General features: G+C 60.9%; 95 protein-coding genes, 3 tRNA genes and 1 pseudogene (2 of these 99 running past the window's edge). 51 read left to right on the top strand and 48 right to left on the bottom strand.

Translation table 11 applies throughout. The features are described 5' to 3' along the window. The 5 genes in view from FYJ44_RS06025 to FYJ44_RS06005 are tightly spaced (at most 39 nt apart) and all read left to right on the top strand, a layout consistent with a single transcriptional unit that may run on beyond the window. Nucleotides 1-1502, top strand: partial view of a sensor histidine kinase gene (locus FYJ44_RS06025; RefSeq protein WP_154510108.1) — the 3' portion only. Its footprint begins 241 nt before the window's first position; only the last 1502 of its 1743 coding nucleotides appear in the window; its start codon lies beyond the left edge, outside the window; the stop codon is at nucleotides 1500-1502. A 1-nt stretch (nucleotide 1503) separates the two neighbouring features. Continuing rightward, nucleotides 1504-1893, top strand: coding sequence for a response regulator transcription factor (locus FYJ44_RS06020; protein ID WP_154510106.1), 390 nt, complete (start codon nucleotides 1504-1506; stop codon nucleotides 1891-1893). Continuing rightward, a complete protein-coding gene (locus FYJ44_RS06015; protein WP_154510104.1) occupies nucleotides 1890-2549 on the top strand; it encodes a sensor histidine kinase in 660 nt (219 codons plus the stop codon). Before FYJ44_RS06020 ends, FYJ44_RS06015 begins: the two co-directional genes overlap by 4 nt. A gap of 39 nt (nucleotides 2550-2588) precedes the next feature. Continuing rightward, on the top strand, nucleotides 2589-3059 hold the full coding sequence (locus FYJ44_RS06010; protein WP_154510102.1) for a response regulator: 471 nt from the start codon (nucleotides 2589-2591) through the stop codon (nucleotides 3057-3059). A gap of 15 nt (nucleotides 3060-3074) precedes the next feature. Continuing rightward, complete coding sequence (locus FYJ44_RS06005; protein ID WP_154510100.1) at nucleotides 3075-4241, top strand: hybrid sensor histidine kinase/response regulator; 1167 nt, start codon at nucleotides 3075-3077, stop codon at nucleotides 4239-4241. 121 nt (nucleotides 4242-4362) lie between these two features. On the opposite strand, the gene FYJ44_RS06000 is transcribed toward FYJ44_RS06005, so the two are convergent. The 8 genes from FYJ44_RS06000 to FYJ44_RS05965 all read right to left on the bottom strand — a co-directional run bounded on the left by FYJ44_RS06000 (nucleotide 4363) and on the right by FYJ44_RS05965 (nucleotide 11234). Further along, entirely contained in the window at nucleotides 4363-4758 is a 396-nt protein-coding gene (locus FYJ44_RS06000; protein WP_154510098.1) for a PaaI family thioesterase, read from the bottom strand. 308 nt (nucleotides 4759-5066) lie between these two features. Further along, a complete protein-coding gene (locus tag FYJ44_RS05995) occupies nucleotides 5067-6023 on the bottom strand; it encodes a Tim44 domain-containing protein (protein ID WP_154510096.1) in 957 nt (318 codons plus the stop codon). 151 nt (nucleotides 6024-6174) lie between these two features. After that, complete coding sequence (locus FYJ44_RS05990) at nucleotides 6175-6576, bottom strand: hypothetical protein (protein WP_154510094.1); 402 nt, start codon at nucleotides 6574-6576, stop codon at nucleotides 6175-6177. A gap of 167 nt (nucleotides 6577-6743) precedes the next feature. Continuing rightward, entirely contained in the window at nucleotides 6744-7859 is a 1116-nt protein-coding gene (locus FYJ44_RS05985; RefSeq protein ID WP_154510092.1) for a DUF4198 domain-containing protein, read from the bottom strand. A gap of 132 nt (nucleotides 7860-7991) precedes the next feature. Further along, the gene (locus FYJ44_RS05980; RefSeq protein WP_288229389.1) at nucleotides 7992-8792 is read right to left on the bottom strand and encodes a ComFC family protein; all 801 of its coding nucleotides are present in this window, start codon (nucleotides 8790-8792) and stop codon (nucleotides 7992-7994) included. Next, nucleotides 8789-9418, bottom strand: coding sequence for a flavodoxin family protein (locus tag FYJ44_RS05975; protein ID WP_288229390.1), 630 nt, complete (start codon nucleotides 9416-9418; stop codon nucleotides 8789-8791). The genes FYJ44_RS05980 and FYJ44_RS05975 overlap by 4 nt, the downstream gene beginning before the upstream one ends. Next, nucleotides 9415-10041, bottom strand: coding sequence for an MBL fold metallo-hydrolase (locus FYJ44_RS05970; protein ID WP_154510090.1), 627 nt, complete (start codon nucleotides 10039-10041; stop codon nucleotides 9415-9417). The genes FYJ44_RS05975 and FYJ44_RS05970 overlap by 4 nt, the downstream gene beginning before the upstream one ends. A 359-nt stretch (nucleotides 10042-10400) precedes the next feature. Then, nucleotides 10401-11234: a nitroreductase family protein gene (locus tag FYJ44_RS05965; RefSeq protein ID WP_154510088.1), complete on the bottom strand. Its 834-nt coding sequence runs from the start codon at nucleotides 11232-11234 to the stop codon at nucleotides 10401-10403. 177 nt (nucleotides 11235-11411) lie between these two features. Between FYJ44_RS05965 and FYJ44_RS14615 the strand changes: the two genes are divergently transcribed. After that, nucleotides 11412-11978, top strand: a complete 567-nt coding sequence (locus tag FYJ44_RS14615) for a hypothetical protein (RefSeq protein ID WP_229772536.1) — start codon at nucleotides 11412-11414, stop codon at nucleotides 11976-11978. 77 nt (nucleotides 11979-12055) lie between these two features. Here the strand turns inward: FYJ44_RS14615 and FYJ44_RS05955 are convergent, their stop codons facing one another. Beyond that, nucleotides 12056-13612 (bottom strand): polysaccharide biosynthesis/export family protein, encoded by a 1557-nt coding sequence (locus FYJ44_RS05955; RefSeq protein WP_154510086.1) that lies wholly within the window; start codon nucleotides 13610-13612, stop codon nucleotides 12056-12058. A 201-nt stretch (nucleotides 13613-13813) separates the two neighbouring features. Beyond that, a complete protein-coding gene (locus FYJ44_RS05950) occupies nucleotides 13814-14188 on the bottom strand; it encodes an RT0821/Lpp0805 family surface protein (RefSeq protein ID WP_154510084.1) in 375 nt (124 codons plus the stop codon). 279 nt (nucleotides 14189-14467) lie between these two features. Between FYJ44_RS05950 and FYJ44_RS05945 the strand changes: the two genes are divergently transcribed. The 10 genes from FYJ44_RS05945 to FYJ44_RS05900 all read left to right on the top strand — a co-directional run bounded on the left by FYJ44_RS05945 (nucleotide 14468) and on the right by FYJ44_RS05900 (nucleotide 26553). Next, on the top strand, nucleotides 14468-15493 hold the full coding sequence (locus FYJ44_RS05945) for a molybdopterin-binding protein (protein ID WP_353867104.1): 1026 nt from the start codon (nucleotides 14468-14470) through the stop codon (nucleotides 15491-15493). 59 nt (nucleotides 15494-15552) lie between these two features. Beyond that, on the top strand, nucleotides 15553-18276 hold the full coding sequence (locus FYJ44_RS05940; RefSeq protein WP_154510080.1) for a molybdopterin-dependent aldehyde oxidoreductase: 2724 nt from the start codon (nucleotides 15553-15555) through the stop codon (nucleotides 18274-18276). A gap of 70 nt (nucleotides 18277-18346) precedes the next feature. After that, nucleotides 18347-20752: a pyridine nucleotide-disulfide oxidoreductase/dicluster-binding protein gene (locus FYJ44_RS05935; RefSeq protein WP_154510078.1), complete on the top strand. Its 2406-nt coding sequence runs from the start codon at nucleotides 18347-18349 to the stop codon at nucleotides 20750-20752. Further along, on the top strand, nucleotides 20749-20964 hold the full coding sequence (locus tag FYJ44_RS05930; RefSeq protein ID WP_154510076.1) for a DVU_1557 family redox protein: 216 nt from the start codon (nucleotides 20749-20751) through the stop codon (nucleotides 20962-20964). Before FYJ44_RS05935 ends, FYJ44_RS05930 begins: the two co-directional genes overlap by 4 nt. After that, nucleotides 20961-21695 carry a DVU_1556 family methyltransferase gene (gene trsM, locus FYJ44_RS05925; RefSeq protein ID WP_288229395.1) on the top strand — a complete coding sequence of 245 codons (735 nt, stop codon included), beginning with the start codon at nucleotides 20961-20963 and terminating at the stop codon, nucleotides 21693-21695. Before FYJ44_RS05930 ends, trsM begins: the two co-directional genes overlap by 4 nt. Beyond that, nucleotides 21692-22177 (top strand): DVU_1555 family C-GCAxxG-C-C protein, encoded by a 486-nt coding sequence (locus FYJ44_RS05920; RefSeq protein WP_154510072.1) that lies wholly within the window; start codon nucleotides 21692-21694, stop codon nucleotides 22175-22177. The genes trsM and FYJ44_RS05920 overlap by 4 nt, the downstream gene beginning before the upstream one ends. Beyond that, the gene (gene trsS / locus FYJ44_RS05915) at nucleotides 22174-23628 is read left to right on the top strand and encodes a radical SAM (seleno)protein TrsS (protein ID WP_288229397.1); all 1455 of its coding nucleotides are present in this window, start codon (nucleotides 22174-22176) and stop codon (nucleotides 23626-23628) included. The genes FYJ44_RS05920 and trsS overlap by 4 nt, the downstream gene beginning before the upstream one ends. Then, nucleotides 23625-24743, top strand: coding sequence for a DVU_1553 family AMP-dependent CoA ligase (locus tag FYJ44_RS05910; RefSeq protein WP_229772535.1), 1119 nt, complete (start codon nucleotides 23625-23627; stop codon nucleotides 24741-24743). Before trsS ends, FYJ44_RS05910 begins: the two co-directional genes overlap by 4 nt. Then, nucleotides 24740-25972, top strand: a complete 1233-nt coding sequence (locus FYJ44_RS05905; RefSeq protein WP_288229398.1) for a DVU_1551 family NTP transferase — start codon at nucleotides 24740-24742, stop codon at nucleotides 25970-25972. Before FYJ44_RS05910 ends, FYJ44_RS05905 begins: the two co-directional genes overlap by 4 nt. After that, entirely contained in the window at nucleotides 25969-26553 is a 585-nt protein-coding gene (locus tag FYJ44_RS05900; protein ID WP_288229400.1) for a histidine phosphatase family protein, read from the top strand. The genes FYJ44_RS05905 and FYJ44_RS05900 overlap by 4 nt, the downstream gene beginning before the upstream one ends. 12 nt (nucleotides 26554-26565) lie before the next feature. On the opposite strand, the gene FYJ44_RS05895 is transcribed toward FYJ44_RS05900, so the two are convergent. Beyond that, nucleotides 26566-27126, bottom strand: coding sequence for a hypothetical protein (locus FYJ44_RS05895; RefSeq protein WP_154510068.1), 561 nt, complete (start codon nucleotides 27124-27126; stop codon nucleotides 26566-26568). Between the two features lie 225 nt (nucleotides 27127-27351). Between FYJ44_RS05895 and FYJ44_RS05890 the strand changes: the two genes are divergently transcribed. The 5 genes from FYJ44_RS05890 to FYJ44_RS05870 all read left to right on the top strand — a co-directional run bounded on the left by FYJ44_RS05890 (nucleotide 27352) and on the right by FYJ44_RS05870 (nucleotide 30547). After that, a tRNA-Leu gene (locus FYJ44_RS05890) sits at nucleotides 27352-27438 on the top strand. Nucleotides 27439-27645: 207 nt separating this feature from the next. Continuing rightward, a complete protein-coding gene (locus FYJ44_RS05885) occupies nucleotides 27646-28878 on the top strand; it encodes a tyrosine-type recombinase/integrase (protein ID WP_154510066.1) in 1233 nt (410 codons plus the stop codon). 64 nt (nucleotides 28879-28942) lie between these two features. Continuing rightward, nucleotides 28943-29134, top strand: coding sequence for a hypothetical protein (locus tag FYJ44_RS05880; protein WP_154510064.1), 192 nt, complete (start codon nucleotides 28943-28945; stop codon nucleotides 29132-29134). Nucleotides 29135-29216: 82 nt separating this feature from the next. Continuing rightward, nucleotides 29217-30209, top strand: a complete 993-nt coding sequence (locus FYJ44_RS05875) for a hypothetical protein (protein ID WP_154510062.1) — start codon at nucleotides 29217-29219, stop codon at nucleotides 30207-30209. A gap of 122 nt (nucleotides 30210-30331) precedes the next feature. Continuing rightward, nucleotides 30332-30547, top strand: coding sequence for a helix-turn-helix transcriptional regulator (locus FYJ44_RS05870; RefSeq protein WP_154510060.1), 216 nt, complete (start codon nucleotides 30332-30334; stop codon nucleotides 30545-30547). Between the two features lie 117 nt (nucleotides 30548-30664). On the opposite strand, the gene FYJ44_RS05865 is transcribed toward FYJ44_RS05870, so the two are convergent. Continuing rightward, entirely contained in the window at nucleotides 30665-30946 is a 282-nt protein-coding gene (locus FYJ44_RS05865; RefSeq protein WP_154510059.1) for a hypothetical protein, read from the bottom strand. Between the two features lie 321 nt (nucleotides 30947-31267). Here FYJ44_RS05865 and FYJ44_RS05860 point away from each other — a divergent pair, with 321 nt between their 5' ends. Then, nucleotides 31268-31723, top strand: a complete 456-nt coding sequence (locus FYJ44_RS05860) for a plasmid mobilization protein (RefSeq protein ID WP_229772534.1) — start codon at nucleotides 31268-31270, stop codon at nucleotides 31721-31723. Then, nucleotides 31720-33684, top strand: coding sequence for a relaxase/mobilization nuclease domain-containing protein (locus FYJ44_RS05855; protein ID WP_154510057.1), 1965 nt, complete (start codon nucleotides 31720-31722; stop codon nucleotides 33682-33684). The genes FYJ44_RS05860 and FYJ44_RS05855 overlap by 4 nt, the downstream gene beginning before the upstream one ends. Before the next feature lie 19 nt (nucleotides 33685-33703). Here FYJ44_RS05855 and FYJ44_RS05850 read toward each other — a convergent pair whose 3' ends face one another. Genes FYJ44_RS05850 through FYJ44_RS05815 form a run of 8 tightly spaced genes read right to left on the bottom strand, consistent with a single transcriptional unit; the run spans nucleotide 33704 to nucleotide 49216 of the window. Further along, the gene (locus FYJ44_RS05850) at nucleotides 33704-33844 is read right to left on the bottom strand and encodes a hypothetical protein (protein ID WP_195840964.1); all 141 of its coding nucleotides are present in this window, start codon (nucleotides 33842-33844) and stop codon (nucleotides 33704-33706) included. A 14-nt stretch (nucleotides 33845-33858) separates the two neighbouring features. Then, nucleotides 33859-34650, bottom strand: a complete 792-nt coding sequence (gene drmC, locus FYJ44_RS05845) for a DISARM system phospholipase D-like protein DrmC (protein WP_154510053.1) — start codon at nucleotides 34648-34650, stop codon at nucleotides 33859-33861. Further along, nucleotides 34643-36493 carry an MrfA Zn-binding domain-containing protein gene (drmB, locus tag FYJ44_RS05840; protein ID WP_154510051.1) on the bottom strand — a complete coding sequence of 617 codons (1851 nt, stop codon included), beginning with the start codon at nucleotides 36491-36493 and terminating at the stop codon, nucleotides 34643-34645. The genes drmC and drmB overlap by 8 nt, the downstream gene beginning before the upstream one ends. Further along, nucleotides 36490-40386, bottom strand: coding sequence for a DISARM system helicase DrmA (drmA, locus tag FYJ44_RS05835; RefSeq protein WP_229772533.1), 3897 nt, complete (start codon nucleotides 40384-40386; stop codon nucleotides 36490-36492). Before drmA ends, drmB begins: the two co-directional genes overlap by 4 nt. 15 nt (nucleotides 40387-40401) lie before the next feature. Continuing rightward, entirely contained in the window at nucleotides 40402-44700 is a 4299-nt protein-coding gene (locus FYJ44_RS05830) for an Eco57I restriction-modification methylase domain-containing protein (RefSeq protein ID WP_154510049.1), read from the bottom strand. Between the two features lie 6 nt (nucleotides 44701-44706). Continuing rightward, nucleotides 44707-47883, bottom strand: a complete 3177-nt coding sequence (drmD, locus tag FYJ44_RS05825; protein ID WP_154510047.1) for a DISARM system SNF2-like helicase DrmD — start codon at nucleotides 47881-47883, stop codon at nucleotides 44707-44709. Beyond that, a complete protein-coding gene (locus FYJ44_RS05820) occupies nucleotides 47880-48995 on the bottom strand; it encodes a DNA cytosine methyltransferase (protein WP_154510045.1) in 1116 nt (371 codons plus the stop codon). Before FYJ44_RS05820 ends, drmD begins: the two co-directional genes overlap by 4 nt. Next, entirely contained in the window at nucleotides 48992-49216 is a 225-nt protein-coding gene (locus FYJ44_RS05815; RefSeq protein WP_154510043.1) for a helix-turn-helix domain-containing protein, read from the bottom strand. Before FYJ44_RS05815 ends, FYJ44_RS05820 begins: the two co-directional genes overlap by 4 nt. Nucleotides 49217-49573: 357 nt before the next feature. Here FYJ44_RS05815 and FYJ44_RS05810 point away from each other — a divergent pair, with 357 nt between their 5' ends. The 4 genes and pseudogenes from FYJ44_RS05810 to FYJ44_RS05795 all read left to right on the top strand — a co-directional run bounded on the left by FYJ44_RS05810 (nucleotide 49574) and on the right by FYJ44_RS05795 (nucleotide 51843). After that, entirely contained in the window at nucleotides 49574-49837 is a 264-nt protein-coding gene (locus tag FYJ44_RS05810) for a BrnT family toxin (protein ID WP_154510041.1), read from the top strand. Then, entirely contained in the window at nucleotides 49824-50057 is a 234-nt protein-coding gene (gene brnA, locus FYJ44_RS05805; protein ID WP_154510039.1) for a type II toxin-antitoxin system BrnA family antitoxin, read from the top strand. The genes FYJ44_RS05810 and brnA overlap by 14 nt, the downstream gene beginning before the upstream one ends. Before the next feature lie 488 nt (nucleotides 50058-50545). Continuing rightward, a pseudogene (locus FYJ44_RS15005) lies at nucleotides 50546-50909 on the top strand (Arm DNA-binding domain-containing protein). After that, nucleotides 50884-51843: a DEAD/DEAH box helicase gene (locus tag FYJ44_RS05795; protein WP_229772527.1), complete on the top strand. Its 960-nt coding sequence runs from the start codon at nucleotides 50884-50886 to the stop codon at nucleotides 51841-51843. Before FYJ44_RS15005 ends, FYJ44_RS05795 begins: the two are co-directional and overlap by 26 nt. 109 nt (nucleotides 51844-51952) lie before the next feature. Here the strand turns inward: FYJ44_RS05795 and FYJ44_RS05790 are convergent, their stop codons facing one another. The 8 genes from FYJ44_RS05790 to FYJ44_RS05760 all read right to left on the bottom strand — a co-directional run bounded on the left by FYJ44_RS05790 (nucleotide 51953) and on the right by FYJ44_RS05760 (nucleotide 56213). Beyond that, complete coding sequence (locus tag FYJ44_RS05790; protein ID WP_229772525.1) at nucleotides 51953-52261, bottom strand: hypothetical protein; 309 nt, start codon at nucleotides 52259-52261, stop codon at nucleotides 51953-51955. 65 nt (nucleotides 52262-52326) lie between these two features. Further along, nucleotides 52327-53073 (bottom strand): SAM-dependent methyltransferase, encoded by a 747-nt coding sequence (locus tag FYJ44_RS05785; RefSeq protein WP_154510175.1) that lies wholly within the window; start codon nucleotides 53071-53073, stop codon nucleotides 52327-52329. Between the two features lie 138 nt (nucleotides 53074-53211). Next, nucleotides 53212-53484: a CD3324 family protein gene (locus FYJ44_RS05780; protein ID WP_154510035.1), complete on the bottom strand. Its 273-nt coding sequence runs from the start codon at nucleotides 53482-53484 to the stop codon at nucleotides 53212-53214. Nucleotides 53485-53675: 191 nt separating this feature from the next. Next, nucleotides 53676-54200 carry a P-loop nucleotide/nucleoside kinase family protein gene (locus tag FYJ44_RS05775; protein WP_154510033.1) on the bottom strand — a complete coding sequence of 175 codons (525 nt, stop codon included), beginning with the start codon at nucleotides 54198-54200 and terminating at the stop codon, nucleotides 53676-53678. A gap of 195 nt (nucleotides 54201-54395) precedes the next feature. Next, nucleotides 54396-54602, bottom strand: a complete 207-nt coding sequence (locus FYJ44_RS05770) for a helix-turn-helix transcriptional regulator (RefSeq protein ID WP_154510173.1) — start codon at nucleotides 54600-54602, stop codon at nucleotides 54396-54398. A 227-nt stretch (nucleotides 54603-54829) separates the two neighbouring features. Next, entirely contained in the window at nucleotides 54830-55201 is a 372-nt protein-coding gene (locus tag FYJ44_RS14600; protein WP_229772524.1) for a tyrosine-type recombinase/integrase, read from the bottom strand. 46 nt (nucleotides 55202-55247) lie between these two features. Continuing rightward, the gene (locus FYJ44_RS14595) at nucleotides 55248-55892 is read right to left on the bottom strand and encodes a tyrosine-type recombinase/integrase (RefSeq protein ID WP_229772523.1); all 645 of its coding nucleotides are present in this window, start codon (nucleotides 55890-55892) and stop codon (nucleotides 55248-55250) included. Nucleotides 55893-56136: 244 nt separating this feature from the next. Next, a tRNA-Glu gene (locus FYJ44_RS05760) sits at nucleotides 56137-56213 on the bottom strand. 296 nt (nucleotides 56214-56509) lie between these two features. On the opposite strand from FYJ44_RS05760, the gene FYJ44_RS05755 reads away from it, so the two are divergent. The 4 genes from FYJ44_RS05755 (at nucleotide 56510) to FYJ44_RS05740 (ending at nucleotide 62374) form a co-directional block, all read left to right on the top strand. Then, complete coding sequence (locus FYJ44_RS05755) at nucleotides 56510-58015, top strand: sigma-54 interaction domain-containing protein (RefSeq protein WP_229772522.1); 1506 nt, start codon at nucleotides 56510-56512, stop codon at nucleotides 58013-58015. 556 nt (nucleotides 58016-58571) lie between these two features. Continuing rightward, nucleotides 58572-59780, top strand: a complete 1209-nt coding sequence (locus tag FYJ44_RS05750; protein WP_154510031.1) for an ammonium transporter — start codon at nucleotides 58572-58574, stop codon at nucleotides 59778-59780. Between the two features lie 26 nt (nucleotides 59781-59806). Further along, a complete protein-coding gene (locus FYJ44_RS05745; protein WP_154510029.1) occupies nucleotides 59807-60145 on the top strand; it encodes a P-II family nitrogen regulator in 339 nt (112 codons plus the stop codon). Nucleotides 60146-60181: 36 nt separating this feature from the next. Further along, the gene (locus FYJ44_RS05740) at nucleotides 60182-62374 is read left to right on the top strand and encodes a glutamine synthetase III family protein (protein WP_154510027.1); all 2193 of its coding nucleotides are present in this window, start codon (nucleotides 60182-60184) and stop codon (nucleotides 62372-62374) included. Between the two features lie 482 nt (nucleotides 62375-62856). Here FYJ44_RS05740 and FYJ44_RS05735 read toward each other — a convergent pair whose 3' ends face one another. The 7 genes from FYJ44_RS05735 to FYJ44_RS05705 all read right to left on the bottom strand — a co-directional run bounded on the left by FYJ44_RS05735 (nucleotide 62857) and on the right by FYJ44_RS05705 (nucleotide 70305). After that, nucleotides 62857-64662 (bottom strand): methyl-accepting chemotaxis protein, encoded by a 1806-nt coding sequence (locus tag FYJ44_RS05735; protein ID WP_154510025.1) that lies wholly within the window; start codon nucleotides 64660-64662, stop codon nucleotides 62857-62859. A 396-nt stretch (nucleotides 64663-65058) separates the two neighbouring features. Further along, entirely contained in the window at nucleotides 65059-66705 is a 1647-nt protein-coding gene (gene groL, locus FYJ44_RS05730; RefSeq protein ID WP_154510023.1) for a chaperonin GroEL, read from the bottom strand. Nucleotides 66706-66747: 42 nt separating this feature from the next. After that, nucleotides 66748-67035: a co-chaperone GroES gene (groES, locus tag FYJ44_RS05725; protein ID WP_154510021.1), complete on the bottom strand. Its 288-nt coding sequence runs from the start codon at nucleotides 67033-67035 to the stop codon at nucleotides 66748-66750. Between the two features lie 422 nt (nucleotides 67036-67457). Beyond that, nucleotides 67458-67889 carry an ACT domain-containing protein gene (locus FYJ44_RS05720; protein ID WP_154510019.1) on the bottom strand — a complete coding sequence of 144 codons (432 nt, stop codon included), beginning with the start codon at nucleotides 67887-67889 and terminating at the stop codon, nucleotides 67458-67460. 32 nt (nucleotides 67890-67921) lie between these two features. Then, complete coding sequence (locus FYJ44_RS05715; RefSeq protein WP_154510017.1) at nucleotides 67922-68131, bottom strand: twin-arginine translocase TatA/TatE family subunit; 210 nt, start codon at nucleotides 68129-68131, stop codon at nucleotides 67922-67924. 115 nt (nucleotides 68132-68246) lie between these two features. Then, on the bottom strand, nucleotides 68247-69014 hold the full coding sequence (locus FYJ44_RS05710; protein WP_288230766.1) for a D-alanyl-D-alanine carboxypeptidase family protein: 768 nt from the start codon (nucleotides 69012-69014) through the stop codon (nucleotides 68247-68249). Nucleotides 69015-69198: 184 nt separating this feature from the next. Next, on the bottom strand, nucleotides 69199-70305 hold the full coding sequence (locus FYJ44_RS05705) for an AI-2E family transporter (RefSeq protein ID WP_154510015.1): 1107 nt from the start codon (nucleotides 70303-70305) through the stop codon (nucleotides 69199-69201). 185 nt (nucleotides 70306-70490) lie between these two features. Between FYJ44_RS05705 and FYJ44_RS05700 the strand changes: the two genes are divergently transcribed. Further along, entirely contained in the window at nucleotides 70491-73376 is a 2886-nt protein-coding gene (locus tag FYJ44_RS05700) for a glycosyltransferase family 2 protein (protein ID WP_229772520.1), read from the top strand. A gap of 122 nt (nucleotides 73377-73498) precedes the next feature. Here FYJ44_RS05700 and greA read toward each other — a convergent pair whose 3' ends face one another. Further along, nucleotides 73499-73987 carry a transcription elongation factor GreA gene (gene greA, locus FYJ44_RS05695; RefSeq protein WP_154510011.1) on the bottom strand — a complete coding sequence of 163 codons (489 nt, stop codon included), beginning with the start codon at nucleotides 73985-73987 and terminating at the stop codon, nucleotides 73499-73501. Nucleotides 73988-74308: 321 nt separating this feature from the next. On the opposite strand from greA, the gene FYJ44_RS05690 reads away from it, so the two are divergent. After that, nucleotides 74309-75904, top strand: a complete 1596-nt coding sequence (locus FYJ44_RS05690; protein WP_154510009.1) for a putative bifunctional lysylphosphatidylglycerol flippase/synthetase — start codon at nucleotides 74309-74311, stop codon at nucleotides 75902-75904. On the opposite strand, the gene FYJ44_RS05685 is transcribed toward FYJ44_RS05690, so the two are convergent. The 5 genes from FYJ44_RS05685 to pyrR all read right to left on the bottom strand — a co-directional run bounded on the left by FYJ44_RS05685 (nucleotide 75882) and on the right by pyrR (nucleotide 79562). Further along, nucleotides 75882-76790, bottom strand: a complete 909-nt coding sequence (locus FYJ44_RS05685) for a carbohydrate kinase family protein (RefSeq protein ID WP_154510007.1) — start codon at nucleotides 76788-76790, stop codon at nucleotides 75882-75884. The genes FYJ44_RS05690 and FYJ44_RS05685 overlap by 23 nt on opposite strands. Further along, nucleotides 76781-77374 carry a putative Se/S carrier protein gene (locus tag FYJ44_RS05680; RefSeq protein ID WP_154510005.1) on the bottom strand — a complete coding sequence of 198 codons (594 nt, stop codon included), beginning with the start codon at nucleotides 77372-77374 and terminating at the stop codon, nucleotides 76781-76783. The genes FYJ44_RS05685 and FYJ44_RS05680 overlap by 10 nt, the downstream gene beginning before the upstream one ends. A 71-nt stretch (nucleotides 77375-77445) precedes the next feature. Next, nucleotides 77446-77664, bottom strand: a complete 219-nt coding sequence (locus tag FYJ44_RS05675) for a sulfurtransferase TusA family protein (RefSeq protein ID WP_154510003.1) — start codon at nucleotides 77662-77664, stop codon at nucleotides 77446-77448. Further along, nucleotides 77664-78758: a YedE family putative selenium transporter gene (yedE, locus tag FYJ44_RS05670; protein ID WP_154510001.1), complete on the bottom strand. Its 1095-nt coding sequence runs from the start codon at nucleotides 78756-78758 to the stop codon at nucleotides 77664-77666. The genes FYJ44_RS05675 and yedE overlap by 1 nt, the downstream gene beginning before the upstream one ends. Before the next feature lie 270 nt (nucleotides 78759-79028). Continuing rightward, nucleotides 79029-79562, bottom strand: a complete 534-nt coding sequence (gene pyrR, locus FYJ44_RS05665; RefSeq protein WP_154509999.1) for a bifunctional pyr operon transcriptional regulator/uracil phosphoribosyltransferase PyrR — start codon at nucleotides 79560-79562, stop codon at nucleotides 79029-79031. A 131-nt stretch (nucleotides 79563-79693) separates the two neighbouring features. Between pyrR and FYJ44_RS05660 the strand changes: the two genes are divergently transcribed. The 12 genes from FYJ44_RS05660 (at nucleotide 79694) to FYJ44_RS05605 (ending at nucleotide 92792) form a co-directional block, all read left to right on the top strand. After that, nucleotides 79694-80017, top strand: coding sequence for an IscA/HesB family protein (locus FYJ44_RS05660; protein ID WP_154509997.1), 324 nt, complete (start codon nucleotides 79694-79696; stop codon nucleotides 80015-80017). A 252-nt stretch (nucleotides 80018-80269) separates the two neighbouring features. Next, complete coding sequence (locus tag FYJ44_RS05655) at nucleotides 80270-80593, top strand: IscA/HesB family protein (RefSeq protein WP_154509995.1); 324 nt, start codon at nucleotides 80270-80272, stop codon at nucleotides 80591-80593. 180 nt (nucleotides 80594-80773) lie between these two features. Continuing rightward, the gene (gene mfd, locus FYJ44_RS05650) at nucleotides 80774-84214 is read left to right on the top strand and encodes a transcription-repair coupling factor (RefSeq protein WP_154509993.1); all 3441 of its coding nucleotides are present in this window, start codon (nucleotides 80774-80776) and stop codon (nucleotides 84212-84214) included. 32 nt (nucleotides 84215-84246) lie between these two features. Beyond that, a complete protein-coding gene (locus tag FYJ44_RS05645) occupies nucleotides 84247-84603 on the top strand; it encodes an MmcQ/YjbR family DNA-binding protein (RefSeq protein ID WP_154509991.1) in 357 nt (118 codons plus the stop codon). Between the two features lie 5 nt (nucleotides 84604-84608). Continuing rightward, nucleotides 84609-85778 carry a peptidylprolyl isomerase gene (locus FYJ44_RS05640; protein ID WP_229772545.1) on the top strand — a complete coding sequence of 390 codons (1170 nt, stop codon included), beginning with the start codon at nucleotides 84609-84611 and terminating at the stop codon, nucleotides 85776-85778. A gap of 290 nt (nucleotides 85779-86068) precedes the next feature. After that, on the top strand, nucleotides 86069-87004 hold the full coding sequence (locus FYJ44_RS05635) for a SurA N-terminal domain-containing protein (RefSeq protein WP_288230769.1): 936 nt from the start codon (nucleotides 86069-86071) through the stop codon (nucleotides 87002-87004). Between the two features lie 42 nt (nucleotides 87005-87046). Then, entirely contained in the window at nucleotides 87047-88069 is a 1023-nt protein-coding gene (locus tag FYJ44_RS05630; protein WP_154509987.1) for a RodZ domain-containing protein, read from the top strand. Beyond that, entirely contained in the window at nucleotides 88069-88824 is a 756-nt protein-coding gene (gene recO, locus FYJ44_RS05625) for a DNA repair protein RecO (protein ID WP_154510166.1), read from the top strand. Before FYJ44_RS05630 ends, recO begins: the two co-directional genes overlap by 1 nt. Before the next feature lie 194 nt (nucleotides 88825-89018). Then, entirely contained in the window at nucleotides 89019-89900 is an 882-nt protein-coding gene (glyQ, locus tag FYJ44_RS05620; protein WP_154509985.1) for a glycine--tRNA ligase subunit alpha, read from the top strand. Between the two features lie 3 nt (nucleotides 89901-89903). Continuing rightward, nucleotides 89904-92000 carry a glycine--tRNA ligase subunit beta gene (gene glyS / locus FYJ44_RS05615; RefSeq protein WP_154509983.1) on the top strand — a complete coding sequence of 699 codons (2097 nt, stop codon included), beginning with the start codon at nucleotides 89904-89906 and terminating at the stop codon, nucleotides 91998-92000. A gap of 271 nt (nucleotides 92001-92271) precedes the next feature. Then, nucleotides 92272-92541, top strand: coding sequence for a 30S ribosomal protein S20 (rpsT, locus tag FYJ44_RS05610; protein ID WP_287702097.1), 270 nt, complete (start codon nucleotides 92272-92274; stop codon nucleotides 92539-92541). A 174-nt stretch (nucleotides 92542-92715) separates the two neighbouring features. Then, nucleotides 92716-92792 (top strand) — tRNA-Arg (locus FYJ44_RS05605). 164 nt (nucleotides 92793-92956) lie between these two features. Here the strand turns inward: FYJ44_RS05605 and FYJ44_RS05600 are convergent. From FYJ44_RS05600 to FYJ44_RS05585, 4 genes are all read right to left on the bottom strand, one after another. Next, a complete protein-coding gene (locus tag FYJ44_RS05600) occupies nucleotides 92957-94735 on the bottom strand; it encodes a formate--tetrahydrofolate ligase (protein ID WP_154509981.1) in 1779 nt (592 codons plus the stop codon). A gap of 756 nt (nucleotides 94736-95491) precedes the next feature. Beyond that, on the bottom strand, nucleotides 95492-97789 hold the full coding sequence (locus FYJ44_RS05595) for an FAD-dependent oxidoreductase (RefSeq protein ID WP_154509979.1): 2298 nt from the start codon (nucleotides 97787-97789) through the stop codon (nucleotides 95492-95494). Between the two features lie 90 nt (nucleotides 97790-97879). Next, the gene (locus FYJ44_RS05590) at nucleotides 97880-99511 is read right to left on the bottom strand and encodes a glutamate synthase-related protein (protein ID WP_154509977.1); all 1632 of its coding nucleotides are present in this window, start codon (nucleotides 99509-99511) and stop codon (nucleotides 97880-97882) included. Continuing rightward, the gene (locus FYJ44_RS05585) at nucleotides 99499-100605 is read right to left on the bottom strand and encodes a class II glutamine amidotransferase domain-containing protein (RefSeq protein WP_154509975.1); all 1107 of its coding nucleotides are present in this window, start codon (nucleotides 100603-100605) and stop codon (nucleotides 99499-99501) included. Before FYJ44_RS05585 ends, FYJ44_RS05590 begins: the two co-directional genes overlap by 13 nt. Before the next feature lie 917 nt (nucleotides 100606-101522). On the opposite strand from FYJ44_RS05585, the gene FYJ44_RS05580 reads away from it, so the two are divergent. Continuing rightward, nucleotides 101523-103655, top strand: a complete 2133-nt coding sequence (locus FYJ44_RS05580) for a methyl-accepting chemotaxis protein (protein ID WP_268234061.1) — start codon at nucleotides 101523-101525, stop codon at nucleotides 103653-103655. A 204-nt stretch (nucleotides 103656-103859) separates the two neighbouring features. On the opposite strand, the gene adhE is transcribed toward FYJ44_RS05580, so the two are convergent. Further along, a complete protein-coding gene (gene adhE / locus FYJ44_RS05575) occupies nucleotides 103860-106478 on the bottom strand; it encodes a bifunctional acetaldehyde-CoA/alcohol dehydrogenase (protein ID WP_154509973.1) in 2619 nt (872 codons plus the stop codon). Nucleotides 106479-107106: 628 nt separating this feature from the next. Between adhE and FYJ44_RS05570 the strand changes: the two genes are divergently transcribed. Both FYJ44_RS05570 and FYJ44_RS05565 read left to right on the top strand, forming a co-directional pair. After that, the gene (locus FYJ44_RS05570) at nucleotides 107107-107307 is read left to right on the top strand and encodes a hypothetical protein (protein WP_154509971.1); all 201 of its coding nucleotides are present in this window, start codon (nucleotides 107107-107109) and stop codon (nucleotides 107305-107307) included. A gap of 470 nt (nucleotides 107308-107777) precedes the next feature. After that, nucleotides 107778-108794 carry an alpha-hydroxy-acid oxidizing protein gene (locus FYJ44_RS05565; protein WP_154509969.1) on the top strand — a complete coding sequence of 339 codons (1017 nt, stop codon included), beginning with the start codon at nucleotides 107778-107780 and terminating at the stop codon, nucleotides 108792-108794. Nucleotides 108795-108875: 81 nt separating this feature from the next. Here the strand turns inward: FYJ44_RS05565 and FYJ44_RS05560 are convergent, their stop codons facing one another. Next, complete coding sequence (locus tag FYJ44_RS05560) at nucleotides 108876-109988, bottom strand: pyridoxal-phosphate-dependent aminotransferase family protein (protein ID WP_154509967.1); 1113 nt, start codon at nucleotides 109986-109988, stop codon at nucleotides 108876-108878. A 508-nt stretch (nucleotides 109989-110496) separates the two neighbouring features. Then, nucleotides 110497-111927 carry a histidine-type phosphatase gene (locus FYJ44_RS05555; RefSeq protein ID WP_154509965.1) on the bottom strand — a complete coding sequence of 477 codons (1431 nt, stop codon included), beginning with the start codon at nucleotides 111925-111927 and terminating at the stop codon, nucleotides 110497-110499. 371 nt (nucleotides 111928-112298) lie between these two features. On the opposite strand from FYJ44_RS05555, the gene FYJ44_RS05550 reads away from it, so the two are divergent. The 3 genes from FYJ44_RS05550 to argF form a co-directional block, all read left to right on the top strand. Further along, entirely contained in the window at nucleotides 112299-114566 is a 2268-nt protein-coding gene (locus FYJ44_RS05550) for a bifunctional diguanylate cyclase/phosphodiesterase (protein WP_326833671.1), read from the top strand. Between the two features lie 79 nt (nucleotides 114567-114645). Next, on the top strand, nucleotides 114646-115194 hold the full coding sequence (locus FYJ44_RS05545; protein ID WP_154509963.1) for an N-acetyltransferase: 549 nt from the start codon (nucleotides 114646-114648) through the stop codon (nucleotides 115192-115194). A 109-nt stretch (nucleotides 115195-115303) separates the two neighbouring features. Then, nucleotides 115304-115343, top strand: the 5' portion of a protein-coding gene (argF, locus tag FYJ44_RS05540; protein WP_154509961.1) for an ornithine carbamoyltransferase. Its footprint extends 983 nt past the window's final position; the window shows 40 of its 1023 coding nt (coding positions 1-40); the start codon lies at nucleotides 115304-115306; the stop codon falls past the right edge of the window.

Below are 115343 nucleotides of genomic sequence, written 5' to 3'. Positions count from 1 at the left end.
TGGGTGAGCGGGCCTCCACCGTGAGCCTGATCGCCCATGCCTACAGTTTCAGGGATCTGGCCGACGAAAAAACGCTGAACCGTATTTTCATGGCCCTCAAGAGCGAATTCAAGGGTTTTGTGGACATGGGCCTGGTGGATGTGGAAGGCCGCCAGGTGGATTATGTGGGGCCCTACAAGCTCAAAGGCGCGGATTACGCGGGCCAGCCCTGGCTGCGCGAGGCCGAGATCAAGGGCCGCTATATCAGCAACGCCTTTCTGGGCCTGCGCGGTTTTCCGCACATGGTCATCGCCGTGCACCGCCTGGAGGAAAACGGCATGTCCTGGACCCTGCGCGTGACCATCGATACCTCCCGTCTGGAACAGCTGGTTTCCGCCGTAGGTCCGGAACAGGATACGGACGTCTTTCTCTGCGACAGCGCGGGCGTGCTGCAAACCAGTTCCCGTCTCTACGGCAAGGCCCTGGACAAACTGCCCATGAAACTGCCCCCGGCCAGCCATGAGACCTTGGTGCGGCGAATGGTCGACGACAAGGGGCACAAGCTGCTGGTGGCCTCCACCATGCTGGCGGGCACGGACCTGATGCTGCTGGCCGTGAAGCCCAGCCTGGAAGCCTTCCGCCCCTGGACCGCGCTGCGCAGCGAATTGCTGCTGGTGCTCTGCGGCGGCATCGCCGTCATCATGCTGGTGTCGCATCTGCTCATGAAGCATCTGGTGGGCCGCCTTCAAGCCAGCGACGAGCGCCGGGTGGCCGTATTCGCCCAGATGGAGCACAATCAGAAGCTGTCATCCATCGGCAGGCTGGCCGCCGGCGTGGCCCACGAAGTCAACAATCCCCTGGCCGTGATTTACGAAAAAGCCGGTCTGACCCTGGACTTTTTGCGCATGAGCAAGGATTGCGCGAGCTATGAAAAGCACCGGGAACGGATCATCAGCCTGCTGGAAGGCATTGAGGGCACGGTGGAGCGGGCGCGCGGCATCACCCACCGCTTGCTGGGCTTTTCGCGCCGCATGGAAGCCAACCGCCAGGCTCTGCGCCTGACCGAAGTCATCACCGAAAGCTCGGAATTTCTGGAACGCGAGGCCAAGAACCGGGGCGTGCAGCTCTGTCTGGATCTGCCCGCCGACCTGCCGGAAATCATCTCGGACCGCGGCCAGTTGCAGCAGATTTTCCTGAATATTCTGGGCAATGCCCTGGATGCCGTCAGCGGCGTGGAGCAGGGCGGCCGCATTGAGGTGAGCTGCGCGTGTTCCGGCGCGGGCGCTGTGACCGTGAGCGTGAAGGATAACGGCAAGGGCATGCCGCCGGACGTGCTCAAGCATATTTTCGAACCTTTCTATTCCACCAAGAAGGACAAGGGCACGGGCCTCGGCATGTTCATCACCTACGGCATCGTGCGCCGTCTGGGCGGCGAAATTGTTGTGGAAAGCGAAGAAGGGCGGGGCAGCGTGATACGCATAATCCTGCCGCTGACGCCGCCCGAAGGCGCTGTGGAGGTCTGAGATGGCGCTGCGTATTCTTTTGGCTGACGACGAAAAGGAATTTGTGGAAACCCTGGCCGAACGCCTCACCTTGCGGGGGCATGAGCCGCGCGTGGTCTACGACGGGCCGTCGGCTCTGGCCGCCGTGGACGAGGCTCTGCCGGACGTGGCCGTGCTGGACCTGCTCATGCCCGGCCTGCCCGGCGACGAAACCCTGCGTCGGATCAAGGCCGCGCATCCCGATCTGCCGGTCATTCTGCTCACCGGGCACGATGCGGTCGACGACACGGGCGTGGCCCCGGCGGCCCAGGCCTTCGCCTGTCTGACCAAACCGCTGAGTTTCGCCGTTTTTCTGGAAACGCTGGAGGCCGCCGCCCAAAGCGCGCGGGACGCGCGGGGAGGCCAGTCATGAATGACAGCCAGTGCATGGCCCGCCTGCTGGCTTCGGCCGTCCACGATATGCGTAACGTCCTGGCCGTGATCCGCGAATCCGCCGGGCTGGCGCAGGATATGGCGGCCCTGGCCGGTGACGCCCTGCCCAGGGGCGAACGTCTGCTGGCGGCCCTGAGCGAAGTGCAGAACCAGATTTTGCAGGGCGCGGCCCTGGCCGAGGGCATGGAGTTCATGTCCCAGGCCGGAGGCGCGGAAAATGAAAATGCCGGGCCCTGCGATCTGGCCCGGGTCTGCCGGGTCTTCTGCCGCATGGCCGCGCGCCAGGCCAGGGCCGCGCAGATGCGTCTGGTCAGCGGCGAGAACGAGGAGCCTGTCTGGGCTCCGGCGCCGCCGCTGGAGGTGCTGCGCTCGTTGCTGGAGGTCTTTGACCTCTGCGCCTCGGTGGGCGGCCAGGTGACCCTCAGGTTCACGGCGGGCAGGCAGCAGAAGGCCGAGGGCGTGATCATCGAGGTGCTGGAAGGGGTCAACGCCGATCTGGCCTTGTCGGCTCTGACCGGCAGCCCGTTGCTCAACGGCCTCAGGCCCGGCTGGCAGGCCGTGCTGATGCCCTGGCGTGACGCGGGCGGGCGGTTTTTCCTTTCCCTCGCGGCCCGCGATGCTGAAAGTCAATCATAGTCAATACGATACCGGCCAGGCCGGACCAAGGAGCGGTTCATGACCAAGGAAGACATCAAAATTTTGCTGGTGGACGACGAGAAGCAGTTTGTGGACACTCTGGCCGAACGCCTGGCCATGCGCGGCTTTGAGGCCCGCGTGGCCTACGACGGCCCGGAAGCGCTCAAGGCTGTGGAACTGCCCACGGACGTCATTGTGCTTGACCTGCGCATGCCCGGCATGGATGGCTTTGAAGTGCTGCGCAACGTCAAGAAGAGCAATCCGCAGGTGCAGGTGATCATCCTCACCGGCCACGGCGGCGACGCCGAGGAACAGACCGCCTACCGCATGGGCGCGTATAATTTCCTCAGAAAACCCATGGATATCGAAGAATTGCTCAGCAGCATCCGCATGGCCTACCGCGACAAAGTGGAAAACGCCATGGTGGCGGTATCCCTGGCCGAGGGCGGCGATTTTGAGTCGGCCCGCGACGTTCTCAACGAGAAGGATCTGATGTCCGAGCACAAATAGCCCGGGGTAAAGGGCATGCGCGTACTGCTGGTTGACGACGAAGCGGCATTTGCCCGGCCTCTGGCCGAACGTCTGGAACTGCGCGGCATGGAAACCGGGGTGGCCCTTGATGCGGAGGCCGCCCTGGTCATGCTGGCCGAGGGCGAGTGGGATCTCGTCTTTCTGGACGTGGGCCTGCCGGGCATGGACGGCGTGACCCTGCTCAAGATTCTGCGCGAACGCTATCCTGATCTGGACGTGGTCATGCTTTCCGGCGCGGCGGACATGGGCAGGGCCGTGCAGGCCATGCGGCGCGGCGCGCGCAACTGGCTCTCCAAACCGGTGTCCGTGGACGGCGTGCTGGCAGAATGCGCCAAGGCGCGCGACCGGGCCCAGGCGCGGCGGCAGGCGGCCCGGCTGGCCGAGGCGGCGCGCCTGCGCAGCCTCGGGCGGGTGGCCGAGGGCGTGGCCCACGAGGTCAACAATCCGCTGAACATCATGGTTCAGGCCGCCGGTCTGATCAAGGACAGCCTGGACGACCCGGAAGCCGCCGTCCTGCCGGATCTGGAGGAATTGCGCACCGCCGTGGACACCATCCGCGCGCAGAGCCTGCGCGTGCGCGAGATCACCCGCAAGCTGCTCATGGTGGGGCACGGCCTGGACGGGCGCGTGCAGCCGCTGGATGTGCCCGAAATCCTCGCCCGCGTGCTGGAGTTGACCCGCTCCCGCCTGGACGGCGCGGGCGTGCGCTGCGAACTGGATTTCCCGCCGGAAACGCGCGCGGCGCGGCCCTTGGGATCGGCCCTGGAGTTACAGCAGATTTGTCTGCATCTGGTGGAGAACGCTCTGGACGCCATGCCCGAGGGCGGCCTGCTGCGCATTGCGGCCCGTGTGCGCCGCGAGGAAGGGGCCGGGGACGCGGCGCAGGGCGGCGAAGAGCGGGGTTGGTATGAGCTGCGGGTGGCGGACAGCGGGCACGGCATCGCCCCGGATGTGCTGCCCCATATTTTTGAGCCTTTTTTCAGTACCCGCGAGAGCTGTGGCTCCAAGGGGCTTTCGGGCCGGTACGCGGGCCTGGGACTGACTGTGGCCCGCTCCCTGGCGCATGGGCGCGGCTATGAGCTGACCGCCGTCAACGGCGCGGACGGCGGCGCGGTATTCACGCTCCTGCTGCCGCTGGGAACTGATGGAATTTCCATATAAAAACGGTTCGGTACGGATTTCGATCCGCGCGCGGATAAGCTTCACGCGAAAACGGCGTTTCGAATGTGACTTTCGAAACGCCGTTCTTTTTGTTTCAGGTCATGCGGACCCGGCAAAGGATTCAGCGGGGCAGGGGCACGTCCGTCAGAAAGCCCGCGGCCATGGTTCTGGCGATCAGCGCGCCCGAGCCGTCAAAAATCTGCACGTCATAGCTCTGCACATGCTGGCCGTCGCGCACTACGCGGGCTTCCGCCGTGAGCGGGCCGGTTTTGCCGGGGCGTAGAAATTCAATGGTGGTGCTCAAGCTGACCACGCCGGTTTCCCGGTCGGCATTGGCCGCCGCGCCGAAGGCCACGTCGGCCAGGGCAAAGATGGCTCCGCCGTGGGCCACGCCCATGCCGTTTTTATGGTTCTCGGTCAGGGGCATGCTCACCTTGGCGTAGCCCCGGCTGGCGCTTTCAATGCTCATTTGCAGGTGGCGCATCAGTTTATCGTGTTTGGCAACGTAATTTTCCATACTACTCTCCGCTGGTTCAAAAAAGGGGGCCGAAAGCTGCCGCTTCCGGCCCCGGACTGATAATGACAAATTCGCTTCGCGGCGTTTAGGCCGCCGCAGGCTGGTTTTCAAGAAAATTCGCCGGGCGGCACGACACGAAAATCAGTCGTTGCGCCGCTGTTTGTTTACCTAACCTGTTTCGCAGCCAGGGGAAAGGCCCTTTCCGGGCAGCCTTCGCCCCACTGACGGCGCGGCAAGGCTGCGGCCTGCTTCTGATTTTCGGAACTGCCGATTTTGCGGCAGCCGCAGAGGGCGGAATGGGCCGGGGGTCACTCCACCTGCTGAATGCCGTCCAACTTCCAGGTGCCGCCCGCTATGGGGCGCACAAAATGCCAGACTTCGCGTACCGAGGACGGAGCCTGCTGGTCCGGACTCTCGCGCAGCAGCACGTCAAAGAAAACCTGGGCGCGCTGGTCGTCGCCGTCGTTTTCCACACCCAGCAACTGGGCGTTGACCAGCAGCACTTCCGTGGTGCTCGGCGTGGGCTCGGCCGCCAGTTGCTCGCGTACGGCGTCCAGCACGGCGGGCGTTGCGAACTGGGCGATATCGTTCAGATCGCGCTTATCCCATGAATGCTGCAAGCGGTTGTAGGCCATCTTGGCTCCGCGCAGAAATTCATCCACGTCAAAGCCCTGGGGCACGTCCACGCGCGGCGCGGCGTCAAAGTCCTGCGCTTGGTCCGCGCCGCCCCGGCCCGTGTCGCGCAGCACGTCCCAGCCGGAGGCCGCGTTGTCGCGGCGCATGCCCTGGGAGGCGCTGTCCTCGCGCAGGTCGCCGTGCAGACCGCCCATGGCCGCGCCCTGCGCTCCGGCCCCGGCGGGCGCGGGAGCCTGCCGGTTACGGAAGCGGGCGAAGAGCTTGAGCCCGAGGAAGACCAGCAGGCCGATGAGAATGATGTCCATAAAGCCGCCGCCCGAGAAGCCGTTGCCCGCAAGCAGGGAACCGAGCAGGGTGCCGGCCAGCAGACCGCCGAACAGGCCGCCCATGCCGCCGAACATGCCGGGGCGCTGCGCGGCCTGACCGGCCTGCGCCTGGTTCATGGGCTGGCGTTGCGCGCCGGGCGTCTGCTGGCGCATGGTCGGCGCGGGCGCGGGCTGGCTCATGAAGGGTTTGCCGCCGAAGGAGCGGCCGCCGCCCATGCGCGCGGCGTCGGCCGATTCGGGCAGGGTAAGGACAAAGGCGGAAAAAAACAGAAATATTGCGATCAGAATGGCACTTGCTTTCATGCAAAAACTCCCGTTGCGGGGGTGGGTTGATGTGAGGCGCGGCTTCACGTCACTGCGCGCAGTATGTATACTATATGGATTTTTGGGGAAAAAGCAAGATCGCCGTCTTGGAGGAAAATTTGTCCACCCGCCGGATGAATATCACGCTTACTTAGGGCATCGAAGCGGATTTTTTGCCTTGTTTTTTGAGATCATGTATCCTTTGCTTTATTTCAGCGGCAGCCTGCTTCATTTCTTCGGTCTGTGGCTGCCTGCCTGCAATTTCAGATAATTGCTCAGTGAGACTCTCCAATTCATCCTGAATGGCTTCCATTGTTTCCGCATCGCCTTCACAGCGATTGACATTTATTTTTCCAGAGGCGTCCATTCCAAGGGCTTCGCGGAATTCAAGCGCAAGGTGTTTCCCTTCATCAGAAATATCTACAGTATCAACCCCGCCGTTATTATCCCTTTGCGCAGCAGTGAACGTCCTGTGATAGTTCAAGATATTCTGAGTTGACTGTGCTCTCATGTCGCCTTGTACGGAACCATTCAGGAAATTTACACTATCCATAAACTATCCCTCCCGCACACGGAATTTTTTTCCTTGCTGACCTATCAAATAAGCAAGATACATGCCCCTGAGTCAGCCGGCTCCTGCTTCGCCTGCGGGGATCGCAAACAAAGAGGGCCGGACAATGCCCGGCCCGTTAGTGGCGCAACAGATGGAAAAGAGCTGTCTCAGCGTTTGCGGGCTTCGGCAGTCGCGCCGTCCACATAGAGCCAGAACAGCGCGCCCAGTTCCAGAGGCTTGGGCTGACCGTCCGGTCCTTTGAGCGGATCACCGGCGGCAGTGGCCGCGCAGCACCACCAGCCCGGCTGATTGAGCACAAAGGCGAAGCGTCCTTCGCCGTCGGTGCGGGCCGCCAGCTCCTCATGCCAGGGCGTGGGCGCGTTCTGTTTGTCCGTGTTGATCCGGGCCATGCGCACCGGCGCATTGTCCAGAGGCTTGCCGTTGAACAGCACGCGGCCGGAAAAGAGGGCCGGGGCGGTCAGGCCGAAGGCACGGGTCAGGGGTTGGATTTCAAAGCGCTGTCCCACGGGCAGTTCCCAGCCGCGCTCCACGCCGTACACGGGCAGGGTGGTTTTGACGTAATGCTGCACAAAGCGGTCGCGGGCGGCATCCCACCAGGGGCGGGCCTCAATGATGAACTGGTAGAGGCCGGGTCGGCTCAGAGCCACATTGGCCCCCCATGCCTTCTGATCCAGGTAGCGGATTTCCTCCACGTCGCCCAGCAGGTCATGCCGTTCGGGCTGGAGCACGCCGTCCTTGACGGGCGTATTGTCGTCATAGCGCAGCACCGCGAAAAGCTGCGGCATGTCCATGGGCAGGCCTTCATGCCGGAAGGGACGCATCATGCTGATCAGCACGTCCACTTCCTCGCTGATGGGCGGCGTCTGGAGCTCTCCTTCGTCGTTGGCCGCGTCGGCGGATACCGGGACTGTGGCATTCCGCCCGGCGGCTTCCACAGCTTTGGCGGCGTCGGGGGTGGCCGGAATTTGTCCGTCGGCCTGCTGCTTGGCCTTGCCCGCACCGTCCTGCGGCTTTGGGGGCTGGACGGCCTCAGGCGCTGCTTTGGCCGGGGCCTGGACCGCGTTTTGTTCCGCAGTGTTTTTTTTCTGCTCTTCCTTGGCCTTGGCCGGAGCTTCGATGCCGGGCTGACTGGGCACCAGCAGGGTCATCTGGGCTGAAGCGGGGCGCGCGGCCGCAAGGCAGCACAGAAATGCGAGCAGGAACAGACGCGACGGAAACGGCAAAGACAACAGGCGGTGAAGAGAGAAAAAGGCGCGCGGCATGAGATCTCCCAAAGGCATTACAAACCCGCGCCGCGCGAAGATGCGGGCACGGGCGCGGCGTTTGCGGTCAGGAGCGCCGCGCCGCGCCCACCATAGCAAAAGGGTCGGGCGTTGTCATGCCTGCGGCGGGCTTCAACCGTGCCTCGGCGTCCGTGCGACGAAGAGCGCGCGCACCTGCAGGGCCCCGGCCGAGCGCAGGGCCAGACAGGCCGCCGCCAGGGTGCTGCCTGTGGTCATCACGTCGTCAATCAGCCAGAGGCGCAGGCCGTGGGCCTGGGGCGCGGCCTGAAAAGAGTCCAGCACATTGCGGCGGCGCAGGGTGGCGGACAATCCGGCCTGCGGCGGGCCTGTTTTCGTGCGGCGCAGCAGCTCCGGGCGCAGAGGCAGGCCCGTAAGACAATGTAGCGCCTTGGCCAGCTCGTGAGCCTGATTGAAACCCCGGCGGCGCAGATGGGCCGGGTGTTGCGGCACGGCCAGCAGCGCGTCGGGAGACGGCAGACAGCGGGAAGCTTCCAGCAGACAGGCTCCGAGCAACGGAGCCAGGGAGAGTTCCCCATCGAATTTGAGCCGCAGCAAGGCGTCGCGTAACGCATCGCAATACAGGCCGTAATAGGCCAGGCTGTCCCAGGGCGGATCATCATTCAGGCATTGGCCGCAACGGCTCTCCGGGTCGGGCCGGGACAATGCGACGGCTTGGCCCGACGCGCGCGCTTCTGCCGTGGGCAGGCCGCAACGCGGACAGCGCGGCCCCCGGTATGGGGAAAACAGCGTCCGGCATGCCGGACAGAGCGGCGCGGCGGCCCCCGCGACGTCGTCGTTCGCGGAAGCGCCGAGGGCGTCTCCGGCGGGCAAAAAAGGGCGCAGGCAGTGCGCGCAACGCGTCTGGCTCAGCCCCAGAATATGGCCCCAACGCCGTAGAAGGCCGGGGATCACTCCACGCGTCCGTCTTTCGCCCGGGCCGTAACCCTCTCACCCCAATGGCGTCCCCAGGCGCGCAACGCATCGCAGACCGCCGGTCGCGCCCACAGGTCTTCCGGCTTGTCCAGGCCGCGCAGCAGGCGTGTGTCCTGAATACGGGCGTTTTGCGGAGCCAGAAAGTATTTGAGGGTCAGCAGAGCGCCGTTGAACAACTGGCCGCCGCGCGGCCTTCCGGCGGCCAGGGCCGCCAGCACGGGCTTGGGCGGAAGGAGGGACTCGCCGCCCTTGGCGGCGTCGGCCTGCGACCGCGCGGCCCAGAAACGCTGCCCCCGGTCGATGAAGGCTTTGAAACGGGCGGGCAGGGCGTAAAAGTAGACAGGCGCGGCCAGCAGCACCAGAGGCGCGGCCTGAAGCAGGGAAAACAGCTCTTCGGCCTGATCTCCGTTCTTGGCCAGCACGCAGTTGTGCGGGGGACGGGAGCAGGCCCCGCAGCCGATGCAGGGGGCGATGGCGTAGCGGCGCAGGGGCTCAAGGCGCACCCCGGCCCCGGCCTCGACCGCGCCTTCGGCGAAAAGGCGGGCCAGGTTGTCGGAAACGCCGTCAGGCCGGGGGCTGCACAAAAGCGCCAGAATCCGGTTCACGCCCCGAACTCGCCGCAGAAGGGATTGTTTCTGCGCTCGTCGCCGATGCTGGTGGCCGGGCCGTGGCCGGGATAGACCGTGGTGTCGTCCGGCAGCTTGAAAAGCACGTCCGCGATGGAATGCAGCAGGGTGGCCTGGTCGCCGCCGGGGAAGTCCGTGCGGCCCATGGAGCGGTAAAAGAGCGCGTCGCCGGTGAAGACCAGCTTTTCCGCCGGAAAGTACAGGGAGACCCCGCCCGGCGTGTGACCCGGCGTCTCCAGCACCCGGCACTCCATGCCGCCGAAGTCGGCTTGCCCCGTGGGCATGGGCAGGCTGTCGAAAGGCGGCACCGGCGGGAAGCCCCAGATGCCGCCCCTGCCGGATTCGGTTTCGGCCAGGCTGTCGTCGCCCGTGGGGGCGTAGACCACGGCCTTGGTGGCTCCAGCCAGTTCGGCCACGCCGTAAAGGTGGTCGAAGTGCCTGTGGGTGAGACAGATGGCGGACAGAGCGAGCTTGTGTTCCGTCAGATATTCAAGCATGGGCGCGGGCTCGCCGCCCACGTCCACGGCCACGGCCCGTTCTGCATTGTGGATAAGATAACTGTTGGTCTGCAAGGGGCCCAGAGGGAAGGTGGCTACAGGCATGTGATGTCCTCTGCGGAATGAAGTGAATATATATTCGCATGTTATACCAGGGGGGCGGCGCGGGCAAGAGGCTGGTGGAGCGGGTCAGGGCCTGACGCGCATGCTCCGGCAGCGCAGTTCAACCGCGACGGGGGCAATGCAGTGTATCGCCGCCACATTTGAGAAAGAAGCCGGAAAATCCGTACTGTATTGCCCTCAAGCGTATTTTCCATTGGTTTGAGCGTCGTGCTCAAGAGCTCTTTCGAACAACTCTCCAAGACGGGAAGATTACCTCGGAGTGACTGTTGAGATGTTCCGGAAACGGGCCTTCATCCGGCGACGCAACTGCGCTGAACCGCAGGATGAAGGCCCTGCATTGCTCAGCGCGCGGGCCAGATCACCCGATGGACGTCGGCCGGGCCGCGTTCCGCCGTGCGCTGATACTGCACCGCCGGAGAGCCGAACAGCATGGCGTAGCCAAGTTCGTGCGTCTCCGGAATGCCCAGGCGGGGGATCAGTTCGGGCAGCACCAGCCGCAGACACCAGTAGAGCAGGCCGCACCAGACCGTGCCCAGGCCGCCGCTCTGGGCCATGAGTTCAAAATACGAAAGATAGATCAGCGAATCCTGTTCCCGGCAGGGGGCGTCCTTGGCATTGGAGACCAGAATGCAATGGGGCGCGTGCCGGAAAATGGGGTCCAGCCCCTTGCGCCAGAGTTCCGGCGCGCTGGAGAAAAACTGGCGGCGCGGATTTTCCGGCATGCGGTTTTCCCGTACCAGGTCTTCCAGGCGCTGGTACACTTCCTTCCGGAAGGCGTCCATGCTCGCCGTGTCGTCAATGACCGTCACCCACAGCTGGCGCGCGTTGACGCCGGTGGGCGCGTGCGCCGCCACGTCCAGCACCCGGCGGAGCAGGGCGGGGTCCACGTTTTCCTGTTTATAGCGGCGCACGGAGCGGCGGCCCTTCATCAGGGTAGCCACCTGCTCCGGCGCGGGCAGGCGTCCTTTCAACGGTTCGCTTTCCGCCGGGTCATGCCCCAGAATGGAAATGGCCCCGGTGGGGCAGACGGCCAGACAATGCAGGCAGCGCATGCAGTGCTCCTCATTGGGGATGGACGGATACTCGCCCTCCATCTGAATGGCCTGGGGCAGACAGTCCTCGGCGCAGGCGCCGCAGGAAACACACAATTCTTTATCGACAGTAAAATACAACATTATAAGCTCCTTTGCGGGCGCAGACCGCCCGACAGGGTCATGATAGACGGGCGGTGCCCGCCTGACAAGCGGGGCGGTATGGGTAAACCTTCAGCACGGGCGTTCGATAAAATAGAGAGGGAGTCCAGAGCGGCAATTCCGCCGCTTGGGTGCGGGAGTGGAGGAAGGGGGCGCGGTATGGGCGTGGACGGCATCAATGTCATGGCCAGAAATTTTGTTTCCAGCGACAGCCAGGAATCCAAATACAGCAGGGCCCGGCAGGTCGCCGCCGAAGCGCGCGGCCAGATGGCCAACCGTCAGAACAGCCTGCTTGCGGCGGGTATGGCGGCCTGCGCGGCCGCCGATCCCGACGGGGGGCATATGAGCCGCAGGGTTCTCGAAGGGCAGAAAGCCGCCCGCCGGATGCAACTGGACAAACAGCAGAATGTGGCGGAAAAATCCCGGGACAATCTGGACGAACTCAAAAAGCGTCTGGAAGAAAAAGCCAAAGAAGCCCGGCAGCATACGGATGAGCAGGGGAACGCCGAGGACGGGCGGGAAACGCCTTTGGATGTGGAAACCGGCTCTGTGGGCAGCGCCGCCGCTGTCGCGAGCCCGTCGGCAACCAGCCTTGCGGCGGCCGGGCATGCTGCCGTGCCCACGGTCAGCACGGAAAACAGCGCGGTGATCAACGCGGCCGCGCCAACGGGGAACGCCATAACTGCGGCAAGCCCTGTGCCCGGTGAGCTTAACCTGGCCGTGTAAGGACTGATTTTTGAAAACGCAGACGGCGCGCGTTCTTCATTGGAAGGGCGCGCGCCGTTTTTTGCGGGGGCGAACATTTATTGCAGGAAGGGCAGGCCGAGCACCGCGCCCGTGGACACCGCCACCTGCATGAGCACCTGGGAAATATCCTTGACGGCCTGCATGTTCTTGGATTCCACCTTGGGCAGCACCAGAATCTGGTCGCCCGCCCTGATGGCGTCGCCGTTTTGGGATACCGAGCCGTTCTGGTGCATGATCAGCACATGGTCGCGGTCGGCCCGGTTGCTGTAGCCGCCCGCGCCCTTGACGTAATCCCCGAGATCCTTGTCTTCGCTCCAGAGCATGGCCTGGGGCACCATGACTTCGCCGCTGACCAGCACCACGTCGCTCTTGCCGGGGATCACGATGATGTCGCCGTCCTCCAGCGCCAGCTTGCCGCTGGCCGCGCCGTTGTCCAGCACCACCACGCCCTCAGGTTCCACGTTTTTGGCCCGCTCCACGAATTTGGCGATCATCTCCGCTTCCTTGGCCCGGATCTGGGATTCCTCGGAGCTGGAGGACGAGGCCGTGAGCGCGGTCTCCTCCAGGCGGCGCAGGGAGTCGGCAATGGCTTTCTTCTGCCGGGCGGCGACGCTCTTGCGCTTGATGTACATGGCCTTGAGATTGGCCCGCCCCGGCTCCACGGCGATGAAGTTCTGCACGTCCTTCAGGCGCGCCCCCCGGCGCACCGGAAAGCGCGAGGTGCCGCGCACCGCGCCCTGCACCTCGATCATCATGGTGGCGCCCGTGGCGTCAGCCATGAACTGCACGCGGTCGCCGTCCTCAAGGGTGAGGTGGCGCAGTTCCTTGAGCGGCAGATAGGTGGCGTAGGGCGCGCCGTTGCGCGTGCCGTTGAGGGATATGTGCGAGGCCTGGCGTTCGGGTTCGGCCAGTTCCATGAGCGTCGCGCCCGTAGCCTGCCCCTTGAGAAATTCAAAGCGCGCGGCATTGCGCACCGCCCCTGTGGCCGTGACTGTGGGACCCTTGTCGCCCACCACCAGTGTGTCGCCTTCCAGCAGGCGCACGGCGGGCAATTCGCCCCGCCGCACAAAGGGATAGAGATCCAGGCTGCTGACCACGTTACCGTCGCGCATCAGGCGCACAGCCCGGTAGCTGCCGCGCGATGGATCAATGCCGCCGGCCTTGTCCAGAAAGCTGAGCACCGGATCATTGGGCGAGCCCGTGTAGCGGCCCGGTTTGGCGACGCCGCCGGTCACAAAGACGGACACGGGCCGGGCGTCCAGCGGCGCCACGTAGACCTGGGTGTCGGCATGGCCGGTGGCCGCCAGCTTGCTGCGCAGATCGTCCACCAGCTTGTCGTGGGCCAGGCCGGCCACAGGCAGCGGACCCACTTCCGGCAGGTCGATACGGCCCTGCGCATCCACAGTGAAGGTGCCGTCCACGTTGAGGGCGCCGCCCCAGAGGCGCAGCACCACGCGATCGCCGGGAGCCACCGCGCCGCCATCCTGGCCTTTGGCGAAATTGCCCTGGAAAAGATTGGCCCCGTAGGGCTGCACGTTGTCGGCGGCCCGGGCGCTCCCGCAGACAAGGCCCACAAGAAGAAAAGCAAAAATGAGGCGGAATGAGTTGAGCATAGCTGTGATCACGCCATTTGTTTACGCATGTCGCGCGGCGTGAACGCGGCATGGACTGCACCGGGCGGCAGCCTGAAAGGACGATTTTTGCTTTCTGGCAAGGAAGAAGACGATTGCGGCTCAGGAATAGTACCCTTGGGTACAGGCCTGGGCCGCAATCGCCTTCTGACGCAGTCCAGAAGGCAAAAGGCGTTCTTTCCGTCAGGGGGTATCGATGCCCTGCCCCCAGACACGAGGCGCCATCCGCCACTGCCCTTCGGCATTCCGGCAGATGACCACGACTTCGGCTTCTCTCTGCCCGGCCAGCACAGTGGCCCGTTTGCAGCTCTCGCCCTTGGCCGAGGTGAAGCTGTCGTCCAGGGTGACGCGGACGTTCTTGCCGAAGTCCGGATCGTCCAGGGTGGTGGAATCGCCGCTGTCGGCGGAAGCAAGATAGGCTTCCACCGGACCGGGCTGATAGGCCGGCGGCGGGGGCGGGTCGGAGAAGAGGCCGCAACCGGCCAGCGGCAGGAAAAGCCCCAAAGCCAGCGGCAGAACCGCCCAGGCGGGCGGCGGGCCGGGGAATCGTCTGTTCATGGATACGCGCTCCGTCGTAGAGACAGGGATGCCGCGCGGGGTGACTGACGCAAAGCCGCGCGCTGTCCGTTCATCTTGCAGAGAAAAAGACTCCTGTCAATTCTCCGCGGGAATGCGCGCCGCGCATCTCCGCGTCAGCAATACGCGGCCGGGAAGCGTTGTTTAATCGCTCAATTTATTCCCAAAAGAAAAGTTTCACTTTGCACTTTTAGTGAATGCCTGCTATATGTTGCTAAAAACATATGAATGGAGAATTCTTTCATGTCCAAACCGGCCGCCATGAAAACCATTGATGTGCGCGACGCTGTGGGCAGCGTGCTCTGTCATGACATTACCCGTATCGTGCCGGGGCAGAGCAAGGGGCCGGTCTTCCGCAAAGGCCATGTGGTGCGGGAGGAAGACATCCCGGTACTGCTGGAAGTGGGCAAGGAACATCTTTACGTTTTTGAGCCGCAGCCGGGCCTGGTGCATGAAAACGAGGCCGCGGCCCGCATTGCGGCGGCCACGGCCGGAGCCAACATTCTGCTCAGCGAACCCAAGGAAGGGCGGATCAATTTTTCCGCCGCCTGTGACGGCCTGCTGCGGGTGGATGTGGCCGCGCTCGGCCGCATCAACAGTCTGGGCGAAATCACCCTGGCCACGCTGCACAGCCTGCAAAAGGTGGACAAGGGCCGGGAGGTGGCGGGCACCCGCGTTGTGCCCCTGCTGATTGACGATGAAAAGCTGCGCGCCCTTGAGGTCATGGTCAGAGGCCCGGTGGTGGAAGTGCTGCCCCTGCGGCGTTTTCAGGTGGGCATGGTCACCACGGGCAGCGAAGTCTTTTACGGGCGGATTCAGGACGGGTTCGGCCCGGTGCTGCGGAAAAAATTCGCAGCCCTGGGCAGCGCGGTCATGGGCCAGACCCTGACCAGCGACGAGGTGGAAATGACCGCCTCGGCCATCAGGGATTTCCTGCAACAGGGCGCGGATATGGTGGTGGTCACCGGCGGCATGTCGGTGGATCCGGACGACCGCACTCCGGCGGCCATCCGCGCCGCCGGGGCGGAAGTGGTCAGTTACGGCGCGCCCGTCTATCCGGGGGCCATGTTCCTGCTGGCCTACGTCCGGACGCCCAAGGGACGCGTGCCGGTGCTGGGTCTGCCCGGCTGCGTCATGTATCACAAGGCGAGCATTTTTGACCTGCTGGTGCCGCGCCTGCTGGCCGGACTCGAGGTGACGGCGGAAGACGTGGCCGTGCTGGGGCACGGCGGGTTCTGCTCCGCCTGTCCGCAGTGTCACTATCCCATTTGTCCTTTCGGCAAATGAATTCTGGGGCGGATTGGCCGCTTCAGGCAACGTTATCCATACATTCTAAGGAGTCGCGCATGGAAACAAAAACTCTTGTGGTCAATGGCATTCCCAGACGATTGCTGGTCAACCCCGACGACAGCCTGGTTGACGTGTTGCGCGGGCAGTTGCAGTTGACGAGCGTCAAAGTGGGCTGCGGCAAGGGCCAGTGCGGCGCCTGTACCGTGATTCTGGACGGCAAGGTGGTGCGCTCCTGCATCGTCAAAATGCGCCGCGTGGCGGAAAACGCCGCCGTCACCACCCTGGAAGGCATCGGCACGCCCACCTGCCTGCATCCTTTGCAGCATTCCTGGATTTACCACGGCGCGGCGCAGTGCGGTTTCTGCACGCCGGGCTTCATCGTGTCGGCCAAGGGCCTGCTGGATGAAAATCCCAATCCCAGCCGTGAGGACGTGCGCGACTGGTTCCAGAAACATCACAATATTTGCCGCTGCACCGGCTACAAACCGCTGGTGGACGCGGTCATGGACGCGGCGGCCGTGATGCGCGGCGCAAAAACCCTGGAGGACATCCAGTTCAAGATGCCCGCCGACGGTCGCATCTGGGGGTCGCGCATCCCCCGGCCCAGTGCCGTGGCCAAGGTCACGGGCGTGGCGGAATTCGGCGCCGACGCCGCTTACCGTCTGCCGCCCGACACCCTGCATCTGGCCCTGGCCCAGGCCAAGGTTTCCCATGCCGTCATCAAGGGCATCGACACCTCCGAAGCCGAAAAGATGCCCGGCGTCTACCGGGTGCTGACCCATAAGGACGTCAAGGGCAAAAACCGCATCACCGGCCTGATCACTTTCCCCACCAACAAGGGTGACGGCTGGGAACGGCCCATCCTGAATGACTCCAAGATCTTCCAGTACGGCGACGCCCTGGCCATCGTCTGCGCGGACAGCGAGTGCAACGCCCGCGCCGCGGCGGAAAAGGTCAAATTCGATCTGGAACTGCTGCCCGAATACATGAGCGCGCCCGAGGCCATGGCCCCGGACGCCATTGAAATCCATCCCGGCACGCCCAACGTCTACTACGACCAGAACGAAGCCAAGGGCGAGGACACCAAACCCTTCTTCGACGATCCCGCCAATGTGGTGGCGGAAGGCAGCTTCTACACCCAGCGGCAGCCCCATTTGCCCATTGAGCCGGATGTGGGCTACGGCTACATCAATGAACAGGGCCAGGTGGTCATCCACTCCAAATCCGTGGGCATCCATCTGCACGCCCTGATGATCGCGCCCGGCCTGGGCCTGGAATTCCCCAAGGATCTGGTCCTGGTGCAGAATACCACGGGCGGCACTTTCGGCTACAAGTTCAGCCCCACCATGGAAGCCCTGATCGGCGTGGCCGTCATGGCCACGGGCCGTCCCTGCCACCTGCGCTACAACTATGAACAACAGCAGCAGTACACCGGCAAGCGTTCGCCCTTCTGGACCACCATGCGCTACGCCGCCAACAAGCAGGGCAAAATCCTGGCCATGGAAACGGACTGGTCCGTGGACCACGGCCCGTATTCCGAATTCGGCGACCTGCTGACCCTGCGCGGCGCGCAGTACATCGGCGCGGGCTACGGCATCCCCAACATCCGGGGCAAGGGCCGCACCGTGGCCACCAACCACTGCTGGGGCGCGGCCTTCCGCGGCTACGGCGCGCCGGAGAGCGAATTCCCCTCCGAAGTGCTCATGGACATGCTGGCCGAGAAGCTGGGCATGGACCCCTTTGAACTGCGCGCTCTGAACTGCTACAAAGAAGGCGACACCACGCCCACCGGGCAGGTCCCCGAAGTCATGAGCCTGCCGGAGATGTTCGACATCATGCGGCCCAAATACGAAGCCGCCAAAAAACGCGCGGCCGAAAAATCCACCCCCGAAGTCAAACGCGGCGTGGGCGTGGCTCTGGGCGTGTACGGCGCGGGCCTGGACGGCCCGGACACCTCCGAAGCCTGGGTGGAACTCAATGAGGACGGCGGCGTGACCGTGGGGTCCTCTTGGGAAGATCACGGCCAAGGCGCGGATTCCGGAGCGCTGGGCACGGCCCACGAAACCCTGCGTCCCTTGGGCGTCCCGGCGGACAAAATCCGCCTGGTGATGAACGACACCAGCAAGACGCCCAACTCCGGCCCGGCGGGCGGTTCGCGTTCCCAGGTGGTCACGGGCAACGCCATCCGCGTGGCCTGCGAAGCCCTTATGGAGGGCATGCGCAAGCCCGCCGGCGGCTTCCTGGACTATGAGGGCATGAAGGCCGAAGGCCGCGCGTTGCGCTATGACGGCAAGTGGTCCGCCCCGGCCAAGGATTGTGACGCCAACGGTCAGGGCAGCCCCTTCGCCTGCTACATGTACGGCCTGTTCATGGCCGAAGTGGCCGTGGAAAAGGCTACCGGCAAAACCCAGGTGGAAAAGCTCACCTGCGTGGCCGACATCGGCGAACTGTGCAACGAACTGATCGTGGACGGCCAGATCTACGGCGGTCTGGCGCAGGGCGTGGGCCTGGCCCTGTCCGAGGACTATGAGGACATCAAGAAGCACAGCACCATGGGCGGCGCGGGCATTCCTTCCATCCAGATGATTCCCGACGACATGGAAATCGTCTATGTGAAGACTCCGCGTAAGGACGGCCCGCACGGCGCGTCGGGCGTGGGCGAAATGCCCCTCACCGCGCCGCACCCGGCCATTATCAACGCCATCTATAACGCCTGCGGCGCGCGCATCACGCACCTGCCCGCCTATCCGGAAAAGGTGCTGGAAGCCATGCCCAAGTAAAACAACCCGAAAACAGGGGGGAGGGCAACCTCCCCCTTTCATTTCCGCCTGTGGAGTGAGGCCGCTACGCATGGATCAGAACCGTCTGCACGAAATCGAAGCCCGCTGTACCCAGGAAAGTCCGCCGCACTGCCGGTCGGCCTGTCCGTTCAATCTGGACGTGCGGGGCTTTATGGCCCGCATGGCCGAAGGCCGCCCGGCCGAGGCCCGCAAGCTTCTGGAGCGCCACCTGCCCCTGCCGGGCGTGTTGGCCCGGATTTGCGATCACCCCTGCGAGAGCGTCTGCCTGCGCCTGGATCTGGGCGGCAGCCTGGCCATCCACGCCCTGGAGCAGGCCTGCGCGCGCGCCGTGGGCACGCAAAGCCGATCCCTGCCCATGCCGCGCAAGAAGTTCCGCCTGGCTGTGCTGGGCGCGGGGCTGGCGGGGCTGGCGGCGGCCTGGGACCTTTCGCGCAAAGGCTATCCGGTGACGGTTTTCTATCAGGGCGACCCGCAAAGCGCTTTGTTGGCGCGGTATCCGGCCCTGCGCCCCGGAGGCGCAGACGGGGCGGACGGTGATCCCCTGGCCGAAGACTGGGAACTGCTGGCCCGCCAGAAGGTGGAGTTCAGCCCGTCGCCGCTGGATGCGGACTGCCTGGCGCAGGCTGAAAAAACCTTCGACGGTCTGCTCATTGATGCCGGAGCGGCCCCGGATCTGGCCCCGTCACGGGAAAGCCTGGACGCGCGGACCCTGCACTGGCGCGACAATATCTGTTGCGCGGGCTGGCCCGGCCGAACGCCCACGGGACATGCCTGCGCCTCGGCCTCGGCGGAAGCCGGCGAGGGCCGCCACGCCGCCCAGACTCTGGAGCGGCTGGTGGGCAAGGTATCGCTCACGGCGGCGCGCGAAAAGGCGCAGGGCCCGCTGCACACCCCGCTGGACGGCATTGTTCCGTTGGAGCGGGTGGAGCCCTCCGGCCCGCTCTATACGCCGGAAGAGGCGGCCCTGGAGGCCGGACGCTGTCTGCAGTGCCAGTGCCTGATCTGCGTGAAGGAATGCGTCTATCTGCAAAAATACAAGGGCTATCCGCGCGTCTACGCCCGCCAGGTTCATAATAACGCCTCCATCGTCAAGGGTCTGCACACGGCCAACGCTTTGATCAACGGCTGCGCGCTCTGCGGGCAGTGCGAGGAATTGTGCCCGGAGAATTTCTCCATGGCCGAACTTTGCCTGGCGGCGCGCGAGGATATGGTACAGCGCGATTTCATGCCGCCCTCGGCCCATGAATTCGCCTTGGAGGACATGGAAAACGCCTCCGGGCCGGAATGCGCCCTGGTGCTGCCGGATTCCGCGCTGCCCGAGGGCGGACGGGCGTCATGGCTGTTTTTTCCCGGCTGCCAACTGGCAGCCTCGTGCGGGGAGCAGACAGCCGCGCTTTATGATTTTCTGCACGCGTCCCTGCCGTACCGCGACGGTCGGGGCGGCGTCTCCCTGCTGCTTTCCTGTTGCGGCATCCCGGCGCGCTGGGCCGGGCGCGAGGCCCTGTTCGCGCGGCATACGGCCCGGCTCAAAGAGCAGTGGGAAGCGCTGGGACGGCCCCGGATCATGGCGGCCTGCTCCTCCTGCCTGAGTGCCCTGCGCCAGGCCCTGCCCGGGGCGGAGGCCGTGTCCGTCTGGGAAGTGCTGGACGGTCTGCCCCTGCCGCCGCGCCGCGAAGGGAACGGCGGAGCTCCGGCAGCGGAGGCTTTTTCCATCCACGATCCCTGCACGGCCCGTTGGGACACGGTCTGGCTGGAGGCCGTGCGCAGTCTGGCCCGTAAATGCGGCGCGCGCCTTGAAGAACCGCGCCTGACCGGCGCGACTACCGCCTGTTGCGGCTACGGCGGCCTGGTCTGGTGCGCCCAGCCCGAACTGGCCCGGGAGATGAGCGGGCATCGCGCCGCCGAGCTGCCGTATCCGGCGCTGACCTCCTGCATCATGTGCCGGGACCGTCTGGCGGCGGGCGGCAAGGAAAGCTGGCACCTGCTGGACCTGCTTTTCCCCGGACCGGACGCGGAGGAGGATGCGGACAAGGGCAGCCGCAAGGGGCCCGGGCTGTCGGCCCGTCGGGCCAACCGGGCGGCCCTGCGCCGCCGCCTGCTGCGCGACTGGATGGGGGAAAACCTGCCGGAACCGGCTTTGGGCGCGTTGCGCGTGGCGCCGGAGCTGCTGGCCCGCCTGGAAGAAAAGCATATTCTGCTTTCGGATGTGGAAGAGGCCGTGGCCGGAGCCGAAGCCTGCGGCCAACGCTTTGAAAATCAGGAGAACGGGCATTGGCTGGGTTCCTGGCGGCCCCGGCAGGTGACCTTCTGGGTGGAATACGGCCGCGAGGACGGCGAACTTGTGCTCTATGACGCCTGGTGCCACCGTATGCGCGTGCCCGGCTCCGGCGGCCAGGGGGACGAAAACGGCCCCGATGGAGCGGACTGCTGCGGGCGGGGAGGGGAAAGCGCATGACCATGGGACCCAGTTATCCGCCGGACGGCGGCCAGTGGCGGTGCGGCCGCTGCGGTTGCCCTTTGGAGCAGGGCAAGGTGCAGGTTTTTTATCTGAACAGCGCCTTTGACGTTTTTTTGCCGCGTTGCCCGCAGTGCGGGCTGACCATGGCGCCCAAATCCCTGGCCGAAGGCAAAATGCTGGAAGTGGAAGCTCTGCTGGAAGACAAGTGAACGCCCTCTGGGAACAGGATGACTTTCAACGCGCGGCGGGCGAAACCTGGCGGCCCGGCGGTCTGGCGCTGACCCGGCGCGCGCTGGAACTGGGCGCGCGCTGTTGCGGTTTCGCGCCCGGCGCGCGTCTGCTGGATATGGGCTGCGGCGCGGGCGCGAGTCTGGAGTTTCTGGCCGGCCGGGGCTACCGCCTCTTGGGATTGGACCGGCGAGGCCACGCGAATTGGGCGGAGCGGGCGGGCCGTGACGCGGCAACCGCTTTTCTGCGGGCTGACGCCGCGCGGCTGCCCCTGGCCGAAGGCTGCCTGGACGGCGTGCTTTGCGAATGCGTGCTTTCTCTGCTGCCCGATCCTCTGGCCGCATTGCGCGACTGTCACAGGGCCTTGCGTCCCGGCGGCGCGCTGCTGTTGAGCGATCTTTTCCGGCGCGCGGACATGACAGAGGGTGAGGGCGGGCCAGCCGCGCGGCTGGCCTGTCGGGAAGGAACTTCCTGCCTGGACGGGGCGCGCCCGCGCGCGGAGTGGGACGGCCTGCTTGCGCGGGCGGGTTTTCTGCTCCATTGTTTTGAGGACCACAGCCCGGCGCTGGCCGATCTGGCGGCCCGGCTGGTCTGGTACGGGGCCGGGGCCGCGCCCCACTGGCTGCGCGGCGGCTGCACCTGTGGCGGTGTTTCATCCGGGCGCGGGGCTTTCGGCTACGGCTTGTGGATTGCGCAAAAGGAGTGCTCATGAATCCCCTCATGCTGGATTTACTGCCTTTGGTCCACCAGGGCTATTGTTGCAGCCAGTTGCTGCTGTTGCTCATGCTTCAGGCGCAGGACCGGCAAAATCCCGATCTGGTGCGCGCCATGCACGGACTTTGCCATGGCATCGGCCAGTCTGACGGCCCCTGCGGCCTGCTGACCGGCGGGGCCTGCGCTCTGGCCCTGGCGGCGGGCAAGGGCGCGGACGACGAGACGGCCCACCCCATGCTTACGCCCTTGCTCAACGATTATGCCACATGGTTTTATGAACGCGTCACCTCTTACGGCGGCATCCGTTGCGGCTGCATCGCGGCGGGCTTGGGGGCGGCGTCCGGCGGAAGCGGAACGGCCGCCACGCCCGATCCTGTGGCCTGCGGCGATTTGCTGGCCGAATGCTGGGAAAAGATTTTGGAACTGGCCGAGAGTTATGATCTGGACCTGACCGTCGCGTCCGCCGGAGTGGCCTTGTGATTCTGCGTCGCACGCAAAGCCTTTGCCCGGTCTGCCTGCGCCGCATTGACGCCGTGTACGAGCGGCCCGACGGGCCGGATGCGGCGGAGAGAGACGTTTTTCTGCGCAAGACCTGCCCGGAGCACGGCGCGTTCAGCGTGCCGGTCTGGACCGCCCCTGCTCCCGCGCCCGGCGACGCGCCGGATGCGGGGGCGGAGGTTGTGCCGCCCTTTGAAGCATGGTCCCGGCCCAAAAGCCCTTCCTATCCGGCGGAACCCCGTACAGTGGTAGAGGGGGGCTGTCCCTTTGACTGCGGGCTTTGTGCCCGGCACGCCCAGCACACCTGCACCGGCCTGCTGGAAGTGACCATGCGTTGCGATCTGGCCTGCCCGGTCTGCTACGCCGGAGCCGGAAAAGGACCGGAAACCCTGCCGCCCGATCCTTCCCTGACGGCGCTGGCCGCGCAACTGGACAGCCTGAAGGCGGCCTCCGGGGCCTGCAATGTGCAGATCTCCGGCGGCGAACCCACTGTGCGCGAAGACCTGCCCGCCATTGTGGCCTTGGCGCGGGAGTGCGGTTTCGGCTTGGTGCAGCTCAACACCAACGGCCTGCGTCTGGGCCGGGAAGCGGGCTATGCCGCTCGTCTGCGGGCCGCCGGTCTGGATTCCGTCTATCTGCAATGGGACGGCGTGCGCGAGGCCGTGTTTGAAGCGCTGCGCGGCAGGCCCTGCCTGGAACTGAAGCGCCGCGCCGTGGAAGCCTGCTCCGCCGCTGGCCTGGGCGTGGTGCTGGTGGCCACTCTGGCCCGACATGTCAATGACGGCGAGCTGGGCGATCTGCTCCACCTGGCCCTCCGTTTGGGACCGGCGGTGCGCGGCGTGCATTTTCAGCCTGTGGCCTCGTTCGGCCGCTATCCCTGGAGCCTGAGCGACGCGCCGCGGCTGACACTGCCCGAAGTCATGGCCGCCCTGGCGCGACAAGCGCCGGAACTGGTCCGCCTGGCGCAGTTCCACCCGCCGGGCTGCGAGCACGCGCTCTGTTCTTTCAGCGCCGCCTACCGCCGGACCGGCCCGGGGGGTGAGCGTCTGGAATGGCTGCCCCAGGCCGCGCAGTCCTGCTGTTCTCCCGCGCCGCCCCCGGCGGCGGAGGGCGCGCGCAAGGCCAAACAGTTTGTGGCTTTGCACTGGAAGGGAGACGGGCCGGGACGCACGGCGGACGCGCCCGGCGCGATAGGCGCGAACTGCGCAGAGGACGGGGCCGACGATTTCAGCCGTTTTCTGAGCCGGGCCGGAGCGGAGCAACGCTTCACCATTTCGGCCATGGCCTTTCAGGACGTCTACAGTCTGGATCTGGAACGGGTGCGCGGCTGCTGCATCCATGTGCTCCAGCCGGACGGGCGGCTGGTGCCCTTCTGCCTGCACAATCTCACGGCCCGCGACGGTGCGCGCCTCTATGCCGGGGCTTGGGCATGAGCCGGGGAAGGACCGTCTCTTTTGCCCATCCCATGGACCTCTGGCTGGGCCAGGCCTGCGGCGCGGCTTCTCCCGGGGATCTGCCGTCGCGGCTGCGCGCGGCGCAAACCGAAGCCCTGAACCGGCTGTTGCGCCGGGCCGTCACGCACAGCTCATTTTATGCCCGGCATCTGGCCGGTTGTGATCTGGAAATGAAAGGACTGGAGGATTTGGTCCGTCTGCCCTTCACCACGGCCGGTCATCTGCGCGACTGGCGGCATTTTTGCTGCGTGTCGCAGGGTGACGTGCAACGCATGGTCAGCCTGGAAACCTCGGGCACCACGGGCACGCCCAAGCGTCTGGCTTTTACGGCGCGTGATCTGGACCGCACCCGGGATTTTTTTCGTGTGGGCCTGAGCCAGCTGGTGAAGGAAGGCGACCGTCTGGCCGTGCTCCTGCCGGGGGCGGAGCGCCCTGATGGCGTAGCGGACCTTTTGCGCCAGGCTCTGGGGCCGTCCGGCGTTCTTGTGGAAGGATTGCCCGCCGCGTCGACCGTCGATGAGACCGCCATGGCCTGCCGGCTGGCGGAGCGGCGGCCTCAGGTACTGGTGGCCGCTCCGGCGCAACTGGAGGCATTGCTGCGAAGCTTTCCGCGGGCCGCCCCGCCTGGGCTGCGTGGGGCGCTGTCCAGCGCGGATTGGCTTGATCCGGCTCTGGGGCAAAAACTACGCTCGGCTTGGGGGTGCGAATTGCTGGATCATTACGGCCTGACGGAAAGCGGTTTCGGTTGCGCCGTGGAGTGTCCGGCCCATGACGGTTATCATCTGCGCGCCCTGGACACTCTGCTGGAAGTGGTGGACCCGCGCGATGGCGGGCCGTTGCCGCCGGGCCGGGTCGGCGAGGTGGTGCTGACCACTCTCAACCGCGAGGCCATGCCGCTGATCCGCTATCGCACCGGCGACGCGGCCAGCCTGTTGCCGGGCCCCTGCCGTTGCGGCAGTCCCTTGCCGCGTCTGGGCCCTTTGCTGGGGCGGCTGGACACCAGCGCCGGGCCGACGTCGCCGTTCCGTGTGATTCGTCCGGCCAAGGGCGGCGCGGCGCAAGCTAAACGGCCTTGTGCAGGAGTACGGCTGTGAAGTATTGCGCCATATTGCTGGCGGCGGGTCAGGCTTCCCGCATGGGGGCGGTGAAAGCCCTGCTGCCCTTGCCCCTGCTGCCCGACGGCGCGTCTTGTTCCGCCTTGGAAGGGCTGGCCCGTTGCTATCGCGGCTTGGGCGTGGACGACATTCTGGTGGTCAGCGGTTTCCATGCCGAGGATGTGGAAGCGGCCGCGCGGGATCTGGGCTTGGCCGTGGCGCGCAATCCCCGGCCGGAGCGGGGTATGTTTTCCTCGGTCTGCGCGGGCCTGCGCGCCATGCCCGTGGACTGCGAGTCTTGCTTTGTGCATCCGGTGGACGTGCCTCTGGTCCGCCCCATGACCCTTTCCGCACTGCTGGACGCCGCGGCGGAGGAATCCCCGGCCGGACCGCCTCAGGTGCTTATGCCCTCTTTTAACGGCAAAAGCGGTCATCCGCCATTGCTGCCTGTCCTGTACCGGGAGCATATTCTGGCCCACGAGCGGCGGGGCGGCCAAGGCGGGCTGCGCGCGGCCCTGGCCGACCTGCCCCGGCGGGACGTGCCGGTGGCGGATTCTTTTATTCTGGAAGATATGGATCATCCTGAGGAATACGCCCGACTGCAAGATCTGGCTGCCGGGCGGGATGCGCTCTCGCCCGCTGAAGCCTGGAGCCTCCTGCGCCTGTGCCGGGTGCAGGAGCGTGGTTTGCGTCATGCCCGCGCCGTGGGCGCGGTGGCGGCGGCTCTGGCGCGGACCCTGCGCGAGCGCCGGGAAGAGCGGGAGGATGCTCCCGGCAGCGGCCCTGATCCTGAATTGGCGCGCGCAGGCGGACTGCTGCACGACATATGCAAAGGACAGCCGTACCATGAAAAAGCCGGCGGCCGTTTTCTGGCGGAGCTGGGGCTGCCCGCGGCCGCTGCGCTGGTGACTGACCATCGCGATCTGAGTCTGCCCGAGCATGCTCCGCTGAGCGAACGCGAACTGGTCTACCTGGCGGACAAGTATTGCCGAGGCCACGATTTTGTGCCGCTTGAGCGGCGTTTCGGCCAGAAGCTGGAGATTTTCGCCGCTGATCCCGAAGCCTGCGCGGCCATCCGGGGCCGCCTTGCCCGCGCCCGCGCCATGGAGGCACGTCTGGCCCGTGAAGCGGGGCGGGCGCCCGCCGAGATTGCCCGTGAGGCTTTGGCGGCGTTGGCTGAAGACGATGTCTGGCTGGAGGCCGTCGCCGGAAACGGGGGAGGGCGGTGACGGCCGAACGGGGGCTCTGGCTCGTGCGCCACGGCGCATTGCCGCCCAATCCGGAGCGGCGTTTCGTGGGTGCGCGCGATCTGCCGCTGAGCGGGACGGGCCGCTCCCAGATCAGGGCTTTGGCGGCGGATATGACGCCGGTGCTGGCTGATCCGCGGCTCACGGCGCTGCTCTGTTCGGATTTGTCCCGCTGCCGGGAAACCGCAGCCATTCTTGCGGCCGTCGCCGGACGTCCCTTGCCCGTGCACGCGGACGCGGACCTGCGCGAGATCAACCTGGGAGCCTGGGAAGGGCGCACGCCCGCTGAAGTGGAATGGGCCTTTCCCGGCGAGTACGCCCGGCGCGGACGGGATTTCGCCCTGTTCAGCCCGTCCGGCGGTGAGAGCTTTGCCCGGGTGCAGGAGCGGGCCTTGGCCGCTCTCGCGCGCTGGCGGGCGCGCTATCCCGACGGGCTGCTGATCCTGGCCGGGCATGCCGGGCTGAACAGATGCCTTCTGGCCCGGTATCTGGCCCTGCCCCTGTCCGATGTCTTACGCATTCCGCAGCCGTATGCCGGGCGGACGTTTTTGCCCGGCTGGTAATGGGCCGCGCACTCAGCCCAGGCGCAGCTCCACGCCGTTTGCGTCAAACAGGCTGATGTTCAGCGAAATATAGCGCTCCGCCAGCGTTTGGGCCGGGATGTCCAGAGAAATATGGCGCAGATCCGTCAGACTGAATCCGGTCAGCCAGCCGGCGGCCTCCAGACCCAGATCCGCCAGACGGTCCAGAGGCGTGAAAATCACGGCCGGGCAGGTCTTGTAGAGATACAGACCGCCGTTGACCAGCACCAGGGGGAAAAGCCCGCAGGCCACGGGCCGTTGCGTCAGCCTGAGGCGGCAGCCATGGTCCGTGTCGGCCTTACAGCCGCGGGCATCCAGATAGGCCGTATCCGCGTTGAGCAGATAGAAGTCGTCGCTGAGATGGGAGTGGAGCTGGCCGGGCAGCAAAGCCATGGGAAAGGGCTCGTTGGAATCCTGCGGACCGCAGCAGTAGCGGCAGTCGCGGCAGTAGCCGTTTTGCAGCCATGTCTCGCGCCAGCGCAACGCACGGCGGCGGGGGAAAAGCGCTCGCCAGAATTCGAGATAATGCCAGAAGCCTTTTTGCAGTTTTTGCATGGGAAGTCCTTTGTGAAAAATAACGACGCGCGCTGAGCGCGTAGAGATTGGCCCGTAGTTCTCCTCCTATCCCCCATGCCGGAAACGCTGTCAAATCTTCCGACTCTAAGGCTCCTGATCGCCAAGGGGCAGCCAGTCACGTTTTTGTGACGCCATGTAAAAAAATCGTCAAATCTGAAAAAAATGCTTGCCAGCCAAGTGCTCTTGGGCTAAATACATTTTCGCGCCGAAGTGGTGGAATTGGTAGACACGCTAGGTTCAGGGTCTAGTTCTCGCAAGGGAGTGGGAGTTCGAGTCTCCCCTTCGGCACCAGTTGAAAGTCCACAAAAGTCCCGCAAGGTTCAAAAAGCCTTGCGGGACTTAGCTTTTTGGGCTATGGGCAGTCCAACGAGGTGTCGGGAAATCCAGGGACAACGCACGAAAAAAACGGTATTTATGGCGGTATCGCCTGTCGGGGCATCCTTTCCGTTTCAAAAATACCGTCACCTGCTAACCCTTTGACACCAGAGGATTTTTGCCATGCCCCTGACCGACACCATGCTGCGAAAGTTGAAGTCTGACGGTACTCCAACCAAACTTGCCGATTCCGAAGGTTTGTACCTGTACCTCTCCGCCACCGGTGGAAAATTGTGGCGTATGGATTACCGTTTTGACGGAAAACGAAAAACCCTGAGTTTCGGCGCGTACCCGACCGTTTCCCTGAAGGATGCTCGTGGCAAGCGAGATCAGGCCAAGGAACTGCTTGCCAAGGACATTGATCCTGGAGCGCACAAGAAAGCCGCCAAGGCGGAAGCCGAAGCCATCGCCAAGGAACAGGCCCTTACCTTCGCGGTAGTCGCGCAGGAATGGTTTGACACCAAAAAGGATGTTTACGCCGCTTCCCAGATCAAGAAAAAGCAATGGCTCCTTGATTTGCTCAAAGAGCACATCGGCGACAAGCCCATTACGACCCTTGTTCCTGCGGATGTCTTGAGCGCGATTCGCCCTGTTGAAGCAGCCGGACATTCAGTCACCGCGCATAAGCTGGCGGAGACTGCCGGACAGGTTTTCCGCTTCGCGCGTACCTGTGGTTATATCCTTTTCAACCCCGCTGATGGCCTCAAGGAAGTTCTCAAGCCTGTCCGAACCAGGCACTACGCAACCATGACCGACCCCGCCGCCGTGGGGCACCTCTTGCGCTGCATAGACGAATATGAGGGCGGCGTCATCGTGGGCTATGCCCTCAAGATATTGCCCTATCTGGCCCTACGCAGCATGGAACTGCGAGGCGGCAGATGGTCGGAAATCGATCTGGACAAGGCTCTGTGGATTGTCCCCGCTGCCCGCCGTGAAAACGCCAAGGATGGCGGCGGCATGAAAATGCGTATCGCCCATATGGTTCCCCTGCCGCGACAGGTTGTCACACTTTTCAGGGAACTACATCTGCTGACCGGCTCAGGCGAGTTGTGCTTTCCTGGTCGCTACTCCGCTTCACAGTGCATTTCCGACATGGCCCTGCTAAACGGTATCCGCAGAATGGGATTCAGCAAGGAGGAAATGACCATTCACGGCTTCCGCGCCATGTTTTCCACCATTCTTAATGAAAAGAAGCTGGAATGGGGCTTTGATGCTGACATCATCGAGGCCCAACTTGCTCACAAAGAACAGAATACCGTCCGGGATGCTTACAACCATGCCTCTTATCTGGAAAAACGCCGGGAGATGCTTCAGCGGTGGGCTGACTATTTGGATGAATTGCGCGCCGCGCAATAATCTGCCGTGAAAGCGATAAGAGAGAGAGAGAGAGAGAGAGAGAGAGAGAGAGAGAGAGACGATTATGCCAAATACCGACACTACCCCTCTGAACCAAACGGTTAGCGAAGAAATGGATATGTTTGTGAGTATCGGCAAAATCCCGGCTAATGCCCAAGTCACCGTTGCGGATACGGGATGGACTGAGGAAGAAATCGAGCGGATGCGAGCCAGAGGCTATGACGGCATCGACATGATCAGCGCATGGTATAGCTGACAAATATGGCGGGGCGTGCTTCCAGGCATTGCCCCGCTTCTGCTCTATTGTCCAGCCACAACCTTTACGGTATGCCTATCCCATGTTTGAACAAGAAAAAATAGCTGTGAGCAGACTTCGGCAAGCCTATAACCTCAGCGCCACGGAGGCGGACAACCTCGTCCTTTCCCTGTGGCCGAGCAAGGCGTTCCCTCTGGAACTATGGCAGGAAGCCCATGAAACATACTGGCGCAGTTTTGCCGAACGCAATGCAAGCCTGTATGGACTGGAAATTCCCAGCCTGCCGGAAGTGGGCGATGCTCAGACGTTCAATTCCTATCTTCTGTCCTGCGATGTGATGCTCTTCTTCCAGAAGCTCTCCCGCTGTATCCATGTTCATGCGCTGGAGCTTGGCCTGCGCCATATTCTTGAAAATTCCCACGATGAACCCGACGCTGTTTTTCCAGAGGAAAGACAAACTCTGCTCAATGCTTTATCCAAAAGCCTTGGATACCAACCTGTAGAATATGATCAGAGTATGCGAAAGGAAGATGACGGCTTTCAGGAAGATAGCCCCGCCTTCATCCCGGTATCTTATTACCATATTATTTCGCGCATCTTTCTCAATACCATTCTTGTGGACAGGACTGCCGCCATCCGCCTGCTCCACGAATACCCCTGGCAGGAAGTGAAGGGGCTTACTCGCGCCGTAGTGGAAGCTGCGCTCAAGCCGGACTCATCATCTTCCTCTCTTCCCCCCGTGGAATCCAACCCTTCGGCAGAAACCGTTACGGAGGTCTTAGCCGAGGATGGAAAGCTCGTCTTCCGTGTCCCTGCCGCGCTCTGGCAAGGCAAACCAGACCCCGCTGTCAGAGATGCCATGAAGGCAAGCTATCCGAGAGCGGTGATTGCCTATGTTCTGCTCCATTGGTGCGGCCCCGGAAGCCCCGGCCCTGACCACAAAACCCCGCAAGGCCGAAAAACTCATGTGGGACGACTTCTTGCGGAAAAAGAATATAGAGACGAGAAATCTTACCGCAATCAGGTGGACACGCTTCTTAAGGAAGCCGATGCCTATACTATCCTCCAGGCATGACCAAGCAGCTCTTTTCCCGTCTTTCTTGGCTTTTCCCGTCTTTTTCCCGCCATATTCCCTCACGGGAATCGTTTGAGGTGTGACAAGCTCTCCTGAAATCCAAACCGATACAGGAGATTTGTATGTCACAGAATCACACTCCCATCCCTTCGTGCGGCTTTCTTCGCCTGCATCAGATCATGGAACTCATCCCCATCAGCCGTAGCGCATGGTGGGAAGGATGCCGAACCGGGCGCTATCCCAAGCCCGTGAAGCTTGGCCCGCGCACTACCGTCTGGCGCGCGGAAGACATCAGGGCTTTCATCGAAAACGCAGGCAAGGACAACGACAAGAAATAGCCCTGTCACGCGGCTGTCCTGAGAGGAGGGCTGGAAATTTTTTGCCTGACTATCCGAAAATTGTGACGGATAGCCAGGCAAAAAACATAAACCAGCCTTCTTTTTTATCGTTTTCCCTCACAGAGAACCAAGACTCGACTCGTCATTTCCCTCTTCTTTTTTGCCTTCCTCATTCAGCAAAGCCCGTATCCGGGCCAGCGGAACCGACAGCCCTGCCTCTGCAAGAATATCCCGAATTTCTTTCGGGCCGTATCCCTGTTGCGCGGCCTTGCGAATATCCCCGGCCAGCAGTTCGGCCACTTCCGCGCGGGTCTTGCCTGCTTTTTGAGAGGCCAGCCCCCGGAGTTTTTTCCGGCCAGCTTCAACCTGTTCCATTGAATAGCGTTGCGCCTTTGCCATGCTCTGTAATCCTTTTTAGATTGACAATTAAAAATAGTGTTTCCCATTCCATAGCACAGCAAAGGAATTTTGTTCAACAAATCATAATGTACGACAAAAGCACTTTATGTATTACACTGGACGATATTACACTAAAAATGAAAAATAATATTTTCATAAATTTTTTATACCTGCTTTATACGCTGTCCAAGGAAATATAATACTGTATTTTAGTTTTTTTCTCTGGCCTTCAAGGTCATTTTTCCTCTATGCTTGCGCAAAACCGAGAAGGAAGCTCAGTTCGATACTCCCCCGAAACAAGGCAAGGTCGTTTCGGATGCCGTGAGCAGTTATTCTTTACAAGTTGGTAGCTGGCTGCCAGCCAGCCACAAACTTGCCAAAGGCTCCGCCTCTGGACTCCGGCAAGTGTTCGGCGCTTCGCTTCTCACACTTCAAAAAGGCAGAAAGGCAATGAAGAGAAAAGACAGCGGGCAATCACGTTTTGCGGCAAGACGCACGGTGCGCCTCACAGCGGCGGAGGAAGCAAATTTGCGTGACCAGGCTGAGAGGGCCGGACTGAATGTGGCTGAATACATGCGGCGGCGCATATTCGGCGGGAGGCCCATCACTGCCAAAACGGACAGTCAGACCATCAGGGAGCTGCGGCGTTTGGGCGGTCTGCTCAAACATCACTTTGCAGCCGTCCGGGCAGCGGGGAATCCCCGAAGCCTTGAAGAAATGAATGCCACCATGAGCGCGATCCGGCAGACCATTGAAACTTTGAGCAATCCTTCATGATTCTGAAAAAGCTCAAGCGCACCAATCTTCAGAAAACCAAGGCCGCCATGATCGGCGGACTGGTGGACTATATTCTTGCCGCAAAGGACGAGGATGGCTATCAAAAACTCCAGTTCGCCTATGCCAAAAATGTCATCACCACCAAGCCTGAAGCCTGGAAACAGGAAATGATCGCCTTGGCTGAGGAGTCCATTCACAGCAAAATGCCTGTCACCCATTGGGTTATGTCATGGCAGGAAAATGAAGTTCCCACTAGAGAACAGGTGAAGGAAGCGGTCGGTATTTTTCTGGAAGGCATGGGCCTGAAAGACCATCAGGCCATTGTGGCGGCTCATGTGAATACGGCCAATTATCACGTCCATATCGTAGTCAACCGTGTTCATCCCCTTATTGAAAAAGTGGTGCAGCCGCACAAGGGTTTTGACATTGAAGCCGCTCACAGAATCGCTGCTGAAATCGAGCATAAGCAGGGCTGGGCCAGTAATGAAAACGCTCGCTATCGGGTCAACGAGCAGGGGCAGATCGCCCGCATCCAGCAGGCCAAGGTCGTCAAGCCCAAGGCCAAGGCCGCAGACTTTGAGAACGCCACAGGCGAAAAATCGGCGCAACGCATAGCGCAGGAAAAGGGCCATGCTATCATCCAGAAAACCACATCCTGGGCAGAGCTTCACGCCGGATTAGGCAAGGTTGGCTTGCGCTTCGTCCGCAAGGGTTCGGGCGCGGTCATCTTTGTAGGGAATACAGCGGTCAAGGCTTCCAGCGTGGACAGGAATTTCGGCTTGTCCAGGCTCTGCAAACGGCTTGGGGAGTATGAAGAAGGGGAATACCCGGCAGAAATGCCCGTGCCGCAACCTGAGCCTGTCAGCCATGTTTGCGAGAAGGAATGGCGCGAGTATCAGGCCCAACGTCATCAACTGGCCGAGGAATATCGTCTTGAAAAGGAACGCCGCAGAGAAGCCGAACGCTTGCAAAAAGAGGAGCGGCGGCAGGAGAGGCAGACTATCCTTACCAGGGTGGCTCCGCACGGTCTGCCCATGCTCAATATCGCCCGCCATTTCCTGATGCTCCAGCAGCAGAGCCAAAAAGCGGAAAACAAGAAAAAACAGGGCAAAGCGCGTCACAGCTTGCCCCGCTTCAAGCACTGGCTTGCGCGGAAAAGCCCCTGGCTTGCTCAACTCTGGCGTTTACGCAGCCGCATCACGCCGGATATGCAGGTCAGGGAGTTTCGCTTCAATCAGCAATGTCGGCTGGAAAGCCCGCTATATGCCTTTCAGGCAATGGTACAGGAAAAATACGCTGATGTCCGCATGGATCAGTCTCGGCTGGATTCGGCAACAGCCCTCTACCTCCGCTGTGCAGGATACTCAATGGACGCCGTTGAACAGGAGATACTCAGACACACCCCGCCGCCCATAACCGCCAGAGAACAGCGTGACAGCCTTGAGCGACGCTCCAGAATCTTGCAGTACGCATACGGAACAGCGGGAGACATTGATATTGCGGCCTCTCGCCCAACACGGGAGCAGATACAGCAATTTATTACCAACGCAGAGCAAAAAGAACAAGAGCTGCGAAGCGCCATTGAACAGCAGACGCGGCTGCGTACTGGCGATCCGGCTGCGGCCTATGACGCCCATGCGGCCAATCTGCGGCAGCACTTTCCCAAAGCAGATCAAGCCAGTCTGGACGCCATGATAGCCCTGCGTATGCGCGCCAACGGCCACAGCCGGGAGGCTGTTGTCAGGGTCATTCACAGTCATTCACCCGCCATCCCAAAAGATGCATCGGGTACAGACCGTCAGCAGTACGCCGAGCGCATGGCGGAATACGCCTTCGGCTTGCAAGGCACGCATGACATGATGCGGAACAAGCCCCACTGGTCTCTGTGGCGCAAGGTTGAAGGTGTTGAGGAGGAACAGCGGCAGAGAGAAAGGACACGGCCCATGTGGCGGATGAAATAGACATACTGATCTCGACATTCTACGCGTCGGCATCCCACGCGTTCGCGACTGCTTCGGTCAACACTGCGGTGTTGTTGCTGTAGAGGTCGATCCCAAGATGGTCCAGGAAGTTCAAATCCATAGTCATCCTGTAGGGGGCGTTGCCCGCAATGTCGTCCATTCCGATTCCCTCGCTCATTGGTCGTTGTTCTCGTTTACTTTTTCGATGACCTTCGTGGAAATCAACGCTTCCAGATGCCGATGGAGTTCGATGGGAAGCTCTCCGCCCTTTACGAGGACGCCGAGCTCCATGTTGCGCTCCATCGCGGCAGAGGTTAGATTCGCACTTGTGATGAAGGCCAGTTCGCCGTCGGCGATGGCACATTTGGCATGAACAGCTCCCGACAGCTGTCCGGGCAACGACTTCCTGTTCGACGACCAGACGTAAACGTCGATTGAGGGGAGAATGCTTTTCATGGCCTTTACGGAATCGTATGTCACCCGCCCGCCATGCTTGTCGGACGACTCAAGCAACACGTCGATCTGAACTTGGCGGCCAATCGCTCCATGGAGCGCCCGGATGATCGAATCGACCTCGTAGGCGACAAAGCTGACGAGAAACAACCGTCTCTTCGCGGCTTCAATGACTTCGCAGAGAACCTGCTCGGTGTGCCTGACCGGAACCTGACCCGTCGAGGGGCCTGTCCACACCAATTCCACGGCCCCACGGTTCTCTCTCAGGATCGCCGTCGCAGACGCTCCCTGGAGAGCGGATGCCACGTCACTTGGAGAGGTGTTCCTGCTATGACGCCACGCTTGCTCCAGACGTCCCACCAATTTTTTATCTGCGTTGGGGCCGAAACTCGAACGAGTCAAAGCGAACTGCTCGACGGAACCCAGCGTCTTGATCTTTGACGCGACGGTGGAGATACGATCTGGATGCAACTCTAGGCCGAGTTCGGCGATCACTGCTAGAAGCTCATCCATTCGAGCCTCCGTTCCCGGCGAAGAACGCGGTGTCGGAGACCTCGAATGTTTTTACCAGCAGAGCCCTGTCCAGATAGCGATTTCCACGTTCACAGGACGTTTCGGCGACGAAGGTGCAGGCATGGCAGGCGGCGGAATGCAACGAACGATCGACACCGGGATTGTGTTCCGAGCAGAGGGGGTCGGAAGAGCAGACGGTAGCGCGATCCAGCGCCTGCTCAATCAAGCGTCCCAGATTCTCTGGTTTTCCGAGCTCGACGAGTCCACCGAGTGTCCCGTCGGAATCGGCGGCCGCCGTGTAGATCAACACCCCTGCCATGGGTGATTCGCTACCACTCCTCGCGTAGATGCGCTCCCGGATGCTCGCTGCGTTGTAGCCACACTCAAGAGCCAGCTCCCGAATGAGAAGATGGGCGAAAGTATGCAGCATGGCATATCTGATTCCAGGGTATCCCTCGTCGGAGTCTAGCCCACGTGCGTTCCGCCAGCCTCGATGCCCCGCCTCTAGCTTTTGGCTTCTGGCCTGAACGGCTTTACCCTTTTCCCATTCGGCCACGGCATCCTCATTAAACCTGATGAATATCCCTTCGCCATGTACCTCGCTGGCGGGTATCCAATCGGGCTTGTTCCGACTGAGAGCGGCCATCGGAGGACGATTGTCCGGCTCGGTCGATTCCTCGGGAGCTTCCACCCGGGTGTAGCCAATCAGGGCGTTCACTTCTCGGAGTCGCTCCAGCAGCAGTACGCTGGACAGACGGTCTTGATAGCCCTCCGGAGTTTCGGTCTTGTTGCTCAGAAAATGCGGCCAGTCCGTCGGAGGATTATCAGAGGTCAGGACGTCCCACTCGGGGGTCTTGATGTCACTCTCGGATATGACAGCCGTGCCCGATTTACCTTCCTTTCGCTCTTCGACGGCCTTCCAGATGTCCCTATGATCCCATTTGTCGATTCCCGGCAGACTGCCGCTTTTGGCCAGAGTCTTCACGATTACCTTGATCTCGTCGGCCGATTCCGCATCCGAGAAATATTCCCATCCATCCAGAATTAATTGCCCAAGCTGATCACGTTCAAGAGGAATCGCGAGAACCGAAAGCGTGATTGGGAACCACCCGTTGGTCGCTCCCAGGAGGATGGTTCTAGGGACCTCGCTGCATCCCTCTTCATACCGGTTGAGGTGGGGATGCCGTCCTCTACAAGCGGGAAGATTTTCCTGCGCTTCCCGCCCGAAGGCATGGACTAGAGAGCGTGCGGCATTGCAGGTGTCGCATTTGACCCAGAGGTTTTCCGTCTGCAGGGATGCGCCTCGCTCGAAGAATCGCAGCGTCCCTTTGCATTCTGATGGGCCGCCATGCACGAACCAGTGCCACGGAAAATCGTCGAGATGCCCGTTCTTGCAGGCAAGCAGAAAGCGGGCGGGAACCGCGTCCGCGTTCCTGCCTTTCTCACAGTTCGAATGTACGAAATGGGTTTGCTCCGGGCGATACGGATTGACCTTGATGTCAAACAGGCCCGAATCGTATTCGGCCAACAAGCCGCATTTGACGCACCTCAGCCAACGTGGAAAGGGGCGGACCGGTACCCCGATCTTGCCTTCGGCGGACATGGGGTCGACGCCGTCTTCCCTCAGAAAGGGGGGCATCCGCAACCGCTCCACTTGAGGACCGAGCACCCGGCGAACGGCGGCGAGAAGGCGTGCCTCCTCAATCGGAGGGCATAGTTCCGGATTCCAGCGTTCCAAGCCCATGGTCAGGACAGAAAGATTCGGCAAGTCGATCAGGGCTCCGGGACCGTAGGCCCAGAGCAATTGACTGGGACGAACTTCCCCTACGAGATAGGAACTCATGCGTCACCTCCGTTCGCTTTCTCAATCCTCGGTTTCCAGGACGGAGGTTCGATAGAGTGCTTCGAGTCATCCATGATCAGTTGAACTCCAGGTTCCACTTCGCGCATTGACATGGGGACCGTGAATTCGTCCCACGCCAACGCTCCGGGCTTTTTTAGGAGGGCGGCGAGGTCTCCTTGCCCACGCGCCGTCTCGTAACCTAATCTACGCCCGGCCTTCACCGCTTCCTTCACCCACCGGTCGATCCGATCGGCAGTCATGGTCTCGACGATGGTTCTCGCCGCCTTGTCCTTCACCTTCCAGGCGCGGTCGGACAGCACCTTCCGTGCTCTCCGGGCTTCCTCCTTACCGGAGCTGTCGAGGGATTGCGCCCCAGGATTCGGGTTCATAGAATCGTTTTCGAGCCGCAGGAGACTCACCATCGCACCGGTCAAGCCACGATCCAGTGCTCTCGCCGCAAACGGCGTGACGGACTGAGCCTCAACATGCTTGTAGAACGTCGCGTGATAGTGCTCGAACGTTTCATAATGGGACAGGTCGCGAGGCCGCGACCAAGTGAGCACCGTGCAGACGAGCCCTGGGAAGGAACGGCCAACGCGGCTCGTGGCCTGAATGTATTCCGCCGTACTCTTCGGTTGGCCGTTGACGACCATCAATCCAATGCGGTTGACGTCGACACCCACCGACAGCATATTGGTGGCCAGCACAATATCAATGGCCCGCGTCTCGCCCTTTTCCCAAGTGGGCTTGAACTTGACCTCCAGTTGGTCAAGCTTCTTAGGAATCTCCTTGTTCGCAACCCGCGAGGTCAGTTCGTCCACGATGCGTACCGAACGCTGGCTCAGCCCCGGTCGCTTCACGTCGCTCATCTGGACGCGATAGGCACGGGTCTGCACATCGTCCTCCGCCAGCCGCCGCATGCCTCCCAACTCGCGCAGGGAGTTGAAATACCCGACCACGGTCATGTACGGGTCGGCCGCCACGCCGAAGTGCTGAAATAGCGACTGGGCGGCAGTTAGCAGGGCAACGTAGACCCGGATCAGAACGGCAGGGCGGGAGCTGCCTGGCGAACAGATCCCCATGTAGAGACGTCCGGGTTTGTTTTCCACCGAACGCTGCACCGAAAAAAAGTTGTCCTCGACATTAAGGCCATGGGGCGGGAACACCGAAATCCTGCGGAGGAAGACGTTGTTCACCTGTTCTTCGGCCTTACGCACCGTCGCCGTGGAGGCGACGATCTTAGGTCGGATCGCCTTGCCGTCGACCGACCAAGTCGAAAGTTCGTCAACGGCGGTTTCGTACAGGCCGACCATGGTTCCCAGCGGTCCGCTGATCAAATGAAATTCGTCCTGGATGATCAGATCCGGGGGACGAATGGGAAGAATCTCTTTGACCTTGACCGCATCCAGTGACCCTTTCTTGGTGTGATTGCCGTTGCAGTCGGCCTCGGGCCAGAGCAGTCCGTGGCGCGGACATTCACGGTTCGCTTTGCCGAAGAGTGTTCGCACCTGCCCCCGCCAGGCCATCATGGCGAACTTGTCCACGGTAGCGATCAGCATTGAGGGCGGATAGCGGTAGATTTCGTCGTCCACCACCAGGACAGGAAGCCCCAGGTTCTTTGACTTCGCCAGGCTGAATTCGCACCGGCCGTACTTGTCGCCACAGTAGACGAAAGTTCGGCCGAGATCTCTGTCGACCCTTATTTCCCGCCCGGGAACGATCTCAGAACCGCACCACGGACAACTGGTCAATTGGGCCGGGGTCGAGCCCGTGCCGTACTTGCCGTCCCGTTCCTTTTCGATCGCCGCGTGGCTTTCGTCGGTGGTGTTCGGCGTGACCCGCTGTCCGACCCAGAGGCCGATGGTGAACGGCGTATCGCCCCAGACCCCCGGTTCAGCCCGGCGCAGCACTTCCATGGCGCAGATCAGGGCAGTGGCCCGTTGAAACTGTTGCAGAGTCAGCAATCGCAAGGTGTAGCGCATGATCACGGCCAGACCGCGTCCGCCATCAAGACCACCCAGGTTACCCTGGAGGCGGCGGACTCCCATGGTGAAGGCCGCGACACCGAGATAGGCCTCGGTCTTGCCGCCGCCAGTGGGGAACCAGAGCAGGTCGGCGAAAGCCTCCAAAGGGTGGGTACGGTCCCGGTGAGTCGGGTCGGCGAGCGCCGGAACCGAAAGCAGCATGAACGCCAACTGGAACGGACGCCACGAGCGGTTCTTGCGGACGTTCAACGCGTCGAGTGTCACCTTGTCTCCACGGCGCCTGGCGAGCGCGTAAATGCTGTGAATGCGCTGCAAAGCCATGGCCCGGTTGGCGAACCTGAAAGCGGTCAGTGCCCGGTCGTCCGCCGCCAGCACGTCAATGCCTTCCCTCAACCTTTCCAGTATCAGATTGCACCGTTCCATCGCTTTGGTGGCCGGGAGGTCGTATCCTACGACCTCGCTGCCAATCGCTTTCCAATTTTCGGCGATCCACTCCGCGTAGTCGTCCGTCAGCACTTTCAAGCCAGCGATAAGTTCGTCGCGCTTTTCAGGGGTGGCGAGCTCGGCGAGCCGCTCCATATCAAGCAGGCCGTCCTCAATCATCCGACGCATGGCCGGGCGATCTTCCGGTTCAAGACCGGGCGTTTCGGTGACCTGAATCTCATACTCGGGCAGTACGGCTGTCCTGACCTCCGTGGCTCGCTCGCGGTCCTCTTCCGAGACGGTCGCGTGGACCGAGATGCCGTGTCCGACGGCGAACTCGACCCGATCCCGATAGATCATTTCGAGCGCTTCACGCTCCTCGTCAAATTCGTTGGCCCGTAGAATCGGGCGACGCCGGAACACCGCACCCCCCTCCATGTCCCGCACGATCAGTTCCGGCTGAAAAATCCAGGCCTGATCCTGATTCTGTTTGGGCATGGTCTGGGTGTTGACCAGAAAGAGCGTCACCAGCCTGTCGCCATTTTCCAACGGGGCGCTCACAGAGCCCTGCACCACGACCGAAGGGCAGTCCGCATCAATCCAGAACGGCTCAATGGTCTGTTTCTTCAGGGAAACCACGGCGGAGCCACCTGATGGTATACGTTTCCAACAACGCGATGACTTGCCCGTCTCCTCGTTCTCTCGCTCGCTTTGCGTCCGTTCGTAGCGCCCCCAGTTGGCGAAGAGTTGGACATTTTTCAGTTCACCGTCGACGCAGAATGTGAACCCCATGGACGATGGAACCAGAGATTGATTGGTGGAAGTGTCAACTTCCTCGTCTCGCTCCTCGGAATCCGGACGTCCCGATTCGCCAAAGGTGCCCATTTCCACCGCATCCGGAGCCGTGTCCATCGGAGCCAGCTTGCCGACCAGGTATCGATCGCGAACACTCATGCCCACGATTTCCTCGACCGGACCGTCCGCCGGACCGAGCAGGTCGTCAATGACGGCCAATTGAAGCAACTCCCGCACATAGGCCTGCTCCTTGACGGAGTCGCCTTCCAGCACGGGCAAGGCACCGAAGGCGATACCACAGGCCTTTTTCAGTGCTGCCTCGAAAATTGGCCATTCCATTCTCGACATGGCCGCCCTTGATTCGGGCGCAGTCACCCCGAGGTCGGTTAGCACTTTTCCGCCACTTACGGGAAGGACGCCATCGAAAAAAAATGTTGTCTCGTTGAGTTTGGCGCGAATGCGGTATATGCGGGCGAATGAGACCACAGCTAACGAGTCGCCGTTGGCTATCAGCACGCCGTCGCCTTCTTCGATACCCTGGAAGAAAGCATAGTCGCGACCAATGGTCACCGAGAAATGCCGGTTGTGTGCTTCGTCACCAAGACGGATGAGCCAGGCATTACGCGTCGGAGTCGCTTCCCGAGAGACGGTTTCAATTACGGAATCGTCAGTTTTGTTATCGTTTGCCATTCTTCAGTCTCCTCATCAATTCCGTTTTACCGCTCTATATTTCGCACCTCGCCGTTCACCCTGACGCTCTATCAGGCCGTCGGCAAGAAGCTTTTCGATAGCGCTGTTCCACTGGCCGTTCGTAACCTCGGTTGCAGCTAATATTTCGACCTTAGCGTGCCAACCATCCTGTGTGCTTAGAAATCCGTGTATCGCGATAGTGGGTGTGTTCTCACTGGTTGGGGCCGATACCCTTGCATCGAAATCAAGATGTGGTTGTGCGACAGTAGCATCGGTGGCGCGGCGGGTGCGTGGCGAGCGAGATGTCGAACGCTTTTTACCTCCTCTTTGCAGCCCTTGGGCAATTTCCTCCTCGTACCTTTGATGGTTCAGCTCCGACAACCGACGTAATACTGTAAGACGTGCGCGATCGCTGATGGTGAAGCGAACACGATCGTTTTCGGGAAGGTAAGGAACTTCGTGGAAGTCGTGCTCCAGATCAAGGTCATCCCAGCCGTAAGCACGAATGACTGCAAGGTCGATCTCACAATGTAGTCGTCGCATTTCATCAATACGTAAATCTACTTCAGATGGATCATGGAAGCGGTTGTAGAATTGCGTAAGACCGATCATATTCTCCAACATTATTTTCTCGCGGTTCTCATGATAAATTTCGCCATATGTGAATAATTCTTCGCGACCATCCAGAATAGGCATTGGCCATGTTTCCAAAGCCTGTGATGTTGAATAGTTCAATGTTGATGCCCCCAGAGTTCCACAAGTCCAAAATGCCCATTCCTGATGGTGAGTAGATTGTAGAACAGCAAACTCATCCCAACGGCGCAAAAAATAAAGCTTTGTTTTTGTGTTGTATATATTATTTGTTGGAACCTTTCTAAATGTAATGTATTTCGTCACAATTGCCGACGCAAGTACGGCTTCATAAGCAGCCATTTCTTGCATTAGGATAGGGCGAAGATCCCAAAATTTCCAGAAGCATTTTTGGTGAATTTGTCCGGTGAGCGAATCTCGATAGGGTTTGACAAGTTCTTCCACTCGACGGAATGCTGCGCCATACTGACGCGCTTTTTCCTCTGGCCAATCCCGGAAATAAATGACCCAGCGGTACGGTTCCAGCTTAGGCATTGTGTTGAGGTCTTGCCCATTGAACAACGGGAAGATCACCTCCGCACATTTCGGATCGGCTTCAAGTATTGCCGCCCGATCTTCAGCGGTAAGTTCGAAGCCACGCCCCATAACGTCTTGGCCTTGTGAGAACTGACCTTTCAACGCGTTGAGTTTCATTGGGCGCTCTATCTGAAAATCCTCTTCCAGTGCACCGTTGATCGCCGATACCGTCCGGCCATCCAGAATTTTCTGGCCTTGCCAGCCATCGCGGGCAACCCAAGCAATTGATATAACTACGGCTGCATTCCCCGGCCATGGCATTCGGGAAAAACTATGATAAACGGCTCCCCCCTTACCTATAATTTGATCCAAGCAAACCACGCGTGAACCTGTCTCCGTGATTGATTTAGTTGCGAGCAGGCCGAAAAATCCCCTTGAACCAAGTAGAGAAAAGACTCTGAGAAAAAAGTACGCGCAAAAATCGGGAGAGCCTTTAACTCCATTGCGGATATAGTTCAGATACTCCTGGTAAGCTAATCCGAAACGACGGCCCACCAATCGTCCTCCAGTAAATGGAGGATTTCCGACCATTCCATCAAAACCGCCTTTCCTGATCACTTCCGGGAATATCAAAGCCCAATGGAATGGCCTTCGGGGGGCTGTTTCTTTAGGAAAATCAATAGCTAAATTCTCTTTCGCCTGACGAGCTATCTGCTCACCCATTTTCTCGTTACCGCCAAGAAAATCACCGGCCATTGTGGCAAGCTTATCCAGTGCGGTATTGAGTGCCCGTGTATTGCCACCGCATCGTAGTGCCTCACCGATCATGGCATCGGCGATTAGCTCTACGGATTCGAGTTTACGTCGAGCCTCGCTATCCAGCCGGGCCATGGCTTCGACATCTTGTATATCCCGTATGGCCGTGGCGCGGAGTTGCTTGCGCAATTCAATGGCCTCATTGACCGCCGCCTCGACTTTTTGCCCGAAGATGTGGAGTTGGTACTGCTGCCCTGATTCTGTATCCATGCGCAACCGGGTGAGCTGTTCCAGCCGGTGGATGCCCAGCAGGCTGTCGCCAGAGCGGAGGTTGTGATCAAGAAAGCCGAATGGCCTGCCCTTGGCGAGGGTCACCAGCCAGATGGAGAGTTTGGCCAGCTCCACCGCCAGCGGGTTGATGTCCACACCGTACAGGCAGCGCTCGGCCACCAGACGGCGGGCAATAGTCAGCCGTTCATCAAGCTGAGATGACAGGGGTTCCTCAGCACCGAGTTGATCAAGCACATCGCCATCGACGGTGATGGCTTTTCCGGCTTCCTCTTCATGGAGCCAGGCCTCAACCAGTTTTTCGCCGAGATAGCGGCAGGCCTGCACGAGAAAGGCCCCAGACCCCATGGCGGGGTCGCAGATCTTGAGGTCAAGAATCTCCCGCGACGACTTGAGCATCCATTCTTCGCGGGGCTTGCCATCGGCCGGACCGAGGTAGACCACAGGTTCCAACGTGGTGGTGACGATACTCTCAGTGAGGGCTTTCGGGGTGTAATGGGTGCCAGTCTCACGCCGATCGGCCCCAAGGGTGACCATGAACGAATTGTCGCGATAAACGATCGGGTCGCCCCAGGCGTCGGTGCGAAGCAGGTTCGTGAAGGGACGGATACGTTCGGCCAATGCGGTATCGCCACCACAGACACCCAACAGTCGGCCAAAGACTGCGTCGTCGGCTGGTTTGGACAAACCGTTCCTGATGGCTGATCCGCTCCGCCCGGTGACTTCCAGAAGCAATTCGACGAGCGCCGCTTCGTCGTCCAGACGGGCCGACTCCAGCTCCGCGAGGGCAATGTTCGGGTTCTTTGCCTTCTGTGCCCCCTGCAGGCCCAGAGTCACGCGGGGAACGCGAGCCACAGTGTGTTCAAGAAGACCTTCATAGACATGCCCGATCTGCTCCACATCAAGCGCACGGTAGGACAGCAGCAGCGCACCACCGGGCTGCTCCAAAATCTGTAGCGAATTCAAAAGCAGCAGCACGGTACGGTTGTCGATGGGCACCGGCACGGCCGAAGTTTCCCGCCAACGAGTGCCTTTGGCTCGGCCTTCCAGAAACGGAAAACGATCAGGATCGAACAGCGAGCCGCCCAAGGCTGGCATCCGCAGGCTTTCATGCTCAATGCCGCCATAGACGGCCCGGAAGACGGCGAGTAACCTAGCCCAGGCGTCGTGACGGCGGTCGAGCACTTCCGGCCCGTGACGATCGGCTTCTTCTGCCAGTTGACCGCGCAGGGTGGAAACGGCGTAGCATCGGTCGTAGACAGAATCACCGAGAAGGAGCAGGCCGCGTTCCTCGGCACAGAGGACGAACACCAGCCGCATCATCACCGTCAGTCCTGCCTCGTAGAGCTCGGCGGGCTTCACGTCGCGGAGCAGTTCCCGATTGCGATCCTCGTCGGCCTTGTCGAGACACTGCACGAGCACCTCGACCGCACGACGAACCTGCTCGCCGAGGGTGTCCGTGACCTCCTCGTGATGCTTGAGGGATTCTTCCAGAAGCGATTCCAGGGTATCTTCCGCCGGGCCGAAACAGCGCCGGACTCCGAGCAAAGACTGGAAGGCCCTAAGAGTGCTCGGCTCTTGGAACCAGAGACGTGCGTACCACGATGCCTGACTGGAAGTGGACCCCACCGGCGCGTTGACCAACATCCATCGTTCGCCATCGGTCAGAAGTCCCACGCGCACGCCATGGGTACGGCAGAGCAGGGTCATGCGTTCCTGGAGGGAAACGGGCCAGCCATCACCTCGCTGGACCGATTCAAGATCGGTGTCCGGTGGCAGAACGGCGATGAACAGGCGCGGCTTTAAGTCTGCAGGAGAGCAGACAATCCAGTTGGGTTTGAACGTCCCTGCGTGTTCCTGCGACGAAACGCTCGGGAGTTCGCTCGGCCAATCGCCCGCGTGGACGAGGGATTCGTGGTCGTATTCGAGCAGGTCCGTCAGTACCAGACGAACCCACTCCCGGTGCAGTTCCGGCAACAGTTTGTCTTCCTGATCCACCGCCTCGCGCCATTCTTCGTAAGCAGCCCTGAGTTTCTGGCGTCGCGGGGTCTCCACCGCTTCCAACCCTTGCGGGAATGCCTTGTCCAGCATAGACATGGTGAGGAAAGGACCGGATATCTCAATCAGGGAGAGCCATTCGGCGTGTTTGGATAGATTCTTCATGCCGGATCAGCTCCTCCTTGCCTGTGATTGTGGAACGAGGAATACGACGGCCACCGGGAACGTTCGATCTACCGGATTGGCGTAGTGTTTTTCGATCGCGGCCTTTTCTTCTTCCCGCTCTTCCGGAATCCGAGCCAATCGGGCTTCAAGGGCATGGACGTCCTTCTTGACTTGGGCCATCTCTTCGGGCGAGAGCCCGGGCAGATAGAGTTGGCCATCTTGACGATCCGGCTTCAGTTCCTTGCGAATGCTGGCTTCAAGCTCATCCAGAACCGTTCGAACGTCTGCGATTTCGCTTTTCATGCGCCTGTCGAGGGTGTTCTCAAGAAACTTCAAGCGGTCCCTGGATCTCGCTTCGACGGCGGCCATGAGAGCGTCTTCGTGGCGTTCAAACCTGTCCTTCAGAACGTCGAATAGTGCCTGGTCTGGTTCAATAGGCGAGCCTTGGGCAGCCAGAGCTTCCAGTTTGCCGACTTGAGCGATGCGAGCGAACCGTTTGTGTTCGAGTTCTCCTCCGGCGAGGGTCAGCTCTTCGTGAAGGCGATGGTGGTCTCCGCCGGTGATCACCAAGCGCGACCAGACCGCCACCGCCGGGACTCGCAATTCATTGTCGGGTACGGTTCGAACCGCCACGCGGTGAAGTCGCTTGACGTCGTCGAGTTTCCATATCTCCTCCCGCAGCAGGCGCAGACACATCTGCACTAAGCGGTGGTTGAGATGTACCAAAACGACATTGTCTCTACCTTTGGCGACATCGTGATCGAAGGTAATCGGGCGGCGAACGCCGGTATGGGGGTGTTCCAGTCCGACGGTGGCTCTGCCCCAGGAACCGGGAAGAACAGGCACTTCGAAAATGCTTCCCTTTTCGCCGTGAGCCGATCCGATGGGTTTGAGCGCTGGCTTTTCCGCCAGATCCAAAGCGACCTCGACCGCACGCGAAATATGCTCGGGCGACAAATGGAAATCGTTCTTCGCTTCCATCAGTCTCTCGTGCAGGCGAGCGATGCGTTCCTGAAGGCGCTTTTCCGCCGTGACGAACTTCCCCACCTTGGCGGCCTTGGCTTCCGCCGCGGCGGTATCCAGGCTGCTGCGCCTACCGAGCATGGCTTCTACGATCTGCTGGGCAATGACCGGTCCAACGCTGCCGAGAGCCTCCCGGATGGCGTCGATCTTGAGGACGGCGCGCATCAGATACTCGTGATCTCCCGCGACATCACCGGGTTTGACGGACCTGCCTGCGGCTCTTGAGGAAAAACCTTTCCCTACCGGATGCCAGATGAAGACGGTGTCTTCCTTCTGCCCATGACGGTCAATGCGGCCGTTGCGCTGTTCCATGACATTTGGATTCCACGGAATCTCAACATGGATGAGGTAGTTGCAGTGGTTCTGCAGGTCAATACCTTCCGAGGCCGCGTCGGTCGCGAGCAGAATGCGGACCGGCGAGATGTCTGGATGTGCCTGGAACGCGGCTTTGACCGACTCGCGCTCGTCCGGCGACATGTTTCCATGCAGATACATCAAGCAATCGCTGCCGTAGCCGTTGGCAGTGAGAATCTGATGGAGCCACGAATGGGTGGCCCGGTATTCAGTGAACAGAATCACGCGCTTTCCGTTCCAGCATCCGTTCGTCTTCAGATGGCTCTCAAGCCAGTCGAGAATGGCCCTGGCTTTCGAGTCAACGCGGTTGCGTGCTTTCTCCCCCCATGCGGAGAGACGGTTGAGCATGTCTCTCTGCTCAAGTGACAGAGGTGGCGCGAGTTCGCTCGCTACCTCAACCGCTTCGTACTGGGCTTTTTCGACCAGCGAATCGTTCGAATGCTCCTCTTCGGTTTTCAGGATCGCCTTGCGCAGAATGCGATCGTCCATGGTGTCTCGGTCGCCTTTTGGCTTGCCGCGTTCGAGAGTTTCCCGATGTTTCGCCAGCGTGAGTGCGAAAGCCATGGGTGAAGAAAAGAGGCGCTTTTTGAGAAGCATGTGAACGAAATCGGTTCCATATTCGAAGCGCGTGCCCTTGACGCTCTTCGAACGGTCGGCCGTGTACTCTCCGAGCAAGGCGTGGATCTGGCGCTCCTCCTCGGAGTAGTCGATTTCGAGACCTTCGAGCTTGCGCTCCGGAAACACCGGCTTGCCGTTCGCGTCGACGATGTCGCGCTTCAGTCGACGAACCATGACGCGGTGGAGTTGTTTCTCGTCCGGCATGACGGTCCTGGCGAATCTCTGATCATCCAGCAACTCCAGCAACGAGGTGAAGGACTCTTGGTATCCGTTGTGGGGGGTAGCACTCAAAAACAGCCGATGGGTAAAGTGTGGAGCAAGTAAACGGATTAGCCGTGTTCTCTGACTTTCCAAGGCATACATGGATGCTGACGCCGGTGCGACGTTGTGCGCCTCGTCAACGACCAGAATATCGAATTTTCTCGGATAGGTAATGTGAGGAGGGAGTACGTCCTTCAGCAACCTGAAACCTTCGCCGCTCTTCATCCAGTCCATTGAAGTGATGAGACGAGGATAGGACGTCCAAGGGCTTACATGGATACCGCGTTCGCGACGGAGGCGCTTAACGTACTCGGTGTCGACGATCCGAAATTCGAGGCCAAATTTTTCCTGCATCTCGGTCTGCCATTTGACTTGCAGGCTGGCGGGGCAAACGACGAACACGGTCCGGGCGCGATGACGGACGAGCAGCTCCTGGATGACCAGTCCCGCCTCTATCGTTTTACCCAAGCCGACATCGTCCGCGATGAGGAGATTGACGCGGGCCATCTCGACGGCTCGAACCAACGGATCAAGTTGGTAGTCCTCAATGGTTATACCGCTCCGGAAAGGCGATTGCAGAAAAGAGCGATCCGCGTTGGTGATCGCTCCCCAGCGAACGGCGTCAAGAAAGGCTTCCAAGCGGTCGTTGCTGTCCCAGCCGGTGATCGACGGCAGCCCAGCCTTTTCCAAGACTTGAGCTCCGGCCTCCAACTGCCAGACAACTTGGATCTCTTCGCCCATGGAATCTTCGTCCAGGGATGACAGGCCGACGAGGTGTTGCTCACCGTTGATCGCCGTTGACAAGGCTCCACTGGAAACATCAGTGACCACCCACTGACGACGTCGGACCTCAACAAGTTGACCGGGTTCGGGAACGGCTCCGAAACGAACGACACTGTTCGCTGAACTTGTGTTTGTCGTTGTCATTGTGACCGACTCCTCCGTCTCGACCGATACGCTTTCTTGGTCGCTTCCGATACATGCGACAGCAAGCTGGCTCCGATAACCTCGCCGAGGGTGACGGGAACGGCGTTGCCGATCAGCCTGCCGATGGACTTCTGGCAAATCTGTTCTCCCGGTCGAGTGAACTCGTAATCCGGAGGGAAGCTCTGCAAGATCGCGCCTTCTCTGAGAGAAATAGCTCGGTCTTGCTCCGGATGGCCGAAACGGCCGTTACCAAACCCGAAGAATTGCGTCGTCACCGTCGGGGCGGGAGCGTCCCAGGTCATGCGGCCATAAACGCTGGGGTAGGTCTTCCCGGAAAATTTCTTGTGGCAGTCGGCCACCAACTCCCTGGGCCAGTCACGCCATGTCCCCCCCGGCCTGGAAGCTTTTATGCGGCGCATATTGATTTCGGAAAGAGCGGAGCATTGGTGTAGAGGGTCTTTCGGGTGGCTCGTTCCGGCCGATAGAGGAGGCAGGTTGCCAATGGCCTCCTTGACGGTTCTCGGTCTCTTGCCGAACTGATCGGGAGTCAGAAGCGAGATCGGTCCGAACTTGGACGCCAGCAACACCAGACGGTTGCGCCGTTGGGGGACGCCGTATTCGGCGCAATTGACCACCCGGTATGCGACCGAGTATCCATTGCCTTCAAGGCTGACCACGAACTCGTCGAAAACGTTCTGTTCGACCAGTCGCGGAACATTCTCCATGGTGACAAGATCCGGTGACAGTTCGTCCACGAGTCGCGAAAACTGCAGCAAGAGCCACCAGCGCTTGTCGGACTCTGTCGCCTTTTGGTTGTAGGTGGAAAAAGTCTGGCACGGAGCGCAACCGGCGAGAAGTTTAATCCCGTTCTTTCTGTAGTGACGCTCCAGCTCGCTGGCTTCCAGCTCCTCCACCGATTTGAGGAGGAACTTGGCATTATTGTTGGCGACGTAGGGGTATTCACAAGCCGGATCAATGTCCACGCCTAGGCGGACATCGACACCGGCCTTCATGAGGCCATGTGTCAGTCCACCCGCCCCGCAGAACAAGTCGACGGCATAGACCTTACGCTCTAGCGTCGCTCCGATTTTAGCCTGTATCCCGTTTCTCATTTTTTCGAGTCTTTGCCTACATCTTCCTTGGATGAGTCGGCAGATGCGCCACCGGCCTCGACCCAAGCGTCGACCTGATCCCTCTTGAACTTCCAGAGTCGGCCCATGCGATGCGCTGGCATACCGAACCGATCGATCCAGCGATATACGGTGTCACTGCTGACCCCGAGATATTTGCATATCTCATCCACCGATAACCAGCGGTCTTCAATCTCGGCCATTTTTTTCAGCTCCTGTCGGACGCTTTCGCTTTTTTGTCATATCTGCCAATGGCGGAAGTCTGGGCGTCGAGCACAATAATCCCAATTTTATTGGCTTTTAAGCTACATTTTTTGGAGGCGATTGTCAACCGCTTTAAACCGTTTTCAGCCGCAAGAAGTCGAAAATAGCTGCTCCAGAAGATATCCCTGTCGCCACTGGCGACGCTCTCGCCGTAAGACGGACATGGCATCCGGTAGAACCAGGCTGGAATCGGGGGCTACTTCAGGTGAAGTGGAGATCAAAATATGAACACGATCTGACCCCAACGCGTGCCACCAAGAGCTTGACATTTGGTATATTTTTTATACCATTTAGACATGAAATTTGAAGACAATCCTGCCAAAAGCCTTGCCAACAAAAGCAAGCATGGCCTGGACTTTGAGGAGGCCAAGGCACTATGGGATGACGAGAACCTGCTTGTCTTTCCACTACGCTTTGAAGATGAGCCTCGGCAAGCCTGCATCGGGCGTCTGGGAGGCAAGCACTGGACAGCAATCATGACTTGCCGTGGTACGACGGTGCGGATAATTTCTGTCCGCCGCTCACGGAAAGAGGAGATAAGAGCTTATGAAAGCGAGTGATTTTGACAAGGCTTTTGACGAAGGCGCAAGCGTGATGCCCTTTGCGAATATGGACAAGGCCCAGCGGCCCAACCGCTCAAAACGGGTCAATGTGGATTTTCCTCAGTGGATGGTGGATTCTCTGGATCGGGAGGCACAGCACTTGGGCGTGAGTCGGCAGGCGCTGGTCAAGGTCTGGATAGCCAACTGTCTGGCACGGGAGGCGCACAGCCTTCGCTGATCAGCAAACGCAGGGTCGCATTTCCTCAAGATAACATGCTGAATTTATTGAAGCCATGGTCTCATTGACGGACTCGAAAAGAAAAGTTAATATCTCAATAAGTTCAGGATGTTAGTAAGCAAAATGCTTGAACGGTATTCTGAACGGTATTTGTGGGAAGCACCCACATGATGCTCTTTGATATTAGTACGTTGTACCTTGCTTTGGGTCTCCCCTTCGCACCAATAAGAAGTCCAAAATAGTCTATAGAAGGGCGGAATCACTAAGAAAAACGTGATTCCGCCCTTCTCTTTTTGTCCAGTAAAATCCAAGTACCCACGTGGACACCCACAAAAATCGTTGGTAGATTCGCAGGTACCAATACCACAACGCCATTTCGGCACGGCGAAATACCAGTACGCTAAAAATCTTCTTTGAATTCAAATGGATGGAGGTATATTTTTCTGGATTTCGCCGCACACTTCCGGACTATTTTGGAGGATACCAACATGAAATTTTCCGATGCCGCTGTACGGAACGCCAAGGCCGACAGCAACGTGCAAAAGCTTTCTGACGGCGGCGGGTTATATCTGCATGTGACGCCCACGGGTAGCAAGCTCTGGCGCATGGCCTACCGTTTTGAGGGCAAGCAGAAGTTGCTCAGTTTCGGCGCGTACCCCAGTATCCTTGCGGGATGCCCGCAAGTACCGCGAAGAGGCCAAGGAGCAGCTTGCCAAGGGCATCGACCCCGGCGCGGAAAAGCGCGAGGCCAAGGCCGCAATTATCGCCAAGGAACAAGAAGTGCGTGACACTTTCGCCTTTGTGGCGCGGGAATGGTTCGCCAAGTATGGCCACGCTGTCGCCCAAGCATGAGGCCAACCTGTGGCGCTACCTTGAAAATACCCTGTTCCCGGTGTTGGGCAGCAAGCTGCTCACCCAACTGGGACCGGCGGATTTTGGGCGGTGGTGCAACCTGCCCATCGCGCTGCTCCAAATGCTGGCACGCAAGGAAGGCTTGGCAGAATTGCTTGACGCATATGGGCATATTATTGTGGATGAGGGTCACCATCTACCGGTTTTTTCGTTTGAGGGCATCCTCAAGCAGACCAAGGTGCGGTATATTCTGGGGCTGACAGCAACACCTGAGCGTCGCGATAGCCACCATCCGATCATTTTTATGCAGTGCGGCATGGTACGCCACAGTGTGACAAAGATAGAACATCTGCTCTCCAGCCTTGAGGTCAGAGCGCGGTGTTTGCAAACTCCCACATTGCCAAATGATGCCACCATTCAGGATGTATTCCGCACGCTTTGTGAGGACAGTGCCAGAAATTCGCGTATAGTCGATGACACTTGGGACGCATGGAACGAAGGACGAAAAGTACTGCTACTGACTGAGCGAGCGAACCATCTGGAAATATTGCGCGAAATGCTTGCCTCAAAAGGGGTGTCTTGTCATATCCTGCATGGACGACTTTCACGTAAGCAACGGGCGCTTGTGCTGGACACCTTACAGACAATGCCCGACAGCGCGGCACGGGTGATACTGGCCACGGGGAAACTTATCGGCGAGGGATTTGACCATTCGCCACTGGATACGATCGTGCTGGCCATGCCCATTTCGTGGCAGGGAACTCTGCAACAATATGCTGGCCGCTTACACCGTCAGCATATAGATAAAGCCGACATTCGCGTTTATGACTATGTGGAGACCGATAACCCGCAACTTCACCGGATGTGGAAAAAACGCCGAGTAGGGTACACGGCAATGGGGTATCACGTTGTTGAAACAGAAGGTATTTCGTAACGTAAGAGGTGATGTGTGTGATGTGATGATTTACGAGTTCGCTTGACCTCTTACAGTGTTAAGTTTAGTATACGCCAAACCAAGAAAACTAATCTTCAAGTTGTCCTTCTTACGCGACTGTTACCTTGAAACGACACTTCTCCGCGCCACCCAAGACTGTCTCTATTATTTCTACCTTGATATTTTTTTCTGGCAATAAATTACCAATAATATACAATATGCTTTGGCGTGAGCATTCACAATGTGTTACATCTTTTATTTGTCCGCTTTTTACTTCTGGGCAGACACATGCAGGATACCCAATTTCATAGACATGTCCTTCTTCAATGATATTTGCGAAAAGCCATTCAGTATTTCCATATCGTTTATACTGTTCATCTAAGCAGCACCCACATTCTTCAAATTGTTTTCTTTGCATCACTAATATTGTGTCCTTGACGCAATGTATCGCCTTGCTTCTATAATTCATTGTATCTTCTTTTTTTATCGAGCCATTAAAGCGAAGACTCCCCAGCCTAGGTACTCACGGGTATACGCTGCATAGCGCGTCGGCTCTGAGGTCAGCTTTGCGCGAATCTCATTGGCAAGGGCATCATGGGGATTCGTCTCAAGCCACCGCCGCATGGTGAGCCATTTAGCTGCCTCGTACCTGTCCCAGCCTTCCTGATCGGCCAGAACCATTTCCACAACATCATAGGAAAGGTCGTCAAAAAATGAGAGCAATTGCGGAAGCGTGAAAAAGTCTGAGATAGCACCAGCTCCGCACCCCTTGGCAACGTCTTCCGTTGCAGGCGCCCTCAGCCAGTAAGGCTCGCCAATAAGGATAATCCCTCCGACGCCAAGACTCTTGGCTAGAAGCTCAATGGTTCCGGCGACTCCTCCGCCGATCCATGTGGCACCGACACAGGCAGCCACATGAACCTTTTCTTCAGCGATATAGCCGACAGCGTCGGCGTGGATAAATTTGACCAGATCAGTGACTCCAAGTTCTTCGGCACGGCGTTTCGCTTGCGCAAAAAACAACTGGCTCATGTCAATGCCAGCGCCGGTAACTCCGTGATCACGCGCCCATGTGCATAGCATTTCTCCCGAACCGCTGCCAAGGTCGAGTATGCGCATTCCCGGTTCCAGACGCAAAGCAGCGCCAAGGGTGGCGAATTTTTCTGATGTGAACGGGTTATGAATGCGATGGGCACTTTCGCTGATGGTGAAAATGCGGGGGATATCCAATGCAGAATTTACTGAACCCATATCTACTTCCTTTTGCGGGTATGTTTAAGGCAATGTAAGCTATACAATTGGTTAATGCATCCTACTTTTCATTTATGAAAAGAAAAAGCGCCCCAAACAAAGTTGGAGCGCTTTCATCTAGCTGTTTTTGAAGGAGTTAATAATTTTGTATATAGTCTTTTCTGACAAGCAATAGTGTTCAGCCAAGCCTTTTACGGAGCATCCAGCCAGACGTCTGGCGACAATCTCCCTGTTTCTAGCCTGAATATCTTTTCTTGTCTCTGTATTTGTCCCCCACGGAAGTTTATTATCTGCCTTGCGCGGGATATAGATACATTCTCCGTCTATATACGCCTGAACCGCATTCAACAAAAAATGCGGCAATACATCATTTGCCTTTTTATAGCTCATTGTGCTCCTCCTAATGGTGAATTAGGACTGAGCAAGAGCTATTGCCTAAAAAACTGTCATGTTACGCAATAGCCCCTGCTATGCGCAACGAAAAATATCCAGTGCGTTAAACATATCTTTCCTTTTGTAAAAGTGTATAAAGAGGATAGAGGCCAAAAATATTTCTGTCAATGCACGGCACCACGCATGCGCTAACGGGAAAAATTTGTCTCTTCGCGAAGGCGCACAAGGACGGCATCCACAGCCTCTTCAATCTGTAATTTTGCTGTATCCAAAACCATGTGCTCTCTGTTCCACGGTTGATATTCACGGCTGGCAACACTTTGCCAATCAGGCAAAACAAGGCCGGCAATGTCAGAAATGCGGCTCTCAACCCGTTCCTTGTGTTGCTGTATATCCGAGCAGATAATCTCTATTTCCAGATACTTGGCACCTTCCTGAATTGCGACATCTCGCCATGCATCACGGGTAATTTGTAATGGGTTCACAGAATCCGCCACGACGGGCAAGCCAAGACGCAAATTGTCGGCTGCCACGGCGTATCCGGCAAAGTACCCCGCCGGGCCTATATCCCATTGGCTTGCCACCAGCCCCGCGCGCACAAGTGCCAGCTCCAGACTGTCGATGCGCACATGGACGGCGGAAAGTCTTTTTGCCACACGCCGTGCGATGGTTGTTTTGCCGGTTGCGGGTAATCCGCCAAAGATGATAAGCATATTTTCTCGCGATTATGGGGTTACACAGTACAATAACAGAGTTTATGCCCCGCTCAGGAAACACGGCTTGCCCCTTTGCTGATGCTATAGCTCGATGTTGGGAAAGGCAATATTTGCAAGCAGTGAACCTGTTCAAATGACCGAAGCGCCTCTTTTGGGGGCACGGGTTAAATCTGGCAAGTAGCATGCATGAATTTAGTCGAGGGAAAAAATGAACAACATCTTCAGCCCGACAATGTCCTCAGCCCGCCAGGCCGTTGTACGCGGCCCCAGCTTGACCAGCTTGGAGAAGCGGCCTGATTTGCAGCCGTCCCACCAGGCGCTTTTGCTGATGGGGATGAGTTGAAGGACTTGCGGGAGCCGGACGAATCCTGTTGTGCGCATTGCGGGTAAAGTAGCCATGGTTACACCTCCTGATAGGTTTTTGTTGTTTGATGGAAGTGTATCATGGGTTTTCCGGCGGGCTCTTTTGTGGGTTGGAAAAGTGTCGTTTGTAGATATATTGGATTGCATGGAATAGTACTTCGTGGACAAAATTTTTGTTGACATGGTTTGAAAAAACAAACTTTCTGCTGTATTACGGCCCATTGCACGAAAACAACGGGCCGTTTTTACTGTTTTCTGGGTGCCTATGAAGCGTTTTTCAGGGTATCGAGGTAATCCGCCCATTCCTGCATCATTTTGCGCCGTTGCAGCAGATATTCCGCGTAGTTGCATGCCGCCCGCACGTCATTTCGTTCGCCATGGGCGAACTGGCGTTCGATCCAATCCCGGTTGTAGCCGAGTTCGTTGAGCAGGGTGGAAGCGATGGAACGGAAACCGTGCATGCACATTTCGTTCTGGGCGTAACTCATACGGCGCAGGGCATCGAGCATGGGGACGTTGGAGATCGGCTTCACATCCGACCTGACGGACGGGAAGAGATACTTGCTGGTGCCCGAATACGGTTGCAGTTCCTCAAGAATCTGCATGGCCTGCGTGGACAGCGGCACAATGTGCATCTGCTTCATCTTGGTACGGGCGGCGGGAATGCGCTACTCATGCTCCTCAAGGTTGAACTCGCTCCAGACGGCGGCGCGGAGTTCTGTGGGTGACTCTTCGGGGCCGTAACGCGCCGCTCAGGTCGTTTGCCGGGTTGCGCTCAGCGCGTCCGACAATCAGGGCGTAGCGGTACACTTGGGCGATTATCTGGAGCAGACGGCGGGCGGTTTCATTGTGGCCCTGTTGGTCAATGGGCCGGACAAGCGCCAGAACGTCGCGGGGCTCTATCCGGTTGATGTGCTTATCGCCGAGAACCGGCAAGACATACTTCTCCAGGCGGAACATGACCGTGCCCCGGTGTTTTTCCGTGAAGTCTTCGGTACGGGTCGCATGCCATTCCTTGGCGACGTTCCGGAAGGTTTCGGCGATTTCAGCGCGCTCCGCCTCCTTGGCGGCTTTTTTGAGAGCTCCGGGATCAATGCCTTCGTTCAGCAGCCGTTTGGCTTCCATGCGCTTTTCCCGTGCCCTTTGCAGAGTTATGCCGGGGTATTCGCCTAAGCTGAGCGACTTTGCCTTGTTGTCAAAAGAGTAGGCCAGCCGCCAGTACTTTCTGCCGGTATTGGAGCAATACAGGTACAGGCCGCCGCCAGCGAGCTTTACGGGCTTGTCGGAAATTTTAAAAGTTCTGATCTTGGTGTCGGTGAGAGGCATAAGGGTACTCCTTGGTTTTCGAGGGACGAAACGATACCCGGATGGACGATAATATCTTTTACTTTTAGGATATTACATCAAAAATCGGGTATCGTTTTGCATACCACAGCTCGATGCCCTGAAAAATACCTGAATGACTCTTGGATAGCCCCAGATTCGGGTGGAGGCGGGGATCACAATTTCGTCCGGAAAAGCAAAAACGCCAAGGTTTTTGTACCTTGGCGTTCTTTGTAATACCCGAATTTGGCGTCCCCAAGGGGATTTGAACCCCTGTCGACGGCGTGAAAGGCCGTTGTCCTGGGCCGGCTAGACGATGGGGACGAGTGAAGCAATCTTCTAACCAAAAAATTATAACGTGTCAAGCCGAACATTGCAATTTATGGGTTGGTCACGCTCCGGCCGCAGCAGTGCGCATGGATTCCATCCCTTCCCACAGGGGGGAGTGGCCGCTTTTGCCTGAGCGTTGCAAGACCGCGCCGCCTGAGGTATTTTATCTCATGCCCCGCGCCAACTCCGCTCCTTTGTTATCGCCTGCCGCTATTCCGTCCCTGCCGCCGGAGTCTGTTGACGCACACTGTGAGAGCCAGCTTCGCCTGCTGCAGGAACTGGCTCAGCTCATGGATGCCGCCAGCGACGTAGCGCAGGCTCTGGACAAGGCTTTGGCCCTGATGGCCGGGCATCTGCACATGATGCGCGGGGCCATCACTCTGGTGTCACCGCAGACCGGCGAAATCCGCATTGAATCCTCCTACGGCCTCAAGCCCGCGGAGCGCCAGCGCGGCCGCTATGTGCGCGGCGAAGGCATCACCGGCCGGGTCATTGAGAGCGGCCGTGCCATGTATATTTCCGATGTCTCCGAAGAGCCGCTGTTTCTGAACAAAACCCGTTCGCGCGATCTGAAAAAAGAGGGCATTTCCTTTATCTGCGTGCCCATCCGGCTTAATAACCATGTGGTGGGCGCGCTTTCCGTGGATCACCTGCTGGCCGATGCCGCCACTCTGGAAGACGAAGTCCGCTTGCTGCTGATCATTGCCACGCTGCTGGGACATGCTGCTCTGGAAACCCAGGGGCGCATGGACGAGGAGAGCCGTCCCTCGCTGCGGCCCAAGGGCTTTGTGGGCAATTCGGAAAGCATGCAGAAGGTTTATGCCCAGATAGCCCAGGTGGCCCCGTCCGCCACCACGGTTTTATTGCAGGGCGAGTCCGGCACGGGCAAGGAACTGGCCGCCAGAGCCATTCATGCGGCCAGCGCCCGCGCGGCCCGGCCGTTTATTTCGCTCAACTGCGCGGCCCTGCCGGAAAATCTCATTGAGAGCGAACTGTTCGGGCACGAGCGTGGAGCTTTTACCGGGGCCAACGCCACCCGCAAGGGGCGTTTTGAACTGGCGCACGGCGGCACGCTGTTTCTGGATGAAGTGGGCGAACTTTCCCTGATGACCCAGGCCAAGCTGTTGCGCGTTTTGCAGGAACGCACCTTTGAACGCCTGGGCGGCATGGAGACCCTGCATGTGGACGTGCGCTTCATTACCGCCACAAACCGCGATCTGGAGCGGATGGTGGAGGAGGGGAGCTTCCGCCGCGATTTGTTTTACCGCCTCAATGTCTTTCCCATTTTTCTGCCGCCCCTGCGTCAGCGTCCCGAGGATATCCTGCCCCTAGCCAGCCATTTTATCCAAAAATACTCGGCTGCCAACGGGCGGAAGAATGTCCGCCTTTCCTTGGCCGTCATGGACATGCTCCAGCGTTATGACTGGCCCGGCAATATCCGCGAGTTGGAGAACGTCATGGAACGCGCCGTACTGCTGCTGGGCCGCGAAAATCTGGTGCTGCCCCAGCATCTGCCTCCGGCTCTGCACAGCGTGCACTGTGGCGGCCATGGCGGCGATGACCGTTGCGCCCTTCGGCCCGGCCTGGCCGGCAGTCTGCAGGAGCGTCTGGATGAACTGGAGCGGGCCTGCATTGTGGAAGCCCTGGAATCCAGCCGGGGGCAGATCGGCCGGGCCGCGGCCAGTCTGGGACTGACCGAGCGGATCATGGCCCTGCGCCTGAAAAAATACGGCATCAGTTACAAAACCTTTCGCCCCGCCCGCAAGGGTATGCCGCCCGTTGATAGTGACGCCTGAATGTAAATCATCCAAAATGTAGTTTTTGCGGCGGCGGCCCGCACCCAGCGCATAACCGGGGTGAAAGGGCGCTGTTTCACATTGAAAATTGGCTTTGGGTTGCGCGCTCAACTCAGAATGTTGCAAAAATGACAAAATTGTAGATTTAAAAGAACAATATATAATATATTGATTTTACATAATATTCACAAGAAGGATTCTCCCGCTGCCCGGATTGGTGGGAGAATCCTTTTCTTTTTTCGACAAATTTGTTGAAAAAAGAGCCTTCCGCAAGCCGCCCGCTGTATCCCCTCTCCGCATATATCAAAAAAATATTGTGCAAAATTAAATAGATATATAGCCATTCGGTTTGCCATCCGGTCCTGGCATGGATTGTGCCTTAAGGCACATGGGAGGCGCGACATGTGTCGCGTCGGGGAGAAACCATGGCGCCGGTTTCGTCTCTGGAGTTTTTGCCTGGCCGGATAGGGCCGCCGCAGATGCCGGGTTCATGTCGTTCCCGGGAAGACGACGCGACGGAAGTTGCGGGCGGCAGCGGCCATAAGGGAGTTTTGGGATGAACGCTTCGGATACGGCTTTTATCATTATCTGCGCCACCATGGTCATGCTGATGACCCCGGCTCTGGCCCTGTTTTACGGTGGTCTGGTCCGTGCGCGCAATGTGCTTTCCACACACATGCACAGTTACGCCAGTCTGGGTCTGATTACCGTGCTCTGGGCTCTTGTGGGCTACACCCTGGCCTTTGGCGAGGATGTCGGCGGCCTGATCGGCAATTTTTCCTATCTGTTCCTGAACGGGGTCGAGGGCACGGCCGCTCCGGCGGCCTCCAATCTTCCGCACACCGTTTTTGTGGCCTTTCAGTGTATGTTCGCGGTTCTGACAGTGGCACTGGTTTCCGGCGCATACGCCGAGCGCATCCGCTTCTCGGCCATGCTGCTCTTCTCCGGCCTCTGGATGATCTTCGCCTATGCGCCCATGGCCCACTGGGTCTGGGGCGGCGGCTGGATGGCCAAGCTGGGCGCTGTGGACTTCGCCGGCGGCGCGGTGGTCCATATGGCTTCCGGCGCGGGCGCGCTGGCCTGCGCCCAGGCCCTCGGCCCCCGGCTGTCCACAGGTCCGCAGAGCTTCACACCCAATAATCTGCCCTTCACCCTGCTGGGCGGCGGCTTGCTCTGGTTCGGCTGGTTCGGCTTCAATGCTGGCAGCGCCCTGTCCGCCGGTCCGCTGGCCGGTCAGGCCCTGCTGACCACCCATCTGGCCTCGGCCTGCGGCATCCTCGGCTGGATGCTGGTGGAATGGAAGCGCACCGGCAAGCCCACCAGCCTGGGCGCCATTTCCGGAGCTCTGGCCGGTCTGGTGGCCATCACGCCCGGCGCAGGCTTTGTGGGCCTGCTGCCCGCCATGCTTATCGGCTTTATAGGCGGCATGGTCTGCTATGGCGGCGTGCTGCTCAAGAACAGGTTCGGCTATGACGATGCGCTGGACGTGGTGGGCATCCACGGTCTGGGCGGCACCTGGGGCGCGCTTGCCACCGGCCTGTTTGCCAGTGCGGCCATCAACGAGGTGGACGGTCTGTTTTACGGCAATCCACATCAGCTCTGGGTACAGTTCATCTCCGTGCTGGGCACCTGGGTCTTCGTCTATGTGGTGAGCCGTCTTCTGCTCTGCGTCGTGGATGCCATTGTGGGGCTGCGCGTGGCGCCTGAAGCGGAATATGTCGGCCTGGACCTGAGTGAGCATAACGAACGTGGCTATTCGCTGTAAGCCGCAAGCGGCGAAGGGGACATCTCATGAAGAAACTGGAAATCATCATCCGGCCCGGCATGTTGGAGAGGGTCAAGGAAGAGCTCTCAAAGCTGGGCATTCACGGCATGAACTATTCGGAAATAAGGGGCTTCGGCCGCCAGCGCGGTCATACCGAAGTCTACCGGGGCACCACCATGCAGGTGGACTGCCTGCCCAAGATCAAGATTGAACTGGTGCTGCACGACGAGGCCCTGGAAAAGGTGCTCAATGCCGTGGTGGCCACGGCCCGCACCGGCCAGGTGGGCGACGGCAAGATATTCATCAGCGACGTGCAGGACGCGGTGCGCATCCGCACGGGCGAACGCGGCGAAGACGCGCTGTAGGCATTCATATTTTTTGAAATGAAAGGAGACGATGGTATGAGTTCCCCCCGCAACAAGGCGGTATTCAAGGCTGTTGACGCAACGCCGGTGGTTCCCTCCAGCCAGGAGGAAAAGTCGCATGAGGCCGGCGAGATTTTCGGACGCAATGTCTTCGGCCTTGCCGTGATGCGCAAGCGTCTGCCCAAAGACGTCTATCGCAAGCTGGCCAAAACAATCCGTGACGGCGAACGCCTGAATCCGGAAATTGCCGACGTGGTGGCCAACGCCATGAAAGACTGGGCCATTGAAAACGGCGCAACCCATTATACCCATTGGTTTCATCCCATGACCGGCCTGACCGCGGAAAAGCATGACGCCTTTCTCGCGCCTTCGGCCGACGGACAGGTCATCAGCGAGTTCTCCGGCAAGATGCTGATCAGCGGCGAACCGGACGCCTCGTCCTTCCCGTCCGGCGGCATCCGTTCTACCTTTGAAGCGCGCGGCTATACCGCCTGGGATCCTTCGGTGCCGGTGTTCATCATCCACCAGCCCTACGGCGCGACCCTGCACATCCCGACCTATTTCTATTCCTATTCCGGCGAGGCCCTGGACCGTAAAATTCCGCTGTTGCGCTCCATTTCCGCCTTGTCCCGGCAGGCCCTGCGCATCCTGAAGCTCTTCGGCAACACTTCGGCCGGCTACGTGCGGGCCATGGTCGGACCGGAGCAGGAATATTTTCTGGTGGACAAGAATCTGGCCGTGCTGCGTCCGGACATCATGCTGGCGGGCCGTACCCTGTTGGGCGCGCCTTCGCCCAAGGGCCAGGAAATGGAAGATCATTACTTCGGAGCCATTCCCGGCAGGGTCATGAGCTTCATGCAGGACGTGGAAAACGAACTGCTGGCTCTGGGTATTCCGGCCAAGACCCGTCATAACGAAGTGGCCCCCGGTCAATTTGAAATCGCGCCGGTCTATGAAGAGGCCAACATCGCCTGCGACCACAATATGCTGACCATGAACATGATGCGGCATATGGCCGGCAAGCACGGCTTTGTCTGCCTGCTGCACGAAAAGCCCTTTGCCGGAGTCAACGGCAGCGGCAAACACAACAACTGGTCCATGTGCGATTCCGACGGCCAGAACCTGCTCAACCCCGGCACCACGCCGCAGGACAACGCGCAGTTCCTGGTCTTTCTGGCCGCCGTGCTGCGTGCCGTGCACCAGCACAGCACGGCCCTGCGCCTGGGTACTGTGGGGGCGGGCAACGACCACCGTCTGGGAGCCAATGAAGCGCCCCCGGCCATCCTTTCGGTCTATCTGGGCGAACAGCTCACGGAGGTGCTGGACGATATCATCCACGGCAGCCATGCCAGGAACAGGAAGAGCCCGGTCATGGAAGTGGGTGTTTCCACGCTGCCGCCCCTGCCCGTGGATCTTTCCGACCGCAACCGTACCAGCCCCTTCGCCTTTACCGGCAACAAGTTCGAGTTCCGGGCCGTGGGTTCCTCGCAGTCAGTAGCTCCGGTGAACATCGCGCTCAATGCCGCCGTGGCCTGCGCCCTGGATGACATCGCCACCGAGCTGGAGGCCGCGATTTCAGCCGGCGCCAAGCTCAATGCGGCCTTGCAGGATCTGCTGCCCCGGCTGTTCAAGCAACACATGCCGGTGGTTTTCAACGGCAACGGCTATTCCGCCGCCTGGCCCAAGGAAGCGGCCAAACGCGGTCTGCCCAATTATAACAATACCGTGGCCGCCCTGGAACACTACAGCGACCCTGAGGTGATGAACGTCTTTTTGCGGCACGGCATCCTGAGCGAGCGTGAAATTCTGGCCCGCCAGGAAATCTTGCTGGAAAATTACGGCAAAACCCTCTGCATCGAAGGCAATCTGATGGTCAACATGGTGCGTTCCATGGTGCTGCCGCAGTGCCTGGAAGCCCAGACCAAAGCCGCCGACGCGGTGCTCAAGACCCGCGCCGTGCTGGGCGACAAGTCCGCCGCGCGCGAGGAGGGTTATTTCAAACTTCTGCATACCCATATCACGGCCCTGCAGACCGGCGTGGAAAAGCTGGAAAAGGCCGTGGAAAAGACCCAGGGCGTCCAGGACGCTCTGGAACAGGCCAAGGAAGCGCGCGACAGCATTCTGACCGCCATGACCGAATGCCGCGTCCATGCCGACACTTTAGAAAGGCTGGTGGAGGACAGCCTGTGGGTGCTGCCCAAGTATTCTGAGCTGCTCTGGGCGCACTAGGATTGTAGATCGAGTGTTGGGAGCGGGGAAGGTCTCATCCCGGGGGGGAAGATGAACTTATCCCGCTCCCGCCCCCCTGCGGCCCTGCGGCCGTGGGGCGCGTAGCGTCAGCGCCTGTCCGCCGCAACGGACGGCAGCAGCGCGAAGCGTAAGGGCGGGAAGTCTGGCGGCTTCCCGCCCTTAGAGCTTTTTGTAGAGGAAGATATTCGTTCATTCGTCGGACGCTGGGGTGACCCGGCGGCAGCGCCAGGCGTTGGCGCGATGCCGTGCGCGGCGAAGCTGTGCTACGGCTCAAGACAATATTGCAACGGATGGCGATAGCGACTGCATTGAACACGCCCCGCCGTTACGATGCGGTTTTCATCCGCACCCCGTCGGCTGCGGATTGCGGACGCCTTGCGGGCGGAGATATAGGCAACGGTAAAACTCCGGCGGAGCCAGAGGTTCCGCCGGAGTTTTACCGTCATGTAAGGCTTGGGGCTTCAGTCCTGCTTCATTTCCTGAATCAGACCCGTAAGCTTCTGGGCCTGGACGGAAAGGTCCGTCACGGCCTTGGACGCCTCGCCCATGGCTACAGCGATCTGTCGGTTCATATCATTGACCTGCAGGACGGACTGGTTGATTTCCTCGCTGGCGGCGGATTGTTCCTCGCTGGCTGTGGCGATGGCGTTGACCTGATCCGCCGTGGCGTCCACCGTGGTCACGATTTCCTCCAGAGCCGCGCCGGACTGGTTGGCGTAGTCCGTGGCCTGCTCAATCTGCTTCACGGCATTGTCCACGGATTCCATGCTCTTGGACGTGCTTTCCTGGATGGAACGGATGGCGTTGCTCACATCGTTGGTGGAGGCCATGGTTTTTTCTGCCAGTTTGCGCACTTCGTCGGCCACCACAGCGAAGCCTCGCCCGGCTTCACCTGCCCGCGCCGCTTCAATGGCCGCGTTGAGGGCCAGCAGATTGGTCTGGTCGGCAATGTCCGAAATGACGTTCATAATCTGGGTGATGGCCTGGGCATGCTCATTGAGCTGACCCATATCGTCCTTGAGTTCGAGCGAGAGAGTGCGCACCTGCCCGATGCTGTGCACGGCTTTTTCCACAATATTTGAACCGGCCTGAGCCTTGACCTTGGTTTCGGCGGAGGCGGCGGAAGCGGCGGAGGCGTTGCGGGCCACTTCCCGCACCGTGGCGTTCATTTCGTTCATGGCCGTGGCCGCTTCGGAGACACGCCCGGCGGCTTCGTTGGCCCCCTGGTCGGACTGCTCAATCTGGGCCGAAAGCTCCGTGGAGGCGGAGGAGAGGATATCCACAATGCCTTCGAGCCGGTTGGCGGCGGCCAGCATGCCGTCTTTTTTGGCGCTCTCGGCCTGTTGGCGGGCTTTTTCGGCCTCGTTCTGGGCAATCCTGGCTTTTTCCACGGCGGTGTTGGCTTCGCTGGTTTTTTGGGCCGCTTCGTCAATGCGTTCGCGCAGATTGCCGATCATCTGACCCAACGACGCATCCAGAGCGCGGATTTCACGCGGACTACGCGGATGCAGTTTGATTTGGGTATCAAGGTGCCCCTTTGCCACTTCATCCGCCGCGCCGGTCAATTGGCGCAAGGGGGAGCAGATGACCCGCGTCACATACCAGGCCACCAGAATTATCAAAGCCACGATAGCCAGACAGATCCAGGCCTGGTACATGGCATAGCGGTCATTGTTCTCGGCCACCAGGGCGGAGATGCGCTGTTGCTCGGCCTGCACGCTGTCGATATAGACGCCGGTGCCGATAAGGACATCTGTGCCCGGAATCAGGCAGATATAGCTGAGTTTGGGCTGGATGCCCGCGCCGGGTTTTTCAAAGGTGTACTCCACAAAGCCGCCGCCGTTCTTGGCCGTTTTCATGAATTCCTGGACGAAAAGTGTTCCGTTGGCGTCTTTGAGGCCGCTGCAATCCTTGCCGTTCAACGACTTGTTGATGGGCACGTTGATACGCATGCCGTCGGTGGTATAGGTGAAATAATAGCCTTCGCCGTTGGGGAAAAAGCGCTGGTAATCGGTAAGCTGTTCAATAATGGCGTACTGTTCTTTCTTGTCCGTGACGTTTTTGAGGCGGTTGGCCAGATTCTGCGCCTCCACCTCCACCGCGCTCTTTACCCCGTATTCGTATTTCTGGCGCAAGGCTTCGGTGATCTGCGGCATGGTGACATCATTGAAAACCCGTTGTGATACCAGAAAGTTGGCGGTGAACAATGTTCCTATGCCCAGCAGGAAAATGCCGCACAGCGCAATGATCCACATTTTGACGTTCATGGATGTTCTCCTCAATGTCATCCGTATCGCGCATCTGTTGATAATAACTGGCGGCAAACGCCGGGGAGCGCTGGACAGGCGATCCATTCCATGCAATTCGGGCACGTCAATGTGCTGTTCCGGCGGCTTTGCGAACAAAGCCGGAAATGCCGTGAACCACCGCAAGGAGAGGACATGCGGCGGAGAGTGTGTCCGTTCTTCAAAGAACGGGAAGCACATAACCCTTTTTCGGTAGGAGGACTGATATCTTAAGCCCTTTGAACAATTTTTTTCAGCGCTGTCCGCTGCTGGGGGCGGCCGCCGCCAGAATAGAATGCAAAAACGGCTCCCGCCGCAGAGCGGGAGCCGTCGTTTTTCAAAGCGGAACGGGCAACAAAGCCCGCGACAGGGAACGGCTTAGTACATGCCGTCCATGCCGCCCATACCACCCATGCCGCCGGGCATGGCCGGGGCGTCCTTCTTGGGTTCGGGCTTTTCAGCAATGGCGCATTCGGTGGTCAGCAGCAGGGAGGCCACGGAAGCGGCGTTCTGCAGGGCCGTGCGGGTCACCTTCTTCGGGTCGATGACGCCGGCCTTGATCAGGTCTTCATATTCGCCGGTGGCGGCGTTGAAGCCGAAGCCGTCCTTGCCCGCGCGGACCTTTTCCACCACGATGGAACCTTCGAATCCGGCGTTGTGGGCGATCTGGCGCAGGGGCTCTTCAATGGCACGGCGGATGATGTTCACGCCGGCCAGCTCATCGTCGTCAGCGGGCTTGATGTCGTTGAGGACCTTGGACACGCGGATCAGCGCGGTGCCGCCGCCAGGCACGATGCCTTCTTCCACGGCGGCGCGGGTAGCGTTGAGGGCGTCTTCCACGCGGTCTTTCTTTTCTTTCATTTCCACTTCAGTGGCGGCGCCCACATGCACCACAGCCACGCCGCCCACCAGCTTGGCCAGGCGTTCCTGCAGCTTTTCGCGGTCGTAGTCGGAGGTGCTGTCTTCGATCTGGGCGCGGATCTGCTTCACGCGGCCCTTGATGTCTTCGCTCTTGCCGGCGCCGTCCACGATGGTGGTGTTGTCCTTGTCCACAACCACACGCTTGGCGGTGCCCAGTTCGGCCAGGGTCATGTTCTCCAGCTTGGAGCCGGTGTCTTCGGAAGCCACCTGGCCGCCGGTGAGGACGGCGATGTCCTGAAGCATGGCCTTGCGGCGGTCGCCGAAGCCCGGAGCCTTCACGGCCACGACCTGAAGGGCGCCGCGCAGCTTGTTGACCACCAGGGTGGCCAGGGCTTCGCCTTCCACGTCTTCGGCGATGATCATCAGCGGACGGTTGACCTTGGCCACCTGCTCAAGCACGGGCAGCATATCTTTCATGCTGGAGATCTTCTTTTCCGTGCAGAGAATGTAGGGGTTGTCCATCTCGCAGATCATTTTTTCGGCGTTGGTCACGAAATAGGGGGAGAGGTAGCCGCGGTCGAAGCGCATGCCTTCCACCACGTCCATGGTGGTTTCCAGGCCCTTGGCTTCTTCAACGGTGATGACGCCTTCCTTGCCCACTTTGGACATGGCTTCGGCGATGATGTTGCCGATGGTGGCGTCGGAGTTGGCGGAAATGGTGCCGATCTGGGCGATTTCCTTCTGGTCGCGGGTGGGCTTGGCCAGGTTGGCCAGCTCGGCGATCAGGGAGTCCACACCTTTGTCGATGCCGCGCTTGATGGCCATGGGATTGCGGCCGGCGGCCACCAGCTTGATGCCCTCATGGTACACGGCCTGGGCCAGAATGGTGGCGGTGGTGGTGCCGTCGCCGGCGGCGTCGGAAGTCTTGGAGGCGACTTCTTTCACGAGTTGGGCGCCCATGTTCTCGAACTTGTCGTCCAGTTCGATTTCCTTGGCTACGGTCACGCCGTCTTTGGTGATGACGGGCGCGCCGAAGGATTTTTCAAGAACGACATTGCGGCCTTTGGGGCCAAGAGTGACTTTAACGGCATTGGCCAGTTTGTCCACGCCGCGGGCAAGTTTTTCACGGGCTTTAACGTCGAACAAAATTTCTTTAGCGGACATTTTCTGATTTCCTCCTGAGTGGTGATTCGGCAGAGATCGGGATTAGTCGATGATGGCGAGAATGTCTTCTTCACGCATCACAAGGTGGTCGACGCCGTCCAGCTTGATTTCCGTACCGGCATACTTGTTGAAGAGCACTTCATCGCCCTTCTTCACAGCCATGGCGACGCGGGAACCGTTTTCCGCGATCTTGCCGGGACCCACGGCCACAACTTCGCCCTTGGAGGGCTTTTCCTTGGCCGTGTCAGGGATGTACAGACCACCGGCGGTCTTTTCTTCAGATTCAAGGCGCTTGACCAGCACACGGTCGTTAAGGGGTTTCAGCTTCATGACGTCAAATCCTCCCGGAAAGTTTTTTATTGCCCTTGCGGGCACAGGCGGCGGCCGAACCAGCGGACGCGCCGGAAATATTGCGCGTAACGGGCCGCAGCGGGCATTGCCGTTGCACTGCCCCGCACGGGCATACAGATAAGTCACTCTCGCGGCTTGAAAAGGGGCTGAGGCAAAATTTTTTAATTTTTTTTTCTATAAAATATAAAAATTATTTTATTTCAATGTGTTATGTAAAAATGAGTTTGGTGCCGCTACGCCCGGCCGTCCCGGCGGCGCATAAAAAAGAGCCCCACAAGGGGGCTCTCAGACTGCTGAGATCAGCTTCCCGGCATCTTCCTCCGGAGCGGATCCGCCGCTTACGGCGAAAATTCCGACGGGCGGCCGTTTTTGAAGCGGCGCAATTTTATACGTAACCCGCTCTAATAGCTGCAGAGACGGTCCGCCGGGATGATGGTGAAGCCGTTGTTTTTGAGCACGTCCACGGCCTGATCCACCTTGTCGAAGCGGAAAATCATCACCGCGCTTTCCTGGTCGCGCTGCACAAAGGCGTACATGTATTCCACATTGATGCCGTTACGCGAAACAAGCTGCAAAACGGCATCAAGACCGCCCGGCGTGTCGGCCACTTCCACGGCCACCACGCTGGTGCGCCCCAGGGTAAAGCCTTTTTCCTTGAGCACGGTTTTGGCTTTTTCATGATCGCAGACGATCATGCGCAAAATGCCGAAGTCCGACGTGTCGGCCAGGGAAAGGGCGCGGATGTTGATGCCCGCCTCGGCCAGGGTGTGGGTGACTTCAGCCAGACGGCCGGCCCGGTTTTCCAGAAAAACGGATAATTGTTCTGCTTTCATAGAGAAATCCTTTATCAGCCGTTTTATGACGCTCAGGCCTTGTGGGAGTCATCACCGGAAGAGGACGGCTCTTTTTTGTCCTTGGGGGTGATGTCGATTTCATCGGGTTCAGATGACGCGCGGCGGAAGTTGCGGATAGCCCGACCGAGTCCGCCGCCTATTTCCGGCAGTTTTTTTGCGCCGAAAATGAGCAGCACGACTACCAGAATGAGTAAGAGTTCCTGCGTGCCAATGCCGAACATGCGGCAAGCCTCCGTTGGATGTTGGGCTGTAAAGCCAATCTACCTGGATAGCATAAGCCGCCGCGGGCGGGAGGTCAAGGCGGGGTTGCCGCTGCGGGCGCTTCGCGGGGCGGATTCAGCGTCGCCGTCCCAACGCGTGCCGGACCTGTTTGGGAGAGGAGGGGTGGCGGAAGCCGGCTTCAATCAGACGGCGGGCCGAGGCGTCGCGCCTGTCTTTGGTGTTGCCGCCCAGAACCACGGCCAGCAGACGGGTTTTGCCGCGTTGGGCCGTAACCACGATATTGTAGCCCGAGGCTACGGTCCAGCCGGTTTTCAGGCCGTTGACCCCGGCCACGGTGCCCAGCAGGGCGTTGGTGTTGCGCATGGTGCGGCCTCTGTGCAGGAAAAAGCGCGTACTGTGAAAGCGCATGGCGCCGGGGTGCGCCCTGAGATAGGCGCGGCTCAGCGTCACCATGTCGCGGGCCGTGGTTTTCTGTCCGGCGGCGGGCAGGCCGGTGGGATTTTTAAATACCGTGCGGCGCATGCCCAGGGTGCGGGCCTTGCTGTTCATCCGGCGTACGAAATTGCGGATATTGCCGCCGCTGACGCGTTGGGCCACGGCCATGGCCGCATCATTGCCCGAAGCCACGGCCATGCCGGTGAGCAGGCGCACCAGCGGCACGCGTTCGCCGGCGCGCAGATGCATGGACGAACCGCCCGTGGCGGCGGACTGGCGGCTGACCCTGACCTTTTCATTGAGGGAAACGCTTTTCGCCTTGACCGCGTCCATGGCCAGAAACATGCTCATAAGCTTGGTCAGCGAGGCCGGCGGGATGGCCGCGTCGGCGCTTTGCTCGTAGAGGATGCGGCCTGTGTCCAGATTGATCAGCATGGCCGAACGCACCGGCAGCGCGGCCTGGGCCGGAAGAGCCGGAAGGCAGAAGATCAGGAAAAGGAGCAGACAGAGCGGCGGGATGAAGAGCGCCCGGCCCGGACGGCTTGAACGGCGGCAGCAAATGGCGACAGAGGCGCGGAGCGGTTCTGTTTGGGACCGTCTAGGCTGTTTTCGGGTTGCTATGGCGCCGGAATCAGTCATGAGCCTTGTAAAAATGGTTGGCTTCCTCCACCGCCTGCATGGCAAAGGACAACAGGACGGGTCCGGCGATGAGTCCCACCGGGCCGAAGCTGGCCAAGCCGCAGAGGATGGCGAGAATCAGGACAAAGAAGGGAGCGTTGATGCCCTGGCGCAAAAAGAGGGGCCTCAGCACATTGTCCACCCCGGCCACGGCCAGCATGCCCCAGAGGGCCAGACCCACGGCGGCCATGGTTTTACCGGTGAACCAGAGTGAAAGACAGAGCGGCAACCAGATCAGAGCCGTGCCCACCACCGGAATGGGAGCCACCAGGGTTGCCAGCATGCCCCAGAAGGCGGGCTGGTTGACGCCGGCCACGGCAAAGCCGATGCCGCAGAGAACGCCCTGGGCCAGGGCCACCAGCACGATGCCCAGCATGATGGCCCGCAGGGCGCGGTGGATGGTGTTGGTGAAGCGCCGCAGAAGGGCCTGCGGCAAATGGAATATCCGGCAGAAGACCTTGCGGATGCGCCGGGAATAAACCGTGAAAAGCACCGTGAGCGTGAAAAAGAGAAAGGTGGTCCAGAGCGCGGTCATGGTGCCGCCCAGAAAGCCGAAACCCCGGCTGACCAGCATGCTCATGGCGTCCCCGAAAAGCGTGTCCAGATTATGCACGAAGTCGTCAACCAGTTTTTCGATACGCGGATATTCGGCCAGACTCAGCCGCCATTGCTGGATGTGCTCCACCCATTGCGGCGGCAACTGGAAGTTGTTGGCCTGGAGTTCGCGCAGCCGCGCCAGACCGGCTACGGCCTGCGGAGAAACCAGCAGCGCCAGAACGGCGATGGGCACGAACAGGGAGGAAATAATGAACGTAACATAGCCCCAAAGCGGCACATGGCGTGAAAGCCCGATGAGCCGCCGCCGTTTGCGCGAGTCGGGCTCGCGGCGTTCCAGACGGACGCGCCAGACGCCGGCCTTCTGGCGCAGACGGCGGTACAGGGGCAGGGTCAGGCAGGAGAAGCAGGCGGCCATGAAAATGGTGACGGGATTGGGCCAAAGCAGCAGATACCACGCCAGAGCAGCCAGTAAGTAGAGCAGGCGCGGCAGAAATACGGTCATATATCAAACCCTTGTTGCGTCCGGCGCGATGTTTGGCGACGGCGGACGCCGTTGTGCGGCATGAGGGAACGCGCCAATCTAGCAGACCTTGCCGGGCTCTGCCAAGCCCCAAGGGCGAGTGCTTGCGACGGGCTGCTGCCGGGCCGTGCGTTGCATTGCGTCTGCCCCTGCCGTACCATGAACGCATGGATATTGATTCTGTCGGGCCGTCCCTGTGTTCTTCGGCCTCTGTTCCGCCCGCGTTGACGGTGCTGCTGACCTGTCAGGGCGGCGAGTCGCCCGCCGCCTGTCTTGAGGCATTGGCCCGGGCCGGAGCCGGGGATGCGACAGTGCTTTGCTGCTGCCCTCCGGAGCGGGAAGTCCCGATACGTGCATTGGGCGACGCCCTGTTACGGGCGGGAGGTCTGGCCGGATTCCGCTGTCTGCCTCTTGCGCCGGGTGACGACCGGTACGCGGCGGCCAACAGGGCGGCGGGGGAGGCGGGTGGTTCTTTTCTGCTGCTGCTTTCTCCGGATGCGCTGCTGGAACCGGACAGCCTGCCGTGCCTGTCGGCCAGGCTGGCGGAAAATTCCAATCTGGCCGGCCTTAATCCTTTATTGCTTGCGCCGGAAGGTGGGACCGGGCCGCGCCGGATCCGCCATCTGGGTTGCGTGGCCGACAGCCGGGGGCAACTACATTATTTATATGAAGGGCTGCCTGACGGCCACCCCCTGGCCGCGCGGCGGCGCGCCTTTCAGCTGGCTCATGAAGCGGCTCTGCTGGTGCGGCGGGAAGATTTTCTGGCCGTGGGCGGTTTCAGGTCGGGGCTGGAAGGACTGACCGTTCCGGATTTCTGTCTGCGCCTCGCGGCGGCGCGCAAGGGCGTTTTTTCCACCGAACCCTCGGCCAGGGCCGTGCTGCGCGACAGCTTCGATTCCTGGAAAAAATGCGGTCTCTGGAACAGCCTTCTACAGCGCGGCCGTCTGAATCCGGCCCTGCTACGGACGGATTATCATTCTCAGGTTCAGGCCGACGGGCTGGAATACGGCCTGACGCCCTGGCTGGCGGAAGGCCCATGCGGCCTGATCCTTGAAGAGGAAGAGGGCAGACCGGACGCGGCCTGGCTGCGCTGGCGGCATGCGCCGGAACCCGCCGCGCTGCTGCATCTGCTGCATCTGTTGCCGCCGGAGCGGCGCGCCCAGGCTCTGAGCCTCTGCCGCGAACTGCCGTCCAGCCTGCCGCGCGCCTTTGCCTGGTATACGGATCTGGCCGCCCGGCTGGAGGACTTCGGCGGACGTGAAAATCTGTCCCGGCTCAGGGAGGATGCGCATTCTTGGCGGACGCGGGCCCGGCGTTTCCGCCACGGGCTGCTCAGGCCGGGCCTGCGCGCTCTGGCCGACGCGGGCATCTATGCCTGCTCTCTGGACAATGCCCCCTCCATGTATGACGCCTGGCTGGAATTGCGGGAAAACAGCCTCCCGGCGGCTGACCCGGAGGCGAAGAATCTGCGCGTGGAACGGACCTGGCCGGAAATCGCCGTGCTCATGCCGGTCTGGAATCCCGAACCCGCGTTTTTGCGCGCGGCTCTGGATTCCGTACTGGCCCAGAGCTACGGCCAATGGCAGCTCTGTCTGGCCGACGACGCCTCCACCAGGCCGGAAACGCCGGAACTGCTGCGTTCCTATGCCGCGCGGGACAAACGCATCCGCCTGGTCATCCGGGAGCGGAACGGGCATATCTCGCGGGCCAGCAACAGCGCCCTGGCCCTGGCGGACGCGCCCTGGGCGGCCTTTCTGGATCATGACGACCTGCTGGCCCCGGACGCCCTGCTGGAAGTGGCCCGGCATGCGGCGGAACGTCCCGGCCTGCGTTTTCTGTACAGCGACGAGGACAAGATCGACGCCGCCGGGGTGCGCCGCACGCCGATATTCAAGGCTGATTTTGATTTTGACCTGCATTACACAGGTCACCTTTCAACCTATGCCGTGGCCGCGCTGCGCGAGGCGGACGGCTTGCGCCCCGGTCTGGAAGGCTCACAGGATTTTGACCTGAGCCTGCGCGTGACCGAAAAACTCAGGCCAGAGGAAATCGCCCACATCCCGCGTATTCTCTACCACTGGCGCATCCATGCGGGCAGCACCACGGCCAGCGTGGCCACCAAGCCCTATGTGCTGGAGGCCACGCGCCGGGCTTTGGCTGAAAGCGCACAACGTCGGGGTCTGGATGCCGCCGTTCTGCCGACGGGGAAAAACAATTTTTTCAAGCTGGAACTGGCCGTGCCGCGAAACCTGCGCTGCAGCGTGATCCTGCTGGCGAATGGACCCGGGCCGCTGACGCCGGGTCTGGCTGACTGTTTGTGCAAACTTGCCCGGCGGCTGCGCCTGGAAACGCTCTGGCAGCCGCTGACCCCCTCGGCCCTGCCCGCGGGCTTGCCGAAAACCTGGCCGCCGCGCCTGAACGGGCGCGTTCTGCCGCCCGCCGGGCCGCACTGGTCCACGGCCTGCCGGACGGCGGCCCGCGCCGCCACGGGGGACGTGCTGCTGTTTTTGTCCGCCGATCTTCTGCCTGTGGGGGACTGCCGCCCGGAACAACTGGCGGCTTTGGCCCTGCGGCCCGATCTGCCTCTGGTGGGCGGCTGCGTCTGGAAGGGCGGGCTGCTGTGGCACGCGGGCTTGTACCCTGATGTGATGGGCCTGCCTTTTCCCTTGCTGCGCGGGGCCGCGCCCGGACTGTTGCCCTCGCTCTGCTGGGGGCAGTTATTGCTGACGCGGCGGGTTCTGGCCGTCTCCCGGCACTGCATGGCCGTCCGGCGAAAGGATTTTCTGGAGAGCGGCGGCTTTGATCCCGCTCTGGGGCCGCTGGCAGGGGCGGACTACAGCCTGCGCCGGGAAGAGCAGGGACGCTTTACTCTGATTTCGCCCTGGGGCCAGTGGCTGCTGCCGAGTGGGGCCGAGGAGGAAAAGCTGTCGCCCCGGGCGCGGGAATGTTTTCTTGAGCGTTGGGGCGACATTGTACGCGGCCACGGCCTGCGGAATCCGCAGTTGCGCGCCGCGCCGGACTATGGCTGGATGCTGGACCTGAACGGAGCTTAGAACCCGGCGGCCTTTGCCGAAAAGCGCTCATGGACCGGGGAGGCACTATTAAAGCACAGCTCCGGACCATGAGCGCTTTTATTGTGAAACGGATTCGTTTTTCAGGGGCGGCCGTTACCCGCTCAGGCCAGTACTTTGCTGCCGTTGAAGGAGATGCTGATCACCTCGTAGGTGACGCGGCCGCGCGGGATGTCCACCGTAACCTCGTCACCTTCCTCCTTGCCCAGCAGGGCCTGGCCCACGGGCGACAGAAAAGAGATGGAGCCCTTGCCGGGGTCGGCCTCGTCCGGGCCGAGAATGGTGAAGCTGCGGCTTTCGCCGCTGTCCACGTCCTCCACTTCCACTGTGGAGCCGAAGATGACCTTGTCGCCGCTGAGTTTGTCCAGATCGACCACCTGATAGAGCGCCAGACGCGATTCAATGTACTTGATGCGCGCCTCGGCCATGCCCTGGCGTTCGCGTGCGGCGTCATAGCCCGCGTTTTCGCGCAGATCGCCTTCTTCCCTGGCTTCTTTGATGGCCTGGATGATGGCCGGGCGTTCGCTCTTCAGGCGGGCCAGTTCTTCTTCCAGCTTCTTGTAGCCTTGCACGGAAATGGGGATATTTGTCATGTCCAACCTCACAGCGCACAAAAAAAGCGTCCGCTGCCCGGGCAGCGGAGCATATGCGCGACTTTTTGCTGAAAAAATTTTGGGAGCACGGCAGATGCGGCAAAAAACCCCTGCGTAACGGAAACCGGCCGCGGGGTATAAGCGTGACTGCCTTCATACCCTAGCCGTTGCCCGCGCCGTGGTCAAGCCCTGAAACCGTTTTCCGCAAACGGACGGAAAAGACCGCCCGCTCCCCGGACTTGCGCGCACGGCGCGTGGCGTATATGCTGAAAAGAATGTAAGAATCGCGCCCCGGCGCGTCAGCATAGCGCACGGCATGTCATGAAAAAATATTTGCGTTATTTGGGCCCCATTCTGATCACCGCCATTTTTCTCCTGGCGATCTATCTGCTTTACAACAAACTCAAAGCATACAGCATCGCCCAGATCCGGGAGAGCATCCAGCAGATTTCCTACGGCCGCATCGGCTTCTCCCTAGTGCTCATGGTCATCAATTACATGATCCTGGTGGGCTATGACTGGCTGGCCCTGAAAGCCATCCACAAGAGCTTGCCGCTGCCGCGCGTGGCTCTGGTTTCCTTTGTGGGGCAGGCCGTCAGCTACAACTTCGGCGCGTTGCTGGGCGGCACCAGCGTGCGCTACCGTTTTTATTCGGCCTGGGGTTTTTCCCTGACGGACATCGTGCGCCTGGTGCTCATGCTGGCCGTGACCTTCTGGGTGGGCGCTCTGGGCCTGTGCGGCATTATTTTTATGATCGCCCCGCCGGTGATTCCTGACGAGTTGCTGAAGCATATGCCCATCGCGGACGTGCGCATTTTGGGCGTGATTCTTTTCATGATCGCCTGTTCCTATCTGGTGCTCTGTTTTACTGTGCGCAAACCGGTACATATTTTCGGCAAGGAATTCGTCTTCCCCGCACCGCACATCGCCGTGGCCCAGTTTGTCGTGGCCGGAGTGGACATCATTGCCGCCGCGGCCTGCATGTATGTGCTGCTGCCCGGCAATATGGGCATCAGCTTCCTGGACTTTCTGCCCAGTTACCTCATGGCCCAGGTGGCCGTGGTGCTGACCCATATCCCCGGCGGCGTGGGCGTGTTCGAGCTGGTCATCCTGCACCTCACCCACACCACTCACGAGCAGATGGTCTTTGCCGCCGTGCTGCTTTTCCGGCTCATTTACTACATCATTCCGCTGCTGGCGGCGGCCGTGCTGCTGGCTGTGTACGAAGCCCGGCAGCGCCGCCACATGCTGCGCGAGGCCGGGCGCTGGCTCTCGGTGCTCTCGCATTCCATCGCGGCCTACGCGGCCTTTGTGGGCGGCCTTGTCCTGCTGGTTTCGGCCACGCTGCCCACCCTGCCGCACAGCGTGGCCCTGCTCAACGCCTGGCTGCCCAAGGGCGTGTCGGCCGTGGGGCATTTTGTCTGCGCTCTTTCCGGCGCGTCGCTGCTCTTCGTCTCGTATGGATTGGAACGCCGTCAGGCCCGCGCTTTCAAACTGACTGTGCTTTTTTTGATTTTGGGCATTGCGGGCGCCCTGCTCAAGGGTTTTTCCTGGGAAGTGGCCCTGATGGCAGGCGTAGTGCTGCTGGCCGTCTGCCTGGCGCGGCGGCGTTTTTACCGCTCGTCCTTCTTCTGGGAGGAACCCATTCCCCTTTACTGGCTGGCCGGAGCCGTGGGCGCTCTGGCGCTGATTTTCTTTTTGGGCTGGGCCATCTATCATCCGGCCTGGGGCCGCGCCGCGAGTTGGGGCTTTGAGCGGCCTTTGAACGCCTCGCGGACGTTGCGGGCCTTTGCGGGCATCGCCCTTGCCCTGCTGGTGTCCTGGCTCTGGCGGATGACCTTGCGGCACAGGCAGCGCCGCAAGAAAAAGAACTCGCCTTCTTCAGCAACGCCGCTCAGGCCGACGGCGCGAAAATGACCGTACTTTCAACGCCCAGCACTTCCGGCAGGCAGGCGATCAATTCGCCTACCTGAGTGGCTGGAGTGGGCGCGCAATGCCGGGCCAGCAGGCGCGCGGCCCGGGCGGCGGCCAGTGCCGCCCGGCAGAGAGGCAGGCCTCCGGCCAGAAATGCCGTAACCAGACCCGTGACCAGGTCGCCCGTGCCGCCGATGCACTCCATGGCCGCTACCGAGGGACTCGTCACCGTGGCCCTGATTTCTCCGTCGCAGACAATATGATCGGCCCTACCCTTGACGATAAGGTTGGGCGGGCAGTTGCCGTGCCGCCTCGCCCGTTCCAGCAGTCCGGGAATATCCTCTTCCTCGGCCAACAGAAATCCCCGCGTGTAAAAAGGGTGGGGCGCTTTTTCATCGGCCAGAAAGGCCAGTTCCCCCAGGTCAGGCGTAAAAAGGTCGTACCTGTCGGCATAGCCGCTCATCTTGGCTGCATACATGAAACCCGCGTCGGCCGCCAGCAGCGGCCTGGGTTCCAGCGCCTGAAGGGCCAGAAGCACGCGGTTGTGCCAATCCAGATCCGGGAAAAGATAGTGGAAAGTCAGGCCCGTCAATCCGTCAGGCAGTCCGGCGGGCAGTTCCGACAGATGCTTTTCCAGCCAGGCATAGACGGCCCGGCTGCCCGCGCCGGAACCCGTGTCGCCGGCCAGCAGCAGACGGGGCGCGGGAAAACCGCAGGCGGCGCAGGCCAGCAGGGCCGTGGCGGCCAGAGCCGCCGTGCCCCGTCGCACGGGCACGCGGCGGCCGTCGGGCAGGGCCAGCGCGTCGCCGTCCACCCGGCTTTCGGCAAAAACGGCGTCCGGGCGCAGCGCGAAATCCGCATCCGGCACGGTACCCACAATCAGCCACATGCGCGTTGCCTCCGCAATTCCTCAAAGGCCTTCTGCAAACTGTAGCAGCAGAGCGTTCGGCCCAGGCTCAGGGGTTCCGGCGCTTCGGAAAGGCGCAGGCCGCACAGGCTCTGGGCCAGCCAGGGCACATCCGGACAACCGCCGCCGGAAATGTTGACGATGCGTTCGTCCGTGGTGTCAATGGTGATTTTCATATTGGCCGCGCGCACCATCAGCCAGCGGTCCAGGCGTCTGGTCTGGAACAGGGACACTGGCTCCAGCAACACGTCGTGGGCGCTGACCACCTGCTCCGGCGTGATGCCGGACTGCCTGAGCCGTTCCAGTACCGCCGCCTGGCTGAGCAGGGGAAAGACCACCACCATATCGCAGCCTGTGCGCAGTTGCGGCGGCGGTCCCTTGACTTCCACCGCGAAACCGGCCTCGCGCAGCAGGCGTTCGGTCTGGATCACCTCGCCGGTGTGGGCGAAGACCAGCAGACCCCGGTCGTTGAGGCCCGCTTTCGGCTTTCCGGCGGAGCGGGCGCGCAGGGCGCGTCGCAGACCGCCGGAGAGCCGGGCGAACCAGGAATGCTGTTTTTCGGGCATATTTCCCCCTTGGCGTGGGGCGCGGATCGCAGATGGCGGATTCCCCACCCCACGCCGGAATACGAGCGGGATCAGGCTTTGCTGATGTTCAACCGGGTCACGCCATGGTCCTCATCCTGAGCCTCCACGCTGAAACCGTGATTGCGGGCCGCGCGGCTCACGTTTTCACGGCTGGCGTCGTTGTCCACCAGCACGCTGAACGGGCCGTCGGCATTTCCCTTGACGGCGGTCAGAAAGAGCAGGACCGGCTGCGGGCAGGAGAGCCCGCGTGTATCAATAAGAGTGGACATCAGGCGCCTCGCTTGCAGTTGTAAAAGCCGATGAACAGGCAGATGACCAGGCCGCTGATGGTGGCGGCCGCCCCGTGCATGCCGATGCCCGCGCCGCTGGAAGCCATGCCGAAGTTGTGAGCCATGGCCGTGCCCACGATCAGCCCTGTGGCGAACACGGCGGCGTCGTTGTCGCCTTCTCCGGCCATGAAAAGCTGGCGGCCGGGGCAACCGCCCGCCAGGGCGAAGGCCAGCCCGGCGGTGACCATGCCCAGGAAGTTCCAGAGATCGTCGGGCTGGGCGATGGGCTGGTTTTCAAAGCCCCAGTGGAAGGAACCCAGGCTCAGGTTGAGCACCAGGGCCGCGGCCAGCATGGCCAGAAAACCCAGGGCCAGATGCCACTGCCTGAAGAGCATCACGTCGCGCAGCGCGCCCATGGTGCAGAAGCGGCTGCGCTGGGCCAGAAAACCCACTATCAGGCCCGCGCCCAGCGAGAACAGGAAGGGCGCGTGCTGGGAGCCGGGTCCTTTGACAGAATAGAAGAGCACGCCGCTCTGGGGCTGGCCCTGGATCTGCGGATCCATGAGGTAGAGGATCACCAGAGCGAGCATGACGCCGGGCAGGACCAGACCGGAAATTCGGCTCTGGCTCTGGCTGCGGCCCAGAGAAAAGCCTTTGCGGAAGAAGAGGGTGCCAATGCCCACGCCCGCCATAAGACCGGCCAGGCCGAAGAGGGCGTGGGCGTCGCCCCCGGCCAGGCGCAGGATTACGCGCCAGGGGCAGCCCAGAAAGACCAGCGCGCCGATGCCTGCGATGGCCCCGAGCAGAAAGCGGATGATGGGCGAGGAGCCGCCGCGCGGCTTGTATTCGCCGAAGGCCAGCGCGGCCATGAAGGCCCCGAGCACCATGCCCAGGATTTCCGGGCGCAGATACTGGACCACGGCGGCCCGGTGCAGGCCCACAGCACCCGCGATATCGCGGTTGAAGCAGACCACGCAGATGCCCATATTGCCCGGATTGCCCGAATGCTGGAGCCAGATGGCCAGCGCGCCGAAAATCAGGCCCGTGACCACAATGCCGGTCGTGGTGGAAAAGATGTTGAAACCCGATTTCATAAAATTCCCCATGGTTATGGACGCGCACGCGCCCGTTGCGAACGCCGGTCGGTTTGGCTGACCGGCAACGCGGACGGGGATTTCGGAAAATCAGGCCTGCCGGGTGAGGAAAAAGCGCAATCTCCCGCGCCGCCGTCCGCATACGCTCCACGCCGTGAAGCTCAATGCGTTACGTCAGGTCTGGCGCAGGAACATAGCCGTTCTCCTGGCAAGAGGTGAAAAAAGTGAAAAGGAGGCCGCAACGCCGGGTCCGCCGGAGGCGTTCCGGCCTTATTCGCCGCTGAGGCGCACCGCGTCCTCGCCGTCGCGCTCGTCCAGCAGCACGTCCACATGCTCGTGGCGGCTGGTATTGACCACCCGGCCTACATAGTCGGCGTGGATGGGCAGTTCGCGGTGGCCCCGGTCAATGAGCACCAGCAGTTCCACAGCCCTGGGGCGGCCGTAGTCCAGCAGGGCTTCCAGGGCCGCGCGGATGGTGCGCCCGCTGAACAGCACGTCGTCCACCAGAATGATCACGCGCTCGTCCACGCTGCCGGGAATCTTGGACTGGCCGATGTGCGGCTTGCCCTCAAGGCTGGTCCAGTCGTCGCGGTACAGATTGATGTCCAGGGTGCCCAGCGGCACCGGGGCGTTCAGGCGGGCTTCGATCCGTTCAGCCAGCCGCCGGGCCAGATCCGCGCCGCGCCGCTGGATGCCCACCAGCATCACATTCTCGCAAGCGGCGTGCCGTTCCAGCACCTGGGAGGCCAGGCGGTCCAGAATGCGGGCCATTTCATTTTTTTCCAGCAGCAGGGTTGAACTCATGTCTCCTCCGGGCGGCGTCAACGCCGTGTGAGGCAATATAGCCGCTTTCGCCGCGCAAGAAAAGCCCCGCCGCTGATTGACAAGCCGTGTTCTTGTCCTTAGATATTTCGAGATTACAATTAGGAGGACATATGCTCGAACTGACGGATACCGCCCGCAAAGAGCTGGATGCGTACTTTGCGGATAAGAAAAAGGAAACGATCCGGATTTACTCGGTCAGCGGCTGAGGCGGGCCGCGGCTCGCGTTGGCTCTGGATGAGTCAAATGATCAGGATCAGACTGAGGAACAGGGCGGATTTACCTTTTGCATCAACAAAGACCTGCTGGCCCAGGTGCAGGGGGTCAAAATTGATCTGACCTATATGGGCTTTGCGGTGGAACCCACGGTGCCCTTGGCCGCCCCGGACGGCGGCAGCGCCTGCGGTTCCTGCTCCAGCGGCTGCGGCGGCAATTAGGAAGCGCTGAAACGGTTTTTTGTCCTTTGCCCGCGTCAGGTTTGTTCCGCGCGAAACGCATGTATGCTTTGTTTATTGTGTTTCGTCCGGGCCGACCTCTCCAGGCAAAGAACAAAAACCCGCAGTATTCACGCTTTCTTGCCTGCAAGCCGTTCCCCGTGCGGAGCGCCGTCAAAGCGCCTTGGTCTCCAGGCATCCGTTTTTCGCGTATGTCTCGAAAATCTTTGACAGCACGCCCCACATGGAGGAAGCATGCTGGAATTGACCGAAAGCGCCCGCAAGGAGCTTGAAAGCTACTTTACGGGCAAGGAAAAAGGCGCCATCCGCATTTATCTGGCCCCCGGCGGCTGTTGCGGCCCGCGCCTCGCGCTGGCTCTGGACGCCGCCACCGACGATGACCAGAGCGAGGAACAGGCCGGTTTTACCTTCTGCATCAACAAGGAATTGCTGGCCCAGGTGCACGGCGTTAAAATTGACTTGAGCCATATGGGTTTCACCGTGGAGCCCACAATGCCGCTGCCGGAAAACGACGGCGGAGGGTGCGGCAGCTGCTGCGGCGGCTGTGGTTCCCACTAGGGACAAAGCAGTAGAAAATGTCCATCGTTCCGGCATCATCGAAAGGCGAGGCCGGTGACCGAGGCCAGGGAAAAAGCACATGTTTTTCACAGGCCGAGGCTGAGAGTGGCGAATCCGGTATGGCCCTGTGATTTCAAATAGAGGGCGGTCGCAAGGCCGCCCTCATTCTTGGCGTAATCCATGCAAAATCTCAGCGCATTGCTTGCGGGCCGGGACGGCCAGCTTTATCTGAAGCGCAGCGGCATGGCCACGCGCTGCCGCCTGGCCTGCGAGGCTCTGGCCCAGGGGCGCGGCGCGGTGCTCCTCGCCCGCAACCGGGAGGAATTCCACGCGGCCCGCTCCCTGCTGACGCTTTTTTTGCCTCAGCTTTCTCTGGGCGACATCCCCGTCGGCAAGGCCGTATGGGAAAGCCCCTGTCTGAGTCTGCCGCCCATGAGCCAGTGGCGGGACAGGGACAGTTGGGCTGCCCGCATGGCCGCGCTGTATGCTCTGGCCCAGGGCGGACCGCGTTGCGTGGTGGCCGGCGTGGAAAGCGCGCTGTTGCGCTATATGCCGCTGGATTTTTTTGATTCGCGCACCCTGGACCTTCAGCGCGGCGGCGAGTATTCGCCGGAACTCATTCTGGATCAGGCCGTAGAGTGGGGCTACGAGCGCGTCTCCCTGGTGACCCGCCCCGGCGACATGGCCCGGCGCGGCGACATTCTGGACATTTTCCCGCCCGGCTACGCCAAGCCTGTACGCCTGGAGTTTTTCGGCGACGCCATTGAGGAAATGCGCCTCTTTGACGCCGAGAGCCAGCGTTCCCTGCAGCATCTCGACGAACTGACCCTGTTGCCCGTGAGCCCGCTGGCTTTGGACAACAAGGGGCTGACGTCGGCCCGCAAACGCTGCGATCAACTGCTCAGCGAAGGGCGGATCAGCGAAAACGAGTGCTATTCCTTTAAAAAAGCCCTGGACGGCGGCGGCGCGGGCATTCTGCCCGGTGTGCTCTGTGATGCCCCCAGCCTGCTGGAGGAATGGCTGCCCGCCGACAGCCTCTGGCTGCTGCCCGGCGAGGCGGACAGCGCCGAAGCCCTGCGCGACGGGCGTCTGGCGCTCAAGGAGAGTCTGGAAGCCGAGGACTCGCCCATGCAGCAACCGGCCGGTCTGGCCTTGCGCAAGAATTCCCAGCCCGCGCCCTGGCGGAATTTCCAGTGCGCCTTCGATGAACCCCTGGTCATGGGCGTGGAAGAGCGGGGCGCGGATTTTCAGGAACGCCCCCTGCACGCCTTCAGCGATTTGTTCCCCTTGCCCGCCGCGCAGGACCGGCCCTGGCAGCATCTGGCTGCCGGGCTCAAGGAATGGCAGAGCCAGCGCCGTCAGGTCATCCTGAGTTTTTCCTCGGAACGGGGCCGGAACAAATTTCTCAAACTGGCCGAGCAGGACGGCATTACCCCGGCCTTGCGCTACGCGCCCGAGGCCCATGGCCTGTTCGCCCTGGTCTCGCCCTTCCGTTCCGGCGTGGAACTGGTCTGGGACAACAGTCTGGTGCTGGGCGAGGACATCATCTATCCCCGCGCGGAAAAGACGCCGCGCGCCGCCTCGCGGGCCTTCAAGGGCCTGGACAATTTTGACGACCTCAAAAACGGCGACCTGCTGGTCCACCGCGATTACGGCATCGGGCGCTTCGCGGGTCTGCACCATCTGGATCTCAACGAGGCGGCCAACGATTTTCTGCTCATTGAATATTCCGGGCGGGACAAGCTCTATGTGCCCGCCGACCGTCTGGGCCTGATCCAGCGTTTCAAGGGAACCGAGGGCGTGGAACCGGCCCTGGACCGCCTGGGCGGGCCGGCCTGGGCCGCGGGCAAGGAAAAAGCCCGCAAGGCCATTGAAAAAATCGCGGCCGACCTGGTGGAAATGTACGCCTACCGCAAGGTGGCCAAGGGCTTCCGCTACGACCCGCCGGGTGAGTTGTACCATGAATTCGAGGCCACCTTCGGCTTTGAGGAAACCCCGGACCAGGCCAAGGCCATTCAGGACGTGCTGGACGACATGGACAGGGGCGAACCCATGGACCGCCTGATCTGCGGCGATGTGGGTTTCGGCAAGACGGAGGTGGCGTTGCGCGCGGCCTTTCGCGCCGCCGCCGAGGGGCGGCAGGTGGCCCTGCTCTGTCCCACCACGGTGCTGGCCGAGCAGCATTACCAGACGTTCCGGGCCCGGCTGGCCGGATTCCCGGTCAACGTGGGCCTGCTGAGCCGTTTTGTGCCCCGGGCCCGGCAAAAGGAAGTGCTCAAGGCGGCCGCCGCCGGACAGATCGACATTCTCATCGGCACCCACCGTATTCTTTCCAGCGACGTGAAGCTGCCCAATCTGGCCCTGCTCGTGCTGGACGAGGAGCAGCGCTTCGGCGTGCGCCACAAGGAAAAGCTCAAGGCCCTGAAGAAGAACGTGGATGTGCTGACCCTGACGGCCACGCCCATTCCGCGCACATTGCAGCTTTCCATGTCCGGCATCCGCGAGCTGTCCATCATCGAAACCGCGCCGCAGGACCGCAAGCCCGTGGCCACGGCGGTGCTGCGCCGCGACGACGATCTGCTGCGCAAGGTCATCGCGCGCGAAATCGAGCGCGAAGGCCAGGTGTTCTGGGTTTACAACCGGGTGCAGGGTCTGGAGCGCGTGGCGGAATATGTGCGCAAGCTCGCGCCCGAGGCCAGGGTGGGCATGGCCCACGGCCAGATGTCCGAAACCGAGTTGGAAACCACCATGCACAAATTCTGGCACGGCGAGCTGGACGTGCTGGTCTGCACCTCCATTGTGGAGTCGGGCCTGGATTTCCCGCGCGCCAACACCCTGGTGGTGGACCAGGCCCAGATGTTCGGCCTGGGCCAGCTCTATCAGTTGCGGGGCCGCGTGGGCCGCAGCGACCGGCAGGCCTATGCTTTCTTCGTGGTGCCCGATGCCGAGCGTCTCACGGCCGTGGCCGAGGAGCGCCTGCGCATCATCATGGATATGGATTACCTGGGCGCGGGCTTCCAGGTGGCCATGGAAGACCTGCGCCTGCGCGGGGCGGGCAACATTCTGGGCGAGGTGCAGTCCGGACACATGGGCCGGGTGGGTCTGGACCTCTATCTGGAAATGCTGGAGGAGGCCGTGGGCCGCCTCAAGGGCACGCCTTCGGCCTTGGCGGTGGAAACGGAGCTGACTCTGGGCTTGCCTGCGCATATCCCCGCGTCGTACATTGACGACGGCCGCGAGCGCCTGCGCTGCTACAAGGCCCTGACCTCCGCCGTGGGCGGCGCGGCCAGGGAAGAGGCGGCGCTCTCCATGCGCGACCGCTTCGGTCCCTTCCCCGAGGAACTGAACAATTTTCTGGCCGTGCTGGACTTCAAGCAGTTCCTCACGGAGTTGCAGGTGCAGCGGGCCGACGTGCACCGGGACCACTTGCGCATGTTCTGGCCCGACGGCCAGACCGCCGTACAGCCGGAGCGCATTGTGGAACTGGCGGCCGGGATGCCGGGCGCGCGCCTGCATCCCCCGGCGGGCCTGACCCTGCCGCTGGCCGGGGAGCTTTCGTTCGGCGAGGGCTTGCAAAAAGTGCGGCTGGCGCTGGACAACATCCGCGCGTCGGCCTCCTGAAAAGACGGCGGACAGCCGGGGGAGCCGTGAGCATGGCGACGCGGGAAGATATCCTCGCTTACGTGAAGAAGACGTTCCAGACCGAGCCGGACTACCCCTGGCGGCGGTTTCCGGAGTATGCCGTGCTGCGGCACGGGGGGAACGGCAAATGGTACGGTCTGATCCTGAATCTGCCCAAAGCGCGGCTGGGTCTGGAAGGAGAGGGAAACATCGACGTTATCAACCTGAAAAGCGATCATGTGCTGGATATTCTTGTGAACAGCGCGTCAGGCGCATTGCCCGCCTATCATATGAACAAGAAGCACTGGATTACGCTTGTGCTGGACGGCGGTTTTCCCGACGACGAACTGTACGGTCTCATTGACGAAAGCCACGGATTGACGCAGTGAAAGACATGATGCGGCGGATAGTTGGAAATGCGGCAAGATCGCGCGTCGCGAAGATATGCTTTGCGCCCCGTTGCGGACTTGTTCCGCTGCTTTGCTGTTGTCTTCTGCTCGCCGCCTGTCTGGAGAGCCGTCTGCCCGAGGGCGTGGTGGCCACGGTCAACAGCGAACCCATCCACCTGCGTACGGTGCAGGCCCTGCTGGACAGTCGTTCCGCCGCGCTGGGCACCCTGCAGCGGCCTTCGCTGGAGAATATGAAACGCCAGTACGGCGAGGCTCTGGGCACCCTGATCATCCACGCTCTGGTGCGCCAGGAGCTGGAACGCCGTCAGATTCCCGTGGCCGGCGCAACCATGGAGCAGGCCGTGGCCCTGGTGCGCGGCGACTACGGCTCCGGCGGCCTTTCCAAATTCCTGACTGACGAATCCCTGGATGAGGCGGACTGGCAGGCCCTGATGCGCGACCATCTGGCCATGCTGACCTTTGAAAAGCGGGTGCTGCTGCCCGGCATCCAGGTGCGGCTGGACGAAGTGCGCGCCTATTATCAGGAGCATCAGGCGGACTTCCGGCTGCCTGAAACCCTGGATGTCTGCTTTGTCTCCGGCGAGAACCGCGAGGCTCTGGACGCCTTTTGCGCGTCTTTTCCGGCGGGCAGAAAGACGCCGCCCGAAACGCTGCTGGCGCAATGCCTGGAAGTCAGGGCCGACGAGGTGCCGCCGCCGTGGACCAAGGAAGTGTCGGCTCTCAAGCCCGGAACCTGCCTCCCGGCCCGCCGCCGCAACGGCGTCTGGGAGAGCGTGGGGCTGGTGGAGCGCCTGAAGGCCCACAGCCTGGAAATGGCCGACGCCTATCCGCTGATTGAGCATATTCTGCAGGAACAGAAAAAAAGGGCCGCGTTCGAGCAATGGCTGGAAGGCAGCCTGTCCCGCGCCACGGTCAAGGTGTCGCCCCTGCTCAGGGACGAGGTGCTGACGCCGCCTTCAGCCAGGCAGGATCGGCAGGAGGAAGATGAGGACGAGGACGGCCGTTCGGACATGGTTGACGCCTCGGCGGGAGCTGAGGAACGCTTCGATGCCGGGGCGGCGGGAGTTGACGCCGGGTCCGTCAAACCTGCGGGCGATGCGGGCGCGGATCAGCCGCCCCGGCGGAACGGCGCCGGCGGCAGCGGGCGGCGCTGAATTCCGCCTGGTTGCGGTTGGACGCCCTTAAATTTTTTATTTATTGGCCTGATGGCCTGGAGATCGGACAAAAAGGGGCTAAGCTGCCTTTGTTCCGCCGAAGCGCAGCGCAGGTGGATAGCTGGTTTTGGCGGATCATCATGACAAAATAAGTGACCGGCAAAAGCTGAAGTGAGATGCGTCAGCCCTGCTGCCCGGCCCGCCGGACATTGCATCTCAGGCTGTTTTACGGTAGGCAGATGCCCATAACAGTTTTCGGTAATTTCCTTGGCGCAAAGGGGAGACTCATAGTGAAGAAAACGCTTGTTCTGCTGCTGGCAATCTGGCTTTGCGGCATTTGCGGCGCACGGGCCGCCCAACTCAATAAAGTGGCGGCGGTGGTCAACGGTCAGGTCATCACTATGTTCGACCTCCAGAAGGCAGCCCTGCCCGAGCTGGCGCGGGCCAGACTCAATCCCAACGATCCGAAGCAGGCCAAGGACGTGGACAAGGTTTTCCGCAAGGTGCTGGACATGATGATCATGGACATCCTGCTCGGGCAGGAGGCCAAACGTCTCAAGATCAGCGTTTCCCCCACCGAAGTGGACAATGAAATCGCCAAGTTGATGAAGTCCCGCAACCTGACCAAGCAGCAGTTCGAAGCCCAGCTCGCCCAGCAGAAAATCTCCATCAACGAGATCCGCGAGAATTTTGAAAAATCTCTGCTGCGCCAGAAGATCATGGGCATGGAAGTGGGCCGCAAGGTAGTGGTGACCCCGGCCGAAATCAAGCAATACTACGAAGCCCACAAAGACAATCTCTATGACCGCAGCGGCCTGCATATGGGCGTGCTGGTCTATGCGCCCAACGTCAACGCCCAGTCCATTGCCGCCCAGATCAAATCCGGCAAGCTGACCTTCGAAGAGGCGGCGGCCAAATATTCCATCGCCCCTAACAAGGACAAGGGCGGCGACATGGGGCCTGTGGAATGGGACCGCCTGAACCCGGAATGGGAAGGGCGGCTTACCAAGATGAAGTCCGGCGACGTGACCGAACTATTCGACCTTCAGGGCCGCAAGGCCCAGGTTCATCTGTTCCGGCCCGGTGGCGGCGCGGACAAGCAGCTCACTCTGGAGCAGGCCACCCCGCAGATCGACGCCATTCTGCGTCAACCCAAGGCCGTTGAGCGCTTTGAGGATTATACCAGCCAACTGCGGAGCAAGGCCGTCATCGATATCCGGCTGTAAGTCGCCGCGCCTCGCGCGGTGGGATATACACAGAGGCTTTACATGACCTTAGAGGAACTGGGCGCGGCGCTGCGCGCCGAACGCGAAAAGCGGGGCCTGAGCATTGAGGATGTGGCCAACCACCTGAAAATCGGAGCCCGTCTGCTGCGCGCCCTGGAAGAGGGCGACGCCTCATCCCTGCCCCATCTGGCGTATGCCAAGGGCTTTATCCGCTCATACGCCTCCTATCTCGGCATGGCCGCCGAAGAAGTGAACGAAGCCGTCAGCGCTCTGGGTGGCGTGAGCCCGGCCATCACACATCAGCCCGTGTATACGCCGGAGGAGTCTCTGGCGCCGCCCCGGAGCCTGAAATGGCTGGGCGTGCTTATTGTTTTGGCGCTGCTGGGCGGCGGCGCGTATGTGGCCTGGCAGCAGGGCGCTCTGGAGTTTCTGAGCCGCCAGACGCGGCGTCTGGCCCAGCCCTCGCCGCCGCTGCAAACGCCGGATTCCGCCGAAATCATGCCGGGCCGGGATACTTCGGCCCCGACGGCTCCGTCTGCCGCCGGTTCGGTCCAGACGCCGTCCCCGTCTCCGGCCGCCACGCCTTCAACTGACGCTCCGGCAACCTCTTCGGCCCCCGCGACGGCACCGCCCGCAACCGCTTCGACTTCCGCCGCGCCCGTCGGCGACGCAATCGCGTCTGCCTCCGCTCCGGTTCCCGCCTTTGGCGGCGCTACGCGGAACGCGACGGCTGCCTGGGGTTTGGGTTCCACGCCGACGCGCAATGCGACGCAGCCCGCTGAATCCGGCCAGCCCGCGGACGGCGCGCTGCCTCCGGGCCAGCACAAGGTCATCATCACCGCCACGGAAGAATGCTGGATTCATTCCAACGCCGACAATACCGATACCCGGCAGTTTTCGTTGCGCAAGGGCGACACCTTTGCCCTGACCTTCACCAAAAGCCTGGAACTGAAGCTGGGCAATGCCGGCGGCGTGCGCATCCGCTATAACGGGCAGGACATGCCCGCGCCCGGCCAGTCCGGCCAGGTGCGGACGCTGACTTTTCCGCCCGCGGCCCGGCAGTGATGGAATGGGCCGATCAGGCCGTGGTTTTGCGCATCGGGCATTTCCGCGAATCTGATCTCTGGTTGAAGCTGCTCTGCCGCAAGCGCGGCCTGCTGACCCTGTTCGCCTTTGGCGGCAGCCGCAGCCGACGGCGTTTCTGCGGCTGTCTGGACGTGCTGAACACCCTGCAATGCCGGGTCAAGGCTTCGGGCAGAGGAAATTTTCTCAATCTGGAAGAGGCCGTGCTGCTGTCCGGCCCGCAGCGGCTGCGCGGCAACTGGCAACGCATGGGACTGGCCGCCAACTGCCTGCGCTTTGTGGAGGCTTTGGGCGTCAACGATGACGGCGCGGAGGAAACCTTCGCCCTGGTGGAAGACCTTCGCCGCGTTCTGGAGGAAGAGGCCCGCCTGCCCGCCTTGCTGCCGCTTTTTTTTCGCCTGCGCCTGGCCGGGGCCTTGGGCTTTGCGCCCAATCTGGGGCACTGCGGCGCGTGCGGCGCACCGCTGACGGAGCGGGCGTTCTTTGTGGTGGACGAAGGCCAGATGCGTTGCGCCGCCTGCCGGGCGGGAGAATCCTTACCGGCCACACGGTATGGAGTGGAGCTTTCCCCGGCCGGGCTTGACCTTTTGCGCCGCGTGCAGCAAGAATTTCCCTCCACCTGGCCGGTGGAGGACGGGCCGCCGACAGACCGCCGGGCCTGCGCGCGGGCCATTGACGGCTTTGTGCAGTATCATTTGGGGCTGGCTTGGGAGGGCGGTTATTTCCGCCACGTGTGAAAGCCGAGCCTTTTTGCCGCTGGCTGCGTCAAACTACGCTTTTTATTTCGGTCGAGTACCGGAAGAGTACACTCCCTTCATAAAAAGCTTGTTTTCCTTGCCAGCGACAAAAATCTCAGCTTTCAGCGGGATGGAGCCACTGGAGCCACCGTCTGTGCGGTTCTGTGAAAATTGAGCATAACAAAGGACAGCGCATGTACTTTCAGGATGTGATTCTTACCCTGCAAAACTACTGGGCAGGCCGGGGCTGTGTCATCGAACAGCCGTCGGGCGTGGAGTGCGGAGCCGGCACCTTCAATCCGAGCACATTTTTGCGGGTTCTCGGGCCTGAACCCTGGAAGGTCGCCTATGTGGAGCCTTCGCGCCGTCCCACCGACGGCCGCTACGGTGAAAATCCCAACCGCCTGCAACGCTATTTCCAGTTTCAGGTGGTGCTCAAACCTTCGCCGGATAACGTGCAGGATCTCTATCTGCAAAGCCTGGAGGCGCTGGGGCTCAATCCGGCCCGCCACGACATCCGTTTTGTGGAGGACGACTGGGAGTCGCCCACGCTCGGGGCCTGGGGCCTGGGCTGGGAGGTCTGGCTCAATGGCATGGAAGTGAGCCAGTTCACCTATTTCCAGCAGGTGGGCGGCATCGACCTGTCGCCGGTCAGCGTGGAACTGACTTACGGCCTGGAACGCCTGACCATGTATCTTCAGGGCGTGGAGTCGGTCTATGATCTGCGCTGGAACAAGGATGTGACCTACGGCCACATCTACCATCAGAACGAAGTGGAGCAGTCCCGGCACAACTTCGAGGCCAGCAACGCGGAAATGCTGCTGGGCCAGTTCAGCGATTTCGAGAGGGAATGCAAGGCCATGCTGGAGTTGGGCCTGCCCTGGCCCGCTTATGATTACTGCCTGAAGTGCTCCCACACGTTCAACCTTCTGGACGCGCGCGGGGCCATTTCCATTACCGAGCGTACCGGCTATATCGGCCGGGTGCGGGCGCTGGCCGCGGGCGTGGCCCGCCTCTACGCGGCGCAACGCGAGGAACTGGGCTATCCCATGCTCGACAACAAGGATGTGAGGTAAGGCATGGCGACCTTTGTGCTTGAAATCGGCAGCGAGGAACTGCCTTCCCGTTTTTTGGCCCCGGAAGAGACGGAATTGCGAAGCCGCTTTGCGGCCGCTCTGGCCGAAGCGGGCCTGGAGCACGGCGCGGTGCGCGTCATGAGCACGCCGCGTCGGGCCGTGCTGCTGGTGGAAGATCTCAATCCCGTGCAGCAAGAAAAGGAAGAAGTGATTTCCGGTCCTCCGGCGCGCGTGTCCTATGGGGCTGACGGCGCGCCCACCAAGGCTCTGGAGGGCTTTGCCCGCACCCACGGCCTGAGCGTGGCGGACGTTTTTCGCCTGGAGACGGAAAAGGGCGCGTATATGGCCGTGCGCAAGCGCATTGGCGGCGCGGCGGCCAAGGACCTGCTGGCTGAAATCTGCCCGGCGGTGATAACGGCTCTGCCCTTTGCCAAGCGCATGCGCTGGGGCGCGTATTCCTTGGCCTATGCCCGTCCCATCCGCTGGATTCTGGCTTTGCTGGACGAAGAAGTGGTGCCCTTCAGGCTCGGACCGGTGGACTCCGGCCGCGAAACCCACGGTCATCGCGTGCATGGTCCCGGCCCCTTCAGCGTAGCCCATGCCGACGCCTACCTGAAAACCGTGGCTGACCTTTGCGCCGTGACCCTGGACCCGGCCCTGCGCCGCGCCGCCATTGTGGAAGGTGGTGACGCCCAGGCTGCCCGGTCCGGCGGCAAAGTGCTCTGGAAGGACAGTCTGCTGGACGAAGTGCAGGGCCTGGCCGAACATCCCGTGCCCCTGCTGGCGGATTTTGACCCGGCCTATCTGGAAGTGCCGCGCGAAGTGCTGCTGACCAGCATGGAGAGCCATCAGAAGAGCTTCGGCATTGAGGGCGCGGACGGCAAACTCATGCCGCATTTTCTGACCGTGCTCAATCTGACCCCCGAAGATATGGCGGTGGTCAAGCACGGCTGGGAGCGCGTGCTGCGCGCCCGTCTGGACGACGCCCGCTTTTTCTGGCGCGCGGACCTGCGGGAAAGCCTCGACGCCTGGCTGGACAAGCTGGACCATGTCATCTTTATCGGCGCGCTGGGCAGTATGGGCGACAAAACCCGCCGCCTTGAGGCTCTTTGCCGCTGGCTGGCCGAGCGTTGCGCCCCGCAATTGGGCGCTGACCTGACTGCGGAAGCCGCGCGGGCCGGTCGTCTTTCCAAGGCCGATCTTGTGAGCGGCATGGTGGGCGAATTCGATACCCTCCAGGGCGTCATGGGCGGCATTTACGCGGAACGCAAGGGCGAACCGCGGGCCGTGGCCGACGCGCTGAAAGAACAGTATCTGCCTGCCGGACCGGATTCGCCCTTGCCCGCAAGCCCTGTGGGCGCGCTGCTCTCTCTGGCGGACAAGGCCGACACCCTGGCGGGCTGCTTCGGCCTGAACATGATTCCCACCGGCGCGGCGGACCCCAACGGCCTGCGGCGTTGCGCCCTGGGCATCATCCGCATTCTGCTGGACTTCGGCTTTGAGCTGGACGTGCGCGAGCTTTTCGCCAAGGCGCGGGAACTTTACGGCGCGCGGCAATGGAAGTTGCCACCGGACGAAGCTCAGGACAAGCTCATGGAATTTTTCGCTGCCCGGCTGCGCAACTATTTCATGAGCCAGGGCCAGGACACGCTGCTGGTGGACGCGGCCCTGAACGCGGGCGCGGCCCTGGTGCCCGACAGCGGCGCGCGCCTGGCGGCCCTGACGGCCTTCAGCCGCGAAGCGGGTTATGCCGAGGCCGTACAGACCTTCAAGCGGGTGGCCAATATCGTGCGCAAGCAGGCCGCCGCCGAAGCGCTGCCCGAGCGGTGGAACGCGGCGTTGCTGTGCGAAGCGCCGGAAAAGGCTTTGGCCGAGACTCTGGACGCCTTGCTGCCCCGGCTGGACGCCCTGTGGGCCTCGGGTGACCACGGCGCGGCCTTGGCCACGCTCAAGGAAGTGCGCCCGGCGGTGGACGCCTTTTTCGACGGGGTCATGGTCATGTGCGAGGATGCGGCCCTGCGCCGTAACCGTTTGTCCATGCTCCAGGCTCTGGGATCGCGCTTCGCCCGGCTGGCGGATTTTGCGGCCCTGCAACTGTAGAGCGCTCGTCATTTTTAATGCCGGATGCACCGGCGCGGATTTTTTGTAAAACCCGCAGCGTGAACTTGTCGCATGGTAAATTATGTTGCCGTGCGACAAGTTCAAACGCAAAAAGGTTCAACGCTGATCAGTGTGGTAAAATTGCTTGACAGTCCGGGAGGCTTGAGCTAATAACGCTGATTCACAACATCTCTTTGCTGTCAACGGCGGCAGTGCCGCTTTTTCGAGATCATGGCTTGCGCGGGCAAGCCCAACATAGTGGAGGAATACCGTGGCCAACCACAAGTCAGCCATCAAACGTCACAAGCAGAGCCTCAACAGGGCCGCCCGCAACCGTGCCGCCCGCACCCGCGTGAAAAACGCCATCAAGGATGTGCGCGCCGCGATTCAGGGCAAGGACAAGAGCTTGGCCGATACTTCTCTGACCGTCGCCACCTCCGTGCTGGCCAAGGCCGCCGGCAAGGGCGCGCTGCACTGGAAAAAGGCCGCGCGCAAGATTTCGCGTCTGGCCCGCGCCGTCAACGGCATTGAAGCCGAGTAAGGTTGTGTGAAGCGGCGTTGCCGGTGTTCTTCAGAACATCCGGACTGGTGAGATTGAACGCGCGCCGTCCATTGGACGACAAAGAATTTGACAGGTTACCGGCAAGCAAATAAAAAAATATTTACAAGTAATGCTTGACGAGTAACGCCGTTTAGAATAATATTTTTTTGTTACGCGCTCGTAGCTCAGCTGGATAGAGCAACAGGCTACGAACCTGTAGGTCAGGAGTTCGAATCTCTTCGGGCGCACCATTTTTCAAGGGCTTATGAGATATCTCTCATAAGCCCTTTTTGTATGGACGAAAATTCTCCGTTTATCGGAGAGAATTTTCGTCCATACAAAAAGCTACTCACAGCTCACATAAAATGAGCTATGAGTAGCCGAATATCATTTTGAAGATTAATGAGTCTTGAATTTAGAACAGACCTGTGACCTTTCCCGTGTTTACATCCACGTCGATATTGCGGAACGAAGGATGCGAACCTGTGCCGGGCATCAGGCTGATGTCGCCGGAAACCGGGCAGACCAGACCGGCCCCGCCGAACAGCAGCACGTCACGCACATGCAGCCGCCAGGAGGCGGGCACGCCCTTGCGGGTAGGGTCGTCGGAGAGGGAGTACTGGGTCTTGACCATGCACACGCCCAGATCATTGGCGTCGGGGCGCTCCTGCAGGGCTTTCAGGCGTTGTGCCGCCAGGGGTTCAAAATCCACGCCGTCGGCCCCATAGATCTCGCGGGCAATGCAGGTGATCCGCTCGGTCAGCGGCAGGCTCCAGTCATAAAGCGGCTTGAAATTCTGCTTGCCGGAATTGCAGGCGTCCATGACCGCGTCAGCCAGTTCCAGCGCACCCTCGCCGCCCTTTTCCCAGTGTTCCGATACTGCCACCCGGGCTCCGGCCGTTTCGCAAATGCGGCGGATGGCGGCGATTTCCACCGGGCTGTCGGTGTGGAATTTGTTGATGCAGACCACGGACGGCACGCCGGAACGGCGTACAATGCCGATGTGGTGCAGCAGGTTGACGCAGCCAGCTTCCACCAGGCTCACGTCCTCGCGGGTATAGGCTTCGGGCAGGGGGCGGCCGGGCCGGGGCTGAGGCGCGCCGCCGTGGCTCTTGAGCGCCCGCACCGTGGCCACGATGACCGCCGCGTCGGGCGTCAGGCCGCTGTAACGGCATTTCAGGTTCCAGAACTTTTCATAGCCCATTTCAGCGGCAAAGCCGGATTCCGTCACATGCACGTCGCTGAGTTTGAGGCCCACCCGGTCGGCGATGACCGAGCTCTGGCCCAGGGCGATATTGCCGAAAGGTCCTGTATGCACCAGCACCGGCTGGCCCTCGATGGTCTGGATCAGATTGGGTTTGACGGCTTCCACCAGCCAGGCGGTCATGGCCCCGGCAACTTCCAGATCCGCCGTGGTCACGGGTTTGCCGTCGCGGTCCAGAGCCAGGACCATCCGGCCCATGCGTTCGCGCAGGTCGCGCAGGTCGCGGGCCACGGAGAGAATGGACATGACTTCCGAGGCCACGGTGATGTCGAAGTGCGAGCGCATCATAAAGCCGTCGTTGCGGCGGCCGTCGCCCTCAATGCCGATGATCACGTTGCGCAGGGCTTGGGCGCAGAAATCCATGACCCAGCCCGTGCCCACCCGCGTGGGATCCACGTTCAGACGGCGCATACCCGAAAGGCGCGCCAGGGTGGCGTCGTCGTAATTGCGCTCGTGCTGCATGCGAGCGGTGAGAGCGGTCATGGCCAGATTGTGGGCCGCCCCTACGGCATGGATGTCGCCGGTGAAATTGAGCGAATACGGCGTCAGCGGGATGCACTGGGACAGGCCGCCGCCCGCGGCCGAGCCTTTCATGCCCATGGTGGGGCCGCCCGAGGGCTGGCGGATGGCCGCCGAGGAGCGCAAACCCCGCCGGGCCAGGCCCTGGACCAGGCCGATGGTGGTGGTGGATTTGCCTTCGCCCAGCGGCGTGGGGGTGATGGCCGTAACATCCACATATTTGCCGTCCGGCCGTCCGGCCAAGCGCTCCAGCACCGCCTGCTGCTCGATTTTACCCATATAATGCCCGTAGGGCAGCAATTCCCGGGATTCCAGGCCCATTTCGGCGGCCAGGGTTTCCACGGTCTTCATGCGTGATTCGGCATCCTGCGCGATTTTCCAGTCAGGATTTTTGGTGGGATCAAGCGTCATGGCAACTCCTTGAAATATGAACTAGCCGGAATGTACGGTCCGCTCCGGCAGGCGTCAAGGCGGGAAGGCGGATAACACAGGGCAGACGCATCTAAAAAATCTTTATTTATTGACTAGATAGCCGAGTAATAGACAAAAAGGGGCGAAGCCACCTTTGCTCCGCCAGAGCGAAGCGCAGGCGGAGGGCAGGTGTCGGGAGAATCCTAAAAAATGCGCTAGCCGTTGCCACGTCAGCGGCTTGCTTGAGCCGTTCACGGCGAAGCCATATTACGGAACAAGACAGCATCGCTACGGATAGCGACAGTGACTTCCTTGGACACAATTTCGTGTAACTAATTACTGTCTTCAGCCGTAGCTGGCAGTGCTGTCTTTATCCGTACGGCTCACAAGCTCGCCTACGGCTAAAGCTCCTGCGTCGCAACGGCTGAAGCAAGATTTTTCGGCGCGGGCAAGGAAAATGGCGCTTTTTGCGCGGAAACCGACCGGAAGGCGGCCCAAAGGGCCGTGCCCGTTGGCGAACCTAGCGAGCTTACGGGCATCGAGAGCAGAGATGTACTCAAGTACGTGAGCAGCAAAAAGCGCCAGATGACGCCGCCCGCGCCGAAAAGGCTGGTTTTGACGGATAATCACGACAAATAAGAGATCGGCAAAACTAAAATCAGATGCGTCTGCCCTGGCGGATAACACGGCGCATAAAACAGGCCCGGAGCCGAAACTCCGGGCCTGCCCGTGAAAGGATCGTACAATTCACAGCCGCTACGCCATGGCCCAGTTGGCCTTCATGCTCCAGATGCCGCAGGGGCAGACGCCTGCGCAGATGCCGCAGCCGATGCAGCGCGCCGGGTCGGAAACGTATTCGAAACCGCCTTCGGCCAACTCATTGCGGTCAATGGCCTTTTCCGGGCAGGACATGAGACACATCTTGCAGTCGCGGCAGGTGCCGCAACTGACGCAACGCTCGAAATCCTCCCGCGGTTGCGGCAGCTCCCGGCCGTGGCATTTGGCGAAATAGGCCGTGTGCAGCCGCCGGGACGGCACCTGTTCCCTGTCCGTGGGCACAGGGCTCTCGCCGCGCAGCCAGGCGTCGGCGGCCAGCGCGGCCTGGCGGCCTGTGCCGATGGCATGGACCAGCAGACCGGGCTTGATCACGTCGCCCACCGCGAATACGCCGTCCATGACGCTCAGATCGGCCTTGGGAACCAGCCAGTCGCGGAACTTCTCCAGTCCTTCGGGCAGATAGGAAAGGTCCGGCGACTCGCCGATGGTGATGATGACCATCTCAGCGGGAATCAGCGTGCCGTCCTGGGTGATCAGACCGTTGTCCGTGATTTCCCTGGTCTGCACCGGCCAGAGCAGTTTACCGCCCAGGTTTTCGATATGGGCGATCTCGTGGGCGAAGGCCGCCGGACGCTGCACGTCGATGCAGGTCACCTCGCGCGCGCCCATGGCAAACGCCCCGGCCGCCGCGTCCATGCCCGCGTTGCCGCAGCCGATGACCACCACGCTTTCGGGCACCTCGGGCTTTTGCCCCCGGTTTACGGCCTTGAGAAAGTCAATGCCGCCCACGATCCGTTCATGCCCGGGCCAGGGGAAGATGCGCGGCACATGTCCGCCCGTGGCCACGATCAGGGCATCATGCTTTTTGCGCAGCTCCGCGAAGCGCTCGGCGTCCACCGGATGGTTGGTCACGAAATGCACGCCCATGTCCTCAATGCGCTTGAGTTCCTTGAGCAGCAGATCGTGGTTCAGGCGTTCGCGCGGAATAACCTGCTCCAGCTTGCCGCCCATATGGGCGTCCGCCTCGTACACCGTGACTTCGTGTCCCATGCGGGCCAGTTGCCAGGCAGCCGTGAGACCGCCCACGCCGCCGCCGATGACGCCCAGATGCTTGCCGCTGCGCTGCACGGGCTTTTCCAGCCTGATATCCGCCGAACAGGAGCCCAGCTTGCCGATCTGCACAGGGCTGTCCAGCTCGTTGCGCGTGCAGTTTTCCATGCAGGGATTGGGGCAGACGCTGCCGCAGACCGAGCCGGGAAAAGGCGTGTAGTCCAGCACCAGCCGGTAGGCTTCATCCACTTTGCCTTCACGCAGCAAATTGAAGCGGCGCTGGCTCGGGATGGAAGCCGGACAGTGGAATTCGCAGGGTGCGGCAAAACGGGCATTTTCCCAGAGGGGCACGCGCAGGCGGTAATCCCCGCGCGCCACCAGGCCGTTGACCACGAAATCGTCGGGGCAGACGTCGCTGAAAATGCCGTCCTTGACCCATTCCGTGGCCCGGAACCGGGCAAGGCTGGGGACTTCCTCGTGTTCGCGTTCCTCAAACGGCAGAGGCGTGATCTTTTTCCAGTGTTTCCAGACTGAAAGCTCTTCGCGCAGTCCCGGCCGGTCGACAGCCTGAAGAAAATCGTCCAGACCGGCATCAAGCCAGGCCATATCGTCCTCATCCAGGGGGCTCACCCGCACGTCCGGCGGCAGGGAGCCCACAGGCCCGCGAAAATAGACCACGCCGCCCACCATGCCCACGCAGGAACGCTCGCCCAGCACCGAGGGCAGGGCTTCGCTTTCATGGCCGCAGACCACGGCCTTGCCGCCGCCCATGAACTCAAAGGAAAAACTGCCCACGCTTTTGAGCACCCAGAGTTCCGGGGGTTCGTAGAGCGGATCGTGCTTCATGAGCGAGCCGGAACGCGTGCCCGCGCGGCCGCCGATATAGACCTTGCCCGCGGCGGCGCAATGCCCCGCCGTATCACCCGCGTCGCCGCGCACCGCAATGCGCCCGCCGGCATTGAGCCAGCCCACGTCGGCCGGGGCCGGTCCTTCCACAACTATTTCCGTGTCGGGCAGGCACATGGAACCCACGCGCTGGCCGGGATTGCTGACCCTGAAAGTCAGCTTTTTACCGTCCCGGTTCCAGAGCGGGCCGCCGATGTCGTGCTGGCCCGAGGCCTCAATATAAAAATCAGTCTCGCCCCGCTCCACCGCCGCCTCAATGGACAGCAGCAGATCCTGGGTGGACATGCGTTCGTGATCGTGCACCGTGCTTACGCGCAGCATGGCTATCTCCTGGCTATATCTAGAACAACTCGCCGCAGGCGTCCTCTTCCGCAGACGTCAGAGCGTTTTGTTTTTACAAAGCACAACGCTCTAACAAGCGTAGGCAATGCCCAACTTGTCCGCCACCGCCCGATCCGTGGACACCAGGGCGTCGGAACGCCCCACCGGCAGGGAGCTGTTGCCCACCGGGGCCAGCAGTTTGCGCAGTTCAGCGTCAAAAGCCAGCATGTAGTCCACGATGTTCTGCGCGCCCCGGTCCACGTCCAGGCGTTTGACCAGGCGCGGGTCCTGCGTGCAGATGCCCGTGGGGCATTTGCCCGTATTGCAGGCGTTGCAGCGGCCGTGCTCGTTGCCCACACAGCCCATCAACTGGATCAGTATCTTGCCCAGAATCACGCCGTTGGCCCCCAGGCAGATCATCTTGAAGGCGTCGGCCGCCGCATTGCCGGTCATGCCGATGCCGCCGCCCGCCCAGAGGGGGATCTGCCCCTGCAGGCCCTGGGCCACGGCCGCTTGATAGCAGTCGCGCAGCTTGGAGACGATGGGATGCCCCGTGTGCTCCAGGGAGACCTCGTTGGCCGCGCCCGTGCCGCCCTGGATGCCGTCGATGAAAAAGCCGCCGCAGATCTTGTAAGGATCGCGCAGCAGATTGTTGTATACCGACACCGAGGTGGACGAGGCCGCGCACTTGATGGCCACGGGCACGCGGAAGCCGAAGGCCGCGTTGAGCGAAAGGTGCATTTTCTGCACCGACTCCTCAATGGAATACAAACCCTGATGGTTGGGCGGGGAATGCAGGGTGGCCTTGGGCACGCCGCGAATGGCCTGGATGTGCGGGGCCACCTTGGCGGCGGGCAGCAACCCCCCGTCGCCGGGCTTGGCGCCCTGGCCGATCTTGATCAGCACGCCCGCCGGGTCGGCCTTCATGCGGGGCATGGCCTTGATAATGCGGTTCCAGCCGAAATGGCCGGAAGCGATCTGCAGAATCATGTATTTGAGCTGTTCGGACTCCAGCAGCTTGATGGGCATGCCGCCCTCGCCCGAGCTCATGCGCACGGGCATGCCGCACTTCTCGTTGAGGTAGGCCGTGGCCAGGGCCAGAGCTTCCCAGGCTCTGGCGGACAGCGCGCCGATGCTCATGTCGCTGAAGATGGCCGGGTAGATCCAGTGTACCGGCGGGGTGCGCCCGTCGAGCACCAGATCCTCGCCGTCCACGCGCAGGGGCAGCTCCCGGGCCAGCATCACGCGGCCCAGCGGTGAGCGGATGTCAAAGGTATGCCGCTCCGAATCCAGGGACGGGTCGGTCATCTGGCTGATGCGGCCCACCACGATGGCGTCCAGGGTGCGCGGCGTGGGCAGGTTGCTGCGCCCGCCGCGCTTGATGGGGCCGTGGGCGCGGGCCAGTACGGGAAAACGGGTGTCCGGATTGCGCACGGGCCGGATGGCCTTGTTGGGGCAGACCTTTTCGCACATGCCGCAGCCCACGCAGGCCTGCTCAATGACGGGCTTTTGCCTGATGACAGGCAGGGCGAGATGCTCCGCCTCCGGCTCCGGAAAAGCCTTGCGCGAAACCGTCACACTGCGGTGCGAGACCCCGGCCTCAATGGCGTTGAAGGTGCAGGCCGCCACGCAGGAGCCGCACATGGTGCAGCGCTCGGCGTGGTACTCAATGGTCCAGTTCAGATCGTTGACGCTGACGTCCTGAGTTTTTACTGATTCCATCGCCGCACCGCCAGATCGTTGTCAATGACCACCATTTCCCGTTCATTGGGATAGATGTCCCCCGCCGGGTCGCGGTCGGGCAGAATGGCGTTCAGCCCGCAGACTTCCGAGGCAACGGCCACCATGCTGTCGTCGCCGCCCACCACCACGGGACGCAGCTTCTTGGAATCACAGCAGGTGATCATCCGTCCGTCGGGCAGCAGGCCGATGATGGAATTGGGCCCGTTGATCTCCAGGTGCGCCAGTGATTCGCGGATCAGGCTGAGCACTTTGCGGTCGTCGCGCCTTTCCGCCTCCACAAAAGGCAGGGGCGTGATGACGTGCTTGTAGTACTTGATGGGCCATTGCAGTTCATGCAGCACGTAATGCAGCGTGTAGAGGAAGTTCTGGGAGTCGGATTCAAAGCCGATGTAGCCCCGGTGCAGAGACTTCTGGAATTCCTTGTTCTTGGTGAAAAAGGTGTTTTCGCCATTGGCGCAGAGGGTGTAACCCTGCAAAAAGAAGGGATGGGCCGCGTAGCGCACGATATCGTAATTGGTGTTCTGACGGCACTGGGTCACGATGTTGCGGGCCGTGAGGCGGCCGTCGTCGTTCCAGAGCCGGAAATAGGCGGCGATGTCCGCCGGGTCGCCGATTTCCTTGAGCGTCAGCACATCGGGCCAGAAAGAATAGACAAAGCCGTTATTGCCTTCTTCCAGCAGCGCGCGCAGGGCCAAGCGGGTGTCCAGCAGAAGGTCTTCGCGCTCTTTCCGGCTGCGCTGGAGATAGTTTTGAGGATACTCATAGTTACGAAAGACATAACAGGGCATGGCCTCGATTTTCAGACCATCGCGCTTGTCCATCTCGGGCACCCACTGGGCCACCTGCACGAAACCCTTTTCCTCCATATAGTCGTTGACCAGTTGCACGCCCCGCGGCGTACAGGCCAGCGACAGCAGAGGCTTGTCCTTATACTCGCTGAAAACGCCGTCCAGATCCTGCATGACCATGGCAAAACCCGAATTGTCGTGCCCTTCCTGCTGGGGCAGCATCAGGTTGAGCGCCACGGAAGGATGCACCGGCGTCCTGCTTTTGATGGAACCGATTCTGCACATAATTTTTCCACCTCGAAAAAGCGCCACAGGCAGAGGCCGGTCCGCAATGCGCGGCCCGCCGTAGCGTCGGCATAAGCTCCCGGGTAAGGGGGGGCGTGAATTCACACGGCTTCGCGGGCGCTCCCGTTAAGGAGGCGCGAAGGTTTGCTCGCCGGCAGCACCGGCTGGCCAAAAGACGGTCCGCAAGACCGCCGAAACCGTTCTGGCGACGGTTTCCGGCCTGATGGAGGGGGGGAGGACAATTTAGCAATAAAGCATACCGGTGAGCAAGCATAAAATGTCCGTCCGTAGCGGAAACCTGTCAGAAAGGCATGCTTCTTCCTCCACCGACGGTTGCGCTATCGCGTCCGCTTTGATAAGGATTTTTTGCTCTTTAATTCATGACAGGATATCAAATTTTTTTTACCAAAAAATATATTTTTATTAAAACAAGAAAATATGTCCTGAATGACGCTAATATCAGGCTGAATATTGTCGATAAATTAATTGCTGTCATCCATGCGCGGTCTGTATGCCCGTGATCGTCCCGGTATTGCGTATTAATGATATGCCTGAAGCGGAAGGGCGGATTGGAGGGCGGCTAGGAGCGACGCCGCTCCACACTTTTTGGGTTCGGCCCCCCCCCGTTAAAACGCCGACCACGAAAAGTTGAATTTTTTGACAGGCAATGCGCAAAAAAAATTGGGAAAAGTTGTCTTTAGCCGTCGCTGCGCAGGAAGCTGCGGATAAAGCGCAACCATTGGTCACGTCGAACGCTGTCCAGGGAAATCGCGGCCGGTATCCGGAAGCCCTGGCGCGCCAACGGCTGTCACACTGACCATACCGCCAGACCGATTTTTTCTTTGCCGCGCGCCGGGTGGAAAAAGACAGCTTTGCCGCGGCGATTTAATGAAGATTGGGCCTAATTCACAGCGAGGATGTATAGGAGGCTTAATGTGACTGTAGGAAAGAAAATCGGCGGAGGATTCAGTGTCATTTTGCTGCTGACGCTTGTGCTGGGCTATCTTGCCGTCAGCGCAATGCGGGATGGAGCGCAAACCTCGAAAAACATCAGCGAAGACCGTGTGCCGCGTTTTTTGGTGGCCTCTTCGCTGGAAAGCGATGTTCTGGAATATGCCCGCCTGTATTTTATCTTTGAGGGGTCCAAAAACGATGCGGACATAAAAAATCTTGAAAAACAAACTGAAATCATCAAAGCCGACATCGTAAAGCTGCAAGAACTGCAAAATAAAAATCCCTATCCGGACAGCGCCGCTTTTTTGGACAAATTCCCCAAGGATCTGGAAACGTATCTGGGGTATATGCGCTCCTGCTTTTCGTTGATTCAAAAAATCCAGGCGAACAACATTACCGGGCTTCAGGCGGGCAAGGCCGCTGAAGTGAGCATGGAAACGCTTATCAGGGCTCTGGGCAAAGAGTTGCGTCAGCTCATGGAAGCGGGGCAGACCAACTTGGCCGCCTCATATGCCCAGCATATGACCTCGGTTTCCGCCGAGCTCACGAATGTGGGCAACCTCATCAAGAAAGTGCTGACTGCCCAAAATAACAACGACGAGAAGCTGCTTGGCGAGATCGTGGGGGATTTCAAGAGCATTCTTGCCAACCTGGAAAAGTTGCAGGAAAAATTCGACAAACAGGAATACCGCGACCTGTTGAAAAATTCCATCGCCGCAACTCAGAGCCTGGGAAAGCAAATCTATCTGTTACTGGAAATACATGAGCAATTGCTGGAGGCTTCTAAGGCAAGAGCCGATTTGTTCAACAGTCTGAAACAGCAGACTCTCAATCTGAGTAAGGCCGTTGCCGACAATACCAGAAAAGAGGTGAACAGAGCCGAGGAAACGCTGAGCGCCTCCACAACGCAGACCATCATGATTCTGATCGGCGTCATGGTTCTTGGCGTCGGCATCTCCCTGTTTATCACCCGGATGATCGTCAAACCTCTGGTGACCACGCAGGTATTCGCCAAGGCTGTTGCCGGCGGCGACCTGGAAAGAACCCTGGATGTGCGCAGCAGTGACGAACTCGGCATGCTGGCGGATGACTTGCGCCAGATGGTGACCAGTCTGAAGGAGAACATTGACGAGGCCCAGCGGAAATCCCAAGAGGCTCAGACGGCCACGGAAGAAGCCAGGGAAGCCATGGGCCGGGCGGAAGAGGCGGCCCGCAGGGCCGAAAACGCCAAACGGGAAGGCATGCTGGCTGCCGCCGGACAACTGGAAGGCATGGTGGACGTCATTTCTTCCGCCTCCGCTGAGCTTTCCTCCCAGATTGAGCAGTCGGACCGAACCGCCGCGGAGTCCGCGCAGCATCTTTCCGAAGCGGCCACGGCCATGAACGAAATGAATGCCACGGTTCAGGAAGTCGCCAGGAATGCCAGCAACGCTTCCGGCGCTTCCAGCGACACCAGGCAGAGAGCCGAGGCGGGCTCGCAGGTTGTGCAGGATGTGGTGCAGAGCATTGGCGAAGTTCAGGAAGTATCCATGCACCTGAAAGAAGAGATGGAGCAGTTGAACGCGCATGCGCAGGCCATCACCCGGATTATGAGCGTTATTTCCGATATTGCGGACCAGACCAATCTGCTGGCCCTCAATGCGGCCATTGAGGCGGCGCGGGCCGGCGAGGCCGGACGCGGTTTCGCGGTGGTGGCCGACGAAGTGCGCAAGCTGGCCGAAAAAACCATGTCCTCCACCCAGGATGTGAGCAACGCCATCCAGGCCATTCAGGAAAGCACGGCCAAAAGCATGGACGCCGTGGACAACGCGGTGTCGCGCATCGCTGATGCCACGGACCTGGCCCACCAGTCCGGCGCGGCCCTGCAGGAAATTGTAAGCACGGCGAACGGCACCTTTGACCAGATTCAGGCCATCGCCACCGCCAGCGAGGAACAATCCGCCGCCAGTGAGGAAATCAACCGTTCCATCAGCACGGTCAACGACATGTCCCGGCAAACCGCCAGCGCCATGGCGGAAGCCGCCAAGGCCGTGGCTGATCTGGCCGCGCAGGCGCAGTCCCTTACTGGATTGATTCAGGAAATGAAAAAAGCCTAACAGACTTAGGGCGTTCTTCTTCTGACCGCCAAAGGGCGCACTCCCTGTCCGGGAGTGCGCCCTTTCCTTTCTCTTTATCGTATGCGTGCTTTGCCCGAAAACGGCTGAAGGAGCCCTATGGGCCGCCTTCGGTCGCTCCCGCAACCGCCGGAGCGTCGCGCTTTTCAAATGCAACACGCTCTAACAAATGCGTTGCTCCGCCTCTCAGGCCATGGCAGCCAGCGGCTCGCCGTAGAAGGCCTTGCGGTACAGCTCCTTCAGTTCCGCAATCAGCGGGTAGCGCGGATTGGAAACCGTGCACTGGTCGTCAAAGGCCTGCTCGGCCATTTCATCCAGCTTTTGCAGAAAATCGGCTTCCGCGATCCCGGCTTCACGCAGTGAGGCCGGGATGCCCAGATCGAACTTGAGAGCCTCGATAGCCCGCACCAGACGGGCCGTCTTTTCCGCGCGGGCCTCGGGCCCGTCGCCTTCCACGTCGTCGGCCAGATGCAGCATGTCCGCCATGCGGGCATAGCGGCCCTTGACCCAGGGATATTTGTACTGGGGCAGCATGCCCTGTTTGGTGGGCGTGTCCGTGGCGTTGTATTCGATGACATAGGACAGCATGATGGCATTGGCCAGCCCGTGCGGCACATGGAAGTAAGATCCCAGAGTATGCGCCAGGGAATGGCAGACGCCCAGAAAGGCGTTGGCGAAGGCCATACCCGCTATGGTGGCCGCGTAGTGCATCTTCTCGCGCGGGATCAGGCGGTCTTCGCCACCGGCATAGGAGCGGCGCAGATACTTGAAGACCAGGCGCACGGCCTCCATGGCCTGGCCGTCGGCGAAATTGGTGGCCAGAGTGGAGGTATAGGCCTCAATGGCGTGGGTCAGCACGTCCAGGCCCGCGTTGGCGATGAGCGAGGGCGGCAGGTCCATGACGAATTCCGGATCCACAATGGCCATGTCCGGGGTCAGGGCGTAGTCGGCGACCGGGTACTTGACGCCGGTGCGGCTGTCGGTGATCACAGCGAAGGGCGTCACCTCCGAGCCGGTGCCCGAAGTGGTGGGAATGGCCACCATCACGGCCTTTTTGCCCAGATCCGGGAAAGAAACCACCCGCTTGCGGATGTCCATGAAGCGCAGGGCGATGTCCTCGAACCTGATGTCCGGCACCTCATAGAGCAGCCAGATTATTTTGGCCGCGTCCATAGGTGAGCCGCCGCCCAGAGCGATGAACATGTCCGGCTGAAAAGCGTTGACCATGTTCAGGGCCTTTCGGGCCGTGGCGATGTCCGGGTCGGGCTGCACGCCGGAAAAGACCCGCACTTCCATGCCCATGTTCTCCAGCACCTCGCTGACCTTGCGCACGTGCCCCAGTTCTTCCATGGTCGTATCGGTAATGATGCAGGCCCTGCGGCGGTCCTTGTACTCCTCCAGGGCCGGGCTCAGGGCGCCGAGCTTGAAATAGACCTTGGGCGGCACGCGGAACCAGAGCATATTTTCACGGCGGCAGGCCACAGCTTTGACGTTCATAAGATGCTTTACCCCGATGTTTTCACTGACCGAATTGCCTCCCCAGCTGCCGCAGCCCAAGGTCAGGGACGGCGCCACGCGGAAGTTGTAAACGTCGCCGATGGCCCCCTGAGAGGCGGGCATATTGATCAGCACCCGCCCGGTGGTCATGGTCTCCTCAAAGGCCTGGATGTGCGCCGCGTTGCTTTCGCGGGTATAGAGCACCGAGGTGTGCCCGGCCCCGCCCAGCAACACCAGACTTTGGGCCGTATCCACAGCCGTGCGGAAATCCGCTACGCGGTAAAAACCCAGCACGGGCGAGAGTTTTTCATGCGCAAAAGGATCATCGGGCCTGACCGCCGGGCGCTCGGCAATGAGCACCTTGGTCGTCTCCGGCACGCTGATCCCGGCCATGGCTGCGATGCTCACGGCGGACTGGCCCACAATGGCGCTGTTCAGCGCGCCGTCCACAAAAAGGGTTTTGGCCAAAGCCTCGCTCTGCGCGTCGTCGGCGAACCAGGCTCCGCGTTTGATGAACTCCTCCCGCACGGCATCGGCAATGTCGGCCTCGGCCACCACGGTCTGCTCCGAGGCGCAGATCATGCCGTTGTCAAAGGTTTTGCTGAGCAGAATGGAGTTGACCGCCATCTTGACGTCCGCCGTGGCGTCGATGACCACCGGCGTATTGCCCGCGCCCACGCCGATGGCCGGCGTGCCGGAACTGTAAGCCGCGCGCACCATGCCCGGTCCGCCGGTGGCCAGGATCAGATTGATGCCGCGATGGCTCATCAGGTGCTGGGTCAGCTCCGCCGACGGCTCTTCCAGGCAGTCGATGATGTTTTCCGGGGCTCCGGCTTCCACGGCGGCCTGCAGGATGATCATGGCCGCGGCCCTGGTGCTGCGCTTGGCGCGCGGGTGCGGGGAAAAGATGATCCCGTTACGGGTCTTGAGACAGAGCAGAGCCTTGAAGATGGCTGTAGACGTGGGGTTGGTGGTGGGCACGATGCCTGCTACCAGACCCAGAGGCGCGGCTATTTCGCGATAGCCCGAAACCGGATCGTCTTCGATGAGCCCGCAGGTCTTGCTGTCCTTGTATTTATTGTAGACGTATTCCGAGGCAAAGTGATTCTTGATCACCTTGTCCTCCAGAATGCCCATTCCGGTTTCCTCCACGGCCATTTTGGCCAGAGCGATGCGTTTGGCCGTGGCTGCGGCCGCCGCATGGTGGAAGATGGCATCCACCTGTTTCTGATCGTAGCGGGCGAAGACTGCCTGCGCCGCGCGGACGCGTTCAATCATTTCGTCCAGTTGTCGGGTAGCTGTGGTCATATATGCCTCAATTCTTGTGGTTCAGGGGGTATCGCTGGGACTATTCCTAATCATATAAGCATCATGCCCCGCTGTGGCGAGGAGGGCAAGGCCCGGTTCAGGTCATACAGATAGAAAAAGGCGTTTCTGTTTCAAATTTTCTGTAACATGCCGGTTAGTTACAAAATCAGCCTTTTTCGCGCGGGTGGCGTGAGCGTGCGGCTTGATCTCATATCTCTGAGTACGGCCTTGCTCTGGGTGCCCGCAAGCGCGTCCGTTACGAACGAGCGTATTTCTGCTCTCTACATCCGTAATGTCTGCTTTGCCCATAACCGGCTGAAAGGAGCCTTCGACCGCCCTCCGGCCTGTTTCGGCAGGCTCGACCTGGGCGGTATTTCAAGCGGCATATGGAAGTGAAAAATTAAACCTTTTCACAAGGTCAGAGCAGATATATAAAGGAATCAACGAAATGGGAGAATCTCAAAAAGAAAGACGCCAAATACCGCAAGCACAAGGCAGCTTGGCCGAGTTTTGAGAGCGCCCCACCGGTAGGGCTCTGCTCTGGAGGTTCGGTTCTGGTCAACAAAACAATAACCGTTTATTGCGGTGGACTGGAGCGCGCTTTGGCGGATAAGCACGGAGAATTGTGATGTTAAACGCTCATGGTACGGAAATTGATTTTAATGCGGCAACGGCTCTTATGGACAAGAAATTGCGCGAAGAAATTCAGTGCCGCCTGGGTCCTTGCAGTGATGAGGATTTTTTCTTTGCTTATGCGGCCGCGCATTATGAAACATTTGGTGAAGTGTTTGAATTTGCAAAAAAATTTCCTGCACAACAGGGAAGATGATTCACCGGCATATGGGGAGGACTGAAGGGGAGTAGTCCGGACTTGATCTGACAGCCCTCCTGCCCTGATGGATTTCCCTGTCCGGCCTTTTCTCTCCAGGGCTATTCTTCGTCAAGGAGCATCGGCATTGGCGTCTGTCGCAACACAATTGTGCTTGGTGCATTTTCCGGTGTTGTATAATGCTTCGGCCAGATAGTCAGGTCGATCTATAAGTATGCCGCCAGGGTGTTCCGGCAAAAAAGCCTGGCAGGCGCACAGGAGGCCCCTCCGGCTATGCCGGGGGCCTTTTATGCTGGAGCGGAGCCGCCGCGCGGGTCGTTGACACGGACGGCGTCTTCAAGCAACCTGTCCTAATGGCTGATAAAATCGTCTGCCCGCAACACGGGGCAGGCTGGAGCAGAGCGGCGGCCGGAGTCAGCTCCCCCCGGATTCGGGTCGCTTCCCCACCGCAACCCTGGAGGAAAGTCCGCATGGATATGAAAACACTGCGTCAGCAGGCGCGGGAGCGTATGAACGGCGCCTGCCGCGTCTGTCCTCACTGCGACGGCCGGGCCTGTGCCGGAGAATTGCCGGGCATGGGCGGCATCCGCACCGCCGCGTCCTTCCGCGCCAACATCACCGCTCTGGAAAAAGTCTGTCTGAGGATGCGGTTGATCCACGAGGTGCGCGCGCCGGAAACCGCCTGCGAGGTGCTGGGTCTGCCCCTGAGTCTGCCGGTGCTTATCGCGCCCCTGGCGGGCACGACCTTTAATATGGGCAAGGGCCTTCCCGAAGAGCGCTTCGCTCAAGTGGTTACGGAAGGAGCCCGCTCCGCAGGGACCATCGCCTGTACCGGCGACGGCACGCCCGAGGCTTTCGACTGCGGATTGAAAGCCGTTGAGGCCGTTGAAGGCTGGGGGATTCCCGTGATCAAGCCCTGGGCCGGGGACGTTTTTTTCGAGCGCCTGGAGCGCGTGGCCCAGGCCGGTTGCCGGGTGGTGGGCATGGACATCGACACCGCCGCCATCACCGCCCTGGCCAAGAGCAAGCGCCCGGTGTCGCCCAAGAGTCGGGCGGAACTGAGCGCCATTGTGGAAAAAACGCATGCCCTGGGCCTGAAATTCATGCTCAAGGGCGTGCTCAGCGTGGAGGATGCGCTGGCTGCCGAGGAATGCGGCTGCGACGCCATTGTGGTTTCCAACCACGGCGGCCGTGCCTTTGAGGCCGTACCGGGCACGGCAGCCGCGCTGCCCGCCATTGTCCGGAACGTGAAGGAGATGACCGTGCTGGCGGATGGCGGCGTGCGCTCCGGCGCTGACGTGCTCAAGATGCTGGCCCTGGGAGCCAGGGCCGTGCTGATCGGGCGTCCGGCCATCATCGCGGGTATGGGCGGGGAGGAAGAGGGCGTCCAGATGCTGCTCTCCCGCATGCAGCGCCAGCTTGCGGAGGGCATGCTGCTCACGGGCTGTGCTTCGGTCCGGGAAGCCGGACCGCATCTGCTGGCCTGAGCGGAACGAGTTTCGCCATAAAAGTGAAAGCGGCGGCATCATGACGATGCCGCCGCTTTGTCCGCACTGAAAAGCGGGACGTTACTTGTTCAGGCAGGCCTTGACGGCGTTGATCAGACGGTCGATGGGCTCTTCGCGTGCGCCCTCGCCCATGACGCCCACGCGAATGACCTTGCCGGCCAGATCGCCGAGGCCGCCAGCCACTTCAATCTTGTGTTCTTTGCGCAGGCAGGCGCGCAGGGCGTTGGCGTCCACGCCGGCGGGCGGCAGGTACAGGTTGATCTGCGGGGCGCCGCCTTCCTTGACGAAGGGGGTGAAGCCCAGTTTGGCCAAGCCGTCGCTCAGGCGCTGATGCATGGCCGTGTGCCGGGCGAAGGCGGCGTCCAGACCTTCGGTCAGCAGGTTGTCCAGGGCCTGATGCAGGGCATAGTACATGTTGATGGGCGCGGTGTGATGGTACACGCGCGGCGAGCCTTCCCAGTACTTGCGGATCAGGGAGACGTCCATGTACCAGTTGGGCACCTTGGTTTTGCGTTTGGCAATGGCTTCCATGGCCGCGTCGGAGAAGGACGCGGGAGCCAGTCCCGGAGGCACGGAGAGGCATTTCTGCGAGCCGCTGTAAAAGGCGTCGATGCCCCATTCGTCCACGCGCATGTCCACACCGCCAAGGCCGGCCACGCTGTCCACCAGATAAAGGGTGTCGCTGTTTTTGACCAGTTCGCCGATGGCGGCGATGGGGTTGTTGATGCCGGTGGAGGTTTCAGCGTGCACGGCGGCCAGAATCTTGTAATGCTTTTTGTCCAGCATGGCCTTGACGGCGGCGGGATCAATGGGCTGGCCCCAGGGACATTCCACCACATCCACCTGCGCGCCCAGCCGATTGGCCACTTCCACCATGCGCGAACAGAACACGCCGTTGTTGACGATCAGCACGTCGTCGCCGCGCTCCACCAAGTTGACGAAGGTGGCTTCCATACCGGCGGAGCCCGTGCCGGAAATGGGGAAGGTCACGGCATTCTTGGTTTTGCACACGGCGCGCAGCTGTTCCTGCATGGCGTCCATGACTTTGATGCAGTCGGGATCAAGATGCCCCAACGTCGGAATGCTCATGGCCTTGAGCACATTGGGGGCGACGGGGCTGGGGCCGGGGGCCATCAGCAGGACATGATCCAATTCTCCGAAAACAGTGGTCATTTCAAGCTCCTGGTTTATGGGTACGGTGCGTCGGATGCTCAGAATTCCTATCCGGCACTGCAACAATGTCCATGACGGCAAAGCGACATCCTTAATCCAAAGGAATAAACCCGGGCGGAGGCGTAAAAGGGATCCGCAGTGGGCTTCTCGAGCGGAAACGCCGCTGCCCGTGCCGACAGGGCGTATCCGGAAGCACGCTTTCCGCTCCGTCCGAGCACTGCTTTGCCGCAATACTGTAGTGCCGGGCATCTTTTCCGTGCGACGCTGTTTTGTCGTCACTGATATTCATTGACTACACAATCCAGAATACCAGGCCCGCAACATCTGTGATTTTCATATTACTGTGATTTTTTTCACATTTACGGGGCTAAAAAACAGCGCCGTCGAACGCTGTGTTGTGAGCTAACATTACGTCAAAACTGAACAACTGTCCAGCGGGAGAAAAAACGCAATGCCGCATCCGTCAGGCGGGACAACCAGGATTGGCGCATGGCCGTCCCGCAATATGTTATTTCCGGACTTCCCGGCCCGGATGCAGCCGGGGAACCTGCTGGGGGGCCAGCGGCGCGCCCGCTGTTTTTTCACGGACCAGTTGCCGGAAGTCGGCAAGCTCAAAGCGGGCCGCGCCCACTACCGGCGGAGCGGAAACCTCCGCAGCCGCCGGCGCGTGCAGACGCGGATCGACAGAGGATTCGTCCCCGGCCAGAAGTTCGTTCCGGACGTCCGGTGACTGGACCGGGCTCGCCACGTCCCTCTGCCTGGACGGAACGCCGGAAAGCAGGAGCTTTTCTTCGGCAAAGGGCGCGTGCAGGGCCTCCGGCGGCTGTGCGTAAAAGCGCACCCGCACTTCGCGTCTGTCGCCCTGACCCCAGAGTTCCAGAAACAGAACGCCCGCCGGGGGGATATCGTTGGGCGGGTAACCTCTGGCCTGCCAGTTGACGCCCAGCAGCGCGCCCAGATTGGCGATATTGGTGTCGTGCCCCACGAAGACCACCAGCGAGGCCGCGTTGAGGCGCTGGTCATAATGCGTGCCCGTGAGAGCGGCGGCCATTTCCGTGAGCAGGGAAGAGCCGCGCGCCCAGGCCACCAGCGGGGCGCGGTTGACCACATCGAAAATGCGGCTGTGCACGGGCAGCACCTGCTTCAGGGTTGCGCCGTCCACCTGGCCCCAGCCGGCGGGGCTGCCGGGCCATTGCCCGTATTCCAGCAGAAAGATTTCCGCCAGGCTGGAAGCGATGCCCAGGCCGCCCGTAAGACCCACGCTGCGGCCTTCCGGCGAAACGCTCACGGAAGTGGGAATATCTGAAAGGCGGCACTGCGGCGGCAGGCCGAAACGGCTGCACAGGTCCGGTGAAGGCGGTGCGCTCAACTGGTCAATGAGGGCCAGCGGGCTCGCGAAATCCTCCTGAAGGCGATCCAGACCGCCGTCAGTCATGCTCAGAACATTCGTGGCCGCGGCCGCGGGGTCAAAAGCGTACAGGCCGGCCTTGACCGGGTGGAAGAGGGGATCGGGCTTGGCGTCGGCCACGGCGTAGCCCTGCGCGCAGTCCGGCGCCAGCCCTTCCAGCAGGGCCCGGGCCGTGGCCCTGGTGCGCTGGTCAGTGTCCGCGCGCACGAAAACCGCACCCGGCGGGGGGCAGGCCGCGTCCGGCAGCAGGCCGTAATTGAGCAGCACGCCACGCATATCCGCCCACATGGCGCTGACCAGCCGGGCGCCGCGCGGCGTCAGATGGCCGCGTTCCACCGGCCAGTGCGGCCAAAGGCGTTCGCTCCAGAGAGAAAGTGTTTTCAGTTCCTGCGTGGGCGAGCGAACCCCGTGCCGGGAAAGGGCCACTATCTTGAGCAGCCGGGCGTCGTCGTCCGCAGCGGCGCTGCCGACCGGGAAAGCCATGAAAACGGCGCAGGCCAGGCTGAAAAAAAGCAGATGCAGGGTGCGCATGACATCTCTCCTTAATGCTGCGGAAGAGCATAGCCGTAAAGCATGCCGACGGCAACGGCGTCAGGGAGGCACTACCTGATTGTTTTTTTGACTTTCATCCGCGTCATCAATCATCATCAATATTGTTGTTATCCGTAAGGCGGCGAAGCCCCGTCGGCTATGGCAAACTGGTTTGTTGCGCCGGCCGAGCGCCATGCTCTGCTGCCGCGGCCGGAATAAAGGGTGATGCCTGGAGTGGGGATAAACGGAAAGGCGTTCGAGAGTGCACCCTTCTGGACGGCGTTTGGGGAAATGGCGCCGGGCGGGCTTGAGAAATTCACGAAAAGAAGATACAATAATTATTTAGAAAACGTATTTCCAGGTGAGAAACAGTGTTCAGCAGTTCCGAACAGATCAAGCGCACCTTTGCGATGGGCTTATTGATCGGCGGCGTCTTTCTCGTCTGCGGTCTGATCCTGTTGCGTCAGGTCAGTTCGCAGAACGAACGGGAAAACGCGCTTTATCTCTATGACACCGTGAATCAATTGCGGACGCTGCTGCAACGCCAGATCGCGCTGGACTTTCAGACCCTGCACGGCGTGGCTATCAGCCTCGGTCATGTGCCGGAAAAGGAAATCCTTCCCGCCCTGAAGGAAGTCAACGACAATAACGCCTTTCTGCGTATGGGGCTGGCCGGGCGCGACGGCCGGGTGGACCTTGTGGACATCGGCGGGGAACTGCGCCGGGGCGTCAATCTGTCCGGTGAGCCTTTTTTTCAGGAGGCTCTTGCGGGCAGGGCCGCGCTTTCCGAGGTGCGCGACAATTCGTTCGGCCCCGGAGCCGTGGCTTACTGCGCGGTGCCCGTGCATGACAGTGACGGCGGAATCCGCGGCGTGCTTGTGGCCGCCAATCCGGCGGATGTCTTTCTGAACATTCTGGGCATTTCCCTTTTTGACAATAGGGGGGTCTCCTCGCTTATTGACGGGAGCGGCGCCTATGTCCTGCGTTCCACAGCCGGCGGAACCGCAGGAGGCCGGGAAGGGGATATTTTTCATCTCGGCTCTCTGGAAGACACCACGCGGGAACAAGTGCTGGAAAATCTGCAAAAGAACCAACGCGGCGTATTTTTCTACACTACGGAAGGCGAGAAGCATTTTGCCGCCTACGAGCCTCTGGGCGTCAACAACTGGTTTTTGCTCTGCACTGTGCCCGCGGCCGCGCTGTCGCTGGCCCCCAATGCCTTGTGGCTCAGCGTGTGCGTGATTATCGGCCTGGCCCTGCTGCTGTCCTTTTTTCTGCTCTGGCGCGTACGGAGCATCAGCAACCGGTATCGCGGCGAACTGGAGCGTCTGGCCTTTGTGGACCCCCTGACCGGCGTGCGCAACGTCAACCGGTTTAAAATGGACGCCGCCGGTCTGGTGCGGCGCAATCCGGACATGGTTTTCGCCGTCTGGTATGCGGACATCAAGAATTTCAAGTTTTATAACGAAATGTTCGGCTACGAAATGGGCGACAAGGAGCTGGTGCGCATCGCCGGACTGCTGACGGACTGCGACGGCCCCTTGGCCATTTGCTGCCGCGTTTCGGCGGACAAGTTCGCGGGCATCCGGCCCATGCGCAGCCGGGAGGAATTCACCCGGGAATTTCAGGAACTCTGCAAACGCATTGAGGGCGACACTGCCCGGCTTTCGCGCGCCTTCCCCCTGGCCCTGCATGTGGGCGTGTACAGTACGGACACGGCCCAGGCCGGGGAAGTTTCCTTCATGGACATGGTCAACCGGGCCAATATCGCCCTGCGCGCGGCCAAAGAAGGCAACTCCGCCGCCTGCGTGTTCTATTCCGAGGATATGCGCGGCCTGGCCTTGCGCCAACTGGACATTGAGAGCCGGATGGAGGCCGCCCTGAAGGGCGACCAGTTCAAACTCTATTTTCAGCCCAAGGTCGACATCCAGAACGGCAACCGCATCCACGGCGCGGAAGTGCTGGCGCGCTGGCATGACGGCGACCGTCTGGTGCCGCCGTGCGATTTCATCCCGCTGTTCGAGCGCAACGGTTTTATTATCCAGCTTGACCGTTACATGTTCTCCCGGGCCTGCGCCTGGCTGCAGCGGCGCATCAGGGAAGGCAGGCCCACGCTGAATATCGCGGTGAACGTCTCGCGTCTGAGCCTCATGCAGGACGACTTTCTCCACTACTACAGCAACACCAAGGAGCGTTACGCTATCCCCGACGGCCTGTTGGAGCTGGAATGTACGGAATCCCTGGCCCTGTTCGACGAGCGTTTCCGGGAGATGGTGCTGGAGTTGCAGAAGCGCGGTTTCCGTTGTTCCCTGGATGATTTCGGCGCGGGCTTTTCCTCGCTTAACGTGCTCAAGGAACTGCCCATCGACGTGCTCAAGCTGGACATGCTTTTTCTGCGCAAAAGCCGCGACCTCAAGCGCGAGCGCATTGTGCTGTCCAACATCATCGCCATGGCCCAGGAACTGGGCATCAATACGGTGGCTGAAGGCGTGGAACACGCCGAACAAGTGGATTTTCTGCGCGCCAAGGGCTGCAATATGGTGCAGGGCTATGCCTTTGCCAGGCCCATGCCCGAGGCGGAATTCAACTCTCTGCTGGATAAACTGCGCGGCGGCGCCATGCCCCTGGCCCAGGCCTGAGCCCGCGCCGACACACACAGGCCGCGCCGCCTCCGCGCCGTGGGTCGGGCGGGCCGCAAACACCGACAGGTAAAAAACAATGCCCATAGCCATTCCGCGCTTTGACGTCGGCGATACTGTCATTGTTCCCGACGTGCGCATCAGCGACGCGTCCGCGCTGGAGATCCGTCCCGCCCGGGTGGGGGACGTGCACGGCATGTCGGCCCTGATCAACCAGTACGCCTCCTCCAACGTCATGCTGGCGCGGGGGCCGCAGTATCTGTACCAGCATATTCAGGATTACATGGTGATTACGGCCCCGGCGGCGGACAGCGACCGGGAGATCGTGGTGGCCTGCGGCTCCCTGCACGTGCTCTGGGAGGATCTGGCGGAAATCCGCTCCATTGCCGTGCATCAGGCCTGCCAGGGGCAGGGGCTGGGCAGACGGCTGGTGGAGGCTCTGGTGGAGCGTTGCCGCCGTCTGGGCATTTCGAGGGTTTTTGTGTTCACCCTGGCCGAGTCTTTTTTCAGCCATTGCGGCTTCACGGAATTTCAGCGGGAAAGCCTGCCCCCCGTCGTCTGGGTGGAGTGCAGCAAGTGCCCGAAGTTTTACCGTTGTGACGAAATCGGCATGATCCGCATGCTTTGACGGAGCCGCGCCCGGCGCGCGGAAACGCTTGCGCGGCATGCCGCCGGGGGGCTTTGCCCCCGTTTTCATTTTTCACTCTTTCCCACGCCCGTATGGGCCGGAGCAGCGCATGAACAGACTGGAACGCAGAGATTTTTTGAAAGAGATCG

Origin of the sequence: Desulfovibrio porci (genome assembly GCF_009696265.1) — a bacterium.
Classification (GTDB): Bacteria; Desulfobacterota; Desulfovibrionia; order Desulfovibrionales; family Desulfovibrionaceae; genus Desulfovibrio; species Desulfovibrio porci.
Note: the sequence above shows the minus strand (reverse complement) of the source record. Positions and strands in the feature narration are given on the sequence as shown.

Coding starts and splice junctions, on each gene's coding strand:
- FYJ44_RS06020 (WP_154510106.1), top strand. CDS start 1,504: ATGGCGCTGCGTATTCTTTTGGCTGACGACGAAAAGGAATTTGTGGAA.
- FYJ44_RS06015 (WP_154510104.1), top strand. CDS start 1,890: ATGAATGACAGCCAGTGCATGGCCCGCCTGCTGGCTTCGGCCGTCCAC.
- FYJ44_RS06010 (WP_154510102.1), top strand. CDS start 2,589: ATGACCAAGGAAGACATCAAAATTTTGCTGGTGGACGACGAGAAGCAG.
- FYJ44_RS06005 (WP_154510100.1), top strand. CDS start 3,075: ATGCGCGTACTGCTGGTTGACGACGAAGCGGCATTTGCCCGGCCTCTG.
- FYJ44_RS06000 (WP_154510098.1), bottom strand. CDS start 4,758: ATGGAAAATTACGTTGCCAAACACGATAAACTGATGCGCCACCTGCAA.
- FYJ44_RS05995 (WP_154510096.1), bottom strand. CDS start 6,023: ATGAAAGCAAGTGCCATTCTGATCGCAATATTTCTGTTTTTTTCCGCC.
- FYJ44_RS05990 (WP_154510094.1), bottom strand. CDS start 6,576: ATGGATAGTGTAAATTTCCTGAATGGTTCCGTACAAGGCGACATGAGA.
- FYJ44_RS05985 (WP_154510092.1), bottom strand. CDS start 7,859: ATGCCGCGCGCCTTTTTCTCTCTTCACCGCCTGTTGTCTTTGCCGTTT.
- FYJ44_RS05970 (WP_154510090.1), bottom strand. CDS start 10,041: ATGCCTGTAGCCACCTTCCCTCTGGGCCCCTTGCAGACCAACAGTTAT.
- FYJ44_RS05965 (WP_154510088.1), bottom strand. CDS start 11,234: ATGTTGTATTTTACTGTCGATAAAGAATTGTGTGTTTCCTGCGGCGCC.
- FYJ44_RS14615 (WP_229772536.1), top strand. CDS start 11,412: ATGGGCGTGGACGGCATCAATGTCATGGCCAGAAATTTTGTTTCCAGC.
- FYJ44_RS05955 (WP_154510086.1), bottom strand. CDS start 13,612: ATGCTCAACTCATTCCGCCTCATTTTTGCTTTTCTTCTTGTGGGCCTT.
- FYJ44_RS05950 (WP_154510084.1), bottom strand. CDS start 14,188: ATGAACAGACGATTCCCCGGCCCGCCGCCCGCCTGGGCGGTTCTGCCG.
- FYJ44_RS05945 (WP_353867104.1), top strand. CDS start 14,468: ATGAAAACCATTGATGTGCGCGACGCTGTGGGCAGCGTGCTCTGTCAT.
- FYJ44_RS05940 (WP_154510080.1), top strand. CDS start 15,553: ATGGAAACAAAAACTCTTGTGGTCAATGGCATTCCCAGACGATTGCTG.
- FYJ44_RS05935 (WP_154510078.1), top strand. CDS start 18,347: ATGGATCAGAACCGTCTGCACGAAATCGAAGCCCGCTGTACCCAGGAA.
- FYJ44_RS05930 (WP_154510076.1), top strand. CDS start 20,749: ATGACCATGGGACCCAGTTATCCGCCGGACGGCGGCCAGTGGCGGTGC.
- FYJ44_RS05920 (WP_154510072.1), top strand. CDS start 21,692: ATGAATCCCCTCATGCTGGATTTACTGCCTTTGGTCCACCAGGGCTAT.
- FYJ44_RS05910 (WP_229772535.1), top strand. CDS start 23,625: ATGAGCCGGGGAAGGACCGTCTCTTTTGCCCATCCCATGGACCTCTGG.
- FYJ44_RS05895 (WP_154510068.1), bottom strand. CDS start 27,126: ATGCAAAAACTGCAAAAAGGCTTCTGGCATTATCTCGAATTCTGGCGA.
- FYJ44_RS05885 (WP_154510066.1), top strand. CDS start 27,646: ATGCCCCTGACCGACACCATGCTGCGAAAGTTGAAGTCTGACGGTACT.
- FYJ44_RS05880 (WP_154510064.1), top strand. CDS start 28,943: ATGCCAAATACCGACACTACCCCTCTGAACCAAACGGTTAGCGAAGAA.
- FYJ44_RS05875 (WP_154510062.1), top strand. CDS start 29,217: ATGTTTGAACAAGAAAAAATAGCTGTGAGCAGACTTCGGCAAGCCTAT.
- FYJ44_RS05870 (WP_154510060.1), top strand. CDS start 30,332: ATGTCACAGAATCACACTCCCATCCCTTCGTGCGGCTTTCTTCGCCTG.
- FYJ44_RS05865 (WP_154510059.1), bottom strand. CDS start 30,946: ATGGCAAAGGCGCAACGCTATTCAATGGAACAGGTTGAAGCTGGCCGG.
- FYJ44_RS05855 (WP_154510057.1), top strand. CDS start 31,720: ATGATTCTGAAAAAGCTCAAGCGCACCAATCTTCAGAAAACCAAGGCC.
- FYJ44_RS05850 (WP_195840964.1), bottom strand. CDS start 33,844: ATGGACGACATTGCGGGCAACGCCCCCTACAGGATGACTATGGATTTG.
- drmC (WP_154510053.1), bottom strand. CDS start 34,650: ATGGATGAGCTTCTAGCAGTGATCGCCGAACTCGGCCTAGAGTTGCAT.
- drmB (WP_154510051.1), bottom strand. CDS start 36,493: ATGAGTTCCTATCTCGTAGGGGAAGTTCGTCCCAGTCAATTGCTCTGG.
- drmA (WP_229772533.1), bottom strand. CDS start 40,386: ATGGCAAACGATAACAAAACTGACGATTCCGTAATTGAAACCGTCTCT.
- FYJ44_RS05830 (WP_154510049.1), bottom strand. CDS start 44,700: ATGAAGAATCTATCCAAACACGCCGAATGGCTCTCCCTGATTGAGATA.
- drmD (WP_154510047.1), bottom strand. CDS start 47,883: ATGACAACGACAAACACAAGTTCAGCGAACAGTGTCGTTCGTTTCGGA.
- FYJ44_RS05820 (WP_154510045.1), bottom strand. CDS start 48,995: ATGAGAAACGGGATACAGGCTAAAATCGGAGCGACGCTAGAGCGTAAG.
- FYJ44_RS05815 (WP_154510043.1), bottom strand. CDS start 49,216: ATGGCCGAGATTGAAGACCGCTGGTTATCGGTGGATGAGATATGCAAA.
- FYJ44_RS05810 (WP_154510041.1), top strand. CDS start 49,574: ATGAAATTTGAAGACAATCCTGCCAAAAGCCTTGCCAACAAAAGCAAG.
- brnA (WP_154510039.1), top strand. CDS start 49,824: ATGAAAGCGAGTGATTTTGACAAGGCTTTTGACGAAGGCGCAAGCGTG.
- FYJ44_RS05795 (WP_229772527.1), top strand. CDS start 50,884: ATGGCCACGCTGTCGCCCAAGCATGAGGCCAACCTGTGGCGCTACCTT.
- FYJ44_RS05790 (WP_229772525.1), bottom strand. CDS start 52,261: ATGCAAAGAAAACAATTTGAAGAATGTGGGTGCTGCTTAGATGAACAG.
- FYJ44_RS05780 (WP_154510035.1), bottom strand. CDS start 53,484: ATGAGCTATAAAAAGGCAAATGATGTATTGCCGCATTTTTTGTTGAAT.
- FYJ44_RS05775 (WP_154510033.1), bottom strand. CDS start 54,200: ATGCTTATCATCTTTGGCGGATTACCCGCAACCGGCAAAACAACCATC.
- FYJ44_RS05770 (WP_154510173.1), bottom strand. CDS start 54,602: ATGGCTACTTTACCCGCAATGCGCACAACAGGATTCGTCCGGCTCCCG.
- FYJ44_RS14600 (WP_229772524.1), bottom strand. CDS start 55,201: ATGCACATTGTGCCGCTGTCCACGCAGGCCATGCAGATTCTTGAGGAA.
- FYJ44_RS14595 (WP_229772523.1), bottom strand. CDS start 55,892: ATGCCTCTCACCGACACCAAGATCAGAACTTTTAAAATTTCCGACAAG.
- FYJ44_RS05755 (WP_229772522.1), top strand. CDS start 56,510: ATGGATGCCGCCAGCGACGTAGCGCAGGCTCTGGACAAGGCTTTGGCC.
- FYJ44_RS05750 (WP_154510031.1), top strand. CDS start 58,572: ATGAACGCTTCGGATACGGCTTTTATCATTATCTGCGCCACCATGGTC.
- FYJ44_RS05745 (WP_154510029.1), top strand. CDS start 59,807: ATGAAGAAACTGGAAATCATCATCCGGCCCGGCATGTTGGAGAGGGTC.
- FYJ44_RS05740 (WP_154510027.1), top strand. CDS start 60,182: ATGAGTTCCCCCCGCAACAAGGCGGTATTCAAGGCTGTTGACGCAACG.
- FYJ44_RS05735 (WP_154510025.1), bottom strand. CDS start 64,662: ATGAACGTCAAAATGTGGATCATTGCGCTGTGCGGCATTTTCCTGCTG.
- groL (WP_154510023.1), bottom strand. CDS start 66,705: ATGTCCGCTAAAGAAATTTTGTTCGACGTTAAAGCCCGTGAAAAACTT.
- groES (WP_154510021.1), bottom strand. CDS start 67,035: ATGAAGCTGAAACCCCTTAACGACCGTGTGCTGGTCAAGCGCCTTGAA.
- FYJ44_RS05720 (WP_154510019.1), bottom strand. CDS start 67,889: ATGAAAGCAGAACAATTATCCGTTTTTCTGGAAAACCGGGCCGGCCGT.
- FYJ44_RS05715 (WP_154510017.1), bottom strand. CDS start 68,131: ATGTTCGGCATTGGCACGCAGGAACTCTTACTCATTCTGGTAGTCGTG.
- FYJ44_RS05705 (WP_154510015.1), bottom strand. CDS start 70,305: ATGACCGTATTTCTGCCGCGCCTGCTCTACTTACTGGCTGCTCTGGCG.
- FYJ44_RS05700 (WP_229772520.1), top strand. CDS start 70,491: ATGGATATTGATTCTGTCGGGCCGTCCCTGTGTTCTTCGGCCTCTGTT.
- greA (WP_154510011.1), bottom strand. CDS start 73,987: ATGACAAATATCCCCATTTCCGTGCAAGGCTACAAGAAGCTGGAAGAA.
- FYJ44_RS05690 (WP_154510009.1), top strand. CDS start 74,309: ATGAAAAAATATTTGCGTTATTTGGGCCCCATTCTGATCACCGCCATT.
- FYJ44_RS05685 (WP_154510007.1), bottom strand. CDS start 76,790: ATGTGGCTGATTGTGGGTACCGTGCCGGATGCGGATTTCGCGCTGCGC.
- FYJ44_RS05680 (WP_154510005.1), bottom strand. CDS start 77,374: ATGCCCGAAAAACAGCATTCCTGGTTCGCCCGGCTCTCCGGCGGTCTG.
- FYJ44_RS05675 (WP_154510003.1), bottom strand. CDS start 77,664: ATGTCCACTCTTATTGATACACGCGGGCTCTCCTGCCCGCAGCCGGTC.
- yedE (WP_154510001.1), bottom strand. CDS start 78,758: ATGAAATCGGGTTTCAACATCTTTTCCACCACGACCGGCATTGTGGTC.
- pyrR (WP_154509999.1), bottom strand. CDS start 79,562: ATGAGTTCAACCCTGCTGCTGGAAAAAAATGAAATGGCCCGCATTCTG.
- FYJ44_RS05655 (WP_154509995.1), top strand. CDS start 80,270: ATGCTGGAATTGACCGAAAGCGCCCGCAAGGAGCTTGAAAGCTACTTT.
- mfd (WP_154509993.1), top strand. CDS start 80,774: ATGCAAAATCTCAGCGCATTGCTTGCGGGCCGGGACGGCCAGCTTTAT.
- FYJ44_RS05645 (WP_154509991.1), top strand. CDS start 84,247: ATGGCGACGCGGGAAGATATCCTCGCTTACGTGAAGAAGACGTTCCAG.
- FYJ44_RS05640 (WP_229772545.1), top strand. CDS start 84,609: ATGATGCGGCGGATAGTTGGAAATGCGGCAAGATCGCGCGTCGCGAAG.
- FYJ44_RS05630 (WP_154509987.1), top strand. CDS start 87,047: ATGACCTTAGAGGAACTGGGCGCGGCGCTGCGCGCCGAACGCGAAAAG.
- recO (WP_154510166.1), top strand. CDS start 88,069: ATGGAATGGGCCGATCAGGCCGTGGTTTTGCGCATCGGGCATTTCCGC.
- glyQ (WP_154509985.1), top strand. CDS start 89,019: ATGTACTTTCAGGATGTGATTCTTACCCTGCAAAACTACTGGGCAGGC.
- glyS (WP_154509983.1), top strand. CDS start 89,904: ATGGCGACCTTTGTGCTTGAAATCGGCAGCGAGGAACTGCCTTCCCGT.
- FYJ44_RS05600 (WP_154509981.1), bottom strand. CDS start 94,735: ATGACGCTTGATCCCACCAAAAATCCTGACTGGAAAATCGCGCAGGAT.
- FYJ44_RS05595 (WP_154509979.1), bottom strand. CDS start 97,789: ATGCTGCGCGTAAGCACGGTGCACGATCACGAACGCATGTCCACCCAG.
- FYJ44_RS05590 (WP_154509977.1), bottom strand. CDS start 99,511: ATGGAATCAGTAAAAACTCAGGACGTCAGCGTCAACGATCTGAACTGG.
- FYJ44_RS05585 (WP_154509975.1), bottom strand. CDS start 100,605: ATGTGCAGAATCGGTTCCATCAAAAGCAGGACGCCGGTGCATCCTTCC.
- FYJ44_RS05580 (WP_268234061.1), top strand. CDS start 101,523: ATGTATAGGAGGCTTAATGTGACTGTAGGAAAGAAAATCGGCGGAGGA.
- adhE (WP_154509973.1), bottom strand. CDS start 106,478: ATGACCACAGCTACCCGACAACTGGACGAAATGATTGAACGCGTCCGC.
- FYJ44_RS05570 (WP_154509971.1), top strand. CDS start 107,107: ATGTTAAACGCTCATGGTACGGAAATTGATTTTAATGCGGCAACGGCT.
- FYJ44_RS05565 (WP_154509969.1), top strand. CDS start 107,778: ATGGATATGAAAACACTGCGTCAGCAGGCGCGGGAGCGTATGAACGGC.
- FYJ44_RS05560 (WP_154509967.1), bottom strand. CDS start 109,988: ATGACCACTGTTTTCGGAGAATTGGATCATGTCCTGCTGATGGCCCCC.
- FYJ44_RS05555 (WP_154509965.1), bottom strand. CDS start 111,927: ATGCGCACCCTGCATCTGCTTTTTTTCAGCCTGGCCTGCGCCGTTTTC.
- FYJ44_RS05545 (WP_154509963.1), top strand. CDS start 114,646: ATGCCCATAGCCATTCCGCGCTTTGACGTCGGCGATACTGTCATTGTT.